The organism is Mitsuaria chitosanitabida ATCC BAA-476 = NBRC 102408 (genome assembly GCF_001598255.1).
GTDB lineage: Bacteria > Pseudomonadota > Gammaproteobacteria > Burkholderiales > Burkholderiaceae_C > Roseateles > Roseateles chitosanitabidus.
The window spans coordinates 1-108446 of sequence record NZ_BCYP01000008.1 but is presented as its reverse complement, the minus strand read 5'-3'; the positions used below and the strand labels follow the sequence as shown (position 1 = coordinate 108446).

The following is a 108446-nucleotide window of genomic DNA, read 5'->3' as shown; positions in this document are numbered from 1 at the left end:
CTGGGGTGAGGGTCTTCAGAGGGTGGCGCTCGACAGCGCACGCTGAAGCAGCCTCCCCGGCGCCTCCCGGTACACCAGCTCCACGACCTGCTTCGCCCGCGACACCGCGACGTAGAAGCGGTGCCGCTCGTCCTCGTCGAGCCCGTCGAAGGTCTGCGTGCCGTCGAGCCTGTCCGCGCCCAGCCCCGGCACGATCACGTGCTCGAACTCCAGGCCCTTGGCCTGCTCGATCGTCGACAGCACGATCCGCTGCCGCGCGGTCCAGTCGTCCTGCCGCCGCTCCTCCTGGGCGCGGATCACGCCCAGCATCTCGGTGATGGTCAGGAAGTTCTCCCGGATGACGATGTTCTCCAGCCCCCGCACCGAATCGGCCGCGTCGCGGATCGCTTCCTCCCGCACCAGCACCTGCTCGGCCAGCCGGCCCATCTGCAGCGCCTCCAGCGCCGTGACCAGGTCCGGCACGCGGTCCGTGCTCGCGATCGTCATCGCCGTGCGGATGCGTTCCGCCCCCGGCGTGCGCGGGGTACGCGTCAGCAGGTCCTCCAGCATGAACTGCTGGAACGCGCTCACCGGCGCCCGCAGGATCTTCGCGCGAGTCTCCGGATCGTCGCCACCATCGGGGTGCGGCAGCGCGCCCCCGATGAACTCCCACGTCGCCAGCTTCGCCGCCTCGAACGAGGCCGGCGTGAACGCGTCCTGGCAGTTCACCGCCGCCGCCAGCAACAGCCGCACGAACAGCACTTCCGGCCGGCTCGTGTAGCTCGCGAAACCGGCGGTCTCGTAGTCCACGCCGCGGTTGGCCAGCTCGTACTCCAGGTCCAGCGCCGCGCTCGGGTGCCGCAGCAGCACGGCGATCTCGTTGAGCGGCGTCCTGGGGAGCTCCGCCAGCCGGCGGTCCCGCAGCGCGCGAATGTGCAGCGCCAGCTCCAGCGTGCTGTCGATGCGCAGCACCTCGATCCGCCCCGCCCGGCCCACGGGCGCCGGATACGCCTTGCGCGCGAAACCGCCCAGCAGATCGGCAATCCCCGGCCCGAAGCGCTGCGCCTGCGTCAGCGTCAAGCGCTCCGCCCGGCCGAACTCGACCTTGAACCCGTTGCGCAGGAAGTAGGCATCGGCGCCGCTCTCCGCGTGGATGACCTGGTCCACGTCGCCCACGCCGGTGAAGGGGACGTCCGGGTACTGCGCCAGCACGGCCTTCAGCACCGTGGCCATGGCCCAGTTCATGTCATGGAACTCGTCGACGAAGACCGCCTGGATCCCGCCCATGCGCAGCGGATGGTTGTCGACGCCGAAGGCGGGATCCTCGGCGCTCAGGGCGCGGGCCATGTCGTAGGTCGCGTCGCCGACGTAGCGGAAGCGCGCCTCGTTGCGATCGGCGCCGCCTTCCAGGCGCTCGGCCTCGTAGGCGCCGAAGATCGCCAGCGTCGGATACGGGAAGCCCGTGTCCTCGGCCGTCGCGGGGGTGAGCCGGAAGTCCTCGTCCTGGCGCCGCAGCACCAGGGAGCCCTTGATCCGCTCGAAGTCCTTGAGCAGCTGCTCGACGATCAGGTGGCCGGTGCCGCCGAGGGTCAGGTCCTCCCCGCGCGCCCTGGCCTGCTCGCGCGCCGTCCCGATCGCGGCGAGCACCGTCTCCCGCACCTCCTCCGGACGCGTCAGCATCGGCACCGCGACGCCTTCCATCTTGCGCAGGCGGGCGGCGCAGAACTCGTCGAAGGTGCCGATGCGCAGCCCGTCGCAGACGCTGGCGGGCGCGCCGTGGCGGCGCAGCGTGCGCCGGATGGCCTCGCAGCCGGCGCGGGTGAAGCTCAGCATCAGGATGCGCCGCGGATCCACGCCCTGCCCGATCAGACGCAGCGCGCGCAGGCACAGCACCGTCGTCTTGCCCACGCCGGCGTTGGCTTCCACGATGACCCGTCGCGCGGTGGCCTGCTCGATGCGAGCCTGCTCCTCCGTCGGCGTGAACGGGGCTTGCTTCCATGCCATGGGGGCGTCTTTCCTGTCTGCGGGGCTCGCGGTGAGCGGGCCCGCATTGTCCGCGACGACGGATCAGCCCTGGGGAATCCGGTGGCGCAGCGGCTCGCCGCGCTCGAAGGCGGTGATGCTCTCGATGGTCGTGGCCATGATCTGGCCGATGGCCTCGACGGTGAAGAAGGCCTGGTGGCCGGTCACGATCACGTTGGGGAAGGACACCAGGCGCTGGATGACGTCGTCGGTGATGATGGTCGAGGACAGGTCCTGGAAGAACAGGCTGGCCTCCTGCTCGTAGACGTCGATCGCGAGCCCGCCCAGCTGGCCCGTCTTCAGCGCCTGGGTCGCGGCCTCGGTGTCCACCAGGCCGCCGCGGCTGGTGTTGACCAGCACCACGCCCGGCTTCATCGAGGCCAGCGCCTGGGCATCGATGATGTGGCGCGTCGCCTCGGTCAGCGGGCAGTGCAGCGAGATCACGTCGGACGTCGCGATCAGCTCGGGCAACGGCACGTAGCGCGCGCCCAGCTGCTCGAACTCGGGCCGCGGGAAGGCGTCGTGGCCCAGCACCTCGCAGCCGAACCCGCGCAGGATGCGGGCGAAGATCGTGCCGATCTTGCCGGTCCCGATCACCCCCACGGTCTTGCCGTGCAGGTCGAAGCCCATCAGGCCGTCCAGCTCGAAGTTGCCGTCCCGCGTGCGGGACACGGCCCGCGCGATCTTGCGGTTCACCGCCAGCAGCAGGCCCACCGCGAACTCCGCCACCGAGTACGGCGAGTAGTCGGTCACCCGCACCACCTCGATGCCCAGCCGCGCCGCGGCCACCGCGTCCACGTGGTTGAAGCCGGTGGACCGCGTCGCGACCAGGCCGGTGCCCTGGCGCGCCAGGATCTCCATGACCGCCGCGTCGACGCTGTCGTTGACGAAGACGCAGACCGCGCGGCAGCCGGACGCCAGCGGGGCGGTCTCGGCGGTCAGGCGGTCCTGGATGAAGACCAGCTCGTGCCCGGCCTGCTCGTTCGCGCGGGTGAGCAGCGACTGGTCGTAGCGCCGTGTGCTGAAGACTGCTGTTTTCATCGTTCCCCCTGAAGGACGAGCGGGCCTCTGCCGCGAAAGGTCCCCATTACACTCGATCGCCCCCACCACCGCGCAACAAGTGACCCCATGAACTGGTTCAGTCATTTCCTGAGCGCCCAGCCCCTGCTGGCCCTGTTCCTGACCATCGCGATCGGTTACTGGCTGGGCTCGCTCAGCGTGCGCGGCTTCGCGCTCGGGTCCGGCGCGGTGCTCTTCGTGGGCCTGGCGGTCGGCGCGCTGGTGCCGACGCTGACCCTCCCGCCGCTGCTGGGCAACCTGGGCCTGATGCTCTTCCTCTACGGCGTGGGCATCGCCTACGGCGCGCAGTTCCTGCGCGGACTCAGCAGCGCGGCCGGCATGAAGGCCAACGCGGCGGCGCTGATCGCGGTGCTGGCGGCGCTGGGCCTGACGCTGGCGGCCGTCGCCTGGTGGCCGGACATGGAGCTGTCCAAGGCGCTGGGCGCCTATGCCGGCGCGGGCACCAGCACGGCGGCGCTGCAGGCGGCCATCGCGGTCTTCGGCACCGCGTCGGCGACGGGCTACTCGGTCGCCTATCCGGTCGGCGTGGCCATCCCCATCCTGATGCTGGGGCTCTACAACGCGTGGCGCAGGCCCGTGCTGGCGCAGACCCGGCCGGCGACCCTGCTCGTGGAGGAGGTCGACGTCGAGGAGTTCAGCGTGCTGGGCATGAGCATCGCCAGCATCTCCCAGACCCTGCCGACCGGCGTCACGATCGCGGCCCTGCGTCGCGGCCATCACAACCTCGGCGCGACGCCGCAGACCGAGCTCCAGCGTGGTGACGTGCTCGCGCTCACGGGGACTGACCGCGCCGCCCTGCGCCACGCCGCGCTGCGCCTCGGCCCCGCCGATCCCGGCCGCATGCTGCGCGACCGCAGCGAGCTGGACTACGGCCGCTTCTTCGTCTCCAGCCCCGCCGTCGCCGGCAAGCGCCTGTCGGAACTGACGCTGCCGCCTGAGCTCGGCGCCCGCATCCTGCACCTGCGCCGCAGCGACGTGGATCTGGCCCCGCACGAGGACCGGATCTTCGAGTTCGGCGACCGCGTGGGCGTGCTCGCGCCGCGCGAGAGCTTCGCCGCGTTGAGCAAGCTCTTCGGGGATTCGGTGCGCGGCACCGGCGAGGTCGGCTACATCGGCCTGGGCGTGGGCGTCACGCTGGGCCTGGCGCTGGGCGCCATCGTCTGGCCGCTGCCGCTGCTCGGCCGCTTCTCGCTGGGTTTCGCGGGCCTGCTGCTGGTGGCGCTGATGCTGGGCTGGCGCCGCCGCACCGGTCCGCTGCAATGGGCGATGCCGCTGTCCGCCAACCTGGTGCTGCGCAATTTCGGGCTGACCGTCTTCCTGGCGGTGGTCGGCATCTCCTCGGGCGCCACCTTCGCGGCCACCGTCGCGCACAGCGGCCTGATGTACCTGCTGCTGGGCAGCGCCATCGTCGCGACCCTGGTCGCGGTGACGCTGATCGTCGCGGTCGGGATCTTCCGGCTGCCCTTCGACACCGCGGCCGGCGTGGTCGCCGGGGCCACCGGCAACCCGGCCATCCTGGGCTTCGCCAACCGCATCGCGCCGACCGACAAGCCCGACATCGGCTACGCGATGATCTTCCCGTCCATGACGGTGGTGAAGATCCTGCTGGTCCAGGCGGTCGCGCTGTGGGGTGGCTCGACCTGACCCCAGGGACCCATCGCGCTCGCGCGGCCGCGCGGGTCGGCGCTCACCACATGCCGATGAGCTTCCACCACGCGGTGCCGACGACCGCGAAGATCGCCAGCTCGACCACGCACATCACCGCGCCGACCTTCCACCACTGGCCCATGGTCACGTAGCCGCTGCCGAAGATGATGGGCGAGGTGCCGGTCGCGTAGTGGGTCAGCGTCATCATGATCCCGGAGCCGGCCGTCATCATGAGCATGAAGGGGACGACGTAGTCGGCCGGGATCAGCTGCGCGCCGACGGTGAGGAAGGCCAGCATCATGGCGCTGATGTGGGCGGTGGTGCTCGCGAACAGGTAGTGCGAGAACACGAAGATCCCTACCAGCACCGCCGCGACGGCGGGCCAGCCCATGCCCGAGGCCTCGATGGCGTCGCGCATGTTGCCGGAGAACCAGCCGATCACGCCCAGCTTGTTGAGCTGCTCCGCCAGCATCACCAGCGCGCCGAACCACACCAGCGTGTCCCAGGCGCTCTTCTCGGAGAGCACGTCGTCCCAGTCGATGGTGCCGGTGATGATCAGCGCGAAGAGCCCGAGGAAGGCCACGACGGTGGGGTCCAGCGTGAAGGCCGGGCCGAGGAGCATCGCGGGCACGTTGGCCCACAGCAGCAGCATCAGTCCGAAGACGCCCAGCATCACGCGCTCCTTGCCGCTGAGCGGGCCCATGCGGGTCAGCTCGCCGCGGGCGAAGTCGACGGCGTTGGGCGTGGCCTTGAGCTGCGGGGGCGCCAGCGCGTAGATCACCAGCGGCATCAGCAGCAGGCACAGCAGGCCGGGCAGCAGCATGCACAGCGCCCAGGTGGTCCAGCTCAGGTGCAGCGACTGGCCGGTGGCCTTGGCGACGTAGTCCACCACCAGCGGATTGGGCGCGGTCGCGGTCAGGAACATCGCCGAGGTGATCGGATTGGCGTGGTAGTTCACCAGCGCCAGGTAGGTGCCGACCTTGCCCTGCGTGCCCTTGGCGGGGTCGGAGTCGAAGGCGCCGGCGATCGACTTCATGATCGGGTGCACGATGCCGCCGCCGCGCGCGGTGTTGCTGGGCGTGAACGGCGCCAGCACCAGCTCGCAGACGGTCAGGCCGTAGCCGATGCCCACGGTGCGCTTGCCCATCAGCGCGATGAACATCAGCCCGATGCGGTTGCCCAGCCCGGTCTTCTTCAGGCCGCGCGAGATCAGGATGGCCACGACGATCAGCCAGATCAGCGGGCTGGAGAAGCTGCTGAGCGCGTCGGCGATCGCGCCCTTGGACGACCCCGAGGTCACCTGCGTCAGCGAGACGATGACGATGGCCATCATCGCCATCACGCCGATGGGCATGACCTTGAGGATGATGGCCACGATGGTGGTCAGGAAGATCGCCACCAGCCGCCAGGCTTCGGGCTTGAGCCCCTGCGGGACGGGGATCAGCAGCAGCAGGATCAGCACGCCCGTGGTGATGAGGGCGGGGGTCAGCCGGAAGGGCACGACCGACATGAAGTAGCGGTAGATCGCCGCGAGTCGCTTGAGCATCTCTGTAGTCCTCCCTGTGGATGTGCGCGGGGCACGGGGGCATCTTCGCTCACCCGCGCGGCGGGGCGACAGGCGCCGGATCAAAGGACGAGGCGGCAAGGTCGTCCGTGGCGCACGGCGGCGAGGCAACAGGCATGCCGTGCCCCGGGCCCGGATGTCCTCGCGAGACCCTGACACCGCCCTCGGGCGGTGTCAGCACTTTGCCGACACGCACAGGCGCCACGGGCGGACAGCGGGCGCCGGCTCTGGGCGGCATCGCGCCGGTCGCGGCTGCGGGAGACTGCCGCAAACACCCACCGAGGCCTGTCATGAAGATTCTTCTCGTCGATCCTTGCGACCTCTGGATGGCGACGCTGCGCCGCCGCCTCCAGGACGTGCCGGGCGCCACCGTGGTGGCGCAGGTCTCCCGCGAGGCCGACGCCGTCATGACGGCCACGCTGTGCCGCCCCGACGTGATCCTGTGCGACGTCGCGCTGGAGAAGGGCTCGGGCCTCTCGGTCGTGCGCCACCTGCGCAAGGCGGGTTTCCGTGGCGCGGCCTACGTGGTCAGCAACGCCGACGAGTGCCTGGTCGCCCACCGCTGCGCGGAGGCCGGCGTGAACGGCTTCTTCGATCGGGAGATGGAGATCGACGACCTCCTGCGCACGCTGCGGACCCTGGGCGCCACGCCGCTGACCTTCGGCCAGCCCAAGATGCGCCTCGCCGAGGCGGCCTGACCCGGCGCCCTCGCCCCACCCGCGACACCCTGGCCCCCGGAAGCGAACATGACGGTCCTCGACGCAGTCACCCCATCGCTCGCCGCCGACCTCTCTGCCGCCACCTCGCGCCGACCGCCGGCCGTGGCGCTCACCGACGGCGAGATGCTGCGCGACGAGCTGGCGGGCCTGCTCGCCAGCCCCCGCCACGACGCCGCCTGGCTGTCCCGCCTCCAGGGCGCGGTCACCGAGCTCGAGACCCTGATGGCGGGCAATCCGGACGAGTTGCTCTACTTCCTCATCCACGCCTGTTCCCAGCACACGGCGCAATACAGCGCGACGCACGCGATGATCTGCGCCGTCGTCGCCGGTCTGGTGGTGCGGCGCTGTGACTGGCCGGCCGAGCAGGGCCGCGCGCTCACGCTCGCCGCGATCACGATGAACCTCAGCATGACCGAGCTCCAGGACCGGCTGGCCGACCAGGCCGACGCGCCGTCCGACGAGGAGCGCGCGCTCATCCGCGACCATGCGCAGGAAAGCGCCCGCCTGCTGCGCGCGGCCGGCGTCCGGGACGAACTGGCGCTGGCCATCGTCGAGGGCCACCACACCCGCAGCCACAGCGCGGAACTCGAATCGCTGGATCCGGCGGGCAAGCTCAGCGAGGTGCTGCGCCGCATCGACGTCTACACCGCCAAGCTCAGCCGCCGCCGGCAGCGCCCCGCGTCCACGCCCGCCCTGGCGGCGCGCGACGCGCTCATGGACGAACAGGGCCGCCCCGACTCGCTGGGCATGGTGCTGCTGCGCGTGCTGGGGCTGTATCCGCCGGGATCCTGGGTCGAGCTGGTCAACGGCGACACGGGCCTGGTCATCGGGCGCGGCGAGCGCGCCCACACCCCGCAAGTCGCGGCGGTGCGCCGCGTGGACGGCGGCATCTATCCGCAGCCGGTGCTGCGCGACACCACGCTGCGCGGCTTCGCCGTCACCCATGGCCTGCGCCACTCGGACATGCGGATCTCCCTGAATCACGCGAAGGTGGTGGCCTGCGGGGCTTGAGGCTGCGATATTCGCGGCTTCGCGCATCTCCCCGCCTCCATGCCCAACACCCGCCTGCCGTCCCTGAGGTTCCTGATCGGCTTCGAGGCCGCCGCCCGCCTCGGCAACTACTCGCGCGCCGCCGACGAGCTCTGTCTCTCCCAATCGGCGATCAGCCACCAGATCGCGCAGCTCGAGCAGCACGTGGGTCAGCCGCTGTTCCGTCGCCAGGGACGCGGCGTCGAGCTGACCGTCGCCGGCCGGCTGCTCTTCGAGAGCGTCGGCAAGTCGCTGGACCAGATCCGCGGCGGCCTGGCCCGCATCGAGACCTACATGGACGAGCACCTGGTGACGGTGGTCTGTCCGGCACCGATCGCCCACGGCTGGCTGCAGCCGCGGCTGGACCTGCTGCACCGGGCGCATCCGCGGCTGGTGCCCATCGTGTCGGTCGACGAGACGGCCCGCTACATCGACGAGCTGGACGTGGACATCGCGATCACGCGGGAGCCGCTCAAGCAGCAGGGCGTGCACGAGGTGCCGCTGCTGGACGACGCGCTGATCGCCGTCGCCGCGCCCGCGCTCGCGGCCCGGCTGCCAGCCAGCAAGCCCGAGGTCCATGGGGAGCGCGCCGGCCTGCTCTGCCTGGAGGACGACCTGACCAGCGAGGACATCGGGCCGTTCATCCGCGAGCATTTCGCCGGCCTGCCGCGCCGCGCGATCTACGACGACCCGCGTCTGCTGCTGGATGCCTGCCTGCGCGGCCGCGGCGTCGCGCTGCTGTCGCGCCTGATGGCGGACGACGCGCTGCGGGAGGGGTCGCTCAAGCGGCTCAAGGCCTATCCCGCGCGGCCCGCGGGCCGGCTGTGGATCTCCCGCATCGAGGGCGAGCCGCGGATGCCGCTGGTCAAGGACGTGTTCGACGGTCTGCTGGCCTACGCCGCCGCCTCGAGCTGACTCCCGAGCACGGCGTGTTCGGCGCCGATATGAGCGCTATCGATCAATCCAGGCCAGAAACATCAGTTTTTCTGCAGGAACAAGCCGGAAAGAATCCGGCCTTCTCAGCAGAAACCCTGACATGACCACCCGACGCGCCCTGCTCTCCCTGTCCGCCCTCGGCCTGATGACCGCCAGCCTTTCCGCCTGCGGCGGCGGTGGTGGCGAGGCGGCTCCCGGCCCCGCGCCCACGCCGGCGCCGCCACCGCCGCCCGCCCCCGACGCCTGGCGCATGCCCGATGAGGGCGGCCCGCAGCGCGCCGTCTGGATGGCCTTCGCGGCGAGCCCCACGGTCTGGAAGGCCTCCCAGATCGAGCCGGTGCGCCAGGCGCTGGCGCGCATCGCCAACGCGATCGGCCAGCACGTGCCGGTCAAGATGCTGGTCGGGCCCGACGACCTCGACCGTGCCCGGCAGCTCTGCGGCCCGCAGGTCACCCTGATCGAGCACGCCATCGATGACCTCTGGATGCGCGACACCGGCTGCGTGTTCGTGCGCAACGGCCGCGGCGAACGCGCGGCGGTCAGCTTCAACTTCAATGGTTGGGGTGGCAAGCAGACCCACGCCCGGGATGCCACCGTGGCGGCCCGCATGGCCGAGCTCGGCGGCGTGCCGCTGCTGCGCAGCCGGCTGGTGCTGGAGGGCGGCGGCATCGAGGTCGACGGCGAAGGCACCGCCATCATCACGGAGAGCTGCGTCCTGAACACCAACCGCAACCCCGGCGTCAGCAAGGCCGACGCGGAGCAGGAGCTGCGACGGGTGCTCGGCATCGAGAAGGTGATCTGGCTGCCCGGCATCGTCGGCAAGGACATCACCGACGGCCACACCGACTTCTATGCGCGCTTCCTGAAGCCCGGCGTGGTCGCGGCGGCGCTCGAGGTGGACGAGTCCAGCTTCGATCACGCCGTGACCCGCCGTCACCTGGAGATCCTGGCGCAGGCCAGCGACGCGCGCGGCCGGCCCCTGCGCATCGTTCAGCTGGCGACGCCGCGCCAACTGCGGCCCACGCACGCGAGCAAGGGCTTCGCGGCCGGCTACGTCAACTTCCTGCTGACGGAGCGCGCGCTGTTCCTGCCCGAGTTCGGCGATGCCGACGCCGATCGCGCGGCGCGCGAGGCGCTCGCCGCCGAACTGCCCGGGCGCGTGATGGTGAGCCTGGACATCGACGTCATCGCCGCGGGCGGCGGTGGCATCCATTGCACGACCCAGCAGGAGCCGGCCTAATCGTGCGACAGCAAGGAGCCCTCATGGATCTCGGTCCCTCCTCCCGCCGCCTCGCGCTGAGGCGTCTCGGCCTGATCGGCGGCCTGGCCCTCGCCCCGGGGATGTCGGTGCTCGCGGGGACGGGCGCTCGCGCCGAGGCCGCCGACGCCGCGGGCTGGCGCATGCCGGACGAGGCCGAGCGCCACGCAGCCACCTGGATGTCCTTCGGCCCCTCGGAGGACGTCTGGGGCCGCGCCCTGCTGCGGCCGGTGCGCGAGCACCTCGCCGGCATCGCGCGCGCCATCGCGGCCTTCGAGCCGGTGCGCCTGTTCGCCCGCGAGGAGGACGTGGCGCTGGCCCGCCGCCTGTGCGGCGCCGGCGTCGAGGTGCTGGCGCAGCCCGTGGACGACCTCTGGATGCGCGACACCGGGCCGGTGTTCGTTCGGGACCGACGCGGCCGGATGGCCGGCGTCGACTTCAACTTCAATGGTTGGGGCGGCAAGCAGGTCCACGCGCACGACGCCGAGGTGGCGGCCGCGGTCGCGGACGAGGTCGGCGTGACGCGGCTGGAGAGCACGCTGGTGCTGGAGGGCGGCGGCATCGAGGTCGACGGCCAGGGGACGGCGATCATCACCGAGAGCTGCGTGCTGAACGCCAACCGCAACCCTGGGGTCGGCAAGGCCGAGGCCGAGCAGGAGCTGCGGCGCCTGCTGGGCATCGAGAAGGTGATCTGGCTGCCCGGCATCGCGGGCAAGGACATCACCGACGGCCACACCGACTTCTACGCGCGCTTCACCCAGCCGGGCACGGTGGTGGCCGGGTCGGACGAGGATCCCGCGTCCTACGACCATCCGGTGACGCGCCGCCATCTGGAGATCCTGCGCGGCGCGATCGATGCGCGCGGACGCCGGCTGAAGGTCATCGTGCTGCCGGGCCCTGGCAGCGTGCGGCCGGCCTTCGAGCGCCCCGAGTTCGCGGCCGGCTACATCAACTTCTATGTCTGCAACGGCGCCGTCATCGCGCCGCAGTTCGGGGACACGCGATCGGACGCGAATGCGCGCGCGATCCTGCGCGAGCAGTTCCCGGGCCGGGAGATCGTGCAGCTCGACATCGACGCCATCGCCGCGGGTGGCGGCGGGATACATTGCACGACGCAGCAGCAGCCGGCCTGACGCGCCATCGACGCGGGCCGGCTGGTCATCCGGCTGTCCATCGACGACGGGGAGTCCTCATGATTCGCTTGATCCTGGCAGCCGCCCTCGCGGCGGTCTTCAGCGGCGCGACGACGGCGCAGACCGTGCATCCGAGCATCCCGGATGCCGACTTGCCCAAACTCATCGCGGCGCTCGACCAGAAGCACTTCGACGCGTTCAACCATTGCGACACGGACACGCTCGTCGCGCTCTACGCGCCGGACGTCGAGTTCTTCCACGACCTGAACGGACGCGTGATGAACCGCGATCAGTTCATTCAAGCGGTCAAGAAGAACATCTGCGGCAAGGTGCAACGCCGCGCGCTGCCGGACACGATCGAGGTCTATCCGATGGCCAAGGTCGGAGCGCTGGAGATCGGTCAGCACTGCTTCGCCGAGGTCGGCAAGTCCGATTGCATCCAGCGCGGCCGATACACCATTCTCTGGCGCTTCGACGGCACCGACTGGCGGATCTCCAAGGTCTTCAGTTATGACCATCGGCCGATGGCGGGCGGGTGAACGCGCAGGGCGTCCGGCTGGCGGACCTGCCGGACCGGCCGGACCGGCCAACAAAAAGCGCCTAGGTGCTCGGGGCACTTAGGCGCTTTGGAGGTCATGACGCGTCATGACCTGAAGAGATGGTGGAGCCGGCGGGAATTGAACCCGCGTCCGCAAGCCTTCGCCGGGCAGTTCTACATGCTTAGCTTTCTGGTTTGGTTCTCGTCCGGCCCGTCGCGCAGAAGCACGCTACCGGCCAGACCAGCACCCTAAATCTCGCCGTCACCCAAGGTGCACGAATGACAGCCAGCCAATGTGAATAACCTCTCTGTGTCAGGACTTGCGTCCCGTCACCCGGCCCATCGGCCAACCGGTGAGAGGTCCGCGGGGTTTAAGCCGCGAGAGCGTACGTTTGATCGTTCGCAGTTGGTTTGTTCCAGATGGATTTACGAGGTGCCTGGCCCTCGGCATGCCCTACTCCGACTCCGTACCCACGTCGAAACCAGGTCGGCCCCAGAGAGAGAAGTCTCAGATTATGCCAGCGCGCCCGACTTCAAGACCTCGACGGCGGCATTTTTGTTCCGCAACCAATCGACCAGTTGCGCGGGCGTGTCGATGACGACGTCCGCGCCCCACGCGTCGATCGGCTCGCCCTGCCCGAGGTAGCCCCAGCGCACCGCCACGGTCGGCATGCCCGCCGCGCGGCCAGCCAGGATGTCGCGGGCATCATCGCCCACGTACACGCACTCGGCGGCAGACACGCCAGCCCGGCGCGCAGCTTCGAGCAGCGGTTCGGGCCGCGGCTTGGAGAACGGCGTGGTGTCGCCGCCCACGACCGCGGCAGCCCGCGCCGCCCAGCCCAGGCCCTGCGCCAGCGGCAAGGCGAAGCGCTCCGACTTGTTGGTCACGATGCCCCAGCTGAACCCGTCCGCGCGCAGCGTCTCGAGCATGGCCTCGACATCGTCGAAGGGTCGCGTCGCGCGCAGCAGGCGTTGCTCGTAGCGATCGAAGAACTCGTCGCGCAAGGCGGGGAACGCGGTCTCCATCGGCCCCACGTTGAAGGCGATGCCCATCATCCCGCGCGCGCCGGCGCCCACCATGGGCCGCAGCCGCTCGAACGGAACCTCGGGCAACCCGCGCGCGAGCAGCATCTCGTTCGTCGCGCCGGCGAGATCCGGCGCGCTGTCGACCAGGGTTCCGTCCAGATCGAACAGCACCGCGCGAATCAGTGACGGGAGCGCCTCGGTTGTCACGGAGATCGGCGTCACAGCGGTCATGCGGGGCGCCGGCAGGCGAGTAGGTAGTTGACGTCGGTATCCGCGCCCAGCGCGTAACGCTGCGTGATCGGATTGAAGCTCAGGCCCTTGGCGCCCTGCACTTCCAGACCCGCGTCGCGGCACATCTGCGCCAGCTCGGACGGGCGGATGAAGCGCGCATATTCATGCGTGCCGGCGGGCAGCATGCGCAACAGGTATTCCGCGCCGACGATGGCCAGCAGGAAGGCCTTCGCATTGCGGTTCAGCGTGGACAGGAAGACCCAGCCGCCCGGCTTCACCAGCCGGCCCAGCGCGTTCACCACGGATGCGGGATCGGGGACGTGCTCCAGCATCTCCATGCAGGTCACGACATCGAACGATTCGGGGCGCTGCGCGGCCAGATCCTCGACCGCGATCTCCTGATAGGCGATGTGCTCGGTGCCCGCTTCCATCGCGTGCAGCTCGGCCACGCGCAGCGACTTGGTCGCCAGGTCGATACCCAGCACGTTCGCGCCCCTGCGGGCCATCGAATCGGCCAGGATGCCGCCACCGCAACCGACGTCCAGTGCCGACTTCCCCTGCAACGGGCACTGCCCGTCGATCCAGTTCAAGCGCAACGGATTGATCTGGTGCAGCGGCTTGAATTCACTTTCGGTATCCCACCAGCGGTGGGCCAGTTCGCTGAATTTCTCCAGCTCTTTTGCATCGACGTTCGCCATGGGGCGCAATGGTAGCCGAGCGCATGCCCTGGGATGCCCGATTCCCGCGATCCCGCCTGCCATCGGATCAAAGCCGTCATCGCGTCCGATGACACAGGCATGAAAAAACCCCGCGAGCCTTGCGGCTGGCGGGGTTCCGGCGAGCGCCCCGAAAGGCGCTGCGCAAGTCCGTTTACTTGACGGCGCGGGTACCGACCACTTCGATTTCGACGCGGCGGTTCTTGGCGCGGCCTTCCGCGGTCTTGTTGTCGGCGATGGGCTGCTTCTTGCCCTTGCCTTCGGTGTAGACGCGGTTCTTTTCCAGACCCTTCGACACCAGGTACGCCTTCACCGCTTCGGCGCGACGCACCGACAGCTTCTGGTTGTAGGCGTCCGTGCCGACGCTGTCGGTGTGGCCGACGGCGATGATCACTTCCAGGTTGATGTCACCGGTCTTGGAGACCAGATCATCCAGCTTGGACTTGGCTTCCGGCTTCAGGACCGACTTGTCGAAGTCGAAGAAGGCGTCAGCGGCGTAGGTGACCTTCTCGCTGGAGGCCTTCGCCACCGGGGGCGGGGGCGGGGGCGTGACAGCAGCCGGAGCGACGGGAGCCGGAGCGGCGACCGGAGCCTGGGCGACGACGGGCTTCAGCGCGCCGTCGCAGTCCTTGGCGGCCGTGGCCGGGGTCCAGAAAGCATCGCGCCAGCAGAGCTCGTTGGTGCCGTTCTTCCAAACGGTGCCGTCCGTTGCGCGCCAGTTGTCCACGGTTTGGGCCATTGCGCCCGAGGTGGCCACAGCGGCGACAGCGAAGAGCGACGCCACGCGGTTCAGTTTCTTCATGATTCTCCTCTCAAGGATAGGCCGCAGTTGCCCTGCGAAACGTCCAATGTCGGAACTAAAAACCTTAGGGGACCCAGACCAAGGGTTTCTCCTAGGGACGAACCGATTGTGCCATAGGGCAACAGGACGCCTTCATTCTCGCGGACGGCACCGCTCCTGTTCATGAACCTGTTGCGCAGGCACTACAAGCGGGCGCAATTAGAATCACCGACTTCTGCTCTCTCCCGAGGCCGGCGCTCGTGCGCGCGCGGCCTGCATGCGCATGACCCAGTTCGCCAAGGAAACCCTGCCGATCAGCCTCGAAGAGGAGATGCGCCGCAGCTACCTGGATTACGCGATGAGCGTGATCGTGGGACGCGCGCTCCCCGACGCGCGTGACGGCCTCAAGCCGGTGCATCGCCGCGTGCTGTTCGCGATGCACGAGCTGAACAACGACTGGAATCGACCGTACAAGAAGTCGGCCCGTATCGTCGGCGACGTCATCGGTAAGTACCACCCGCACGGCGACAGCGCCGTGTACGACACCATCGTGCGGATGGCGCAGGACTTCTCGCTGCGCCACATGCTGGTGGACGGCCAGGGCAATTTCGGCTCGATCGACGGCGACAACGCCGCGGCGATGCGATACACCGAAATCCGCTTGTCGAAAATCGCGCACGAAATGCTGGCCGATATCGACAAGGAAACTGTCGACTTCGGGCCGAACTACGACGGCTCGATGAAAGAGCCGCTGGTTTTGCCGACCCGCCTGCCCAGTTTGCTGGTCAACGGCAGCGCCGGTATCGCGGTCGGCATGGCGACGAATATCCCGCCGCACAACCTCAACGAGGTCGTCGACGCCTGCCTGCACTCGCTGAAGAACCCGGAGTGCACGATCGACGAGCTGATCGAGCTCATCCCGGCCCCTGACTTCCCCACCGCCGGCATCATCTACGGCCTGTCGGGCGTGCGCGAGGGCTACCGCACCGGCCGCGGCAAGGTCGTGATGCGCGCGAAGGTCCACTTCGAGGACATCGACCGCGGCCAGCGTCAGGCGATCATCGTCGACGAGATCCCGTACCAGGTGAACAAGAAGACGCTGCTGGAGCGGATCGCCGAGCTGGTGCAGGAAAAGAAGATCGAAGGCATCAGCCACATCCAGGACGAGTCCGATCGCACCGGCATGCGCATCGTGATCGAGCTCAAGCGTGGCGAGGTTCCCGAGGTCGTCCTGAACAACCTCTACAAGCAGACGCAGCTGCAGGACAGCTTCGGCATGAACATGGTGGCGCTGGTCGACGGCCAGCCCAAGCTGTGCAACCTGAAGGACCTGATCACGGTCTTCCTGGAGCACCGCCGCGAGGTCGTCACCCGCCGCACCATCTTCGAACTGCGCAAGGCCCGCGAGCGCGGCCATCTGCTCGAAGGCCTGGCCGTCGCGCTGGCCAACATCGACGACTTCATCGAGATCATCAAGCGCAGCCCCACCCCGCCGGTCGCCAAGGCCGAGCTGATGGCGCGCGCCTGGGATTCGTCGCTGGTGCGCGAGATGCTGCAGCGCGCCGAGGGCGAGGCCGCCGGCGGCCGCAACGCCTACCGTCCGGAAGGCCTGCCCGCGCAGTACGGCATGCAGGAGGACGGCCTCTACAAGCTGTCCGACGAACAGGCCGGCGAGATCCTGCAGATGCGCCTGCAGCGCCTGACCGGCCTGGAGCAGGACAAGATCGTCGGCGAGTACCGCGACGTGATGGCCCAGATCGCCGATCTGCTCGACATCCTGGCCACGCCCGCCCGCGTGACGACGATCATCGGCGAGGAACTGGTCTCGCTGAAGCAGGAGTTCGGCCAGACCAAGCTGGGCGCGCGCCGCAGCGTGATCGAGCACAACGCGCAGGAACTCGGCACCGAGGACCTGATCACCCCGACCGACATGGTGGTGACGCTCTCGCACACCGGCTACATCAAGAGCCAGGCGCTGAGCGAGTACCGCGCCCAGCGCCGCGGCGGCCGCGGCAAGCAGGCCACCGCGACCAAGGATGACGACTGGATCGACCAGCTCTTCATCGCCAACACGCACGACTGGATGCTGTGCTTCAGCAACCGCGGCCGCGTGTACTGGCTCAAGGTCTGGGAAGTGCCGCAAGGCTCGCGCAACGCGCGCGGCAAGCCCATCGTGAACATGTTCCCGCTGCAGCCGGAAGAGAAGATCAACGTCATCCTTCCGTTGACCGGCGAGTTCCGCTCGTTCCCGGAGGACCACTTCATCTTCTTCGCGACCGCGCTGGGCACCGTCAAGAAGACCTCGTTGAAGGACTTCAGCAACCCGCGCAAGGCCGGCATCATCGCGGTCGACCTGGACGACGGCGACTACCTGATCGGCGCCGCGCTGACCGACGGCCAGCACGACGTGATGCTGTTCTCCGACGGCGGCAAGGCGGTGCGCTTCGACGAGGACGACGTCCGCCCGATGGGCCGCCAGGCCCGTGGCGTGCGCGGCATGATGCTTGAGCCCGACCAGCGCCTGATCGCCATGCTGGTGGCCGAGGACGAGACGCAGAGCGTGCTGACCGCGACCGAGAACGGTTACGGCAAGCGCACCAGCATCGTCGAGTACACCCGCCACGGCCGTGGCACCAAGGGCATGATCGCCATCCAGCAGAGCGAGCGCAACGGCAAGGTCGTCGCGGCGACGCTGGTGCGCCCCGAGGACGAGATCATGCTGATCACCGATACCGGCGTGCTGGTGCGCACGCGGGTGTCCGAGATCCGCGAGCTGGGCCGCGCGACGCAGGGCGTCACGCTGATCTCGCTGGACGAGGGCGCGAAGCTCTCGGGCCTGCAGCGCATCGTCGAGAACGATGCCAATGAGACCGATCTCTCCGAACAAGCCGGCGGCGACGCCGGTCCCGATGCCGGCGACGCCGTGGGCGGCGCGGGCGACTCCACTCCCGACGTGAAGGAATGACCTTGCTGAAGACTGTTCAAGCCGGCCTTGTTGCCGCAGCCCTCCTGGCGAGCCCGATCGCCTTCGCCCAGAAGGCCGACTCGTCGCCCGCGAAGAAGGACCTGATCGCGCGCATCCTGAAGCTGCAGCAACCCGCCATCGAGGCGCTGACCATCGGCGTGCTGAGCCGCCCGGTCAACGAGCTGGCCGCCAAGGCCGCCCCGGCCCTGCGCAACGTCCCGGAGGCCAAGCGCGAAGCCGTGGCCAAGCAGATCGACGCCGACCTGCGCAAGTTCATGGACGACAACGGCCCCGGCCTGGTCGACAAGGGCAAGGTCCTGGTCCCGCAGACCATGGGCGTCGCGCTGGACGAGAAGTTCACCGAGGACGAGCTCAAGCAACTGGTCGCCTGGCTGGAATCCCCCGTCAGCAAGAAGTTCGCCGAAAGCGCGCAGGACCTGCAGACGATCTACACGAAGAAGCTGATCGACGACAACGGCAAGCAGCTGGACGAGAAGTTCACCGCGCTGCAGCAGAACGTCGCCAAGCAGCTGGGCATGGACGGCGGCCCGGCGGCCCCGGCCTCGGGCGCCAAGGCCGCCCCGAAGACCACGCCGAAGAAGTAAGCTCGTCGACGGCGGCCCAGGGCCGCCGCGCGAGTCCCGGGGCGCGCGCAGCGCGACGCAGGTCGCGTCGACCGCGCCCCGCCGGTCTTTCCCGGGGCCGCGACCGACGTCGCCGTCGAGCCCGCTCGACACGCCGCGCCGCTCCGGCCCTTGTCCGCCGCAACCCCAGAGCGCCCATGCAAGCAGTCCGTCCCTTCAACTTCTCCGCCGGCCCCGCCGCCCTCCCCCCCGAGGTGCTGACGCAGGTCGCCGAAGAGATGCTCGACTGGCACGGCTCCGGCATGGGCGTCATGGAGATGAGCCATCGCGGTCGCGAGTTCATCTCGATCTACGAGGCGGCGGAAGCCGACCTGCGCGAGTTGCTGCAGGTCCCGAAGAATTTCCGCATCCTGTTCATGCAGGGCGGCGGCCTGGGCGAGAACGCCATCGTCCCGATGAATCTCTCGGGCGGCGGCGCGGTCGACGTGGTCGTCACCGGCTCCTGGTCCAGGAAGAGCGCGGGCGAGGCCAAACGCTACGCCGACGTGCGCATCGCCGCCGACGGCGCCTCGCTGAACGCCGAGAAGCGCCACCTCGACATCCCCGACGCGGCCTCCTGGCAACTGCGCCCGGACGCGGCCTACGTCCACGTCTGCACCAACGAGACCATCGACGGCATCGAGTTCCAGTCGCTGCCCGACCTCAAGGCCCTGGGCTGCGATGCCCCGCTGGTGATCGACTTCTCGTCGCACGTGGCCTCGCGCCCGGTCGATTGGAGCAAGGTCGGCGTCGCCTTCGCCGGCGCGCAGAAGAACATCGGCCCGGCCGGCCTGACGCTGGTGATCGTGCGTGAGGACCTGCTGGGTCGCGCGCTCCCGATCTGCCCCTCGGCCTTCGACTACAAGATCGTGGCCGAGGCGGAATCGATGTTCAACACCCCGCCGACCTTCGGCATCTACGTTGCCGGGCTGGTTTTCCAATGGCTCAAGCGCTTCGAGTACGCCGGCAAGACCGGCCTCGCGGCGATCGAGCAGCGCAACATCGACAAGGCCGCCCTGCTGTATCAGGCGCTGGACGGCTCGTCGCTCTATGAGAACCGCGTGGCGGCGCATTGCCGCTCGCGGATGAACGTCCCATTCTTCCTCCGCGACGAGCGTCTGAACGACGCTTTCCTGGCCGGTGCCAAGGAGCGGGGGCTGCTGCAACTCAAAGGCCACAAGTCGGTGGGCGGCATGCGGGCATCGATCTACAACGCGATCCCGCTGGAGGGTGTGCAAGCCCTGGTGAGCTACCTGAAGGATTTCGAGAACCGACATGGCTGAAGCCGACCCGACCCCGAACCCCGACGCCGCGGCGATCCCCGCGGCGGCCGCCGATCCCGAGCTCGCCGCGCTGCGCGTGCAGATCGACGCGCTGGACAGCCAGCTGCTGTCGCTGCTGAACGAGCGCGCCCATGTGGCCGAGCAGGTCGGCGAGATCAAGCGCCGCGACGGCACCCCGTTCTTCCGTCCCGACCGCGTCGCCCAGGTCATCGCCAAGATCAAGACGGCGAACCAGGGCCCGCTCAAGGGAGAGCACGTGGCCGCCATCTGGCGCGAGATCATGTCCGCCTGCCTGGCGCTGGAATCCCCGCAGCGCGTCGCCGTGCTGGGCCCCTTCGGCACCTTCTGCGAGCAGGCCGCGATCGAGTACTTCGGCGGCGCCGCCGACCTGATCTACTGCAACAGCTTCGACGAGGTCTTCCACGCGACCGCCTCCGGCAGCGCGCAGTACGGCGTCGTCGGCGTGGAGAACATGACCGAGGGCGTGGTGACGCGCTCGCTGGACCTGTTCCTGCACACGCCCACGCACGTGGTCGGCGAGGTCAGCCTGCTGATCCGCCACAACCTGCTGCGCAAGGAGAACTCGCTCGAGGGCATCGAGGCGGTGCTGGCGCATCCGCAGGCCCTGGCGCAGTGCCAGAACTGGCTGTCCAAGCACCTGCCCAACGCCGAGCGTCGCGCGGTGTCCAGCAACGCCGAGGGCGCCCGGCTGGCCGCGCAGAACCCGGCCTACGCCGCGATCGCCAGCGAGCGCGCGGCGACGCTGTTCGGCCTGCACATCACCGCGCACGCGGTGCAGGACGAGGCCTACAACCGCACCCGCTTCGCGGTCATCACGCTGCCGCAGACCATGGCCACGCCCCCCGCGACCGGCCGGGACTGCACCAGCCTGATCGTCTCGGTGGCCAACCGCCCCGGCGCGATGCACGACCTGCTGGTCCCGCTGAAGAAGCATGGCGTGTCGATGACGCGTCTGGAGTCGCGCCCGGCCCGCACCGGCCAGTGGGAGTACTACTTCTACATCGACCTGGACGGCCACCCGTCGCAGCCGCACGTGGCCGCGGCGCTGGCGGAACTGCGCGAGCTCTGCGCGTTCTACAAGGTCATCGGTTCCTATCCATTGAAGGCTTGAAGGGCTCCCCGCGATGTTCAACCAACTCGGCGTGATCGGTTGCGGCCTGATGGGCGGCTCGTTCGCGCTGGCCATGAAGAAAGCCGGCCTGGTGCGCCGGGTGGTCGGCTACAGCAAGAGCCCGTCCACGACCGAGACGGCGCGTCGCATGGGCGTGATCGATCTGGCCGCGGAATCGGCGCTGCTGGCGGTGTCCGGCTCGGACATCGTGCTGCTGGCCGTGCCCGTCGCGGCCACCGAGTCCACGCTCAAGGCCATCCGCCACCTGGTGCGCAGCGACGTGCTGCTGATGGACGTGGGCTCGACCAAGAGCGACGTCGTCGAGGCCGCCCAGCGCGCGCTGGGCAAGCAGCTCTCGAGCTTCGTGCCCGCGCATCCGATCGCGGGCAAGGAGAGCTCGGGCGTGCAGCACGCCGACGCCGCGCTCTACCAGGGCCGCCAGGTCATCCTCACGCCCCTGGACCAGACCCGTCCCGAGCTGGTGCAGAAGGCCACCGACGTCTGGTCGGCGCTGGGCTGCCAGGTGCTCAAGATGGCCCCGCACCATCACGACGAGGCCTTCGCCGCCGTCAGCCACCTGCCCCACCTGCTGGCCTACGCCTACTTCAGCTCGGTGGCGAAGCAGCCCTCGGGGCGCGACTTCCTGAGCCTGGCCGGCCCCGGCTTCCGCGACTTCACCCGCATCGCCGCGAGCGATCCGGCCGTGTGGCGCGACATCCTGATGGCCAACAAGCAGGACCTGCTGACCCAGTCGCAGCGCTTCCGCGAGGTGCTGGACCAGCTGGAGCAGGCCATCCGCGCCGGTGACGCGCACACCCTCGAGACGATGATCCGCCAGGCCTCGGAAGGCCGCGCGCAGTGGCAGCTCGGCGGCCCGGCCGCGTCCTCGCCCAAGTCCAAGTAACCCCTTTCCCGACGGCGCGCCGCGCGCGCCCGACCGCGACATGTACAAGATCCCCTTCCTGGACCTGCCGCCCCTGCGCGGCGCCGCCGGCACCGTCCAACTGCCCGGCTCCAAGAGCATCTCCAACCGCGTGCTGCTGCTGGCGGGCCTGTCGGAGGGCGTGACCCTGGTGCACGACCTGCTGGCCTCGGACGACACCAAGGTCATGCTGGCCGCGCTGCGCGAGCTGGGTTGCGTGCTGGAGCAGCACGCCGACGGGGCACTCGCCGTGACCGGCATCGGCGGCACCTTGCGCACGCGCGAGGCCAAGCTCTTCCTGGGCAACGCCGGCACGGCGATGCGTCCGCTGACCGCCGCGCTGGCGCTGCTGGCCGCGACGCAGGGCGGCAGCTTCGAGCTCTCCGGCGTGCCCCGCATGCATGAGCGCCCGATCGGCGACCTGGTCGACGCGCTGCGCGCGCTGGGCTGCCCGATCGACTGCCTGGGCCAGGAGGGCTACCCCCCGCTGCGTCTGAGCGGCCCGTCCGCGCTGACGCTGGACGCCCCGGTGCGCGTGCGCGGCGACGTGTCCAGCCAGTTCCTGACCGCCCTGCTGCTGGCGCTGCCGCTGGTGGCCGAGAAGGACGTGGTCATCGAGGTCACCGGCGAGCTCATCTCCAAGCCCTATGTGCACATCACGCTGGAGCTGCTGGCGCGCTTCGGCGTGCAGGTCCGGCGCGACGCCGACTGGCAGCGCTTCGTCATTCCGGCCGGCAGCCGCTATCGCTCGCCGGGCGAGGTGCATGTCGAGGGCGACGCCTCGTCGGCGTCCTACTTCGTCGCGCTGGGCGCGATCGCCGCCACCGACGCCCCGATCCGCATCGAGGGCGTGGGATCGAGCTCCGTTCAAGGTGACGTGCGTTTCGTCGAGGCCGCGCAGGCCATGGGCGCGCAGGTCGAGATCAGCCCGAACTGGCTGGAGGTCCGCCGCGGCGCTTGGCCGCTCAAGGCGCTGGACCTGGACTGCAACCACATCCCGGACGCCGCGATGACGCTGGCCGTCATGGCGCTGTACGCCGACGGCCCGACGACGCTGCGCAACATCGCTTCCTGGCGCGTGAAGGAGACGGACCGCATCGCCGCCATGGCCACCGAGCTGCGCAAGCTCGGCGCCAGCGTCGAGGAAGGTCAGGACTGGCTGCGCGTGCATCCGCTCAAGGCCTGGAAGCCGGCGGCGATCCACACCTATGACGACCACCGCGTCGCAATGTGCTTCTCGCTGGCCGCGTTCAACGGCCTGCAGGAGGACCGCATCGGCGCCGCCGTGCCCGTGCGCATCCTGGACCCGCAATGCGTGGCCAAGACCTTTCCGGACTACTTCGAGACGCTGTTCGGCGTGGTCCGCGCGAATCCCGAGGACATCCCCGTCATCACCATCGACGGCCCCACCGCCTCCGGCAAGGGCACGCTGACCGACGAGGTCGCGCAGGCGCTGGGCTACGAGGTGCTGGACTCGGGTGCGCTGTATCGCGTGACCGGGCTGGCGGCCTCGCGCCATCACATCGACCTCAGCGACGGCGACGCGGTCGCGGCCATCGTGCCGACGCTGGACCTGAAGTTCGAGGGCGGCCGCGTGCTGCTGGACGAGGAGGACGTCTCCGCCGACCTGCGCCAGGAAGCCACTGGCCTGATGGCCTCCCAGGTGGGCGCCCACGGCGCGGTGCGCCGCGCGCTGCATCAGCTTCAGCTGGACTTCCGCCGCCTGCCCGGTCTGGTGGCCGACGGCCGCGACATGGGAACGGCCATCTTCCCCGAGGCGGCGCTCAAGGTCTTCCTCACCGCCAGCGCCGCCACGCGGGCCGAGCGGCGCTACAAGCAATTGATTTCCAAGGGAATTCCGGCTAATATCGAAGGCTTGCGCGCTGATCTCGAAGCGCGGGACGCACGCGACAAGGGTCGCAGCGCGTCCCCGCTGCAGGCCGCCGCGGACGCGATCGAGCTGGACAACTCGCAGCAGACCATCGGGGAATCCCGTGATCTGGTGCTGAGCTGGTGGCAGGAACGCGGCCCGTTCCAGGCCTGAAGCGCCTTCAGGTCGACACGCAAACAGGAGCGTCACCCCTCCCTCCGGACGCCAGTCCACTGGGGGTGACGTATTCGACAACCTAACCCGCAAGTCCGCTTGCAACACAAGCCTTCGCACCTCTCGGATCAGGCCGCTTGACGCATCAAGCCGCCGGACGCTCTGTGCCTGGCAAGGAAATCTCACATGTCCCAAATGGAATCTTTCGCCGCCCTCTTCGAGGAATCGCTGCAGAAGTCGAACATGCGCGCCGGCGAGGTCATCTCGGCTGAAGTCGTCCGCATCGAGCACAACTTCGTGGTCGTCAACGCCGGCCTGAAGTCCGAAGCCTACGTGCCCGTCGACGAATTCAAGAACGACCAGGGCGAAGTCGAAGTCCAAGTCGGTGATTTCATCTCGGTGGCCATCGACGCCATCGAAAACGGCTACGGCGACACCATCCTGTCGCGCGACAAGGCCAAGCGCCTGGCCTCGTGGCTGTCGCTGGAAACCGCCCTGGAATCGGGCGATTTCGTGACCGGCACCGTCTCCGGCAAGGTCAAGGGCGGCCTGACCGTCCTGGTCAACGGCATCCGCGCCTTCCTGCCCGGCTCGCTGCTGGACACCCGCCCGGTGAAGGACATGAGCCCGTTCGAGGGCAAGACCATGGAGTTCAAGGTCATCAAGCTGGACCGCAAGCGCAACAACGTTGTGCTGTCGCGTCGCGCGGTGGTCGAGGCTTCGATGGGTGAAGAGCGCGCCAAGCTGCTGGAGACGCTGACCGAAGGCGCCATCGTCAACGGCGTGGTCAAGAACATCACCGAATACGGTGCGTTCGTGGACCTGGGCGGCATCGACGGCCTGCTGCACATCACCGACATGGCCTGGCGCCGTGTCCGTCACCCGAGCGAAGTGGTGACGGTGGGTCAAGAGCTGACCGCCAAGGTCCTGAAGTTCGACGCCGAGAAGAACCGCGTCTCGCTGGGCCTGAAGCAGCTGGGCGACGACCCGTGGTTCGGCGTGTCGCGCCGCTACCCGGCCAACACCCGCCTGTTCGGCAAGGTCACGAACATCGCCGACTACGGCGCGTTCGTCGAGATCGAACCGGGCATCGAAGGCTTGGTGCACGTCTCCGAAATGGACTGGACCAACAAGAACGTGGCTCCTTCCAAGGTCGTCTCGCTGGGCGACGAAGTGGAAGTCATGGTCCTGGAGATCGACGAAGACAAGCGTCGCATCTCGCTGGGCATGAAGCAGTGCCGCGCCAACCCGTGGGAAGAGTTCGCCGAGAACGTCAAGCGCGGCGACCGCGTCAAGGGCCCGATCAAGTCGATCACCGACTTCGGCGTGTTCGTGGGCCTGGCCCAGGGCATCGACGGCCTGGTGCACCTGTCCGACCTGTCGTGGAACGAGCCGGGTGAAACCGCCGTCCGCAACTACAAGAAGGGTCAGGAAGTCGAAGCCATCGTGCTGGCCGTGGACGTCGAGCGCGAGCGCATCTCGCTGGGCATCAAGCAGCTGGACGGCGATCCGTTCTCGACCTTCGTCTCGGTCAACGACCGTGGCATGACCGTCACCGGCAAGGTCAAGACCGTCGACGCCCGTGGCGCCGAGATCGACCTGGGCGAGGACGTCACCGGCTACCTGCGCGCTTCGGAAATTGCCCGCGACCGCGTGGAAGATGCCCGCAACGTGCTGAAGGAAGGCGACGAAGTCTCCGCCGTGATCATCAACGTCGACCGCAAGTCGCGCAGCATCCAGCTGTCGATCAAGGCCAAGGACAACGCCGACGAGCAGCAAGCCATGCAGCGTCTGTCGCAGTCGAACGAGCGTGAGAACGCCGGCACGACCAGCCTGGGCGCCCTGCTGCGCGCCAAGCTGGACAACCAGAACAACGGCTGATCTTCTTGACCGTCTCGGGCGAAGCGCATCGCGCGGCGCCCGGGGCTCAAGAGAATCCCTTGTTCTGGTCGGGGACGGGCTGAGTTAGCCTGCCCCCGCAGACACGCGAAACCGCACCGACAGGCTCGCTCCGCAGCGAGCCTGTCTCTTTTCAGATGCCCACGACCATGACCCGATCCGACCTGGTGGCCCACTTGTCCGAGCGTTTCACCCAGCTCACGCAGCGAGACACCGAGTTCGCGGTCAAGACCATCCTGGACGCGATGTCCGACGCGCTGGCCCGTGGCCACCGCATCGAGATCCGCGGCTTCGGCAGTTTCTCGATCAACCGTCGCCCGCCCCGCACCGGTCGCAATCCGCGCAGCGGCGAGCAGGTCCTGATCCCCGAGAAGCTCGTGCCCCATTTCAAGAGCCCGGCAAGGCCCTGCGCGAAGCGGTCGATGCCCAGTTGCCCGTCCTGGACGACGAGGCGGCCTGATCCCCCTCCCCCGCGTCCCCGCACCGGGACAGGCGCCGAAGGCCCTGTCCGATGCCCGGGACTTCCCCTGCCCGAGCTTCCCCGAACCGGCCGTTCGTCACGCCTAGAATCGCGCCCATGCGAATCCTGGTCTGGCTCTTCCGCGCCTTCCTGTTCTTCTGCCTGTTCGCCTTCGCGCTGAACAACAGCCAGGAGGTCGTCGTGCACTGGTTCTTCGGCCAGGCCTGGCGGTCTCCGCTGGTGATCGTGGTGCTGCTGACGTTCGCGCTCGGCTGCGCCTTCGGCGTGCTGGCGATGGTGCCCGCGTGGTGGCGCCACAAGCGCGCCGCGGCCCGCTCGCTCCCGCCGGCGGACGATCTCCCCCCTCCCGCCGCTCCCGACCCCAAGATCCCCGATGGAATTTGATCTCAGCTGGCTGCTGATCGGCGTCCCCCTCGTCTTCGGCCTGGGTTGGCTCGCGTCCAAGCTGGACTCGCGCCAATGGAAACGCGAGCAGCGCGACGCCCCGCGCGCCTACTTCAAGGGCCTCAACCTGCTGCTCAACGAGCAGCAGGACAAGGCCATCGACGCCTTCATCGAGGCGGTACAGGCCGACCCCGACACCTCCGAGCTGCACTTCGCGCTGGGCAACCTGTTCCGCCGCCGTGGCGAGTACGAGCGCGCCGTGCGCGTGCACCAGCACCTGCTCTCGCGCGGTGACCTGCCCAAGAGCGAGCGCGACCGCGCGCAGTACGCGCTGGCGCAGGACTTCTTCAAGGCCGGCCTGTTCGATCGCGCCGAATCCGCCTACGAGGCCCTCAAGGGCACGGCCTTCGACCACGACGCCGCGCTGGCGTTGCTGTCGCTGTACGAGCGCTCCCGCGAGTGGGCCAAGGCGGCCGAGGTCTCCGAGCAGTTGGAGGCCAGCGGCACCGGCAGCTTCGCCGGCCGCATCGCCAACTACTGGTGCGAGCTGGCGCTGGAGGCGCAGGCCCATCAGGACGAGGCCGGCGCTCGCCGCTGGCTGGACCAGGCCCGCGAGCGCGCCCCGCAGTCCGCGCGCGCCTACGTGCTGACCGGCCAGATGCTGGCCCGCCAGGGCGATCAGGCCGCGGCGATGGCCGCCTATGGCGAGCTGCTCAAGGCCAATCCCGACGCCTTCAACCTGGTGGCCCGCGAGTACGCCCAGGCCGCGCAGGCCACCGGCACGGTGCCCCAGGCGCTGTCGCTGATCGAGGCCCAGTACCGCCGCCATCCCAGCATGGCCCTGCTGCTGGCGATCGCCCTGCTGGAGCCTGCGCCCGAGGCGCAACGCCGCCGCCTGGCCGAGCACCTGCGCGTCGAGCCGGCGTTGTCCGCCGCCACGCAGCTGTTGCAGCAGAGCCAGGCGCGCCAGCAGCCGCTCAACGACGACGAGGCCCAACTCGTCGGCACGGCGCTGCAACGCGCCGTGCGGCCGCTGCAGCGCTACCGCTGCGCCGCCTGCGGCTTCGAGTCGCAGCACTACTTCTGGCAATGTCCCGGCTGCCTGAGCTGGGACAGCTATCCCCCGCGTCACGTCGAAGAGCTCTGAAGCCGTCCCGATGAACACTCCGATGAGCTCCGCCCCCGCCTCGTCCACGACCCCGCCGCCCGCCGGCGAGCGCGTCATCCTCTGCATGAAGTGGGGGACCAAGTACGGTCCCGAGTACGTCAACCGCCTGTACGCGATGGTGCGCCGCCATCTGCGCGGCGAGTTCCGCTTCGTCTGCCTGACCGACCGCAGCGAGGGCATCCGCTCGGAAGTCCAGTGCCTGCCCATTCCGCCACTGGCCCTGCCCGAGGGCAGCCCGGACCGCGGCTGGCAGAAGCTGACCACCTTCGAGGCCGACCTGCACGGCCTGCGCGGCACCGCGCTGTTCCTGGACCTGGACGTGGTCATCGTCGACGACATGACGCCGTTCTTCGAGGTGCCGGGCGAGTTCCTGATCATTCACGACTGGAAGCGTCCCTGGCGCATCACCGGCAACTCCTCGGTCTACCGCTTCACGCTGGGCGCGCACGCCGACGTGCTGGCCAAGTTCCGGCGGGAGTTCGAGTCCATCCGCCACGAGTTCCGCAACGAGCAGGCCTATCTCTCCGACGAGATCCATCGCAAGGGCCAGCTGCAGTACTGGGACGACAGCTGGTGCGCGAGCTTCAAGTACCACTGCATCCCGCGCTGGCCGCTGAACTACGTGAAAGCGCCCTTCATCCCCAAGGGCGCGCGCATCCTGATCTTCCACGGCGTCATGAACCCGCCGGACGCGCTGGAAGGCCGCAGCAACGGCAACTGGCGCCGCCCGCTGCGGGCTCCCTGGATCGCCGATCACTGGCACGAATGAACGCCGATGCCCAGCCGGCGCGCGCGCGCATCCTGCATGTCGTGACCGGTGGATTCTCCGGTGCGACCCAGGTCGCGCTGGATCTCGTCCGCGCGGGTGCCGACGGTGGACGTTTCGACGTGATGCTCGCGCTACGGCGCAAGCGACACACGCCGATGGACCGCGTCGCGCAACTGCGCGAAGAAGGCCTTCAGGTCGCCCTGGTGCCTGGCTGGAGCCATGTCGCGACCGTCATGGCGCTGCGCGCGTTGTGCCGGCGCTGGCAACCCGACCTTCTTGTCGCCCACGGCTTCCCCGAACATCTGCTCGCACGCTGGGCTGGTCTCTGGGCCGGCGTGCCGCATCTCGTGCACGTCGAGCACAACTCGCGCGAACGCTACAGCCGTTGGCGACTCTGGCAGGCGCGCCGTCTGGCGGTGCGCAGCGACGCCATCGTGGGCTGCTCCGACGGCGTTCGTGAGAGCTTGCTCAACCTGGGCATGCCCGCCGCCCGTACCATCGCGATCCCGAATGGCATCCGGATCGCTCCGTTCGAGGCGGCGACGGCCCACCCCTTCGCATCCCGTGTTCCAGGCTTGGTCATGGCCGCGCGCTTCGCCGGCCAGAAGGATCATCTGACCTTGCTACGCGGGCTGGCCCTGCTGCGTGATCGCCATGGCATGACGCCGCCCTTGCTGCTCGCCGGCGGCGGCAGCGCACGCCATCGCGATGCGGCGGTGCGGCTCTGCCAGGAACTCGGGTTGCAGGGACAGGTCCAGTTCCTCGGCCACTGCGCCACCTTGCCGCAACTGCTGATGACCCATCGCTTCGCCGTGCTCAGCACCCACTACGAAGGAATGCCGCTTTCGCTGGTCGAAGGCATGGCCGCCGGTTGCGCGGTGCTGGGCAGTGACGTGCCGGGCGTGCGCGAGATGCTGCGCGACGGCGACACGGGCCGTCTGGTTCCCCATGAAGACCCAGGCGCCTGGGCTGAGGGGCTTGCTGCACTCCTGCGCGACACCGACGGCGCCGCCGCCATGGCTGAGCGTGGCCGGGTCGAGGCCACTTCACGCTTCCGGCACGATCAGATGCTGGCTGCCTACGAGAGCCTTTTCGAGCGATTGATCGCTACTGAACGTTCCCCGTCCATCGCTGCCTCCGGGCGCTGACCCATGTCCGAGACATTCCCGCCCGTCTTCCTCATCAATCTGCCGCGCGACGAGCAACGTCTTGCCGTGATGCGTGAACAACTCTGCGCTCTGGCAATGCCCTTCGAATGGGTCCAGGCCGTGTACGGCAAGGACCTGCCCCCCGCGGATCGCGAAGCGCTGTATGACGCGGAGAAGAACGCGGTGGACTATCCGCTGCCGATGTCGCCGGGGGAGATCGGCTGTTATGCGAGCCATCAGGAAGTCTGGCGTCGCGTGGCCACGGCCGGCGAGCGCGGTCAGCCCTTCTCGCTGGTGCTGGAGGACGACGTCGACCTCTTGCCGGCGCTGCCCGACGTGCTGCGCGCAGTGGCGGCGATGCCTGAGCGCTGGGACATGATCAAGCTGGTAGGGCGGGACAACGAGAAACTCTGGCAACGCTGGCCATTGCCCGCACCCGCTATCGGGACCGACCTTGTCCGCTATCGACGCGCACCCAGCCTGACCGGCGCCTACTTGCTCAGCGCGACGGGCGCGCGCAAGCTGTTGCGCCGACACGCGCGCTTCCATCGCCCCGTGGACGTGGATCTGCGTCACTGGTGGCTGTCGGGCCTGCGGCTCTACGGACTGTCACCCTATCCCATCGGACTGGGCGAAGAATCTTTCGTGTCCTCGATCGGTACGCGCGAGACGGCCTCCTTCCTCGGCCGCCGCTGGCGCAAGGCGCGCGGACAATGGCGCTACAACCTGTGCAACGCGTGGTTCAACCGGGCGCTCGAAGCGGCCGGGGACCCCTTCCCTGAACTCACCCACGGCGGACGCCCATGACCACTGAATACCTCATCGTCGGCGCCGGCTTCGCCGGTTCCGTCTGCGCCCGCGTGCTGGCCGACGCCGGCCACACGGTCCATCTGATCGACAAGCGCCCGCACATCGGCGGCAACGCCTACGACGAGCGCGACGCCCACGGCGTGCTGATCCACCCCTACGGACCGCACATCTTCCACACGAACGCGAAGAAGGTCTTCGAGTTCCTGTCCCGCTTCACCACGTGGCGCTTCTACGAGCACCGCGTGCTGGCCAAGGTCGGCGAGCAGCTGCTGCCCATCCCCATCAACCGCACCACGATCAACTCGCTGTACGGCCTGAGCCTGACCGAGGACGAGGTGCAGGGCTATCTGGAGACGGTGCGCGAACCCCGCGATCCGATCCAGACCAGCGAGGACGTGGTGCTGAACTCCGTCGGCCGCGACCTGTGCGAAAAGTTCTTCCGCGGCTACACCCGCAAGCAGTGGGGGCTGGACCTGTCGCAGCTGTCGGCCGGCGTCGCCGCGCGCATCCCGACGCGCAGCAATGACGACGACCGCTACTTCGCCGACACCCTGCAGTTCATGCCGGCCGACGGCTACACCGCGATGTTCGAGCGCATGCTGGACCACCCGGCCATCACCGTCCGCACCGGCGTGGACTTCAAGGACGTGCGCGGCGACTTCGCGGGCGCGCACATCATCTACTCCGGCCCGATCGACGCCTTCTTCGATCACTGCCACGGCCCGCTGCCCTACCGCAGCCTGCGCTTCGACCACCAGCACCTGGCCGACACCGCGCAGTTCCAGCCGGTGGGCACGGTCAACTACCCGAACGATCACGACTTCACCCGCATCACCGAGTTCAAGCACCTGACCGGCGAGACCCACGCGGGCACGTCCATCGTGCGCGAGTTCCCGCAGGACGAGGGCGACCCGTACTACCCGGTCCCCCGGCCCGAGAACGAGGCGCTGTACAAGAAGTACGCCGAGATGGCCGAGCGCACCGAGGGCGTGACCTTCGTCGGCCGGCTGGCGCAGTACCGCTACTACAACATGGACCAGATCGTCGCGGCCGCGCTGAAGACGGCGCAGGAGCTGGTCGACGGAGCGGCCCGGGGCTGAGGCAGGCCTCGAGCGCCCAGACCACGCACGACCCATGAGCGAGACCGACTACACCGGCGACGAGCCCCTGAAGCTCACCGCCAAGCGCCTGTGGCGCTTCATGAAACCGCACCGCTGGGGGCTGATGCTCTCGGTGGTGGCCTTCGTGCTGGTCGCGGCGACCGAGCCGCTGATCCCCAAGCTGCTGGGTTACGCGCTCGGCGAGGGCTTCCAGTCCAAGAGCGCCAGCGCCTCCTCGTCGCTGCCCGCGCTGGGCGGCGAGGCCACGCTCCCGGCCGCCACGACCTCGACGGCCGCGGCCGCGGCATCGGCCGCGGAGGCCCCTGCCGCTTCGGCCGCGTCCGGCACGGCGCGGACCGCCGCCACGGCCTCGATCGCCGGCGCCTCCGCCTCGACGGCCGCCACGCCGGCGGCGAGCGCCGCCGCGGCCGCGCCGGCCAAGCCGACCGTCGAGTACTCCTTCCCGGTGTGGATGGTGCCCATCGTGCTGATCGGCCTGTTCGGGCTGCGCGGGCTGTTCAGCTTCTGCGGCCAGTACATGCTGAACTGGACCATCTCCCGCACGGTGATGGACATCCGCGCCGCGCTGCTGCAGGTGCTGCTGAAGGCCGACGCCCGCGTCTACACCAGCCTGCAGCCGGCCACCGCCGTGACCAAGGTCGTCAACGATCCGCAGCAGGTGGTGACGCTGATCGCCGGCGCGCTGGTGACCGTGCTGCGCGACGGCCTGCCGGCGCTCGCGTTGATGGGCTACCTGTTCGTGCTGAACTGGCAGCTGACGCTGCTGTCGATGATCACGGTGCCGGGCCTGGCCTTCGTGGTCCGCAAGGTCAACAAGCGGGTGCGCAAGATGGGCTCGTGGGCCTATGACGCGCAGTTGCGTCTGGTGTCGGTGGTCGAGGACGTGACCCGAGCCTGGCGCGTCGTGCGCAGCTTCGACGCCGCCGACTACGAGCGCAAGCGCTTCGCCGAGCGCGCCCGCGAGGTCCAGCGCAGCGCGCTGAAGACCGCGGCGGCCAACGCGATGGCCCAGCCGCTGTCGCAGCTGATGGCCAGCGTCGGCATCTCCATCATCGTCAGCCTGGCGCTGCTGCAGTCGCGGCAGAACCAGACCGGCGTGGGCGAATTCGCCTCCTTCGTCACCGCGCTGCTGTTCATGAGCTCGCGGCTGCGCCACCTGAGCGACGTGATGCAGCCCATCACCAACGCGCTGGTCGTGGCGCGCGGCTGCATGGGCATGCTGGACACGCCGGCCGAGCCCGACACCGGCACCAAGGAACTGCACGGCGCGCGCGGCGACATCGCGCTGGAACGCGTCACCCTGCGCTATCCGGGCGCGAGCCGCGACGCGCTGGCGGCGCTGGACATGCGCATCCCGGCGGGCCGCACGACGGCGCTGGTGGGCAGCTCGGGCGCGGGCAAGACCTCGGTGGTCAACCTGCTGATGGGCTTCGAGCGTCCGGACGGCGGTCGCATCACGCTGGACGGCGTGGCCATCGACGAGCTGACGAAGGCCAACCTGCGCCGCCAGTTCGCGGTCGTGTCGCAGGACATCGTGCTGTTCGACGCCTCGGTGGCGGACAACATCGCCTACGCGCAGGAGCGCGACGACGCCAAGCTCGAGCAGGTGCTGCGCGCCGCGGCGCTGTGGGACTTCGTGCAGTCGCTGCCCGAGGGACTGGACAGCAGCATCGGCGCCAACGGCAGCAAGCTGTCGGGCGGTCAGCGCCAGCGTCTGGCGATCGCGCGGGCGCTCTACAAGGACGCGCCGGTGTGGATCTTCGACGAGGCGACGTCGGCGCTGGACACCGAGAGCGAGCGCGCCGTGCAACAGGCGCTGGAGCACTGGCAGGGTCGCAAGACGCTGATCGTGATCGCGCACCGGCTGTCCACGATCCGTCGCGCGGACTGCATCCAGGTGCTGGCCGATGGTCAGGTGGTCGAGAGCGGCAACCACGATGAGCTCATGGCGCGCGATGGGGCGTACGCGGGGATGGTGAAGGTCCAGCACTGAGGCTTTCCCGCGCCCTGTTGTCCACCCTGACACAAAGTCGATAAGCGGACGACATAGCCACCGGGCTCAATGGCGGACATCCCCACCGGAGTCCGCCATGCAGCCCCCTCGCCACGCCTTCCCCGCCGACCACGACGACGACCACGACCAGGGCCTGGCCCACGACCTGCGTGTCATGCAGCAGCGCCGCCGCGCGCTGGGCCTGCTGGCCGGACTGGCCGGCATCGGCGGCCTGACCTTGGTGGGCTGCGGCGGTGGCGGCTCCGAGACCGGCACCAGCACGACGAGTTCCTCGAGCTCCGGCAGCACTTCGACGGGTACGACCACCACCGCCAGCTGCAGCGTGATCCCCGAGGAGACCGCCGGCCCCTACCCCGGCGACGGCTCCAACAGCAACGGCAGCGGCATCGCCAACGCCTTGTCCCTGAGCGGCATCGTCCGCTCGGACATCCGCGGCAGCATCGGCACCGCCAGCGGCACCGCGGGCGGCGTGCCGCTGACGCTGACGCTCAAGCTGGTGAACACCAGCAGCAGCTGCGCCGATCTGTCCGGCTACGCGATCTACCTGTGGCACTGCGACCGCGAGGGCCGCTACTCGCTGTACTCCTCGAGCATCATCAACGAGAACTACCTGCGCGGCGTGCAGAGCACCGGCAGCGACGGCACGGTCACCTTCACCACCATCTTCCCGGGCTGCTACGACGGCCGCATGCCCCACATGCACTTCGAGGTCTACCGCACCGCGACGGCCGCGACCTCCTACGCCAACAAGATCAAGACCTCGCAGATCGCCTTCCCGACGGATGTCTGCACCACGGTCTACACCAGCGCCACCGGCTACGCGAGCAGCCTGACCAACTTCAACCGCATCAGCTTCGCCACCGACAACGTCTTCAGCGACGGCTACACCACCCAGTTGGCGACGCTCAGCGGCAGCGTCAGCGCGGGCTACACCGCGACGCTGACGGTCGGCATCGCCGCCTGAGCGTCACGCGGGCGCGACCCGTGGGGCCACCCGGCCGCCATCGGGCGCCGCCTGAGCGCCGGCCGGAGGACACGGCCCACGCGCCCCTCGCGATCGATCGCGAACGACCACCGGACTTTTTGAGGACACGAGGATGAAGGACGAAGCCCTGCGCGCCTGGGGCGGCGAGAGCGATCGCAACGGATGGAAGCGCCTGGGCGGCTCCGGCGGCCTGATGGGCGAGCCCGCCGACGCGATCCTGCCCGCGACGCTGACCGTGCTGCCCGGCCCCGCCGCGCGGACCTCGGACGAGGTCGCGATCCCCGCCCCGCCCTGGCCGCTGTCGTCGCCGGCCGCGGCGATGCCGCGTCCTCACGCGCGTGCGAACGCGGCGGCCTCCGACGGTGACGGTCGTGTATCGTCCGAGCCTGGGTCCGGCGCTCGGCCGGTCCCGGTCGTGGAGGAGCGCATGACGCGGTGTCTGGTGGTCGATGACGATGCGGGGATCCGCGATTCCCTGCAGGACTATCTGCACAAGTTCGGGGTGACCGTGAGCACGGCGGCCGACGGTCGCGAGATGCGCCGCCTCATGACCACGCAGGTCTTCGACGTGGTGGTGCTGGACCTGATGCTGCCCGACGAGAACGGCCTGTCCCTGTGCCAGTGGATCCAGCAGCACCACGCCAGCGTGCCGGTGATCATGCTGACCGCTCACGGCGACCCGATCAGCCGCGTGCTCGGCCTGGAGATGGGCGCCGACGACTACCTCTCCAAACCCTTCGAACCCCGCGAGCTGGTGGCCCGCATCCACGCGATCCGCCGCCGCGCGCGCCGCGGCGAGAGCGAGTCCCAGACGCGGCGCGAGTTCCGCTTCGAGGGCTGGGCCTTCGACCGGCTGCTGCGTCAGCTGGTGTCGCCGCAGCAGGTGGTGGTCCCCCTGTCCAGCGCCGAGTTCCGCATGCTGAGCGCATTGGTCGAGCGCCCCGGCCGCGTGCTCAGCCGCGAGCAGCTGATCGAGCTCACCCGCGCGCCCGGCGTCGAGGTCAACGATCGCAGCGTGGACCTGACGATCTCGCGGCTGCGGCAGAAGCTGGGCGACTCGCCCAAGGAGCCGCGCCTGATCCGCACCATGCGCGGCGAGGGCTACCTCTTCGACGCCCAGGTGCAGAGCTGATGAGCGCTGGCGATCGCGCGCGACCCGCGAGCACTTCCGGCGCCACGGGCACCGCGAGCGCCTCGTCCGGGAAATCCGCCTCGGGCGCCGCGCCGGGCGGCCTCAAGCGCGCCTGGCGCCGGCTGGGCGATGTCGTGGGACGCGTGCTCGGCGACACGCTGGCGCGGCGCATCTTCCTGACGATGTGGATCACGCTGGTGGCGGCGCAGGCGCTGGCCATCACCGTCGTGACCTGGCATCGCGACGACTTCCAGGTCGCGCACATGCCGACCGCGCCGACGCTGCCGCCCATGCCCGGCATGATGAATCGCCCCGGCCCCGGTCCGGGCGCCTTCCGCGGTCCAGGCCCGGGCCCGGGCCCCCACGCGGCCAGCGACGCCGGCGGATTCCCCGGTCCCTCCGAGATGAGCGACCCGCGCGAGATGCGCGATCTCCGGGACATGCGCGACGTGACCCTGCCCGGCGACATGACCGGTGGCGGCATGGTCGGTCCCGACTTCCGCGCGATGCGCGAGCGCGATCAGCAGGCCCGGGGACCCGGGCCGTTCCGCGGGCTCAGCACCAAGGAGCTGCTGCTGGACTACGGCATCCGGCTGCTGGTCACCGGCCTGGCCGCCTGGCTGGCCTCGCGCTGGCTGGCGCGACCGATGCGCGAGCTGGCGCGAGCCTCGCAGTCGCTGGGGCAGACCCTGCATCAGCAGGACAAGCTGCCGCTGCTGGACGAGCGCGCCGGCACGCTGGAGGTGCGCGAGACCGCGCGCGTCTTCAACGCGATGGCGCGCCAGTTGCGACGCCAGTTCAACGAGCGCGGCCTGATGGTGGCCGCGATCTCCCATGACCTGCGCACGCCGCTGACCCGCCTGCGCATGCGGCTGGAGACGCTGGACATCGACGCGTTGCAGCGCGAGCGCTCGGTCGAGGACATCCACGAGATGAATGCGCTGGTGGACGCGGTGATGGAGCTCTTCCGCGGCGACGGCCCGGCCGGCGCCGAGCCGCAGCAGGACGTCGACCTGCACGCGCTGGCGCAGGCGATGACCGACGACCTGCTCGAGCAGGGCCAGCCGGTGTTCTTCCAGGACCCGGGCGAGCCGGTGCTGGCCAGGGCCCAGCCGATGGCGCTGCGGCGCGTGGTGGGCAACCTGGTCGGGAACGCGCTGCGCTACGGTGGCCGCGCCGAGGTCAGCGTGGGCCGCGACACGGACGGCGCCTGGCTGCGCGTCGCGGACCGGGGGCCCGGCATCCCCGAGGCCCAGCTCGAGGCCGTCTTCGAGCCCTTCTTCCGGCTGGAGGACTCGCGCAACCGCCACACGGGCGGCGCGGGCCTCGGGCTCTACATCGCGCGGGAGCTCACGCTCAAGCAGCACGGCACGCTGACGCTGTCCAACCGACCCGAGGGCGGGCTGCTGGCGGAGTTGCGGCTCGGCGCCTGATCGCCGCCGCACGGCGCGGACCTCCTCGATGCGACGCCACGCTCATGCCACCGTGCACGTGGGCGAGACCTGGCCCCGATGCGCGCCAAGCTGAGGCGGTCCTCACGGGGCCCATGGTCTACTTGGCGGCTTGACCTCTCCCCGCCGATCTCCCTCGATGCCGCCGAGCCGCTCGCCCTCCCGTCCCTCGCCCTTGCCGCTGCGCGTGCTGCTCACGGTCCTGAAGACACTGCTCGTCGTGCTCCTGATGGCGGCGTTGCTCGCGGCCTGGTCCGTGCTGATCGAGCCCCGCTGGGTCGCGCGCCGCGACATCGCCGTGCAGGTGCCCGACTGGCGCGGACCGGCCGGGCTGAAAGTGGCGGTGGCCTCGGACTGGCACATCGGCCACGAGGCGCTCAAGCGCGTGATGACGATCCCGAGGGCCAACGCCATCGTCGACGAGATCAACGCCGCGCAGCCCGACGTGATCCTGCTGCCGGGCGATTTCATGTCCGGCCGTGGCGAGGACGGCACCACGCCGGAGCAGATCGCCGCGGTCCTCGGTCGGTTAAAGGCCAGGTACGGCGTCTACGCGGTGCTCGGCAATCACGACTGGTGGACCCATGGCGGCCGCTTCAACAAGTCGCTGCGCGCGGCGGGCATCACGGTGCTGCTCAACCAGGCGGTGCCGCTGCCGGGCACGCCGCTGTGGGTGGTGGGCATCGGTGACCGCGTGACCGCGCACGATCTGCCGCGGATCGCCGCGCAGCAGCTGCCCGCGGGCGCGCAGGCGCTGGTGCTGATGCACGATCCCGCCAGCGCGCGCGAGCTGCCGGCCATCCCCGGCCTGACGGTGGCCGGTCACACGCACGGCGGTCAGGTGTGGATTCCCTTCTACGGTTCCGCGGTGGCGCCGCATGGCTGGCCGCACGACCAGACGCACGGCTGGGTCGACGTGGGCCGCCAGCACGTCTACATCACCAACGGCCTGGGCGTGAGCATCTATCCGGTGCGCTTCAACATGCGGCCGGAGTGGGTGATGTTCACGATGGACGCGGCGCCTCGCTGAGGGGCGCGGACACCCGTACGTCGAGGCGTCGCTCCTCCGATCCCGGCCTGCGATGGGCGATGCGGCGGATCAGCAGGTCCTCGACGCCCACGTGGATGACCATCCGCGCGCGATGCTGAAGCCCGGTGATCCGGTGGCACCACACGTCGTCGATCAGCTGCGGCGAACGCAACCGGGGCCGCTTGAGCTCGCGGAAGGACCATCCCGTCACCTCGGGGAACAGCAGGCCGGCGATCGTGTGCGCCGCCCCGTAGGACGTACCCGTGGCACCGGCGATCGCCAGATTGAAATCGGGTTCGACCTGGGTGCTGACGTCGCCGTCCGACGCCCGCCTGTCCAGGTAGGCCTCGCCGCCACGTCGGCCCACGACAAAGCGGGTCACCATGTGCCGGAGCGGCCTGTAGGGATGCGGGCGGTCGAAGGTGAATCGGAAATCCCCGGAGGCCTCATAGGCCGTCTCGAAGACGATCACGTGGTCGCGCCCCCGACGCCGGGCTGTGACGAAGCCGCGGTCCGAGTAGTCCGGCAAGGCGCGATAGCGCGCCATCACGGCATCCATCAGTTCACGAGCGCTGGCGTAGCTGGGCATGCGGCGATCCTCCTGGCGCGACGCTGACCGCCGCGCGCGCAGCATAGCGCGACACGATTCCCGCCTCACACCGTCGGCGTCGCACCTCCGTCGATGCGGATCGTCGTCCCGGTCACGAAGTCGCTGAGCGGGCTGGCGAGGTAGACCGCGGCAGCGGCGATGTCGCGCGGCTGGCCGGAGCGGTCGACGGTCTGGCGCACGACGTGCTTCAAGACGAAGTCGCGTCCCTGGTCACGGTCCTCGGTGCCGAACTCGCGGCGCGCCGTCTCGAGGAACCACTCGTCCAGCTGCGGCGTGTAGATCAGGCCCGGCATGATGCCGTTCGAGGTCACGCCCGTGCCCGCCAGGCCCTTGGACAGGCTCAACGTCAGGTTGTTCAGCGCGGCCTTCGCGGCGCCGTAGCCAGGGAACTGCGCGTGCGGCGAGATCGCGTTACGCGACGAGATCTGGATGATCCGGCCCCAGCCGCGCTCGCGCATCGCGGGGACCAGCGCGCGGATCAGGCGCACCGGCGCGAGCGTGTTGTTCTCGAAGTTCTGCTGCCACTCGTCCAAGGGCGTGTCGAACCAGTCCGGCCGCGCCACGTTGGCGGAACCGCCGACGTTGTTGACCAGGATGTCGATGCCGTCGAAGGCGCGCGTCGCCTCGACGATCACGCGCTCCGCGTCCTCGGCCGATGTCAGGTCGCCGAGCACGGCCACCGCCTGCCCGCCCCGCGTGGCGATCTCGTCGACCACCGCCTGCGCCCGGCGCGTGTCACGTCCATGGACGACGACCCGCGCGCCCTCGGCGGCCAGCATCCTGGCGATCTCCGCGCCGATGCCGGAACTGCTCCCCGTGACCAGCGCGCGGCGCCCTTTCAACTGCATGTCCATCTGTCGTTGCTCCTGATGCAAGAGCCGTCAGCGTACGGATGCGTCGGGGTCGGAACAATCCGCGCGCGGCGCGATGCGTCATCCCGAAAATCGGGGCAATGCGCGGGCGATTGCCACGATCACCAGGGCGATTGCCGCCGATGGCGCGCGACAGCCGCCACCCGCTTTCAGCGACAGACCGTCGGACGCGTCGTGTCGCCTCCGCGATCGGCGCATCGAAAGTGACACTATTTGTCCTCGCCTGACAAAACCTGACCCCCAGCGGCGATCGCGCACCTTCGTCGATAACTCTTTGGAGTTAGGTTCATCACTCGACGCCTCCCGTGTCTGTGACTTTGCAGGCGTTCCTGCAACCAATCGCAACCGGCACGTTAACTGCTTGAAATGCGCGAAGTCCACCCGGGCTCCGCGATCGCACGCGCCCTGGTGTCCCGTTCCATCGGACCTGCAAGGGCGCCATGCGCAGCAACGTTTCCTCGACTGATCACGAGTCGGCCAGTTCTTCCTCGACCCCGCTCCTCGCGCATTTGCTGAGGACGGCCGTCGCCCTCGGCGTCGCCGGCACGCTCGCCGCATGCGGCGGCGGTGGTGGCGCCGCCGACTCGGGCGGCACGCCGCCGTCGTCGAGCACGCCTCCCGCGTCCTCGCCCGCCTCGTCGCCGGCCTCCTCGCCGGTCGGCACCGACCCCGAGCCCGAACTGCCGCCCGCCACCGGCGTGTCGACCCCGGTGCTGCCCACGGGCGGCGATGCCGCGGCGCCCTCGCTGCCGCCTTCGCTGCAACTGCCCGCCGGCCTGGACGTGAGCAGGCCCGGCGTGGCCGTCCCGGTGGTCAAGGCCACGTCCAGCGCGACCGAGAACAACGCCAACGGCCCCGAGAAGGCGGTCGACGGCAACCTGACGACGCGCTGGTCCAGCGCGCAGGACGACAAGGCCTGGATCCAGTTCGACTTCGGCGCCAAGACGCCGCTGGGCTACATGAAGCTGGTCTGGGAGAACGCCTACGGCAAGGAGTACGCGCTGCAGGTCTCCGACGACGGCCAGACCTGGTATCAGCTGCGCTACGTCGCCGGCGGCCAGGGCGGCACCGAGGAGTTCTTCAACCTGAACGCGAACGCGCGCTACCTGCGCCTGCAGGGCGTGGCCCGCGCAACGCAGTACGGCTACTCGCTGTTCGAGGTGAGCTTCACCTCCCCCGGCAGCGACAACACGCTGCCCACGCTCGCCACCTCGGCCCTGCCCTACCCGGCCGCGGGCAGCACGGTGGTCACGCCGGCCGCGCCGGCCACGCTGGAACAGGTGCAGTTCTCGCTGCCGGACGGCACGCTGGTGACGCGCTTCGGCTTCGTCGGCCGCTCGCGCCACGCGCGCGAGCGCGGCGAGGACTGGGCCGAGATCGGCTACGGCGTCAACGCCACCGTCGACGCCAACGGCAAGCCGCAGGACAAGGGCCCCGGCGCCTACCTGAACTTCATCGCCAACTACTTCAAGAACCGCACCTGGGGCGTCGAGTTCATCGACAACAGCCGCGTCGCGGGCGTCACCAAGCCCCGCATCATCGTCAACCAGTACTACCAGCAGGCCCAGCGCGGCGGCGGCCAGTCCTTCTTCCGCCGCTTCGACGATCCGGGCGTGACCGGCTACGGCTGGATGTCCCCGGGCCAACTGCTGGACAGCACCACCTACACCGACGGCTTCAAGGACCTGACCTCCTGCCCCATCGTGGCCAAGCCGCCCGAGGGCGCGCTGCGCCGCCCCGACAGCGGCTATGCCGGCGTGATCGGCGCGAACGACGGCTGCTCCGTGGTGCTGGACAACGTGCCCGGCCACCAGGACATCGCCGCCGACGCCAACGGCGTGCTGGTGCCCAACGGCGTGAACGTGCCGTCGCGCAACCTCAAAGTCGGCGACGCCATCGAGTTCACCGGATCGTTCTTCGCCAGCCGCGCGTCGATGGACGCCATCGGCGACAGCGGCAACTTCCGCTACTACACCAACGAGGTCACCTACGTCGTGGGCAGCGGGCTGCGCCCCTGGTATGGCGTGCAGCCACGCCTGCTGAACGCGCCGCTGCCGGTGGAGACGCTGCAGGGCGGCACGGGCTCGATCTCGTACGACTACGCGGACAACGCGACCTTCATGTTCCAGCAGCCCAACACGCAGATCGGGATGCAGAACATGCAGCGCTTCGTCGAGGGCCGCCGCTGGTTCCACACCAACATGTGGACGGGCGATCACAACGAGGCGGGCAACGACCGCAACACCGCCGCGGTGAAGCTGCAGGGACCGCGCTTCAACCAGACCAACTGCTTCGGCTGCCACATCAACAACGGCCGCAGCCTGGCGCCCCAGGTGATCAACCAGCGCCTGGACACCATGGCCGTGCGCACCGGCGCGGTGGGCAGCGACGGCAAGCAGCTGCCCGATCCGGTCTATGGCCTGGCGGTGCAGATGAACGCGCGCTCCGCCACCACCGGCGCGGCGCAGGACTGGGGCAACAGCGTGCGCGTGGCCGGCTTCGAGACCCGGAGCGTGACGCTGTCCGACGGCACGGTGGTGACGCTGAGCAAGCCCAAGGTCCGCTTCGACGGTCCGACGCCGGCGGTCTTCTCGCTGCGCAGCGCGCAACCGGTGATCGGCATGGGCCTGCTGGAGGCGATCTCCGACGCCGACATCCTGTCCCGCGTGCGCGGCACGCCGGACGAGGACGGCGTGAAGGGCCAGGCCAACCTGGTCTACGACCCGGACAGCGGCAGCGTGCGCGTCGGCCGCTACGGCTGGAAGGCCGCCAAGGTCAGCCTGCGCCACCAGACCGCCAACGCGCTGCTGCTGGACATGTCGGTGACCTCGCCGGTCTACCCGAACCGCGACTGCCTGGCCGGTCCGGCCAAGTGCAACCGCGGCAAGGTGGAAGCGGGCATCAGCGAGGACGACCTGCAGCTGCTCTCGCGCTACGTGGCGCAGCTGGGCGTGCCGGCGCAGCGCAGCCTCACCAGCGGCTTCCCCAAGGGCGTGACGCCGCTGCCCTACCTGGACGTGAACCCGACCCAGATCGCGGCCGGCGCCAAGCTGTTCGCGTCCATGCGTTGCACGGCCTGCCATGTGGCGGACATGAAGACCGGCGCGTCCACCGAGCTGGCCGAGATGCGCAACCAGAGCATCAAGCCCTACACCGACCTGCTGCTGCACGACATGGGCAGCGAGCTGGCCGACAACCTCGCGGAGGCGCAGGCCAGCGGCAGCCAGTGGCGCACCTCGCCGCTGTGGGGCATCGGCTACACCGAGTCCGTCGCGGGTCCCGGGGTGCGTGTCGGCTATCTGCACGACGGCCGCGCCCGCAACCTGACCGAGGCCATCGTCTGGCACGGCGGCGAGGCGGCGGCCAGCCGCCAGCGCTTCGTGAACCTGAGCGCGGCGGACCGGGCGGCCTTGCTGGCCTTCCTCAACTCGCTGTGAGGACGGACCGGGCGGGCGGACAGCGGTGAGGGCCTGGGAAGGCGTGACGGACAATCCGCCTTCTCATGCGACACGACGCCCTGCCCATCTGCTCGACTCCCACCAGGCACGCTCGCGCGCCATCGAGCCCCCGCCCGAAGACGGGTCGGACCGGGTCGCCCAGATCCGCGCCGCGGCGCCCGGCCGGGGCGCCAAGGTCATGCGCTGCGAGCGCCTGGACGGCGGCGAGCTCGGTATGCAACTGAGCCGCGTCCGCGCCATCTCCTTCGACCTGGACGACACGCTCTGGCCGTTCATGCCCTGCGTGGTGCGCGCCGAGGCGGCGCTCACCGACTGGCTGCGCACGCATGCGCCCGGCACGAGGGCGCTGCTCGCCAGCCCGACCGCGCTGCGCGACTACCGGGCCCGCGTGGACCACACGCATCCGGAGCTCCACCTCGACTTCAGCGCGCTGCGCCGCGCGTCCATCCGCGCGATGTTGTCGGACGCGGGCGAGGACCTCGCGCTCGTCGAGCCCGCCTTCGAGGTCTTCTTCGAGCAGCGCCTGACGGTGACGCTCTATCCCGACGTGCTGCCGGCCCTGACGCGCCTGAGCGCGCGCTATCCGCTGGTGGGCTTGTCCAACGGCAACGGCTGCGTCCATCGGGCGGGTGTCGCTCACCTGCTCAAGGGCAGCCTGAGCGCCGCGACGCTGGGCGTGGCGAAACCGCAAGCGCAAGCCTTCCATGCCGCCGCGGCGCTCGCGGACGTGCCGCCGTCGGCGCTGCTGCATGTCGGTGACGACTGGCGGCTGGATGTGCTCGGCGCGATCGGTGCTGGCGCGCAGGCGGCCTGGGTCATGCGGGAGCCGGGCGAAACGCCCGCCGAGGCAGGCACGACCCCGCATGCCGCGGTCAGCGACCTCACCGCCTTGTGCGCGTTGCTGGCCGTCTGATCCGCTGATCGCCGTCGACACGTCCTTTCGTGAAGCGGTTGCGCAGGGCGAGACCGCTCGCCAGCACCAGGTTCTTGACCCCGAGGATGGTGTAGACCCAGGCCTTCTGCCAGCGCGTCCGGACGACGAAGACATGGAGATGCCAGCTCGACCGCTTGCGCGCGGATCGGCCGCTGTGGATCAGCATGAACGCCTCGGGGTCCCCGACCGCCGTCTGGGCAAGGCGCTGCGCCTCGATCAGGAAGAAGGCCATCAGGTCCACCTTCGCGGCGTCGCCGATCTCGTCGCCAGGCTCCTTGCCGACCTCTGAGCAGAGCACGAAGCAGTGCCTCAGCCAGGGCAGCCGATAGCTCACCAGGACGCAGCCACGTTCTCGGTAGCCTGGAGGCTCGGACAACTGTCGATCGAACATGAGGCGGGACACGCGATGTTTCTCCAGGACGCTTGGGCGCGGCGCAGTCTGCCATGCGGCGTGGCACCTCTCCCTTCGGCACCCTGGTGACACGTTCCGCGCCAGGCGCGCCGTACAGTCGCCTGCCCCAACGCCGAGGAGCCCCGATGACCGACACCCGTTTCGACGCCCTGCACGCCACGCTGCGCGCCGAGGTCGACCAGGCGTTCCTGCCAGGCGTCTCCACGGTGCTGCTGCGCGGGCGCGAGGTGGTGGACCGCTTCTGCTACGGCGCCGCCGACCGCGAGGCCGGCATCGCGCTGCGCGAGGACCATCTCTTCCGGATGTTCTCCAGCACCAAGCTCGTGACCGCCTGCGCGGTCATGCTGCTGGTGGAGCGAGGTCGACTCGGACTGGACGACCGCGTGGACGCCTTCCTGCCCGAGCTCGCCGAGCGCCAGGTCTTGCGCCCCGGCGCCAAGGATCTGTCGGACACCGAGCCCGCCCGCTCGCCCATCACGGTGCGGCATCTGCTGACGCACACCTCGGGGCTGTCCTACGGGGTCTTCGACCCAGGGACACCGATGCACGGGGCCTACCAGCGGGCCGCCGTGCTCAGTCCCCATCGGGACCTGGCCGGCATGATGAAGGCGATCGAGCCGCTGCCGCTGTGCTTCCATCCGGGCACGCAATGGGAGTACTCGGTGTCCATGGACGTTCTCGGCCGCCTCGCGGAAGTGGTCAGCGGCGAGCGCTTCGGCGCGTTCCTGGCCCGGCACATCTTCGAGCCGCTGGACATGGTGGACACGGACTTCTGCGTGCCCCCGGACAAGCAGGACCGTCTGACGGTGCTCTACGAGGGCGCGGACCTGATGGACAACAGCAAGCCCGGCCTGCCCCGCGCCGACCACAAGCCCTATCCCGGCGCCTACCTGCGACGCATGCCGCTCGAGTCCGGCGGCGGCGGACTGGTGAGCACGCTGGAGGACTCGACGCGCTTCATCCGCAGTCTGATCCCCGGCGGACCCACGCTGCTCAAGCCGGCCACGCTGGACCTCATGTTCAGCAACCAGCTGGGGCGCGACCTGCATGTGCGCTTCCCCGATGTGCCGGACCTCCCGGGATGGCAATTCGGTTTGGGCTCGGCGGTGCGGACATCCGCAGGACCGGGCGACCCGCCCGAGGTCGCGGGGGAAGCCAGCTGGGGCGGCCTGGCGGGCACGCTGTGGTGGATCCATCCGCGACGCGGCATCGCGGCCGTGCTGCTGACCCAGCGCTATTTCGGACACTCGCATCCGTACGCGCAGCGGTTCAAGCACAAGGCGTATCAGGCGCTGCTGCGAGGCTGAGACGGGGCGAGGTGCCATCGTGCGCACCCGCCCGTCCTGGCACCGCGTGAGCCCCCCACCGCGGGCCCGCGGGCGCTACGCCCGCAGCGGCCCCGCGAGCAGCGCGTCGACGACCTGCAGCGCGCGCCGACCGCTCTCCTGCTCGGAGAGTCGCGCGCCGCGGGCGGCCATGCTCGGCGAGGTCTTGAAGCGGCCGCCGACCATCAGCGTGGGCACGGTGTTCACGTCGGCGCGTTCCTGGAGCTGATTCGCCTGCTGGCATTTCGCGGCCACGGAGAAGGACTGGCAGGCCTCCATCAGCCGCTTCGGATCGATGCCGGCTCCGGCCAGGGCGGTGGCCTGCTCCTGCGGGGTGTTCAACGACTTCCCCTGCCCCAGCAGCAGATCGAAGACGACCGGCCGCAGTTGATCCTGAACGCCGAGGGACTGGAGCGCGAAGAACAGGCGCTGATGCGCGACGACCTGCGCCCGGCCGGCGATGTGGATGCGGCGCAGCGAGACGACATCGCGACGCTGCGCGTGCCAGGCCTCGAGGACCGGATCGAAGGCCTGGCAATGGCCGCAGCCCAGCCAGAAGAACTCGACGAGCTCGATGCGACCGTCGCCGGTCGAAGGAAGGGGGGTGGCCAGCTTCTCGTAATGCTGACCCTCGACGGGTTGCCATCCCCCCGCGGACGCCGGCGCCGCGAAGGCCGGGCCCGCGACGCCGAGGGCGGTCGAGACGGCGGAAACGGACGACAGCGCGGGCAGCGCGCCCGACATCGCCAGCAGGACTCTTCGTTTCATGAGCACGCTCCCAAGATGCGGTGGCGGCGATTCTTGGGGCGCTGGCTTAGGGCGCGATTAATCCGGGATGGCGCGTTCGGGCCGGCGATGCGAAGGCACGACAGAGGCCTGTCCGGCCCCTGTCATCGCAGGGGGCCGCGGCGGGTCTGCAGCGTGTTGTTCATCAGGTCCGCGAGCTCGCGGGCCTTCATCCCGTAGGTGTCCGGCAGACCGCCCTCCACGCCCGCGAGCGCCGAGGACACACGGCGGCCCAGGGTGGTCGCGCCGGCCTCGGCCAGGTAATGCCAGCCGACGCGTTCGCTGTGCTGGACGCGGTAGATCGAGAACTCCCGGATCTGCGCCCAGCGGATGAAGTGCTTGCGGAAGAGGCTGCACACCTCGAAGCCCTCGTCGGAGAGCTCCACGTACGAGCTGCCAGGCAGCAGGCTCACGACGGCCACGATCGCGCCGAGCCCGAAGAACACGGCGCCGAAGTAGCCCATCACGGGCTCGTCGCGCGCCATCAGCAAGCCGCCGGCGACGAAGACGAGGCTCACGACCAGCAGCGCGAGCATCTTGAGCGGGCTGGCGCGAAGGCGCAGGGGCAAAGCGTTTTGACGGGTCGACATCCGGATCCTCTCTGATGTCCCGCGGATCGAAGCGTCTACGACGGCTTCTGGGGGTCCGGGGACGGGGGGATTGTCGCGGCAGGCGCGCGGACCTCGACGTCGACTCCGGGCACGTGATCCGGACAAGGCGGCCCGACTGACTTGATCGGCCACCTGTAGACACCGCCGCCCCGCGCCCTATCATCCGACCCCAGCCACGCCACGTGGCCAGCAGAGGCAATCATGAAGATCCGGCTCGGGCAGTTTCTCTTCGCCGCGGCGCTGCTCCTGGGAGGCGCCGCCTCCGCGCAGGCCCAGCAGCTCAAGGTGGGCTATGTCGACACCCAGCGCGTCATCAACGAATGCGTGCCCGGCAAGGCCGCGCAGAGCCGGCTGCAGGAGGAATTCAGCAAGCGGCGCCGGGCCCTGGACGACCAGGAAAGCGCGCTGGGCGCCGCGGCCGCGCAACTCGACAAGGACGCCCCCTCGCTGTCCGAGACGGAGAGAACCCGTCGGGGTCGAGATCTCGCGGATCAAGGCCGGGCCCTGGACCGCGCCAAACGCCAGTTCGAGGACGACCTCGAATTCCGGAAGGGTCAGGAATACGTGACCTTGAAGGAACGCGTGCAGCGGGCCATCAAGGCAGTGGCGCAGGAACGGAAGATCGACCTCGTCTTCGTGGAACACGTGGCCTTCGCCAAGGACAGCGCGGACCTCTCGGCCGTCGTCATCGACGCGGTCAACGCGCAGCGATAAGGGCGTCGACCTCAGTCCTTGTTCTTCGCCAGTCGCGCGGCGAGCTTCACCAGCGTCGGCACGCGCTTCCTGCCGTGCATCGAGCGCACCCGGACCTTGGCCGCGCCGATGTCGATCCCCACGCTGGTCACGATCAGCGGCGGGGATTCCTCCTCCCGCATGACCTCGAATTGCGCCGACAGCCCCGGCAGGCTCTTCTTCGAGAGACCGACGATCGCCACCTTGCCGCCCAGCGCCTCGAAGAGCTGCTGACCGACGCCCGGCGTGTCGTCCGCATCGAGATGGACGAAACCGTCGATGACGATCAGCTCGGGCTCCAGCTTGTGCTCGCCCAGCAGTTGCAGCACGCAGGGCAACTCCCGCAGATCGAGCGCCCCACGCACCGGCTTGCCGAACTCGGCGATGCGCGAGAAATAGGTCTTCGTCGCTTCCGGGGAATCCCAGGCGTCGAATGCCGCGGCGGCGACATTCGCCTGGGTGCCGTCGACATGGAGGGCCACTACAAGTTTCATGCGGGGATTATGGGTCGCCGGGATTCGGGGGCTCCGCGCCACTCCCCTGCTCGTCGAGATAGGTCCAGGTATCCGCGCCGTCGAACTTCCGGATGCGGACCTGCGACAGCAACTCCGGCGGGAACATCCTCAGATTGACGCCGTGATACGCCCCCTCCTGGGGATCGATCGGCTCCCAGTGGGTCGCGCACCCGCAGGTTGCGCAGCGCATGGTGCGCAGCGACTTGTCGCCCCAGGCGTAGAGGTCGAGCGCCCCTTCCTCGGCCCGGATCCGGACCGTGCCCCAATCGAAGTAGCCCCAGATGCCGGCCAGCCGCCGGCAGATCGAGCAGTTGCACTCGGTGACGCGGGACGGCAGATGCGGCAGCACCAGCTGTACCGCGCCGCAATGGCAGGACCCTTGCAGAAGTGACTCCACCTCAAGCTCCCTGGCTGAGACTGCCTCAGCCCTTCCTGGACCGCTGCAGCACGGTGACGATGACATGGCGGTCGTTGCGCACGAAGGTCGACGTCGTGTTGCCGCCGATACCCGCCATCCACGGCTGGGACGACGCGGCGTCCCAGAGCTGGTTCCATCGTGCACCGGAGGTCGGCAGATTGCCGAAAGCCAGGACCTCGCAAAGCGTCGCGCGGCACTGCACCGACATGATCTCGAACTCGCCCGAGGGGTTGGCGGCCTGGAGATACTGCTGGATGCTCTGTTCCAGGGGCACCGACCAAGCCGCGTCCCGCGTTTCCGCGGAGAGTTGCAGATGCAGTTCACCGAGGGACGGTGGACGATCGCGACGGACAGCCTGTCCCAGGACCTGGGCGTGCTCCGCGGACAAGGCGATCGGCGGGTCGCTCGCGAGCGGGAGGTTGGGTGAGCTCACCGCCGCGACTCCGACCTGAGCGGCGGGAAGCGGTGTGCTCACCGGATCGGTGGGCTTGGGAGTCGCTCGCTCGACGGAGGGGGCCAGGCCCCCGGCCGAAGGGGTGGCGGGCTCCGTCGGCGACAGCGGAAGCGTCGACGGCGCGATGGCGCTGGTGGCGCCGGCATGCGCCTGCCACGCATACCCGGCGACCGCGGTGACGGCGGCGCCGCAGACCGCGCCCAGGAGGAATGAACCAAGCTTCATGCTTCGAATGGCATGGCCGCATGCGGCGCCCATTGAATGTCCGGGAAGAGCGCGCATGTTGCCAGCTTCAAGTGCTCGAATCCGGTGCGAGGCCTGGCCTCGCCTCCGGAGTTTCCCCATCCTCGTCCTCAGGAGTCACGGGCCCCATGTCCCTCGACCACGACCCGCCACGGCTCGAAGCCTCCCCGCAGGCGCTGTCCACATTCATCCAATCGCTCGAACGCCGTCGCACCGCGGCCCTGGTCGATCGCGACATGGCGACGCTGGCATCGCTGCATGCCCCCGAGTACGAACTGATCACGCCCGGCGGCCGGGTGCTGCGCCGGGAGGAGTACTTCGCGCTGATGGCCGATGCACCGTTCTACTCGGCGTGGACGCACGGCGAGATGCAGGTGCGGCTCACCGCCGACATGGCGGTCGTGCGGTACCGGGCGCGATTGAGCTTCCCCTCGGGGAAGACGATGGACTGCTGGCATACCGACACCTACGAGCGACGCGCCTCGGGATGGATGGCGGTGTGGTCGCAGGCGACGGGGTGCTGAGCGATCAGCGCGGAGATCTCAGCGGCGCTTGAACAGCCGCGACCAGAAGGCCGCCTCGAACACGAGGCCGGCCACGCCGATGGCCTGGCTCTCGGCGACGAACCCGAGGCCGTAGAACAAGACGGCCAAGGCCAACAGGACAAGGGGAGTCCAGCGAATCATCGAGCGCTCCTTGCGAAGGGATCAGGGAACTCATCCGCGCCTCGTGCGTGCTGTCGGACTCGCCTCTTCCCTGTTCGCGGGGCAGCATAGCAGCGAAGGTTTCGAATCGCCTCTCGCTGGAGGCATCGACTGCGGGCACCCCGTGTGACCCGTCAGGTGCCGGGCATGGCATCGCTATCGCGGCAACCTCACCGCCCCATCGCAGGCGCAGAGGAACCGTTGGCAGGACACGGCATCGGCGCCCTCCGGCGGAATGACCGCGCCCGCCATGTACTCGCCGAAGAAACGATCGAGCGCGCCGACGCGCTGCAGTCCCCAGGCGGAGACGAACTGGCCCGCGACCAGCATCGAGACCATGGCGATCAGGCCCGGGATCGACGACTGCCAGCACCAGGCCAGCGCCGCGCCCACGACAAGGCCGAAGACGGTGCGTTCCAGATTGCTGCTGGCCCGCCGCCCGCCTTCATTGAGCACGAACAGCAGCACCCCTACCGCGATCGTCAAACCCGCGATCACGAGCACGATCCACGGCGCCCAGTCGCGCATCGCCGGATGGCAGTGGCCGCCGACGAGCGAGGCGGCGATCCCGCCCACGACCGCGCTGCAGCGCACGCAGAGCCGGATCGGCCCGAGATGGAAGGTGCGGTCGTACTGCGTGGGCGGATGGTGCGAGACGACCATGCTCCAACGCGGCCGGGGTGCCGGGGGCGGCATCCCTTGCTCACTCATCGCGCGTCCTCAGCGCCGGCCGATGTCGCCGCGCTTGGGCGGGCTGAGATCGGTGCTCTGGCAGATCGGGCACTTGGCCTTCGCGAACAGATAGAACGGCAGATAGAAGCAGCCGCAGAGGAAGATGAAGACCAGCCAGTTGAATTGCTTCTGCGGGGCAACGTTGCGATTGCAGAGGTTGCAGAACTGAGGTGACGACACGCGAGAGCTCCCTGTCTCTGAATGACTTCGAATCAGACGTTCGATTTGGCGCGAGTGTAGCGGCGCCTGTCACCTCAAGCGCTTGGCGAAGAAGCGCCAGATCATGGCCGTCGCGTCCGGTCCCGCGGGGTCGCTGAACGGTTGCCTGGCGGCGCCGCCGCTCCAGGCATGGGCCAGGCCGTGGATCTCGACCAGCGTCGCCGCGACGTGACCGCGGCGCTTGAAGTCGACGACGGTCATCGGATGGCGACGGCCGCGTCGCAGCTCGCGCGGCGCCGTCGCGGTCGCCCCCGCCGCCGCGGCCCACTGCCGCGCGGCTTCGCTCGCGTTGGCCGAGGCGACCACCCGGTCCTGGGTCCCTTGAATCACCAGCAGCGGGGGCCACGGCACATCGGCGTCTCGCGGCGCGATCCGCGGCGGACGACCGCCACCCCGCATCGCGCGCAGGGCCATGCTCGCGGACGAAGCCAGCCCGGGCGCGACCCCCGAGTGCATCGCGACCGCGCGGAAGCGCGTCGGATGCGCCGTCGCGAGCCAAGCCGCCATGCCCGCGCCCGCGGACAGTCCCGCGATCGCGACACGGTCACGATCGACGGGGTACAGCAGCCCCACCTGATCGACCGCCGCCAGGATCTGAGCGGCCTCGGCCTGCGCGCGTCCGGACTCGGTCTCGAACCAGTTCCAGCAACGCTGCGGATTGGCCAGGCGGCTCTGCTCCGGGTAGAGCACCAGGAAACGCTCGCGGGCCGCGACACGATTCATGCGCGTGCTGTGCGCGAAGTCGCTCGCGTCCTGTCCGCAGCCGTGCAGCATCACGACCAGCGGCACCCGCTCGTCGGCGCCGATGCCCGCGGGACGGAACAACCGGTACCGCCGCATGCCGCCACGGCCCATCGTCAGCCCGGCGATCCAGTCTCCCGGTCCGGCCGTCGGTGGCGGCGCGGGGGACGCGCGCTTCGCAAGGCGTGAGCGCGTGTCCTTCGCGGTGGGCTTTGCGGTGGCAATGGCGGCGCCGGTGGCCGCGCGCTTCGCCGTGCGTGTCGAAGCGCCCTTGATCGCGCCTGCGGTCGCGCGCAGGACGCGGTTGGCCGCGGCCTGCCACTGCCGGCTCAAGCGTCTGGAAAGCGACAAGGCGGCCGATCGCTTCGGCATGTCGACGTCGAGGGCCCGCGCGCTTGAACCTCAGCGATCCATGCGGACCTTGCCGGTCTCGCCGAGCTCGGCGGGCGGCTTGCCGGTGACAGCGGATTTCGCCATCGCGTACAGCTGCATCAGCTTCGAGGACTTCACGTCCCAGTAGCTCGCGTGGCTGATGCGGACCTGCACCAGGGCCAGGTCGGGATCGTCGATGCCCTTGGGGAACCACGCCTCCGCGGCCTTGTTCCAGAGCTGCTGGCGACGCGTCCGGTCCTCGCTGAGCCCGGCCGTCCCGGAGACCGAGACATAGGTGTCGTCGTCCCGGTCGGCGAAGGCCACGTTGACCTGCGGCGACGCGACGATGTCGCCGAAGGGATCACCGCTGCGGGACATGAAGAACCACAGCGATTCGTCCTCGTGCAGGTCCTGGTTCTGCAAGGTCATCGGCCGCGAATGCAGATGGCCGTTGCTGTGCTGCGTGGTGAGCAGCCCGATGCGGATGTCCTTGATCAGGCTCCAGAGCTTGCTGCGTCGTTCGGCGTCGGTCGGCGGATGGTCGGTCATGGGGGGCTCCTGGTGGATCCCGTCCATCGGCAAGGCGCGCTCCCAGCCGCCCCGGCGGTCGTCCGTCACGTTCGGAGGCGCGGCGAAGCGAGCGAAGACGCCACCGGTCCGCCCGTCGACGCAGCCGTCATCGACGACGCCACCTCGCGTCCACGCCGATGCGCCCGCTCCCGGTCACGCACAGCAGGAGCAAGCCTCCCGTGAGGCTGAGATTCTTGAAGAACCCGATCTCGGCCAGGAAGCGCTCGTTGCCCGACATCGCCCAGTAGTGGTGCCCGAGCAGCGCCGTCGCGACGCAATAAACGGCCATCAAGGCCGCCACCGGCCGCGTGAACAGCCCCAGCAGGATCGCCAGCCCGCCACCGACCTCGGCGGCGATCGCCACCAGGGTCGCCAGCGACGGCTGCGGCACGCCCATCTGGGTGAACAGCGTCACCGTGTCGGCGTAGCCGGTCAGCTTGTCCCAGCCGAAGATCAGGAACAGCAGCACCAGCAGCACGCGCGCGATCAGGATCACCACGTCGCGCGGCCGCGGCCGTGATCCTCCCGTCTCCCCGCCGACGTCTGTCGCGAAAGGATGCTGGCGCGCGGAAGAGGAAGGGAACGAAGCGGAGGAACTCATGTCGATGCCTTGTGAAAGCAGCGCCGGCGCGCCATGGGGCGCGCCAGGCGCGTTGCGGCAGCGAGGCTGCCGAGATTTCGATGGGGAGAAGATAGGCGGCGTCCCCTCGTCCGCGAAGCCGCGCGTCGCGCATATGGCCTCGTACGCCGCGTATGAGGGTCAGGCGTCGACTGCCGCCTCGACGGATCGCCGCGGATCGGCAACGCCCGAAGACATCGCGACCCCGATGGCCGTCGGGCTGCCCGTCGGCCCCGGGTTCGGCGCGGTCACGCGCGCGGGATCCGCCAGCGACATGGCGGGATCCTGCGCGAGCAGGTCGCAGAGGTGGTCGATGACCACGCGGATGCGCGGCGGCAGGCTGCGCTTGGAGGGATACACGGCGTAGAGCGGGAATCGCCGTGTCGGATAGGCAGGCAACAGCAGCTTCAGCCGTCCCGCGCGCAGGTCCTCGCCCACCAGCAGGTGCGAGATGTGCGCGATGCCCTGCCCCGCCAGCGCCGCCTGGTGCGCCGCCACCGCGTTGTTGGTGTGGATGCGGCCGCAGACCGGCATCGCCAGCTCGCCGCCCGCGATGCCGGGATCGTCGAACCACCAGACCTTCTCGTTGAGCCGACGGTGATAGACGATGCAATCGTGGCCCTCGAGCTCGCCCGGATGCCGGGGTTCCCCGCGGCGGTCGAGGTAGTCGGGCGAGGCCACCACATGCGCGAGCGCCCACCCGATCTGACGCGCCACCATCGAGCAGTCGCCCAACGGTCCCAGCCGGATCTCCAGATCCAGTCCGTCCTCGATCAGGTTGCTCGCACCGTCGCGCAGCACCAGATCGACGCTGAGCTCGTCATGGCGGTCCATCAGCGGCCCCAGGCGCGCGCCGAGGTACACGCCCAGCGGCACCGGCACCGCCACGCGCACCGTCCCCACGGCCTTGCCGCGCCGCGTGCCCACCGCGTGGCGCAGGGCCTCGGCCTCGTCCACCAGGCGCTGCGCGGCGCCGAGGAACTCGCGGCCTTCGTCCGTCAGCGTGACCGCCTGCGTGCTGCGCTGGACCAGCCGCGTCCCCAAATGTTCCTCCAGCGCGCTGACCTGGCGCGAGATCGCGGGCTGCGTGACGCCGCGCTCATGCGCGACAGCCGAGAAGGAGCCCGTCTGCGCGACCCGCAGGAAGGATTGGAGCGAGGCGATCAGGTCCATGGCGACAGGGCGACGGCGGCAAACGCAGGAGGCGCGGGACGCGCGGAAGCCACAGGCTAGCGCGCCATCCGCGCCCGCGCGCCGGGCGTTGGCCATAGCCCGTCCGGGGTAGCCCGCACGGCGTAGCCAGGGGGCGTAGGCCATCGGGGATTCATACACAGCCGCATAGCCGATATGAGCGCCGCCCGCATTCCACGCGGGATCCCGGATTCCTAGAGTCCGACCCAGCGACCAACGCTCAATACCTGACCTCTTCCCTCCTGACTCCCTGACATCCCGCGAGGAAACGACATGACGACGCTGATGCGCAACTACGTGAACGGTGAATGGATCACCACCGGCCGTACTTTCCCGACCCTCAATCCGGTCGACGGCAGCCATGTCGCCGACGTCTCCGAGGCCGACCAGGACACGGTCGACCGGGCCGTGAAGGCCGCGCGCGCCGCGATGGACGGCGCCTGGGGCAAGCTGACCGCCGCCGAGCGCTCGGCCCTGCTGCACAAGGTCGCCGACGGCATCGAGGCCCGCTTCGACGAGTTCCTGGAAGCCGAGGTCGCCGACACCGGTCATTCCTATCCGCATGCCCGCGCCATCGACATCCCGCGTGGCGCGGCCAACTTCCGCATCTTCGCGGACCTGATCAAGGCTTATCCCAACGAGGCCTACGAGATGGCGGCGCCCGAAGGGGGCGCCGTCCTCAACTACTCGCATCGCCGGCCGCTGGGCGTGGTCGCGGTGATCGCGCCTTGGGACCTGCCGCTGCTGCTGCTCAGCTGGAAGGTCGCCCCCGCCATGGCCGCCGGCAACGCCGTCATCGCCAAGCCGTCCGAGGAAACGCCCGCCACCGCCACGCTGCTGGCCGAGGTCATGGCCGAGGCCGGCGTGCCGCCTGGCGCCTTCAACCTGATCCACGGCTTCGGCCCCAATTCGGCGGGCGAGTTCCTGACCACCCACCCCGGCATCGACGGCATCACCTTCACCGGCGAGAGCCACACCGGCACCATCATCATGAAAGCTGCGGCGGAGCGGGTGAAGCCCGTGTCCTTCGAGCTCGGCGGCAAGAACCCGGGCATCGTCTTCGCCGATTGCGACTTCGACGCAGCGGTGGACGGCATCGCCAAGGCGGCCTTCTCCAACGGCGGCCAGATCTGCATGTGCACCGAGCGCGTCTACGTCGAGCGCCCGATCTTCGACAAGTTCGTCGCCGCGCTCAAGCGCAAGGCCGAGGCCCTGGTGCCCGGTCGGCCCGCCGATCCGGGCGTGGACATGCCGCCGATGATCTCGGCCGAGCATCGGGACAAGGTGCTGTCCTACTACCGCCTGGCCGTCGGCGAAGGCGCCACGGTGGTCACCGGCGGCGGCGTGCCCCAGTTCGGCGACGAGCGCGACGAGGGATTCTTCGTCCAGCCCACCATCTGGACCGGCCTGGGCGACACCGCCCGCATTTGCCGCGAGGAGATCTTCGGCCCCTGCTGCCACGTCGCGCCCTTCGACAGCGAGGACGAGGTCATCGCCCGCGCCAACGACACCCACTACGGCCTGTGCGCGTCGATCTGGACGCAGAACCTGGCGCGCGGCCACCGCGTCGCGCATGCGGTGCAGGCCGGCCTGGTGTGGGTCAACAGCTGGTACCTGCGGGACCTGCGCACCCCCTTCGGCGGCGTGAAGATGTCCGGCATCGGACGCGAGGGCGGCATGCACTCGCTGAACTTCTACTCCGAGCCCTCCAACATCTGCGTCAAGTTCTGAGGGGGCGCGCGATGCAAGCCCTTTCCACTCCGGCCGCCGCGCTGTGGCAGGCGGCGCGCGCCGCCGCGCCCTGCGCCCCCGTGCGCGGCCAACTCGGCGACAGCGACGTCGCCGCGGCCTACGCGGTGCAGGAAGAAATCACCCAGCGCCGCCTCGCCGAAGGCGCCCGCCTGGTGGGTCGCAAGATCGGCCTCACCGCCACGGCGGTGCAACGTCAGCTCGGCGTCGCGCAGCCCGACTACGGGATGCTCTTCGACGACATGGACGTGCCCAACGGCGGCGAGATCCCGCTCGGTCGCCTGATCCAGCCCCGCGTGGAGGCCGAGGTGGCCTTCCTGCTCGGCCGGGACCTGACCGACGCGCGGCTCACGACCGCCGACATCCTCGACGCCGTCGACTGGGTCCTCCCCGCGCTGGAGATCGTCGACAGCCGCATCGCCGGCTGGGACATCCGCATCACCGACACGATCGCGGACAACGCGTCCTCCGGCCTGTTCGTGCTCGGTCATGACGCGCGCCGCCTCGACGCGGTGGACCTGGTCCGCTGCGGCATGGCGCTGGAGCGCAACGGCGAGCTCGCCTCGACCGGCGCCGGCGTCGCCTGCCTGGGCTCGCCGATCAACGCGACGCTGTGGCTGGCCCGCGTGATGGCGCAGGCCGGACGGCCGCTGCGCGCCGGCGACATCGTGCTCAGCGGCGCGCTCGGGCCGGTCGTGCCCGCGCGCCCCGGCGACAGCTTCGAGGCGCGCATCCAGGGCCTGGGCTCGGTGCGCGTCAGCTTCGGCTCCGAGCAAGGACGGACCTCATGAGCGGATTGAATCAACTCGCCCTCGCGCTGGACCACGCAGCGCTGACGCGGCAGGCGGTCGCGCAGCTGAGCGATCAGCAGGCGGACTTCGACGTCGAGACCGCCTATGCGGTGCAGCGCCTGCTGGTGCAGCAGCGCCTGCGGCGCGGCGCGCGGCGCGTCGGCATGAAGATGGGTTTCACCTCGCGCGCCAAGATGCGTCAGATGGGCGTGGACCAGATGATCTGGGGCCGCCTGACCGACGACATGCGCCTGGACGAGGGCGGCGAGCTCGCGCTCGATCGCTACGTCCATCCGCGCGCCGAGCCCGAGATCGTCTTCCTGCTGAAGAAGCCGCTCGCGGGCCGCGTCAGCGCCGCCGAGGCGATGGCCGCGGTGGAGGCCGTCGCCGGCGGCATCGAGATCATCGACAGCCGCTACCGCGACTTCCGCTTTCATCTCGCCGACGTCATCGCCGACAACGCGTCCTCCTCGGGCTTCCTGGTCGGACCGCTGCAGCCGGCGAGCACCGACGTCGCCAACCTGGGCATCGTGATGCGCGTGGACGGCCGCGTGGTGCAGGCGGGATCGTCGGCGGCCATCCTCGGCCATCCCGTGCGATCGCTGGTCGCGGCGGCCCGGCTGGCTGCCGAGGCAGGCGAGCCGCTGCAACCAGGCGACCTGGTGCTGGCGGGCGCCGCGACCGAGGCCGTCGCGCTGCGCGCCGGCATGCGCGTCAGCGCGGCGTTCCAGTCGCTGGGCGCGGTGTCCTTCCAGGTCGGAGGGGCCGAGTCATGAGCGCGGTCACCAGAACCGCTACCGAAGCCCACGCCGACGCGAGCCCTGGCGGGGCTTCGGCTTCGGCTTCGACCGCGAAAGCTACGGTCGTCGCCGGCAAGGCGACGCCGCGCGGCCGCTTCCCGCATCTCAAGCGGGCGGGCGACTTCCTCTTCGTCTCGGGTACGTCCTCGCGCCGCGCGGACAACAGCTTCGAGGGCGCGACGGCCGATGCCATGGGCGTCACCGAGCTCGACATCCGCGCGCAGACCCGCGCGGTGATCCGCAACATCGCCGACATCCTCGCCAGCGAAGGCGCGGGGCTGGAGGACCTGGTCGAGGTGACCGTGTTCCTGGCGAGCATGAACGACTTCAAGGGCTACAACGAGACCTACGCCGAGTTCTTCGGCTTCGACGGTCCCACGCGCACCACGATGGCCGTGCATCAGCTGCCGCATCCGCACCTGCTGATCGAGATCAAGGGCATCGCCTACCGGCCGGCGAGTTCGCCGCCATCCACGCCGCCCACCACGGCGCCCTCTACCGCGCCGTCGTCGCCACGCGCCGCGGCCCCGTCCTCCGACGCCGCGCCCTCCACCGCGCACGTCGACGTCCCCTCTTCTGCCAAGGAGTCATCCCATGTGCTTCAAGACCCACAGCCCCAAGACCGCCTCCACGCGGGCCCATGACGGCGCGGCGCGCCTGTCCGCCTTCAGCCTCGAGAACTGGATCGCCGAGCACCGCGACCTGCTCAAGCCGCCGGTGGGCAACGCGCAGATCTGGCCTGACGCGGACCTGATGGTCACCATCGTCGGCGGCCCCAACCAGCGCACCGACTTCCACGACGACCCGGTCGACGAGTTCCTCTATCAGCTCAAGGGCGACATGGTGCTCAAGCTGATCGACCGCGACCAGGCCTACGACGTGGTCGTTCGCGAGGGCGAGATCTTCCGCATCCCGCCGCATGTGCGTCACTCGCCGCAACGGCCGATGCCGGGCTCCATCGGCCTCGTCGTCGAGCCGGCGCGTCCGGACGGGCTGCTCGACGGCTTCGAGTGGTACTGCTTCAACTGCCAGCACCTGGTGCACCGCACCGAGGTGGACCTGGAGTCCATCGTCGAGGACATCCCCAAGGTCTACGCCGACTTCTACGCCGCCACCGAGCTGCACCAGTGCCCGCACTGCGGGACGATCCACCCTGGCAAGCTGCCGCCGGCCGGCTGGGTCGTGCTGTGAGGACCGCGCCATGACTGTCGCCGTCGACATCCACAACCACTTCCTGCCCCACTCCTGGCCGGACCTGGCCGAGCGCTTCGGCACGCCCGACTGGCCCTGGATGAAGCACCTGGGCTGCGGCAAGGCCATGCTGATGGTCGGGGACCAGGAGTTCCGGCCCGTCTACTCCGCCACCTGGGACGCCGAGAAGCGCCTGGAGGAGATGGACCGGGACGGCATCGACCACCAGGTCATGAGCGTCACGCCGGTGCTCTTCGCCTACCTGCGCCAGCCCGAGCACGCGCTGGACTGCGCGCGCATGTTCAACGACATGGCGCTGGAGATGTGCGCGAAGTCCGACGGCCGCATCCATGCGGTCGCGCAGGTGCCGCTGCAGGACATCGACGCCTCCTGCCGCGAGGTCGAACGCGCGATGGCCAACGGCCACATCGGCGTGGAGCTGGGCAATCACGTCGGGGACAAGGACTTCGACGACGAGGGCATCGTGACCTTCCTGCAGCACTGCGCCGCCATCGGCTGCCCGGTGCTGGAGCACCCCTGGGACATGATGGGCCAGGGCCGGCGCATGAAGAAATACATGCTGCCCTGGCTGGTCGCGATGGCGGCGGAGACGCAGCTGTCCATGCTGTCGCTGATCCTGTCCGGCGCGCTGGAGCGCATCCCCGACAGCCTGCGCATCTGCTTCGCGCATGGGGGCGGCAACTTCGCCTGGGCCCTGGGCCGCGCCGACAACGCCTGGCGCAACCGCGACATCGTGCGCGAGGACTGCCCGCATCTGCCCTCCAGCTACGTCAAGCGCTTCTGGTGCGACAGCGCGGTCTTCGACGAGCGCGCGCTGAAGTTCCTCGTCGAGGTGATGGGCGACGACCGCGTGATGCTGGGCACCGACTACCCCTACCCGCTGGGCGAGCTGCCCATGGGCTCGCTGGTGCGCGGCACCGGCTGCCTGACCTGCCAGCAGAAGTCCCGCATCCTCGGCGAGAACGCGGGGCGCTTCTTCAACTACACCTTCGACGAGCGCGTATGAGCACGCTGGACCCGCAGACCCCGCTGCCCACCGGCACGCACAAGCCCGAGGCGATGGCGCTGATCCGCCAGGTGCTCGATTTCATCGGCGACCGGCCGCTGGACGGCGCGCTGGAGTTCGAGCTCAACCGCCGCTTCGGCCCCTACGGCGCCTTCCACGACCGGCTCGCGACGCTGATGCGCGCGGGCGTGGCCGAGGGCTGGGCCGGCTACGCACCGGTCAAGGGCGCCGGCTACAGCCGCGGCCGGATCGCCGACGAGTCGGTCGAGACACGGGGCATGCGCGTCGAGACCGGGCTGATGCGCGACGTGGTCGGGCAGTACCACCGCCACACGCGCGGCGAGATCGACCTCGTCATCCCGCTCGACCCCGGAGCCCGCTGGTGCGGGCACGGCGCGGGCTGGGTCGTGTACCCGGCCGGCAGCGAGCACTTTCCGACCACCGAGGGCGGTCAGGCGCTGGTCCTGTTCTTCCTGCCCGGCGGCGCCATCGACTACAGGCCGCCCCCCGCCGAGCTCGCCGGCGAGCGATTCGGCGCCGCTCCAGCGAGGCAACCCGCAGGCGCCGCGCCTCATCCCTGAGCCCGGTCCGAAGCCCCGTCTGGGCATATGCCCAGGCCCGATTCCCGATTCCCGATTCCCGATTCCCGATTCCCGATTCCCGATTCCCGATTCCAACGAGGTTCTCATGACCATCAAGATCCTGGCCTTCTCGGGCAGCTCGCGCCGCGGCTCGCTCAACCAGCAACTGCTCGAGGTCGCCGCGGCCGGCGCGCGCGCCGTCGGCGCCGACGTGACGATGCTGCGCCTGGCCGACCTCCAGCTGCCGCTCTACGACGGCGACCTCGAGGTCGCCGACGGCCTGCCGCCGGGCGCGCTCCGGCTCCAGCGCCTGCTGACCTCGCACCATGCGCTGCTCATCGCCACGCCGGAGCACAACGGCGGCCCGACCGCCCTGCTCAAGAACGCGCTCGACTGGGCCAGCCGGCCTGCCGCGCAAGCACGGCCGGGCAGCGGCGCCTTCGCCCATCTGAGCGCGGCGATGGTGTCGGCCTCGCCGGGCCTGCTCGCGGGCATCCGCTCACAGGTCTCGCTGCAGATCGTGCTGAACAAGCTGGGCGTCGCCATCGTGCCCGCCTCGTTCGCCCTGCCCGCCGCGCACCAGGCCTTCGACGAGCGCGGTGCGCTCAAGGACGCCGGCGTCGAGAAGGCGGTGCGCGCGGTCGGATCGGCCCTGGTGCTCGCCGCCGGCCGCGACGCGCCGGCCAACAGCTGAGCGCTCGCCCTCAACCCAGGTCCTGAACGCGACATCGACATCGACATCGATCCCGGTCTCGGTCTCGGTCTCGGTCCCGTTCTCCATCCTGCCTCCAAGGAGTTCCCCATGAAACTGCTCCGCCACGGCGAGCCCGGCCAAGAGAAGCCCGGCTTGCTCGATGCCGACGGCATCGTCCGCGACCTGTCGACGCTGATCGACGACATCGCCCCCGCCACGCTGGACGCCGCGACGCTGGCCCGTCTGCGCGCCGTCGACCCCACGACGCTGCCCGTCGTCCCCGCGGGCCGCCTGGGCGTTCCCGTCGCCGGCATCGGCAAGATCGTCGCGATCGGCCTCAACTACGTCGATCACGCGAAGGAGGCGAACCTGCCCATCCCCGCCGAGCCGCTGGTCTTCCTGAAGGCGACGAGCGCGCTCTCGGGCCCCGACGATCCGGTGGTGCTGCCGCCGGGCGCGGTCAAGGGCGACTGGGAGGTCGAACTGGGCCTCGTGATCGGCCGCCGCGCGAGCCATGTGGACGAGGCCTCGGCGCTGGACCACGTGGCCGGCTACTGCGTGGCCAACGACGTCAGCGAGCGGTCCTACCAGTTCGAACGCGGGGGCAGCTGGGACAAGGGCAAGGGCTGCGACAGCTTCGGCCCGGTCGGCCCCTGGCTGGTCACCACCGACGAGGTCCCCGATCCGCAGGCACTCGCGCTGCGCCTGGACGTGAACGGCCAGCGCATGCAGGACGGCCACACGGGCAACATGATCTTCAGTTGCGCCCAGCTGGTGAGCTACGTCAGCCGCTTCATGACGCTGGAGCCGGGGGATCTGATCATCACCGGGACGCCGGCCGGCGTCGGCCTGGGCCACAAGCCCGATCCGCGCTTCCTCAGGCCGGGCGACGTGATGACGCTGGGCATCGCGGGTCTCGGCGAGCAGCGCCAGGTCGTGCGGTCCTGGCAGGAGGCCCCGCGCCGCGGTCCGGCCGGACCGGATGAGCGCGCCGCGGCGCCGGGTCAGGGAGCATCGGCATGAATTTCCCCGATCGCTTCAAGGGCCGGACGGCCATCGTCACCGGCGGCGCCTCCGGCTTCGGCCAGGCCATCGCGGCGCGATTGATCGCCGAGGGCGCGCGCGTCAGCCTGTGGGACCTGCGCGAGGACACGCTGCTCACGGCCCAGCGGGCCTGCGGCGCGGCGCACATCGCGGCGCTGGACGTGTCCGATGCGGAGCAAGTCGCCCGCAGCATGGCGGCCAGCGTCACCGCGCTGGGCGGCAAGCTGGACATCCTGGTCGCCAGCGCGGGCATCTCCGGCCCCAACGCGCCAGTGCGCGACTACCCGCTCGACGCGTGGCGGCAGGTCGTGGACGTCAACCTGCATGGCGTCTTCTACTGCGACCGGGCGGCCGTGCCGCACATGGAGCGCAACGGCTACGGACGGATCGTCAACATCGCCTCCATCTCCGGCAAGGAGGGCAATCCCAACGCCGCGGCCTACAGCGCCTCCAAGGCCGGGGTGATCGGCCTGACCAAGGCGCTGGGCAAGGAACTGGCGACGACGCCGATCCGGGTGAACTGCGTCGCACCGGCGGCGGTGCGCACGCCGCTGTTCGACCAGATGAGCGACGCCCATGTGGCCTTCATGCTGTCGCACATCCCGCAGGGGCGCTTCGGCACGCTGGAGGAAATCGCCGCCCTGGTTGGCTGGCTGGCGAGCGAGGAATGCTCGTTCAACTCCGGCGCGGTCTTCGACGCGACCGGCGGCCGGGCCACCTATTAGGCGGCGCCGGGCGAGCCTTCCCGAGGCGGCCGTCCGGCCCCTCGCCCCCCATTCGGGGGAAGCGGACGCGTCGGCGCGGACGCGATGTCCCCTGGACGGGGACATGTAGTCCATCCGACTACACGGCGTCGGCGTCCGCCCGCACCGGTGCTGACGCAGGCGCGGCCTCGCAATCGTGAGGTCCGTCACCCATGATTGATCCCATACCAGGGAGAACATCATGAAAGTCGCCTTGATCGAGGATTGCCCGCTGCTGCGTCGCCTGATGGTCGCCCGGCTGGAGTCCGAAACCTCCATCCGCGTGGTGGCCCAGGCCTCCAGCGAGAACGCCGGGATGAGCAGCATCGCGCTGAGCGCGCCGGACGTGGTGCTGGTGGACCTGCGCATCGACGGGGGTTCCGGGATGGGGCTGATCGAGCGGCTGCGGGCGGCGCGCTTCCGGGGCCGCATCCTGGTGCTGAGCTCCGAGGACCGCGCGACCTACGAGGCGCGCGTGATCTCCTGCGGCGCCGACGGCTTCTACGACAAGTCCAATGACTTCGAGCGCCTGGTCACCGACCTGTGCCGGGACTCCCACGCCGCCTGGATGGCCCACTGAGCCCGCCGGTTCCCTGGATCGGCCGCCGCCCGTCGGCCGGACATGCAGTTCACGCCGCCTGGCCGCGGGTTGGTCGCGACAGCCTCGAAAGGTCAGTCGCCGATGACGACACTGACTCCATCGACAAGCCAACCGACCTCAGGAGCCCACCATGACCACCGCCCGCTTCGCCCTCGCGACCGCCACCCACACCACCATCAAGGCCGTCGCCTTCGGCGCCGTCGCTTCGCTGGCCGTGCTCTTCGGCATCGCCCACGCCCAGGGTCAGCGCGAGCTGCGCGCCTCGGTGGTCACCCTGGATCCGGTGGTCATCACCGTCAAGCGCGAGCAGTTGCCCACCGTCTACGTCACCGGCCGCCGCGACACCTCCGCCGACGCGACCCAGGTCGCCTCCGCGCTGTAAGCCTGGCCGGTTGCGCTGACTCGGCGGAGCGATCCGCGCTGACAGGCCCGATCGCTTCACGCATGACGCCCGGCAAACGCCGGGCGTTCTGCTTTTCGCCCCTCGGGCGGCGGTCCCGTCGCAGAATCCCCGAGTCGCAGCGCACCAGGAGTTCCCCGATGTCCACCGCTCCGTCCAAGAACTGGTTCGACCAAGGCGGCGCCGCCTACGCCCGCTTCCGCCCGGAGTACCCGCCCTCGCTGGCCGCCTTCCTGTCCTCCGTCGCGCCGACACGGCGTCTGGCGGTCGACGTGGGCTGCGGCAACGGTCAGCTCACGACGCAGCTCGCCGACCATTTCGACCAGGTCCTCGGACTGGATCCCAGCGCGGATCAACTGGCCAACGCCGTCGCCCATCCCCGGGTCGAGTACCGGCAGTCCGCCGCCGAGCAGCTGCAGGCGGAACCCGGCAGCGCCGGCCTGATCACCGCCGCGCAGGCGGCCCACTGGTTCGACCTGCCGCGCTTCTACGAGGAGGTCCGGCGCGTGGCCGCGCCCGGCGCGGTCGTGTCCCTGCTGAGCTATGGCGTCCTCGCCCTGGACGGCGCGCGGGACCGCGCGCTGGACGGGCGCATCCAGCGCTTCTACGCGGACGAGGTCGGCCGCTACTGGCCGGCCGAGCGCCGCCTGGTGGACGCCGGATACGCGAGCATCGACTTCCCCTTCGACGAGCGTCCCGGGCCGGCGCTCGAGATCCGCAAGCCATGGACCCTGGACGAGATGCTGGGCTACGTCTCGACCTGGTCCGCCATCCGCAGCGCCCGCGAGGCGGGCCAGGAGGCCCTGCTGCACCGCTTCGCCGCGGAATTCGCCGAGATGTGGGGCGACCCGACCACGCGACGCGAAGTCCGCTGGCCGATCAACATGAGGCTGGGCACCGTCTGACCCGTGCCCGCCCAGGCGTCAGGGCCGGAGCGTCAGGGTCAGGGTCAACGCTGGAGGGCCTGGAGGGCCTGGAGGGCCTGGAGGGCCTGGAGGGCCTGGAGGGCCTGGAGGGATGGTGCCGTCACTCGGGCTGGTGACACACCATCTCGATGTTGTGACCATCCGGCCCGATGACGAAGGCGGCGTAGTAGTTCGCGTGATAGCGCCGCAGGCCGGGCGGGCCGTTGTCCTGGGCGCCCGCGGCCAGGGCCGCGCGGTAGAACGCATCGACTTGGGCGCGGGTCTGCGCGACGAAGGCGATGTGCAGGTGCGCGGGCTTCTCGGCGGTCTGGAACAGGCACAGCGTGGCGATGTTGCCTTCCACCCCGATCTCGATGCCGTCGTCGAACTCCTGCAGCGGCTGGGCGCCGACCGGCGCCAGCGCCTTCAGATAGAACTCGCGGCTGGCGGGATAGTCGCTGACGCCGAACTTGACGTGGTCGAACATGGAGACTCCTGGGATCGAGGGCGGATGCACGGGAAGCGCGCATCCTGCCCGCTCGCGAGCCTCCCGACCGAAAGTCCTGGTCCGGATCTGTGTCAGACCGTGGCCGGGACCCGGCGTCGCATCTCCGGCGCGTAGTCGGCGAAACCCAGACCCGCGTAGAGCGACCGGGCCTCGGGCGTCGCGCCGAGGTTGAACTCGCGCATGCCCAGCGCCTCGCCCTGCTCGAGCAGACGCGCGACGAGCGTCCGCGCGATGCCCTGGCCCCGGGAGTGCGGCGCGGTGAACACATTGACGACGCGGCCCATCTGGCCGCTCGGGTTCGCCCGCGTCGGGCCCCAGTCCAGCAGCACCAGGCCGGCGCCGCCGAGCACCTCGTCGCCCCGCATCGCGATCAGACCGAGGTATTTCCGGGCGCCGATGCGGGGCTTGACCCACTCGGCATAGCCGGCGCGGCGCGCCATGTCTTCTTCCCGATAGCAGGCATGGGAGGCGATCAGCTCGGCGTCGCCAGGGAGCGCCTTCCGCGCGGTCCAGGTGGTTTCCATCGGCGCATTGTCGGTGCGCGCCACGCCGGGTCTTGTTTGACGCATGGGAGGTTCGCCCACTCGTCGGCCACAGATGCAGCTCACGCCACAGCCCCGCGGGTTGGTCGCGACAGCCTCGAAAGGTCAGTCGCCGATGACGACACTGACTCCATCGACACAGCCAACCGACCTCAGGAGCCCACCATGACCACCACCCGCTTCGCCCTCGCGACCGCCACCCACACCACCATCAAGGCCGTCGCCTTCGGCGCCGTCGCTTCGCTGGCCGTGCTCTTCGGCATCGCCCACGCCCAGGGTCAGCGCGAGCTGCGCGCCTCGGTGGTCACCCTGGATCCGGTGGTCATCACCGTCAAGCGCGAGCAGTTGCCCACCGTCTACGTCACCGGCCGCCGCGACACCTCCGCCGACGCGACCCAGGTCGCCTCCGCGCTGTAAGCCTGGCCGGTTGCGCTGACTCGGCGGAGCGATCCGCGCTGACAGGCCCGATCGCTTCACGCATGACGCCCGGCAAACGCCGGGCGTTTTGCATGGTGCCCGCGCCTGCGGATCGCCTCCGATCACGACCGATCGCGGATCGTCAGGCGGCTGAGGGACAATCGCGCATGCTCCCGACCGACTCCTCCGTTCCTGGCGCGTCCGCGCCCGCGTCCCCGGCGCCCGGCGCCAAGCCCGCCGCCTCCGACGCCAACGCCTTCGCCAGCCTGCCCCTGTCGCCGTCCATGCAGGCGACGCTCCAGCAGCTGGGCTACCTCTCGATGACGCCCATCCAGGCCGCCAGCCTGCCGCTGTCGCTGGCGGGCCGCGACCTGATCGCCCAGGCCAAGACCGGCAGCGGCAAGACCGCCGCGTTCACGCTGCCGCTGCTGGCCAACCTGAATCCGCGCCGCTTCGCGGTCCAGGCCCTGGTGCTCTGCCCCACCCGCGAGCTCGCCGAGCAGGTCACCCAGGAGATCCGCCGCCTGGCCCGCGCCGAGGACAACATCAAGACGCTGACGCTGTGCGGCGGCGCGCCCATCCGCAACCAGCTCGCCAGCCTGGCCCACGGCGCCCACATCGTCGTCGGCACGCCGGGCCGCATCCTCGATCACCTGTCGCGCGAGACGCTGTCGCTGGAGGCCCTGAACACGCTGGTGCTGGACGAAGCCGACCGCATGCTCGACATGGGCTTCGCCGAGGACATCGCCCAGGTCGTCGCCCATTGCCCGAAGCAGCGACAGACCCTGCTGTTCTCGGCGACCTATCCGGACGGCGTCGCCGCCATGGCCGGCCGCTTCATGCGCGACCCGCAGCAGCTGACGCTGACCGAGCGCCATGCCGCCGGCAAGATCCGCCAGCGCTTCTACGAGGTGACCGAGAGCGAGCGCCTGCACGCCGTCGGCCTGCTGCTGAACCACTACCGCCCCGCCAGCACCCTCGCCTTCTGCAACACCAAGCAGCAATGCCGTGACCTGGTGGCGGTGCTGCAGGCCGAGGGCATCGTCGCGCTCGAACTGCACGGCGATCTGGACCAGCGCGATCGCGACCAGGTCCTGGTGCGCTTCGCCAATCGCAGCTGCAGCGTGCTGGTCGCGACCGACGTCGCCGCGCGCGGCCTGGACATCGCGCAGCTCGAAGCCGTCATCAACGTCGACATCACGCCCGATCCCGAGGTCCATGTGCACCGCATCGGTCGCACCGGCCGCGCGGACGGCGACGGCTGGGCCTTCAGCCTGGCCAGCCTCGACGAGATGGGCCGCGTCGGCCGCATCGACCAGATGCAGGGCAGCGTCAACCCGTGGCACAAGCTCGACGAGCTGGTCGCCCCGCCCGGCGCCGAGCCGCTGCATCCGCCCATGGTGACGGTGCAGATCCTGGGAGGACGCAAGGAGAAGATCCGCCCCGGCGACGTGCTGGGCGCGCTGACCAAGGACATGGGCTTCGAGGGCGCGCAGATCGGCAAGATCAACGTCAACGAGTTCTCCACCTACGTGGCCGTGGATCGCGACGTCGCCCCCCGGGTGCTGCGCGCGCTGAACGCCGGCAAGGTCAAGGGCAAGTCGGTGAAGGCGAGGCTGCTGTGAGCGACGCGACGTCCCGCCCCGATGCGGCCGCCGATGACGCGGCGACCTCCGCGGCCGATGCCGCCACGAGCGCCCCGGCCGACTTCGCCGCGCTGGGTCTGACACCGCGCCTGCTGCGCGCGGCGGACGCGCTGGGTTTCGAGGTCCCGACCCCGATCCAGGCCGCCGCCATTCCGGCGGCGCTGGCCGGCCGGGACGTCCGCGCCTGCGCCTCGACCGGCTCGGGCAAGACGGCGGCCTTCGCCTTCCCGGTGATGCGCCGCTTCGATGTCGAGGTCCGACCCGCGCTGCGCCGCGCGCAGGTGCTGGTCCTGGTCCCGACACGCGAGCTCGCCGCCCAGGTCGGCGACACGCTGCGCGCGATCGGCCAGTCGCTGGAAGAGCCGGTCAAGGTCTCGGTGCTGGTGGGCGGGCTGTCCATCAATCCGCAGCTGATGGCGCTGCGCGGCGGGACGGACATCGTCGTCGCCACGCCGGGCCGGCTGCTGGACGTGGTCGACAAGAACGGCGTGGACCTGTCCCGCCTCGACTGCCTGGTGCTGGACGAGGCCGACCGGCTGCTGGACGGCGGCTTCGCGGACGAGGTGTCGGAGGTGCTGGCGCTGCTGCCGCGCCGTCGCCAGAACCTGCTGTTCTCGGCCACCTTCCCGACCGAAGTCCAGGCCCTCGCGGACGAACTGCTGCGTGATCCCGTGCGCATCGACGTCTCCGACGCGCCGCTGTCGCAGGCCGACATCGAGCAGCGCGCCATCGAGGTCGACACCGATCGCCGCACGCCGCTGCTGCGCCACCTGATCGAGGACGGCGCGTGGTCGCGGGTGCTGGTCTTCGTCGCGACGCGCTATGCCTGCGACCACGTGGCCGACAAGCTGCGCCGTGCCGGCCTGGCCGCGGAGGCCTTCCACGGCGACGCCAGCCAGGGCGCGCGGGCCCGCATCCTGTCCGAGTTCAAGAGCCGCGAGCTGCGGGTGCTGGTCGCCACCGACCTGGGCGCGCGCGGCATCGACATCGCGCAGCTGCCGGTGGTCGTCAACTACGACCTGCCCCGCTCGACGGTGGATTACGTCCACCGCATCGGCCGCACCGCGCGGGCCGGCGCGAGCGGGCTGGCGATCTCCTTCGTCACCGCGGACACCGAGTCCCACTTCCGCCTGATCGAGAAGCGTCAGGGCCTGCGCGTCGCGCGCGAGCGCATCGCCGGCTTCGAGCCCACGCAGACCGCCACGCCCGAACAGGCCACCGGCGGCATCAAGGGCAAGCGCCCCAGCAAGAAGGACAAGCTGCGCGCGGCCGGCCTGGCGCGCCTGGGTGAAGGCCCGATCAAGCGCTCCTGACCTCGCCTGAATCGATAAAAACGATAACGCCGCGCCACGCGGCAAAAGAAAAGGGCCCGATCGCTTGGCAGATCGGGCCCCGAAAGACTGTTGTCTACAGTCCCTGCTCAGGGAGGAAAAGCAGGATGCCGTCAACGCGGGAGCGCCGGCGGCATGGAGCGAATTTTCCAGATTTATCAAATCAACGCCATAGGTGATCGCCTGATCGGCGTGTCGGGCGATTGCCTACAGACCTCACCGTCCGGCACGCCGCGCTGCCTGAGCCCCGAAGGGCCGTGCGGCCCCTCGCCGTCGCCCCCCGGCGCTCACAGCTCGATGATTCCCCGCCGCAGCGCGATGGTCACCGCATGCGTGCGGTCGCTCGCCGCGAGCTTGCCCAGGATGTTCTTCATGTGCGCCTTGACCGTGCCCTCGGCGATGTCCAGCTGGCCGCCGATGCGCTTGTTGGAACGTCCGTCCGCCACCAGGCGCAGCACGGTGGTCTCGCGCTCGGTGAGCGGTTCGTCGGCCATGCGCTCGGCCAGCTGGATGGCCAGGTCCGGGGGAATGCGCCGGCCGCCGCCATGCACCAGGCGGATGGTCTCCAGCAGTTCCTTGCGCAGGGACTCCTTCAGCAGATAGCCGGCGGCGCCGGCCTGCATCGCCTGCATCAGCTGGGCGTCGCCGCGGAAGCTGCTCAGCATCACGACGCGGGCGCAGGGGAACTCGGCACGGATCGCCTGCAGCGCCGCGATCCCGTCCAGGCCGCGCATGCGCACATCCATCAAGGTGACGTCGGGCCGGTGGCGGCGGAAGGCCTCGATGGCCTCCAGGCCGTCCTGGGCCTCGGCGACCAGGCACATGTCGGGCTGCGCCGCGATCGCGCCGGCCAGGCCCTCGCGCAGCATCGGGTGATCGTCGACGGTCATCACGCGGATGGGACTCATGTTCGCTCTCCTTTTTCTCTGGGCGGATCGAGCCCGCGGCGCCGAGCGCGGGCCCACTCTGCCCGATCGGTGGGGCCCGGGGTTCTCTCCTTGGAGAGAGGCCTGTCCCAAAGAGAGAGGAGGCGGCTGCCCTTGCCGGCATGGCGCGGCGCGTGGAGGATCGCGAGGATTCGACAGCGCTTTCAACACCACGAGGTCATCACCATGTCCCACCTCCCGTTCCCTGTCGTCTCCCCCGCCCGCGGCCTGTCCCGCCGCCTCGCGCGCGGGGCCGCCGCAGCGCTCGCCGCGCTCGCGCTGAGCACCGTGGCCGCCCTGCCCGCCCGGGCCGATGTCCAGGCCTACCCGTCCAGCTTCCGCCTGTCCGACATCACCGTCGATGCCGACACCCGCATCCATGTGCGCGTCGGCGGCCAGGGCCCGGCCGTGGTGCTGATCCATGGCTTCGGCGACACCGGTGACATGTGGACGCCGCTGGCGGTGGAACTGGCCAAGACGCACCGCGTGGTCGTGCCGGACCTGCGCGGCATGGGGCTGTCGACCAAGCCCGCCGGCGGCTATGACAAGCGCACCCAGGCCGCCGACCTCCGCGCCGTGCTGGACCAACTGGACATCCAGCAGGTCGACGTGGTCGGCCACGACATCGGCACCATGGTGGCCTACGCCTTCGCGGCCCGGTATCCGGCGCAGACCCGCAAGCTCGTCGTGATGGACGCGCCGGTACCGGGCATCCCGCCCTGGGACACGATCGTGCGCTGGCCCGCGCTGTGGCATTTCGACTTCGGCGGTCCCGACGCGCTGCGCCTGGTCGACGGCCGCGAGCGCATCTATCTGGATCGCTTCTGGAACGAGTTCGCCGGCGATCCCTCGCGCGTGGACGAGGCTACCCGCGCGCACTACGCCGCCCTGTACGCCAGGCCGGGCGCGATGAAAGCGGCGTTCGCGCAGTTCCAGTCCATCCGCAAGGACGCGGAGGACAACGCCGTCTCGATGAAAACCAAGCTCACCATGCCGGTGCTGGCCATCGGCGGCGAGAAGTCCTTCGGCCCGAACGAGGCCATCGTGATGCGCAACGCCGCCACGCAGGTCACCGAGCTGGTCGTGCCCGGCGCCGGTCACTGGCTGATGGAGGAAGCCCCCGAGGTCACGACGCGCGCGGTGCGGGACTTCCTGGCCCGCTGAGCCGGCGAGACGCCCGGGCAGCTCCGCGCCCGGGCCTTGACCCACCGCAAGTCGCCTGTTCATGCGAGGCCCCGACGCCGGGGCCCGGGACTACCATCACGGTCTCCGCCGCCGGGCGATCCCCGGGGCGGGGCATCGGCCCGCGGCCAGGAGACGCGGCGGGCCCGTGGTCTCACCGTCCACCTCCCTGAGGAAGTCACATGAACAAGACGACATTGAAACTGCTGGCGCTCGCGGCCGGCCTGGTCGCCCTGGGTTGCCAGGCCCAGGAGCGCGTGCGCATCGGCTTCATGAGCCCGGTCACCGGACCGCAGGCCGGCTACGGCACCGACAACCGCGACGGCGCGGCGCTCGCGATCAAGGAGCTCAACGCCAAGGGCATCAAGATCGGCGGCAAGCCGGTCCAGTTCGACCTGGACGTCAACGACGACACCGCCGATCCCCGCCAGGGCGTGCAGGTGGCGCAGACCCTGGTCGACAAGAAGGTCAAGTTCGTCCTGGGGCCCTACAACTCGGGCGTGACCATGCCCGCCTCGCGCGTGTTCGCCGACGGCGGCGTGATCGTGCTGACCGTGGCCTCCAATCCCAAGATCACCACGCAGAACCAGACCAACCTGTTCCGCATCGGCGCGACCGACAACCAGCTCGGCGCCAAGATGGCCGTCTACGCGGCGCAGGACCTGAAGGTCAAGACGGTGGCCGTCATCGACGACCGCACCGCCTACGGCCAGGGCGTGGCGCAGGAGTTCACCGCGCAGGCCACGAAGCTCGGCATCAAGGTCGTGGCCAAGGAGTTCACCAACGACAAGGCCACGGACTTCAGCAGCATCCTGACCGCCGTGAAGGCCGCCAAGCCCGACGCCGTCTTCTACGGCGGCTACTCGGCGCAAGGCGGCCCGCTGCTGCGCCAGATGCGCGGCCTGGGCATTGCCGCGCCGCTGCTGGGCGGGGATGGCATCTGCTCGGTCGAGACGGCGACGCTGTCGCAGGTCGCGGGCGACATGAACGTGTTCTGCACGCAAGGCGGCGCGCTGATCGACCGCAGCGCCAAGGGCAAGCAGTTCATCGACAAGTACAAGGCCGAGTTCAAGCGTGACCCGCTGACCTACGCCGCGGCCTTCTATGACGGGGCCTACCTGCTGGCGACGGCGATGGAAGCCACGCAGTCCACCGATCCGAAGAAGGTGGGCGAGCACCTGGCCAAGTCGAGCTACGCCGGCGTCGCCGGCGAGTACGCGTACGACGCCAAGCACGACCTGAAGTCCTCGGCGGTGACGGTGTTCACCCTCAAGGGCAAGGACGTCGTGCCGCTGAAGAGCCTGTGAAGGCCGGGGCCTGATCCGCGGTGATCGGCCCCACCCCGCCGGCGGCGCGCTCGCCGCCGGCGCCGGTTCCCTCGCGACCCGGTCAGTGCGACAGACCGCGCGACGATCCGCGCGCGGTCCGGGCTGCGCGACTCAGCTGCCGCGATGCAGCAGCGAGCGCTGGCGGGCGTAGCCGAAGTAGACGATCAGTCCCAGCCCCACCCAGACCGCGAAGGCGATCCAGGTCGTGGCCTGCAGGAAGCTCATCAGCGTGACGCACAGGGCCACCGCCAGCAGCGGCACCACGGGGACGGCCGGGCAGCGGAAGGCGCGCGGCAGGTCCGGGCGCGTGCGGCGCAGCACGATCACGGCGATCGCGATCAGGCAGAAGGCGGCCAGCGTGCCGATGTTGATCAGCTCGGCCAGCACGTTCAGCGGCACCAGGGCCGCGATCAGGCCGAAGACGACGCCCACCAGCCAGGTCGCGACATACGGCGTGCCGTGGCGCGGATGCAGCTCGGACAGCCGGCGCGGCAGCAGGCCGTCGCGCGACATCGCGTAGATGATGCGGGTCTGGCCGTAGGCCATCACCAGGATCACCGTCGTCATGCCGACGATGGCCCCCAGGTCGACGAAGCCCGCGACCCAGAGCTCGTTGGCCCGCTGCAGCGCCAGCGAGACCGGATGGTCGACGCCGGCGAAGTCCTTGAACGGGACGATGCCGGTCATGATCAGCGACACCACGACGTAGAGCGCGGCGCACACCAGCAGCGAACCGATGATGCCGATGGGCAGGTCGCGGTCGGGGCGCTTCACTTCCTCGGCGGCGGAGGACACCGCGTCGAAGCCGATGAAGGCGAAGAACACCAGGGCGGCGGCGCTGAGCACGCCGTTCATGCCGAAGGGCGCGAAGGGCTGCCAGTTCTCGGGCCTGACGTGGCGGGCACCGACGATGATGAAGAGCAGCACGACGCCGATCTTCACGGCCACCATGATGTTGTTCAGGCGGCTGGACTCGCGCATGCCCAGCGAGAGCAGCCAGGTCAGGACGATGACGATGGCGAAGGCCGGGAGGTTGAACCAGGTCTGCACGCCGGGCTGGGCGCCCGGGGCGGCGGTGAGCACCGTGGGCAGCGTGACGCCGAGGCCGGACAGCAGCGACTGGAAGTAGCCGGACCAGCCGACCGCGACGGCGGAGACGGCCAGGCCGTACTCGAGCATCAGGTCCCAGCCGATGATCCAGGCGACGAGCTCGCCCAGGGTGGCGTAGCTGTAGGTGTAGACGGAGCCGGCCACCGGGATGGAGCTGGCGAATTCCGCGTAGCAGAGCGCGGCGAAGGCGCAGGCCAGCGCGGCGATGACGAACGAGATCGTGAGCGCGGGGCCGGCGGTCAGCGCGCCGGTGCCGGTGAGCACGAAGATGCCGGTGCCGACGATGGCGCCGATGCCGATGAGCACGAGGTCCAGGGGACCGAGCACCTTCTTCAGGCCATGACCGGGGGCGCTGGCATGGGCCAGCAGCTCATCGAGATTCTTGGTACGGAACAGACTCAAACTACTTCTCCTGCAAGCCGCGACCGCCGAGCGCCAGGCGCCCGTCCGATCGCGGAACCCCACACTGTATGCGCACCGATGGGCGCATACCCGCCATCGACCACGGCGTCCCCGGGAAGACCGACCCGATCGAGGTCACCGATCGTGGGGGAAGCAGATGTCTGGCCGCAACGGCCTAAAGTGACTGACTTGCGTGGGCCAGCGGGCGCTCCACGGAGAAATCGACCGGCAACGCGACGAACCATCAGGTGCTGAAGGGCATCGCGGCCTGCTTCGATCGCCCGTACCGCGAGGCCTACGGCGCCTCCTGCCGCGAGAAGGACTGAGGCCGTGATACCTTCGACCGGATGAGCACGAATTTCCCGGACGACGAAGTCACCATCATTCAGGAGCCGCGCCTGTGGCGCGACGAACGCTGGACCGCGCAGGTCATCAAGAACGAGGACGACGAGGGTTGGGCCGTGGCCATGACCCTGCACGGCGAGGCCGAGCCGGCCCTCGTGGGCCCCTGGACCATGGGCCGCGACAAGAAGAACCCCAAGCCGCTGGACACCGCCGCCTTCAACACGCTGGTGAAGACCGCCTCCGAGGTCCTTCGCCGTCATGAGCAGCAACTGCATGCGCAGCTGCACAAGTCCTTGAAGCTGGACACGCCCGACGGCCGCCTGGAGATCCTGCTGGACATCGTCCCGGACGAGGACAACCCCTACGCCACCATGACCGCCCGCGACGCCCAAGGCGAGCAGGTCGCGCAGGTCCGCGTGCCAGCGAACTTCAAGTTCAACGAGGCCAACGCGGCGAAGTGGGTGGAGAACGGCTTCCAGCGCCCATGAGCGCGGCGACGCCGGCGCGCCACCTCGTGGCCATTCCGCCGCGCTGATCCGCGGCGACCCGTCCGCAGAGGGACGCGCATGGCGTCCGGCATCCCGGGATCGGACGGACATACTCGACCGCCCGGGAATCCCGATCGGAGATCTGCACCGTGCCCCAGTCCGCCGTCCCCCACGAGCCTGACATCGTCTGGACACCCGCCCGCATCGCCCAGGCCTGGGTCCAGGGTTGGGTGGTGTCGCGCGGCGCGCCGCCGGCGGTCGACCACGGGACTCATCTGACGATTCCGGTGGGGCTGCCGGGTCATGTCGTCCGCCACGTGTTTCCCGCGCTGGACGCCGAGGCGATCCGCGCCGTCGTCCAAGGTCCCTGCGAGCCAGGCACTTGGCTGAAGGTGGTCGGCGCGCCGGAGCTCGTCCGGCCGCTGCTGCCCGCGACTTGGGCGCTGCATCCACGCGAGTACCTGATGCACACCTCGCTCGCCGAGGCGCGCGTCGTCCTCGACGCGCCGCCCGTCGAGTTCGAACGGCAGGGCGACGTGATGACCGCCACCCTGCTCGCCCCGAACGGCGAGCCCGCCGCGCGGGCCCAGGCCGCCCTCGCCGGCTCGGCCGCCATCTTCGATCAGGTCGTCACCGAACCCGACCATCGCCGCAAGGGCTACGGCTCGGTCCTGATGTCGCTGCTCGCCAGGGCCTGCTGGAACCGCGGCGCGTCGCTGGGCGTGCTCGTCGCGACGGAGGACGGCCGGGCGCTGTACTCGGCGCTGGGATGGACCGTCGGCGCGGAGGTCACGGCCGCGTCGCTCGCGTAACTCTCTAGGGCCGCCGCGCCCTCTCCGGCCGCATGCCGCGCGGTCTGAGGCCGAATCCGGGTACAGACATGGTTCGGCTGCGGATCGGGGAACCGTGTCCAGTCAAAGGTCGAGGTGGACAGCACCCGCGTTGTGGCGGGCCAACGCCATCGTGGCTACCATCACCGCAGCGTTCCCGGCGATGCCGCCACCTCTTGGCGCACCGCACGAGACGGCCCCTCAGGGCCGCGCCACGCCGGGCCGCCTCCAGCGGAGGAATCAGCGATGGACCGACTCCCCGGCCGCTCCCGCGGCCCGTCCCGGCGGTGAGCCCATGACCGGCGCCTACGACGCGCAGTTGGTCGCGCTGTCCATCGTGACCGCGGTGATCGCCTCCTTCGTGGCGCTGGACATGGCCACGCGCGTCGCCTCCGCCGCGGGTTCGCGCGCACGATCCATCTTCTGGCTGGCCTGCGGCGCGATGGCGATGGGCACGGGGATCTGGGCCATGCACTTCGTGGGCATGCTGGCGTTCTCGCTGCCCATCGCGCTGGCCTACGACCCGGCGGTCACGCTCGTCTCCTGGATCGCCGCGGCGCTGTCCTCGGCGCTGGCGCTGCACACGATCAGCGGGCCGCATCTGGGCACGCGGCGTCTGCTGACCGCCGGCACGCTGATAGGCCTGGGCATCGCCTGCATGCATTACCTGGGGATGCACGCGATGCAGATGCGACCCGGCATCCGCTATCAGCCGGGGCTGTTCCTGCTCTCCATCGCGCTGGCGGTGGCGGCCTCGACCGCCGCGCTGCGGATCTGCTTCCAGCTGCGCCACGAGACCATCCTCACGGGCCCCGGCAAGAAGGCGGTCAGCGCGCTGGTGATGGGCGCGGCCATCGTGGGCATGCACTACACCGGCATGGCCGCGGCCGACTTCTCCGCCGACAGCCTCTGCGGCGCGCTGGAAGGCGGCATCGGCGGCGCCTGGCTCGCCTTCGTCATCGCCGGACTGGCCTCGCTCTTCCTGCTCACCACGCTGCTCAGCTCGATCTACGAGGCGATGCCGCCGACGATCCGCTCGCGCCTGGTCTTCCTGGTCGTCGCGGCCGTGCTCCCCTCGGCGCTGCTGACCTTGGCGCTGGTCGTGCTGGACTTCCAGCGTCTGCGGGACCTCAAGGCCAACGACCAGCAGAACGCCGCCCGCGCGATCGCCGCGGCACTGGACAAGGACCTGGGCGGCATCGAGTCAGGACTGCGCGTGCTGGCCGGATCGACGCTGCTGCGGGGAGACAGTCTCGGCGCGTTCTACCTGGAGGCGCAGGACGCGCTGCCGGCGCTGCACGCCAACGCGCTGCTGCTCGAGGACGACGACGGCCGCGTCGTGATGGACACCCGGCGTCCCTGGATGACAGGCGGACCGGAGCGGAGCGCATCGGTCGGCGCGCTGCAGCTGGCCTCCGCGGTGGCACCGACGGCATCCGGGAGCGCGGGGGTGGCCCTCCTGCCCAAGGACGCGGGGAACGATGCGCTGCTCGACATCGCCATCCCCTTGCCGACGGAGAAACAGGCCCTGTTCGGCGCGACGCGGCTGCGTGCGCGGCTCTCCGCCGATCGATTGAAGGACCTGCTCGCGATCCAGCAGTTGAGCCCCGACTGGATCGCCACGGTGTACGACCGCCACGGGCTCGTCATGGCGCGCAGCCGGTCGCCGGAGCGCTTCGTCGGCGGCCCAGGTCCCGATGAGTTGGTCCGCCAGATGTACACCCAGCGCGAAGGTCTGATCGACACGATGAGCCTGGACGGCGTCCCGGTGCGATCCGTCTATGTCCGATCCGGCACCTCGGGCTGGTCGGTCTCCATCAACGCGCCGTTGGCGACGTTGAACGCGCCGCCGACGACGGCCTTGGCCTGGCTGCTGGCGGGCTTCGCGGTGACCGTGGCGGGCAGCCTGCTGCTGGCGTGGCGCATCGGCGGCCGCATCGCGGGGGCGGTGCAGGCGCTGACCGAGCCCGCGCTCGCGCTGGGCACGGGGGTGCCGGTGCAGGTCCCCCCGCTGGGCGTGATCGAGGTGGACCGCGTGGGTCGCGCGCTGGCGCATGCGGCCCAGTTGCTGGACCGGGCCCAGCACGAGGCGAACCACGACGCGCTGACCGGGCTGGCCAACCGGGCGCTGTTCCGCCAGATGGTGCAGCAGCACCTGGCGCTGGCCCACCGCAACGGCAACAGCCTGGCGGTGCTCTACGTCGATCTGGACGGCTTCAAGGAGGTCAACGACACGCACGGTCACCGCGTGGGCGACGAGCTGCTCCAGCAGACCTCGTTGCGACTGCTGGCGGCGGTGCGGGCCGGGGACCTGGTCGCGCGCCTGGGCGGCGACGAGTTCGCGATCGCGCTGGTGCAGCCCGGGCCCCGCGGATCGGCCAAGGTCGCGGCCAAGCTGGTGCACGCGCTGGCGCAGACCTTCCAGTTGGGCGAGCTGCGGGTGTCGATCTCCGCGAGCATCGGCGGCGCGACGGTGACCTCGCGCTCCGGCGACGAGCCCGGCGACTGCGACGCCCTCCTCCAGCGCGCCGACGCGGCCATGTACCAGGCCAAGCAGTCGGGGAAGTCGCGGTATGTGCTGGCGGAGGTGTGAGGGTCGTCGCCGAGCAGAAGGATCCCTCGCCTGCGAGGACCTGCACCACCTGGATCTGCATGGCATGCCGACTTGAGGCCGGAGAGACATGTCGGCCGGCTCCGTTGACGAGACAAATCGAGGTCAATGACGACCCGCGGCCGCGTTCCTAGGATTCAGGCTTCATTGCTCCGCGTCATCCGCGGAGTGCGCCCTTGTCGAGCCCGTCCAAGGAGTGACCCGCATGCAATCGATCCAGATCATGGTGGCGTACGATCCCCGAATGAACCGCCCCCTGCTCATCCACGCCGAGTGGGACCCGGAAGCTGCTGTCTGGGTCGCCACGTCGCACGATGTGCCGGGTCTCGCGACCGAGGCCGACACGCTGGAAGCGCTGGAGTCCAAGCTGAGCGTGCTCGTGCCCGAGCTGCTCGAGGCCAACGGCTGTCTTCCCGCCGGGCCCGAGCTGGCCATGGAGCTGCTCGCGCGCCGCGTGAGCATCACCCCGATCCACACCTCCTGATGGCCATGGTGGCCAGCTTCACGCCGGAGCTGGTTCGGATTCTTCGCGCGGCGGGATGCGAGTTCGTCCGCCACGGCAAGGGCGATCACGACATCTGGTTCTCACCTTCCAGCCAGATCCGATTCCCGGTGGATCACCGAATCAGATCCCGACATACCGCCAATGCAGTGCTGCAACAGGCAGGACTGAGCAAGCGCTTCTGATCTCTCGAACCGCCGCCTGGATCACCGTCGTCCGGTCGATGCCGCCATGGCGAGGGTTCAGCGAGGGCAGCACCCGTGCCGTCTCGGTCTCCATCACGCTCGATCTGCTCAGCCGAGCTCCGCCAGCACCAGCGGCGCCGCACGCCACGCAGCATCGGCATCCTCGATGGACATCGCCGCCTGCACCTGCGCGATCGCGCGGTCCGCGGCGGCCTCATCGGCCGCGTGCACCATCGCCAGCGGCTCGCCCGCGGCGAGGACATCGCCCAGCTGGCGCACCTCGCTCAGGCCCACGCGCATGTCCAGGGTGTCGCCGGGCAGGCGGCGGCCACCGCCCAACTCGACGATCACCAGGCCCACGTCGCGTGTCTTCATCGCGCTCAGGCGACCGGCGCGTGGCGCCGGCACCGCGCGGATCACGGGCGCCGCGGCCAGGTAGGCGTCGGGCTTCTCCAGCAGATCCGCGGGACCGCCCAGCGCGGTCACCATCTTCGCGAAACGCTCCGCCGCCGCGCCGCTGTCCAGCGCCGCTTGCAGCTTCACCGTCGCCGACGCGGTGTCCGGCGCCAGGCCACCCAGCACCAGCATCTCCGCGCCCAGCGCCAGCGTCAGCGCGTGGGTGCGCGACTCACGCGGCTTGCGGCCGGTCAGGTACTCGATCGCGCCGCGCACTTCCAGCGCATTGCCGACCTCGTGCCCCAGCACCTGGTTCATGTCGGTGATCAGCGCCCGCGTGCGCAACCCCGCGCCCGTGGCCACGTCGACGATGCTGCGCGCCAGTTCCTCGCCGAACTCGCGCGTCGCGGCAAAGGCGCCGTTGCCGCACTTCACGTCCATGGCCAGGCCTTGCAGACCCGCCGCCAGCTTCTTGGACAGGATGCTCGCCGTGATCAGCGGCACGCTCTCGACCGTCGCGGTGACGTCGCGCGTCGCATAGAAGCGGCGGTCCGCCGGCGCCAGATCGGCGGTCTGGCCGATGATCGCCACGCCCAGCGAGCGCACCAGGCGATCGAAGTCGCCAAAGTCCGGCGCCGTCGTGTAGCCGGGAATCGCCTCGAGCTTGTCGACCGTGCCGCCCGTGTGACCCAGGCCGCGGCCCGCGATCATCGGCACGTAACCGCCGCAGGCCGCCACCAGCGGCGCCAGCATCAGGCTGATCTTGTCGCCCACGCCGCCGCTCGAATGCTTGTCCAGCACCGGGCCCGGCATGTCCGGCCAGCTCAGCACGCGGCCGCTGTTCATCATCGCGCGCGTCAGCGCCACCGCCTCGTCGCGGCCCATGCCGCGCAGGAAGACCGCCATGCCCAGCGCGGCCACCTGGCCCTCGCTCCAGCTGCCGTCCACCAGCCCGCGCACGAAGTGATCGATCTGCGCCACGCCCAGCGCCTGGCCTTCGCGCTTCGCGCGGATGATTTCCTGAACCAGCATGTCGTCCCGCTTGTCGTTCTCGTTGTCGACACCGGCGACTCCGCCGTCGTCGCGTCGCTGTCGTCGTTGTCCCTACCCGCGCGATCGCCGTGGCCATCGCGCTTCTCCGCTGCCCGGCTCGCCCCAGGCCCTCCGGCGGCGCCTCGCGCGCCGTCCCTCCGGAGCGATGAAGGGCGCCCTGGGCGCCCTTCTCCGTTCAATACGCCGCGCTCACCGCGGCGCTGTCCTGGCCGGCCAGCACGGCCTCGATGTCGCTGAGCAGGCCGCTCGCGCCGAAGCGCATGCGTCGGGCCGTCAGCGCCTCCACGCCCAGTTCGGCGGCCGCCTGCTGCAGATAGCCGCGCGCATCCGCCACCGAGCGGATCCCGCCCGAGGCCTTGAAGCCCGCGTTGCCCAGACCGCTCACCGCGATCTCGTGCAACATGGTCCTGGCCGCCGCCGGCGTCGCCGACACCGGGCTCTTGCCGGTGCTCGTCTTGACGAAATCCGCGCCGGCCATCAGGGCCAGACGCGTCGCCTCGGCGATGCGCTCGGTCGTGGCGAGCTCGCCCGACTCGATGATCACCTTCAGCGTCAGCGGACGCGTCGCATGGCGCACCTCGGCCAGGAACTCGGCCACCTCGCTGGACTGGCCCGCGATCAGCGCGCGGTACGGCAGCACCACGTCCACCTCCTGCGCGCCGGCTTGCGCGATCGTCTCGATCTCGGCCAGCACGCGCGGCAGATCCAGGCTGCCGTCGGGGAAGTTGGCGACCGCCGCCACGCGGATGTCCGCCGGCAGCGCGGCGCGCGCCTGCGCCACGAATTTCGGCCACACGCACACGGCGGCCACATGGCCCCGCTCCGGCGCGCCGACGGCACGGGCGCACAGCGCCTCGATGTCGGCGGCGGTGTCGCCGTCGTTCAGGCTGGTCAGATCCAGGCATTGCAGCGCCAGTCGCGCTGCTTGTTCCAGACTCATCTCGGTCTTCATCCACTGCTCCCTACTGCTCTCCCACCTCCGGGATCGGAGGCGGCGCGCGGCTGTCCGTGGCGCCGCGCCGGCCACGTGTCATGCGGAGGGAGACCCGGGCGCCGCGTCGCGATCGGGCCGATCGCGCGGGCCACGCGGGCCGCCGCCGGGGCTTCTCCGGCCCCGATCTTGCGCTCGCCGGACCTCAGTCCTTCAGCGATTCCAGCGTCGCCAGCGAGGCCAAGTACTGGCCCAGGAAGGCCGCCGCGCGCTCGCCCGACAGCTTGGCCTGCTGCAGCGTCAGCGCGTGCGTCAGCGCCTCGTCGGACATGCCGGCCGCCATGTTGGTGATCAGCGCCAGGCCGGCCACGCGCAGACCCGCGTGGCGGGCCAGGATGGTCTCGGGGACGGTGCTCATGCCCACCGCGTCCGCGCCCCAGGCGGCGAACATGCGGATCTCGGCCGGCGTCTCGAAGTGCGGGCCCACGGCCCACACGTACACGCCCTCGGTCAGCACCATGTTGTGCTGCTGCGCGACCTTGAAGCCTTGCTGGCGCAGTTCCTTGTCGTAGGCCACGCTCAGGTCGCAGAAGCGGTCGCTGCCGCTCATGCCGGTGAGCGGCGAGCGCTGCGGCGCGTTGATGTGGTCCGAGATCAGCATCAGGCTGCCCGGGGGCTGATGCGAGCGCAGGCTGCCCGACGCGTTCGTCAGCACCAGCACCTTCACGCCCCAGGCCTTCAGGCTGCGGATCGCGCCGGCCATGCCGGTGCAATCGCCGCTCTCGTAGGTGTGCGCGCGGCCGCGCAGCATCGCCACGCGTTGCTGGCCGACGCGGCCCACCGCGATCTCGGCCACGTGGCCCTCGACCTTGGGCTGCGGGAAGGCGGGCAGCTCGGCATAGGCGAGGTTCTGGACCTCGTGCAGCTGATCGACGGCGCCGGCCCAGCCGGAGCCCAGCACCACGGCGACGTCGGGGGCGTGCTCGCCGAACGCGGACTTCAGGCGCTCGACGCTGGTGGTGATGGCGGCCGCGAGTTCGGCACCTTGCAGGGGCGTGGACATGGTTCTCTCTCCTGGTCGCGCGCGACGGGCGCGCGGCGTTTCATGTGAAGACCGGGCCTCGTGGGCCCGGCCGGTCGTCTGTGAGGCGCTCAGCTCGTCAGGTGATCGGGACCGAAGCTGGCGGGGAGCAACTGCTCCAGCGTCCAGTGCGCCCGCACGCCGCTGGCGTCGCCCGCGATCACGATCAGGTCCTGCGGCTTCGCGAACTCCCGCAGCTTCTGCCGGCAGCCGCCGCATGGGGTGATGATCTCCGAGCCCGCGCCCGTCACCATCACCGCGCGGGCGATGCGGCCGCCGCCCATGATCATGTGGCCCAGCGCATTGGTCTCGGCGCACCAGCCTTGCGGGTAGGCGGCGTTCTCGATGTTGCAGCCGGCGTGGATGCGGCCGTGCTCGTCCAGCACCGCGGCGCCGACGAAGTACTTCGAGTAAGGGGCATGCGAATGCTGACGCGCGTCCAGCGCCGCCTTCAGCATCTGCTGGATCAGGTCCGCCGGCAGCGGAATCGAAGCGATCAGGTCTTGGCTCATGATCAACGCTCCTTCACGTAGGGCTTGCTGAGCGCCTTGGGCGCGATCGCCTGGCCGATGAAGCCGGCCAGCAGGATCACGGTCAGGATGTAGGGCAGCGCCTGGATCAACTGGACCGGCACCTCGCCGATGCCCGGCAGCGACACGCCCTGCAGGCGGATCGCGACGGCGTCCAGGAAGCCGAACAGCAGGCAGGCGCACAGCGTGGGCATCGGCTTCCACTTGCCGAAGATCATCGCGGCCAGCGCGATGAAGCCGCGGCCCGCGGTCATGTTGGGCGAGAACGAGGCGTTCTGCGCCAGCGTCAGATAGGCGCCGCCCAGACCGCACAGCACGCCGTTGATGGCCAGCGCCGCATAGCGCAGTCGCGGGACCGAGACGCCGGCCGCGTCGACCATGGCGGGGTTCTCGCCCACCGCGCGCAGGCGCAGGCCGGGACGGGTGCGCTCCAGGAAGAACCACACCACGCCCACCAGCGCGAAGGCCAGATAGACCAGCAGGTTGTGACTCAGCAGGCCGTGACCGATCAGCGAGGAGAACCAGCTGCCCGCCACCGGCTCGGCGAACTGCGGCAGCACGCCGGTGATGCGCTGCGCGGAATCGATGGGGGGCGTCTGGCCGCCCTGCGCGAACCAGGCGATGCCCAGCACCACGGTCAGGCCGGCCGCCACCATGTTCAGCGCGACGCCCGAGACCACCTGGTCGCCGCGGTGCGTCACCGTCGCGAAGCCGTGGATCATGGACATCGCCACCGCCACGCCGATCGCGGCCAGCAGGCCCAGCGTCGTCGAGTGCGACACGCTGGCCATCGCCGCGGCCGCGAAGGCCGCCGCCAGCATCTTCCCCTCCAGACCGATGTCGACCACGCCGGAGCGCTCCGACACCAAACCCGCGAGCGCCGCGAACAGCAGCGGCGTGGTGACGCGCAGCGTCGACGCCAGCACGGAGCCGATCAGCACCTCATCCATTGGACTTCCCCTCGGTGGCGCCGCGCTTGCGGGCCACCATCGCATAGAGCTTGGCGAACATGGGCGCGCTCACCATGGCCATCGCGCCGGCGAACAGCACGATCAGGCCCTGCACCGTCACCACCATCTCGCGGCTGAAGCCGGGCACCTCGAAGGAGACCTCGACCCCGCCCTGATACAGCGTGCCGAACAGCAGCGAGGCCAGGATGATCCCGACCGGATGGTTGCGGCCCATCAGGGCCACGGCGATGCCAGTGAAGCCGGCGCCGGCGACGAAGTCCAGCGTCAGCTTGCCCTGCACGCCGGCGATCTCGTTGACGCCGACCAGACCGGCCAGCGCGCCGGACAGGCCCATCGCGGCCAGCACCTGCCAGCGCGGCCGGATGCCGGCGTAATGCGCCGCCGTCGGATTCGAGCCGACCGCGCGCAGCACGTAGCCGGCGCGGCTCTTCCACAGGAACCACCAGACGAAGACGCTGGCGACCAGCGCCAGCAGGATGGACAGGTTCAGCGGCGACGAAGGCCATTCGACGCCGAACTTGGCCAGCAGTTCGTGCACCGCGGGCATGCGAGCCGAGTCGGCGAAGGCATCGCTCTCGACCGACATCGAGCCGTTCGGGCGCAGCCAGTTCACCAGCAGGTAGCCGTTCAGGCTGGCCGCCAGAAAGTTGAACATGATGGTGGTGATCACCACGTGGCTGCCGCGCCAGGCCTGCAGATAGCCGGGCACCGCGGCCCACAGCATGCCGAAGATGGCCGCGGCCACGATGGCCAATGGGATCATCACGAAGCCCGGCAGCTTGGGCCCCAGCCACAGCGACAGCAGTGCCACGCCGATGCCGCCCAGCGTCGCCTGCCCTTCCCCGCCGATGTTGAACAGCCCGCCGTGGAAGGCCACGGCCACGGCCAGGCCGGTGAAGATGAAGGTGGTCGTGTAGTACAGCGTGTAGCCCAGGCCGCGGGCGCTGCCCAGCGCGCCGTCGAGCAGCACCGTCAGCGCCTGCATCGGGCTCGCGCCGATCAGCAGCACCACGCCACCAGCCACCGCCACCGCGATCAGCAGGTTCCACAGCGGCAGCAGCACCAGGTCCATCCAGCGCGGCATCTGCAAGGCTTGGCTACTCATGCGGCGGTCTTCTCTTGGGTCGGGGAGGCCGCCATCAGCAGGCCCAGGTTCTTCTCGGAGCAGTCCTCGATGGCGAGCTCTCCGGTGATGCGGCCGGCGTTCATGACGACCACGCGGTCCGCCAGGGCCAGGATCTCGTCGAGCTCGCTGGACACCAGCAGCACGGCGCAGCCGGCGTCGCGCAGGCGGCGCAGCTGGTTGTGGATGAATTCGATGGCGCCTATGTCCACGCCGCGCGTGGGCTGGCCCACCAGCAGCACGGCCGGCTGCTGGCCGATCTCGCGCGCCAGAATCAGCTTCTGCTGATTACCGCCGGAGAACTTGGACGAGCCCAGCTCCGCATTGCGCGGGCGGACGTCGAAGCGCTCCATCATCTCGGCCGTCTTGGCGCGCAGGTGGCGCTGGTCCATGCCGAGGCCGAAGGGGCCGGCCCGGTACTGGTCCTGCTCGTGATAGCCCAGCGCCGCCGTCTCCCACGCGGGGAAGCTCAGCACCATGCCCAGCGCGTGGCGGTCCTCGGGCACGTGCGCGAGTTTCAGATCACGCGCGGTGCTGGGATCCATCCAGGACGCGGCATGGAAGTCGCGGCCCGCCACATGCAGCGTGCCGGCGTCCGGCGCGCGCATGCCCGCCAGGACTTCCAGCAGCTCGCTCTGGCCGTTGCCCGACACGCCGGCCACGCCGACGATCTCGCCCGGACGCAGCGACAGCGTCGCGTTGGCCAGCAGATGGACGCCGGAGCCGGTCTCGCCGCTGGCCACGGTCAGGCCCTCGGCGCGCAGCACCGGTTGATCGGAGTGCGGCTTGGCGGCGCCACCGTCGCGGCCCAGGTTGACCTTGCGGCCGACCATGCTCTCGGCCAGCGCCTCGGGACTGGTGTCGCCGATGGCGACGGTCTCGATCACGGTGCCGGCGCGCATCACGGTGACCGCGTCGCACAAGGCCATGACTTCGCGCAGCTTGTGTGTGATCAGCAGGATGGTCGTGCCGCGCTCGCGCAGACGGCGCAGCACCTCGAAGAGCTGGTCCGTCTCCTGCGGGGTCAGCACCGCGGTAGGCTCGTCCAGGATCAGGATGCGGGCGCCGCGATACAGCGCCTTCAGGATCTCCAGCCGCTGCAGCTCACCGACGGGCAGATCCGCGACGGTCGCGTCCAGGCGCACCGTCAGGCCGGTGTCGCGCATCAGCGCTTCCAGCTCCCGGCGCACCTGCTTCTTGGCGCGCGACAGGAAGAAGGCGGGCTCGGCGCCCAGCATCACGTTGTCCAGCGCGGACAGCGTGTCCACCAGCATGAAGTGCTGATGGACCATGCCGATGCCCAGCGCGATGGCCTGATGCGAATTGGCGATGGAGACGCGCTGGCCGTCGACCTCGATGTGGCCCTCGTCGGCGTGGTAGTAGCCGTAGAGGATGGCCATCAGCGTGCTCTTGCCGGCGCCGTTCTCGCCGACCAGGCCGTGCACGGTGCCGGGCATGACCGACAGCGACACCGCCCGGTTGGCCTGCACCGCGCCGAAGCGCTTGGAGATGTCGCACAGGCGTACCGCGGGCGCGGCGCCGCCGCGTGTGGGCTCTGTCATGGTGAGGAAGCGTGCGGGAGCGCGAGGCTCGGAATCAGTTCTTGCAGGCGTTGTCCGCCATGTAGTCGGCGACCTTGATCTTGCCGGCGATGATGTCGGCCTTCAGCGCGTCGACCTTGGTCTTGATCGCCGGGGCGATCAGCTTGGCGTTGTTCTGGTCGATGGCGTACTCGACGCCGCCTTCCTTCAGGCCCAGCACGTTGACGCCGGGCTTCCATTCCTTGAGCACGTTGTAGACGGCCACGTCCACGCGCTTGACCATGGAGCTCAGCATGGTGCCGGGCTGCAGGTGGTTCTGGTTGCTGTCCACGCCGATGGCGAACTTGCCGGCGTCCTTGGCGGCCTGGTAGACGCCGACGCCGGTGCCGCCGGCCGCGGCGAAGACCACGTCCACGCCCTTGGCGAACTGCGCCTTGGCCAGCTCGCCGCCGCGGGTCGGATCGTTCCAGGCCGAGGCCGTGGTGCCGGTCATGTTCTTGAAGACCTCGACCTTGGCGTTGGCCGCCTTGGCGCCCTGCTCATAGCCGCACTCGAACTTGCGGATCAGCGGGATGTCCATGCCGCCCACGAAGCCGACCTTGCCGGTCTTGCTGGTCAGCGCGGCCAGCGCGCCGACGAGGAAGCTGCCCTCTTGTTCCTTGAACAGCACCGACTGCACGTTGGGCTGGTTGACCTTCTCGTCGATGATGACGAACTTGGTCTTGGGGAAGTCCTTGGCGACCTGGTTCAGCGCCGAGGCCTGGGCGAAGCCCACCGAGATGATGGGGCTGGCGCCACGCTCGGCCATGCGGCGGATCGCCTGCACGCGCTGGGTCTCGTTGGAGATCTCGAACTCGAGGTACTTGCCGCCCGTGTCCTTCTTCCACTGCTCGACGCCGCGGTAGGCGGCCTCGTTGAAGGATTTGTCGAACTTGCCGCCCATGTCGAAGATCACCGCCGGCGTCGTCGCCTGCGCGGCCACCGAGCCGGAAACCGCCAGCAGCAGGCCGGCCAGCGTGATCGAGGAAAGCGACAGGGAGGGCTTCATCATTGCGGTCTCAGTCCGAGAAAGGGGGGATCCGCCAGCATGCACGATTCGGGCCACAGGGACCACCTCGACCGGCAGCGGCCAGCGGAACGCCGCTGGACCCAGGCCGCCGGGAATCGACCGGCCAGGAGCAAGCGGCGCATTCTAAGAAGGCGGGAGTGTAAGCCACGTCAAGGAAAACGCTAAACGTTTGCGGACCCACCGGCGCCGGGGCTCTCCCCTTCATCCCGGCCCCCGCGCGCCTGAGGAATCGGGGATCTCCGGGCGGTCTCCGCGCAGCCGGGCCCGGCCCGTTCGCGGCGCTCGCTGTGCGCCCCAGGATTCACCGAACGCTCACCTTGACCTGCCACTACAAGTTGAGAATTACTATCATTTAGAATCCTACGCTTCGCTGGTTCGCAGGCTTCCGCTGACATGAGCGCTGTTCTCCCCGTCCCCACCCTCGCCCAGGCCGCCATCGGCCAGGCGCACCGCGTCAAGGCGCTCGAGGCCCCGGCCCATGCCCCGGAATGGAAGCAATGGCTGGAGGAGCTGGGCTTCGTCCCCGGCGAACACGTCGCCGTGCTGGCACGCGCCATGCCCGGCGCGGATCCGCTGGTGGTGCGGATCGGCCAGTCGACCTTCGCCCTGCGCCGCGCCGAGGCCGATTGCGTGCATCTGGCCGATGGGTCGCAGGACGGCCTGACGGTCGCGCTGCCGACGGGAGCCGCGCATGCGTGAGGCCGTCGTCCACATCCATCCCGCGGGACCGCTGCTGGCGCTGGTCGGCAATCCCAATTGCGGCAAGACGGCGCTGTTCAACCGCCTGACGGGCAGCCGCCAGAAGGTCGCGAACTACGCCGGCGTGACCGTCGAGCGCAAGGAAGGCAAGCTCAAGACCGCCGCCGGCAAGCTGCTGCGCGTGCTGGACCTCCCTGGCACCTACTCGCTCTATCCGCGCTCGCCCGACGAGCGCGTCACCGTCGACGTGCTGGCCGGCCGCGCCACCGGCGAGAAGCGCCCCGACCTGATCGTCTGCGTGCTGGATGCGACCAACCTGCGCCGCAACCTGCGTCTGTTCCTGTCGGTGCAGCGCCAGGGCCTGCCCTGCGTGGTCGCGCTGAACATGGCCGACCTGGCCAAGCGCCGCGGCATCGAGGTGGACACCGCCAAGATGAGCGAGCTGCTCGGCGTGCCGGTGATCCGCACGGTGGCGACCGACGGCGACGGGCTCGACGAGCTGCGCGCGGTGCTGGACCAGCCCGACCTGTGGGCCACCGCGACGCCGGTGCCCGAGGGCGAGGACACCGCCCGCATCAATCACATCCTCAAGGAACTGCACCTGGACGGCCTGCAGGGCGAGCTGCCCAGCGACAAGGTCGACCGCGTGGTCCTGCACCCGGTGCTGGGGCCGATCATCCTGGCGGTGCTGTTGTTCTTCCTGTTCCAGGCGGTGTTCGCGTGGGCCGAGGTCCCGAAGGAATGGATCGAGGCCGGCACCGCGTGGCTGGGCGAACAGGCCGGCGCGCTGCTGCCCGAGGGCCATCTGCGCAGCCTGGTTGTGGACGGCCTGATCGCGGGCGTGGGCGGCGTGCTGGTCTTCCTGCCGCAGATCCTGATCCTGTTCTTCTTCATCCTGATCCTCGAGGAATCGGGCTACCTGCCGCGCGCGGCCTTCCTGCTGGACCGGATCATGGGCTCGGTGGGCCTGTCGGGCCGCAGCTTCATCCCGCTGCTGTCCAGCTTCGCCTGCGCGATCCCGGGGATCATGGCCACGCGCTCGATCGCCAACGCGCGCGACCGACTGGTGACCATCCTGATCGCGCCGCTGATGACCTGCTCGGCGCGGCTGCCGGTGTACGCGCTGCTGATCGGCGCCTTCATCCCGCAGCGCACGCTGTGGGGCGGCATCGAGCTGCAGGGCCTGGTGCTCTTCGTCCTGTACTTCGCCGGCATCCTGGCGGCGATGGGCGTGGCCTGGCTGATGAAGCGCTTCACCGACGCCGGTCGCCAGGTGCGTCCGCTGATGATGGAACTGCCCAGCTACCACTGGCCGCATGCGCGCAACATCGCGATCGGGCTGTGGCAGCGCGCGGAGATCTTCCTCAAGCGCGTGGGCGGCATCATCCTGGCGCTGACCCTGCTGCTGTGGCTGCTGTCGACCTTCCCCGGCGCGCCGGAAGGCGCCACCGGCCCGGCCATCCAGTACAGCTTCGCCGGCTACCTGGGCCGCGGTCTGGCCTGGATCTTCGAGCCCATCGGCTTCAACTGGCAGATCAGCCTGGCGCTGGTGCCCGGCATGGCGGCGCGCGAGATCGTCGTGAGCGCGCTGGGCACGGTGTACTCGCTGTCCGGCGGCGACGACGCGGCGCAAGCCCTGACCCCGCTGATTGCCTCGACCTGGGGCCTGCCGACGGCCTTCTCGCTGCTGGCCTGGTTCATCTTCGCGCCGCAGTGCCTGTCCACGATCGCGGCGGTCAAGCGCGAGACCGGCGGCTACAAGATCCCCGCGATCATGCTGGCCTACCTGTTCGCGCTGGCCTACGGCGCGTCGTACGCGACCTTCCACATCGCGCGCTGGATCGTGGGCGGCTGAGCCGGACCCCGCCGCCCGCCCGGTCGCCACCACCGCGCGGGCGGCTGTCGCAGCCCCCGCGCCATCCCGGCGACGCGCGGGCTGTCGGCGGCGGGAGCCGCGCGCTATGCTCCCCGCCCATGACGAACCGCCCCACCCCCTCCCTGCTGGCGCTGGCCGCGCTGATCTCCCTTGGCGCGAGCAGCTCGGCCTTCGCCGCCGACGCCACGCCCGCCGCCCCGGCGGCGTCCGCGCCCAAGCCGGTCCGCGGCGTGATCAAGGTCGAGCCCAACATCGCGGCCGATGCCGCGGACCTGGACGCCGACACCCGCTTCCAGCGTCTGGCCAACGACTACATCGAGGCGCTGTGGAAGCTCGACCCCGATGCCGCGATCGCCGCCGGCCGCTATGAGTTCGCGGACCGCCTGCCCGCCCCCGACCGCGCCAACCGCGCGCAGGCGCTGGCCTTCTCCGAGCAGTGGCTCAAGCGCTTCGAGGCCGTCGACGGCAAGACCCTGAGCGCGGCCTCGCGCACCGACCTGGGCCAGTTGCTCAACAAGCTGCGCAGCGACCGCTTCGCGCTGACCGAGCTGCGTCAGTTCGAGTGGGACCCGTCGGGCGTCAACGTCGCCGGTCCGCTGGACTACATCCTGGCCACCGACTACGCGCCGCTGCCGGTGCGGCTGAAGGTGATCTCGGCCCGCCTGGCGCAGGTGCCGGCGTACTACAAGGCCGGCGCCTCGCTGCTGAAGCAGCCGACGCTGGAGCACACCCAGCTCGCGATCGACCAGGCGCCCGGCGTGCTGAGCGTGCTGGACGAGATCGCCAAGGCCGCGCAGGGTCCCGACGCCGCGTCGCTGACCGCGGCCGAGCGCAAGCAGCTGCTGGACCGCGTCGCCGCCGCGCGCGTGGCGGTGGACGCCTACAAGGCCCAACTGGTCAAGCTGCTGGCCGCGGGCAAGGCCACCGGCAAGGCGCGCAGCTTCCGCCTGGGCCAGGCGCTGTACGAGAAGAAGTTCGGCTTCGACATCCAGTCCTCGCATTCCGCCGAGCAGATGTACCAGCGCGCGCTGAAGGCGCGCGAGGCGCTGCTGACGCAGATGGCGGACATCTCCGACAAGCTGTGGACGCAGACCCTGGGCGACGCGCCCAAGCCCGAGGATCGCTTCGCGCGCATCGGCGCGGTGATCGGCAAGCTGTCCGAGCAGCACGTCAAGCGCGCGGACTTCGTCAAGGAGATCCGCGCGCAGATCCCGGAGCTGGAGCGCTTCATCACCGCGCACGACCTGCTGACGCAGGACGCCTCCAAGCCGCTGATCGTGCGCGAGACGCCGGTCTACCAGCGCGGCGTCGCCGGCGCCGGCATCGAGGCCCCCGGCCCCTACCGTCCGCAGGACCGCACCTACTACAACGTCACCCCGCTGGACGACCTGACGCCCGAGCAGGCCGAGAGCACGCTGCGCGAGTACAACCGCTGGATCCTGCAGATCCTCAACATCCACGAGGCGGTGCCCGGCCATTACACGCAGCTGGTGCACGCGAACAAGTCGCCGTCGCTGGTGAAGACGCTGTTCGGCAACGGCGCGATGGTCGAGGGCTGGGCGGTCTACGGCGAGCGGATGATGCTGGAGTCCGGCTATGGCGACAACGCGCCGGAGATGTGGCTGATGTGGGGCAAATGGAACCTGCGCAGCGTGACCAACACCATCCTGGACTACAGCGTGCACGTGCTGGGCATGACCGAGGCGCAGGCGCTGGACCTGCTGCAGCGCCAGGCCTTCCAGACCGAGCGCGAGGCGCGCGAGAAGTGGCGCCGGGTGCAGCTGACCTCGGTGCAGCTGACCAGCTACTTCAGCGGCTACAGCGACATCATGGAACTGCGCGAGCAGCGCAAGCAGGCGCTGGGCGCGTCCTTCAAGCTGAAGGACTTCCACGAGCAGTTCCTGAGCTACGGGAATGCGCCGGTGCCGGTGATCGCCGAGCTGATGGCGCAGCCCAAGGGCACGCCATGAGCGGCGAGAGCGACGCCGGCAGGACGTCCGTCGGCGAGACGGTCGGGCATCTCGAGGCCCGGGTGACCGAGCTCGAGATCAAGGCCAGCTTCGCCGAGGATCTGGTGGATCACCTGAACGCGCAGGTCGCGCGGCAGCAGGAACAGATCGACGCGCTGGTGCGGGAGATCACGCAGTTGCGCCGGCAGATGCCCGAAGGCCGCGGCGACGGCGCCGGCAGCCTGAGGGACGAGCTGCCGCCGCATTACTGATCGGACCGCGAAGACCCTCACCCCGACCCTCTCCCGCAAGCGGGAGAGGGAGAACGGTGAACGGACTTCGATGGTGATCGCGAGGCTGGTCTTGCTCCCTCGCCCGCTTGCGAGCGTGGGGGAGAGAAAGCACCGAGCTCGCCGGCAGGCAGCGAGCCTCACGACTCCCTCGCCCGCTTGCGGGAGAGGGTCGGGGTGAGGGTCTTCAGGCCGCCGGACGCGCCGGAATGTTCAGCCCGCGCTTGACCGCGTCGCGCGCCAGGAAGGCGCTCAGCACGCGCTGCACGTTGGGAAACTCCGAGAAACCGACCAGCTCACCGGCCTCGTAGAAACCGACCAGGTTGTTGACCCAAGGCCAAGTCGCGATGTCGGCGATGGTGTACTCGTCGCCCATGATCCAGTCGCGGCCGGTGACGCGCTGTTCGAGCACGGCCAGCAGGCGCTTGGACTCCGCCACATAGCGGTCGCGGGGACGCTTGTCCTCGTAGGCCTTGCCGGCGAACTTGTGGAAGAAACCGAGCTGGCCGAACATCGGCCCCACGCCGCCCATCTGGAACATCACCCACTGCAGGGTCTCGTAGCGGCGCGCGGCGTCCTGCGGGATCAGACGACCGGTCTTCTCGGCCAGGTAGACCAGGATCGCGCCGGACTCGAACAGCGGCAGCGGCTCGCCGCCCGGGCCGTCGGGATCGAGGATCGCGGGGATCTTGTTGTTGGGGTTCAGCGAGAGGAAGGCCGGCGACATCTGGTCGTCGGTCTGGAAGCTGACCAGATGGGGCTCATAGGGCAGGCCCAGTTCCTCCAGCGCGATCGACACCTTCACGCCGTTGGGCGTGGGCAGCGAGTACAGCTGCAGGCGCTCGGGATGCTGGGCGGGCCATTTCTGGGTGATGGGGAAGCGGGACAGATCCGTCATTGCGAAGGCCGCCCGAAGGCGGTCGGCCAAGTGTGGTGGATGGGCGATTCTCAATGGGCCGGGAGAGACCTTGCGCAAGGCAGGTCAATGGCGGATGTGCCTGTGCGTGCCCGGGGCCGCGGCGGGCGCCGATCGCTCGCTCGACGCGCCCCGCCACCGCTCACCGCAGCGGCGCCGCGAAGCGATCCCAGCGCGGGGCCCAATGCCCCGTGATGTCGGCCGACACCAGCACGCGATGCGCCTGGCCGATGATCTGCCGGCGTTGCACCAGGCCGATGAAGCGCGAGTCCTCGCTGTTGTCCCGGTTGTCGCCCATCATGAAATAGGCATCGGCCGGGACCCGCAGCGGACCGAAGTCGCGCCGGGCGCTCACCTCCGGCAGGAACTGCACGACGCGGCGCTGGCCGCCCCATTCCTCGACCTCGCGCACGCCACGCAGCGCGACGCCGGGCGCGACCGGTTCGGCGACTTCCTCGACCGGCGCGTAGCGTGCCGGCTCGCCGTTGAGGATCAGCCGATCCCCTCGAAGCTCGACCACGTCGCCCGGGATGGCCACCACCCGCTTGATCAGCCGCGTGCCGTCGCGCGGCGAGCTGAAGGTGACGACGTCACCACGACGCGGGTCGTCGACGCGGCGCAGCGAGAACTCGGTCAGCGGGACCTTCCAGTCATAGGCGACGCGTTCGACGAAGACGACGTCGCCTTCCAGGATGGTGGGTCGCATGGAGCCGCTGGGGACCGGGTTCCAGTCCGCGATCGCGGTGCGAAAGAACAGGAAGCCCGCCATCAGCAGCAGGAAGTTGCGGTTCGCGCGGAGCCAGGTCTTCATGGCGTCATCTCCAGGAATGGGAGGACGCAGTCTCCGCGCGAGCGCCTGCCCGCGGCGCGCGTGCGCGGCGAATGGCGGGAATCGCGGGATCGATGGCGGCTCGCCGCGCCCCGCTGGCGCGGGGCGGGCGATGGTGGCGGGAACGGGCGCGACGCGGCCGGACTCAGCGCGCCTCGACCTGACAGGGGGTCGCCGCCTCCCACCGTTCGGGGACGCCCCCGGCCGCCAACTTCGGATCGGTGCTGACCAGCGAGGCCAGGTCGACCGTCGGCTTGCCCGGCGTGACCGGCGCGTTGTCGCCCAGCGAGCGTTGCCCCTCGCGCCATTCGGCAGTGCGGCTCAGCAGCTTGACCGACCAGTTCTCGGTCAGCCATTCGAGTTCGACTAGCTCCTTGGCGGTCCCGTCGCCCCTCATGTGGCGCACGGCGCGCGCGTTGCAGTAGCCAGCCTGGCGCACGACGGCCTGCGCCGTGGGCAGGTCGCCCAGGCGCAGCCAGCCGCCACCTTCGACCAGCATCTGGAAGGCGGTGCCGCACACCGAGGTCTTGATCGAGATCGGCGGCCCGGTGGGGGGATCGATGACGATCTCGTCGCTGCGGTAGGCGAAGCCCGCGCTGGACGGCGCCCCGTTCTGCGACTCGGTCAGCACGTCGGTGATCGCGATCAGGCGCTTGAGGCCGCGGCGGTCCTCGCAGCGCGGCGGCGCCACCTCGGCGGCGCAGGACCGGAGCTTGTCGATTTCGGCGATGGAGAACCCCTGCCACTTGACCGCTGCGGCGGCCTCGAGGCGCTGGGCGCAGGTCGCGTTGTGCCTGGCGGTGTCGGCGCTCTCGTTGCGGTGCAGGAAGGGCACGACCACGAAGATCAGCAGAGCCATCGGCAGCACCAGCATCAGGAACTCGGGCGTCTTGAGCCAGCGCAGCCACTCGTGCCAGCGCGTGCCGCGCTTGGGCGCGGGATCGGTCAGCGGCGTGATCGGGCCCAGCGGCGAGACCTCGGACAGCTGATGCCAGTGGCCGAGCTCACCCGGCTGGCAGCAGATCTCGCGGACCGCGTTGTTCCAGTCGAAGTTGCGGTCCATGGGGATGTGACCGAACAGCTCCAGGCGGGGTTCCTCGGCCAGCCACAACCAGGTCTGGATCTTGTTGGCATTGAGGATGAGCGCCGCGTCGATCCAGCGATGCAGCTGCCACTCCGTGTCTCGTGCCATGCCGGGCGGCGGCAGCGGTGGCGTCTCCGACCAGCGGAAGGCGGCCAGCGCGGCGAAGAACAGCAGGCCGCCGCGGCGCCGCATCCCGCGCGCGTTCAAGGCCTCGATGACGAGCCGCTCGAAGGCCTCGCGGGCGGCGAGCGATTCGAGCGCCGGCGACGCGAGCAGCTCGCGCAGCAGCGCCTCCGCCGCGCCGACCGCGCGCGGGTCCAGCCGCCAGAAGCGATGCAGGAAGTCCTCGTAGACAGCCCGCGCGACGGCCTGGGCCGCCATCGCGGGATCGATGGCGGGCTCCGGTTGGGGTTGGGCGCGCGGCTTCGGCTGCTCGGGCGCTGGTGCAGGTGCAGGTGCAGGTGCAGGTGCAGGTGCAGGTGCAGGTGCAGGTGCAGGCGCTGGTGCAGGTGCAGGCGCTGGTGCAGGTGCAGGTGCAGGCGCTGGTGCGGACTCGGGCTCGGGCTCGGCGCCAGATGCCGGTGCCGGTGCCGGTGCCGGTCCCGGCGCAGGCTCGGGCGCTTGCGCAAGGTCGAGGTCGGGCGCAGGCGATGGTGTCGATGCCGACCGAGGCTCGACCTCCGGCGCGGCCGCGGGCTCGTCGTGCCCGTCATCCGAGCGCTCGTCCCCGCCCTGCCCCGTCTCTCGCGTTCCAAGTTCGACGCGGATGAACCCACGCTCCTCCCGCAGATGCGCGATGGCGGCTTCGTAGTGAGCGCGCAATTCCTGGAACGCCTGCGGATCGGCAGCGCGATCGATGCGCTTGAGGCGCGCCGCATAGGCCGACTTCACGTCGGCCTGCGTGGCGTGCTCGTCCAGGCCGAGCGCGCTGAAGTAGTCGGGCAGCAGGACCTGCATCAGACCCCCAGCGGCGAGTCGGCCTCGCAGAGCTGGACCAGGCGCTGCAGGCCGGCCTGGCCCTGCGCGATGCGGCGCGGGTCCTGCGACTCCAGATCCAGTTCGAAGCGCGTGATCTCATGGCCCAGCCGCTCACGCTCGTCCAGCGCCAGCTGCATGAACAGCCGCTCGGCGCGTGCCAGCAGCGCGCGCACTTCCATGCGCTCGCGCGGATGCATCTTCAGCGACGACAAGGCCTGCAGCCGCTCGGCCACCTGCTCGTCGGACAGTCGTTCCGCCGAGTTCTGGATCACGAGCCGGCGCGACGGGCCGGCGGCCTGCTCGCCCAGCTTGGGCGTGGCCTCCACCTCCAGCAGGCCGTCCACGTCGTAGGTGAAGCGCACGTCGATGTGGGGCCAGCGGCCGTCGGTCGAGCGAGGCAGGTCGACGTCGAACTGGCCCAGCGGGATGTTGTCCTTCACGAGCCGCGCCTCGCCCTGGTAGACGCGGACCGAGATCACCCGCTGATCCGCGGTGAGCGGCTGGAAGGACTGCACGCGGCTGACGGGCACCACCGTGTTGCGCGCGATGATCGGCGACATGAAGCCCGCCGTGTGCCGGTCGGCCGAGACCTGCTTGGAGGACTCGATGCCCAGCGTGTACGGGCAGACGTCGGTCATGACGCGCTCCGCGAGCTCCACCGCGTCCGTCTTGAGCCCGGCCTGCACGGCCGCGCCCAGAGCGATGACCTCGTCGGGATTCAGGCTCGCGCTGGGGAACTGCCCGAACATCCGCGTCACCAGTTGCCGCACCGCCGGGAGGCGCGAGCTGCCGCCGGCCAGCACCACCGCCGACAGGTCGGCCGTGCCGATGCGCGCGTCGCGGATGGCCGTCTCGACCGGGTAGCGCAGGCGGTCGAGCACGGGCTGGATGAGTCGCTCGAACTGGTCGATGCCCAGCGTCAGGTCGATCAGGTGCGGCCCGTGCTGGAAGCTGATCCGCGCGGTGGGATCGCTGGAAAGCGCGCGCTTGGCGGCCTCGCAGCGGGCTCGCAGCTTGGAGACGAAGACGGGCTCGCCCATCAGCTCGGCGGGCAGGCCGGCGCTGTCCATCACCCAGCGCTCGACGCAGGCATCCACGTCGTCGCCGCCGAGCTGGTTGTCGCCCGCGGTCGCGCGGACCTCCATCACGCCGGAGAAGAGCTCGAGGATGGAGACGTCGAAGGTGCCGCCGCCGAAGTCGAAGACGAGGAACTGGCTGTCGTCGCGCTCGTTGAGCCCGTAGGCGAGCGCCGCGGCGGTGGGCTCGTTGAGCAGGCTGACCTCGGCGAAGCCGGCGATCAGGCCGGCATTGCGGGTCGCGGCGCGCTGCGCGTCGGAAAAGTAGGCGGGGACGGTGATGACGGCGCGATCCACGTCCTGGCCGAATCGCGCGCGGACGTCGGCGCGCAGCGCGCGCAGCACGAGGGCCGAGAGGTCCTCGGCGCGGAACACGCGATCCCCGAGGCGGAAGCTGGTGGCGGTGCCCATGCCGCGCTTGAAGCTGGCGATGGTGCGCTGCGGATGGGACTGGAGCCGCTCCCGGGCCGCGAGGCCGACGAGGACGGAGCCGTCGTCGTCGAGGCTGACGACCGAGGGGGTCAGCGTCTGGCCAAGTGCGTTGGGGATCAGGTGCGGGGCGCCGTCGTGCCAGTAGGCGACGAGGGAATTGGTGGTGCCGAGGTCGATGCCGACGATGTCGGGCACGAACGAGGAAGCGGTCATGGAGCGGACGGGCGAATCGGGCCGCCAGGCGGCCGAGGGGTGGTCGAGACGTTCAAGCGTCTTCTAGAGGCGCCCCGCACCCTATCGCCCTGAAGGGTGGACGCGCGCGAGCGCGTGGAGGACGCGTGAAGGAGTGCTCGGGCGGCCCGCTTCGCGCGCGGGCGCAGGAGGCGGGATGTCGCGGTCGAACGACAGCGCGCGGTGCGCCGTCGACGACCTCATTGGGTGGTCACCAGGGTCTTGAGCACGGCTCGGCCGTCGCCGAAGGCCTGCTCCAGCACGCCGAGCATGCCGAGCGCCTCGCGCAGCGTGTCCCGGATGCTGGCGGCGGCGAGGATGGCCTCGTCGTCGTCGTCCAGACGCGAGTCACCGTCGAGCAGCGCGCGCTCCAGGCGGGCGGCCATCTCGGCCACGGCGAGCGCGTGCTGCATGCGCTGGCGTAGCGAGGCGATGGCGGTGCCGACGGAGATGTCGCGACGCGGGGTGAGGAACTCGGCACTGCCGGGGGCGAATCGGCTGAACGTCGGGTACATGCGGGAGCGGTAGAGGAACTCCTCGAACTCGTCGGTGTCTAGCCGGCGGAGCGGGCGGTAGCTGAGGAGGTCCTGCTCGATCTCGGAGAAGTCCGGGAGCGGCTTGGGCCGCGGATCGTTGGCGGATGGGGTGGTGGGCGGGACCCGGGTTTCCGGGCGGTCAGCGGTGAGGACGGTCATGGGGTGGCTCCAATCCATTAACTGATTTGGGGATGGATTCCTCCGCGAGAGAAATTCGCGGGAGGCGATGTCGGGGCATCGAGAACGGATGATTCCTCAGACTGGACGGAAAACCAGTGCGGAAATATCAAGGATTCGGGAGAACCGCAGGAGTCAGGCAGCGCGAATGGTTTAGATCGGGCGGGGGAATGGCTGGAATTGGGAGGGGTGCTAGAGGAATGAGGGATGGGGTGCGCTGGGCGAGTGGCTGGGAACCCCGCCCTCAAAAATGATCACAACAATTCCGCTGAAATGACAAAAAGCGCCATAGCGCAGCCGCCCAATACTAGGCACCCCAGGATATTCCAGAAAGCAGGCCGGAAATTTCGTCAGCAGCATCCGCACACATTTCCGAGCAGCGCCCGCAGGCCTATCAAAACTGCCAGCGCGCTGCCGAACTCATGGGGGCGCGTACCGATTATCTCTTTTCACCATCGGTTCGCCAACATTATCCCAGACCCATTTTGCGTCGTTGAGTTCGCTCTCACCCGGCAACACCTGACCAAAGAAGTCTCGAAGAATGCCAACAACACGGCAATAGGAAGGCGCATCAAGATCAATGAAGCTAATAATCCCCATATACTTAGCCTCAACAATTACATCATACTCCTCTGGACATATCGGCAGAAGCACCTTCTCCAGAGCATCCGAAAACGCCCAGTAGAGAGCAGTATTCACATAACCCTCTCCGTAAGCCGATTGCCCACAAGCGGGATTCGCATCAAGTCCAAAATATATAACACCAGCCATAATTCGCTTGAAGATGACAGTTAGTCAAGAAGTGCTTCATCAAGGCGGGTTCCAATCTTACCCAATTCGTCATTCGACTCAAAATCGGACCGTATGCAAAGTCGGAATCAAGCCAGGAACCGCCGAGTCCAGTGCATAGATTTGCTCAGGGGGACAATCAGCACCAAACGCCACATGCAAGCCAAGCATGCCAGAAAATTTTCCGTCTAGAACTCCGTAAACCAATGCTATGTGATGAATCAGCTCTTTCCCGACATTCACCTGAAAACGTAGTGTTCCGTCGACATTGAAAACTGCCGCATTATTCGGGAACCCAAACACATCGTCACCAGCCTCATTGATGTACCAAGATGGTGGGAATATTCCAAGGATGCCAGATCGATCGGGAAGAAGTGCGGGCAACATCGGCGCGTCAATGCTGACCTCAGTCCCATCGTCTAGCGTAAGAACGCACCCCAGAATCTTTCGGGGCTCCGCCAAAGCCAGAACTTGGGCCCGCCGCGCGAGCGCGTCTTCTGCTGCGACACCTGTCCCTTCTACGGGAATCACCAGCCGTTGGCCGTCACTCCCAAGCCAGACATCGGATACGATTTCGACTTTTCTGGTCATGGCATTTTGAAGGGTTTAATACTTCCCGGAATAATTGAGAAACTTTCTGGAGAGGAATAGGGGGCTTGGCCACAAACTGCACTTGGTGTACTCAATATCCCTTACCTTGCAGCCAGACAGAACGGAAAGGACCAGATCCCATTCCACGGGGTTCACCCTCTAACTCCAGAGAGTATCCAAGCGCCACCTTAGCCTCCAATTCGAAGAACCGCAGCTTTGCCATCCTTAATTACCATGCGACTCTTAGGCCCGGGAGCCGGATTCTGAAGCCCCGTTGATTTCCTGTGCCAGTCAGAAGTAGAGGTCAGGGAATCGTTTCATACAGTACTCGACCGGTGGCACCCGTCCCGTCGCTTCATGAGGTCGCTGGTCGTTGTGGCGTTGAAGCCAGTCGGCAGTCATGGCCCGTACTTCGACCAACGAGTCGAAGACGCAGTAGTTCAGCACCATATTTCCGCAAGCTCATCCGAGAGTGGGGAATTCAGAAGATCACCGCCGTCACTCAAATGCGCTTTCATCGCAGCATTTGCAAGAATCATTTAACCCAAACGCCCCTTTGATTTTTAAAACTCGCAAGATCAGCAGATACTTCTGGGAGACTCCAAACCCGAATACGCGACAAATCCTCCTCTCATTCCCAAGAGAGGACCAGGATCTCCAATACATAAGCTCCTACGAATCAAGCATCCCAAGACATGCTAGAAAGGAGCCCAGAAATTGCGGCAGCAACCTCTGGGTGCTTCTCCGAGTAGCGCCCACACGCCGCTCTAAAGAACACCAAAAACTCCGCCTCAGAATATATCCGCTCATTCCCAAAAGTTCCCACCTTCACACCCACAAAGTCTCCATCTGGACTTAAATCAGGGAACAGGCAATATTCCTCATCCAACACACACCCATCTCTATTGACGATGCTACTCACACAACCAACAAAATCCTCCTCAGAAATGTAGTTAAAAAACTCCTTAACAATCCAATCCTCATCAACCCTAGAGTCAACATTCGGAAATATTTGCATACAAACCTAATTAAGAAAGAAGTCATCGCGTAGCCCTCCAGAAAGGTCGAGCCCGTCAGCTTGCCGATCTGAAGTAAATTCCCCATCAAGCCTATACCTCGCACGCCGCGGACATTAGATCTATTGAACCACCATCAATAGCCATCATCTTGGACATATCACCAGTCGTCAGAAAATGGGGAATCTCACTCCACCCCTCCTTCTTCTTCATTGCGAATATCAACCTCTCTCCGATAAGCATCAAACAGACCTCCTCCTTGATCAATATGAACTCGATCACATTTCGGACAGCGATAGACATCAACCTTCTGGGAATCAATCATTGAGTAGAACTCGTCGGAAGTCAGCCCGTCTTCCAGTCGCCCCCCAATCTCCTCAATGCATGCCTCCGATATCAAAAGGAGCTCATAAGGAGGGGTTCCCACAGAGAGGTTCATAACGTACCCACAATTACAGGCAAACTTTGGCACAAATCACTTCCTTTCCCTATCAAATCGTACAATAACTCCATCGGATCGCTGGAAGAAGATCACGTTCACGTGTGAAGTCGTCGGCTTACCCCAAATTCGCTGAGCAATCGCCCGCATTTCGATATCGGAAATATCAATCTGCACAAGCATCGAATCCGCTTGATCCCGCTTTCTCTCAATTGCACGAACAATCGCATTTGGGTTCGTCGTTTCTGGAGTATAGACATCAACCCGCCCCACCCCCGGAACATTGAGGTCCGCGGTCCTTTGCCCAAAGACCCCTTCCGAGTTCGCTGTACGCAAATGCTCCACCGGCAAACCAAGCTGCTGCGAAAGCCCCTCCCCGGCGCGAATCTCATTCTTATCCGGCATCGCACCTGGACCAACCGTAATAGCCCCGGACGCCCCGTTCGCCCTATTCTTACCGTTTGGCGCATATACCGTTGGATCATAATATCTTCCATCTACACCCTGATAAACAGAAACTTGCTTTCCCGTGTCGTCCGTGAAGGTATAAAGAGTTCGCCCATCAGCTGTAGATTTTCCAGTCGGGCGAGCTCTACTGGGCAAGGCGTCATAGCAACTATTGTGCACCCACAAGGCCTCAACGCCCTCCGCCCCCCTAACAAAGTAGGTGTGAAATCCATCAACTTCTAGATTGAAGGCGCGCAATGGCCTCGAGGTGATGCGAACAGAATGCACGATCTGCATTCGGCCGGCAGAGTCATACAGAATGAAACCTCGCTTGAGATTCTGGGCATCGACCCACGCCCCGCGCTCAACGTCCCCGCCATAATAATGACCTTCTGACGAAGGCGGCGCCGACTCTCCGACAGGAGTTATCACAAAGAACGGGTGAATCCTGTTTGAAACAAGGATCTGAGAGCTTCCGTTTGGAGAAATGACCGACACATACACGGTTTCGTTATATGGATTGCTGTATTGAGCAAGCACTCTTTTATATGCAACCACTCCGCTCCGCTCATCCTTCGACAAAACCCAATCATTCGGCCGAACATTCTCAATTGCCTTGAAGCCGTCCGCAGTCTTGACCTCCATGTCGCCACGGAACGAGCAGGCACCCGCAGAAAAGGGCTTGTTTGGAGTCTTCCCGGCGTAGTTCCCCCCAGAAAGTTCGGCTGATCCAGGTTTTGATACGGTCGACTCACTCAGCGCTCCTCGCGCCGAAGCCACACCAGCAAGAACTCCACCTGCAACCGCAATACCGGAACAGGTTGTGTTCTTTAAGCAATCGCCGTATGACTGAATACGCCCCTGCAGGAACCCGATTTCAAGCGCAATCGCTTTCACATCCTGTCCCGATGCCTTGCTCTGCATATCGCGGAGCCTCTCATACTGGGTCTGAACGCAAGCAGCGGTGGTGCAGGCCGCCCCAAACTCGATCGCGTTCATCACCGGCGGTGAGAGATTCATCCCCCGATAGGTTTGCACGCGATTCGTGGCCCAAGCGTTGAACTCCATCTGGGTCTTCAGCGTGAAACCGTCCTCGACCTGACGATTCAGAATTTCTTGCTTCTGGTCGTTCAACCAGCTAGCGAGCCTTGCGATCTCCTTGCCGTTCGCATCGAGCGATGCGCGCCCGTCCTTAATATCGCGCTTAGCCTCATCACAGGCTTGGCCGCGACAGTTCGCAAGTTCCAGGCTCTGTGTACGGCTCAGTTGCGCATACTCCTTGAAGACCTTATCGCGGGCCTCTTGGCTGGTTGCCTTCCGCAGCTCCTCCAGCATTTGATTGACTTGCTGGTGGCTGAGATAGTTATTGGTTACCTCGTTGAATGCCGTACCGCCCCCCGCAATACCTCCGACCGCCGCGCCCGCCGCGCTGCCTGCCAAGGTCGTCAGGGAATTGACGAGCGAGTCTTCGAGGCCTGCCTTCTGGAGTGCAGCCTGCACTTGCGGTCCAGCCGCCGTACCGACGGCAGCACCTCCCGCTCCGGCGAGATTGCCTGTCAAGCCGCCGAGGACGGCATGCGCAGCAATCCGCCCCGCGCCCTGCGGCCCCCACTGCTTCTCCAGCGCCTCGGCTTGGGCCTTCAGGTCCGCGTGGCTGCGGGTGTCCGTTGCTGCGGAGGCTTCTGCGCGCAGCTTGGCGGCCTTTAGCAATTGCGTGTCCGCAAACTCACCAATCTGCTTCGCCGCCTCTTTCCCAAACGTCTGCGTAATCGCCACCTGCGCCTGGATGTCCTGCTGGACCTTCTCCTTGTCGAAGGTCTGCTTGATCCCCGACTCGGCATCCCCAGTGCGTGCCGCCTGATTCCCCGCGATGCCACTGATCCCCGCCTTCGTCGTGCTGCTCGCGTGGCCGCTGCTCTCCCCGAACCCGAACGAGTTCGCCTGCGCCTGCGGTTGCCCCGGCTGCTGCGCCTGGCCGGTGGACATCGGCGACCACGTGTACTGCCCGTTCGCCTGCGCCGACTTGATCGCGTCGTTGTCCTTCTTGATCTCCTCGGTGCTGCGCTTGTCCGACGAGAGCCCGCCGGACGCCGCGAAGCTCAAGCCCCTGTAGTCGGCCTTGTTCTCGATGTCGCTGAGCGCCAAGCTGCCCGTTTTGAACCTGTTCGCGCCCGCGTCGACCGCCGCTTGCGTGCTGGTGATCGCGCCGCCCTTCAGGTTCGTTTCGCCCTTCACGTCGACCTGGAACCCACCGCTGCCGGCGCGAATCCCGCTCTGCTCGTTGACGCTCGCGTAGTCGCTGTTGACCTTGCTCTGCCCGTAGCTCGCGTTGCCGCTGACGCCCGTGCCCATCGTCACGCTGCCGCCCACCTGCTTGCCGTCGCTGTGGAACCTGCTCGTGTCCTGCAAGCTCGCGATGTCCAACCTGCCGTCCGACTTGACCTTGACCCGCTCCCCCGCGATCACCGCCCCCTTGAGGGCCATGTCGTCGCCGGACTCGACGTTCACCAGCTGCCCTCGCAGATGCGTGTTGCGCTGGACCACGTCATCGCGGTCATCCCCACCGCGCGCCAGGCTGCCGCTGGCGGTCAGTCCCACGGAGGCGCCGCGCGACCCCAGGTTCATCGCGACACCCGCCGCCGCGCTGCTCGACGAGCTCTCGCTGCGCTGCCTGAGCAGCTCCTGCGACGACGTCAGCGACACCTTGCCATCCGCCAGAACCGTCAGCCTTCCCCCCGACGTCAGGTCCGAGCCGCGGACCGAGATGCTGCTGTCCTTGCCGTCGCCCGTGGCGATCAAGGTCACGTTGCCGCCCGCGGTGATCGCGCTGGCCTGATGTTTCGTCGTGGTCGTCTCGACACGGTCGAGCGATTGGCTCGATCCCACCGAGACACCGACCGACACGCCACCGCCCGCCTTGGCCTGCGCCAACGCGTTCGCCGCGTCCCGGGCCTTGACCGCGGCGGCGGCCACGCCCAGTGCCTGCATCCGCGCATCGCCGACCTGACCGATGTTCCCGAGCATCCGCCCTGTGTCCCCGAGCGCGCTCAGCGCCGGCGCCCCCACCGACACCGACAGCCCGCGCTGCCGGAAGAGCGTGCTCTGCACCTCCTTGTCGCTCACCTCGACGCCATCGATCACGATGCGCTTGGCCAGTACACCGACCTCACCTCCAGGCGCCTCCAGCACCGACCCGAGCTGCGAGTACGTGCGCCCGGCCACGATGGTCACGTTGCCGCCGACGCTGCCGATCGTCGAACCGACGGCCGTCTCCTGCACCTGATCGAGCCCACTGCGCCGATCCCGCGTGCCGATGGTGAAACCGCCGCCCGTCCCCATCACGCCCCGCGTGACCTGTTGACGGTCCTCACTGCGATGAGCGGAGTCGCGAGCGCTCTCGATGCTCACGTCCCGCTCCGCCTTCAGGATCGTCCCTTCATCCGACACCACGTTCGAGCCCCTGACCAGCAGGTCCCGCCCCGCCGTCGCCACCACGGTCCGGCCCGAGATCGTCGTGCCCAGCGCGGTCGCGCGCTCCAGCTGCAGCGCGCTGCTGGTCGTGGTCGACTTCAGGAAGCCCTTCTCGGTGTGCCTGCTCGCGTCGTCGATGGACTCCGTGGCCTGCGCCGCCAGCAGTTGCAGGTCCCGCTTGGCGTCGAGCTGCACCGCGCCCTGGCTCGTCACCGACGCGCCCTGGGCCACCAGGTACTGCCCCGCCCTGAGCACCACCGGCCCCTTCGCCTGGATCGAGGTCCCGACCTCCCGCGAGCTCGCGCGGTTCATGTGGTTGTCGGCGTCGAAGCGCAGCTTGTCGCTGCTGGTGGTCCGCACCGTGCCGAGCATCAGGTCCCGCCCCGCCTGCACCAGCACGCCGCCGTCGGCCCCGGTCTGCTGGAGGCGCGCCGCGTCCAGCACCACGTCCTGCCCCGCGCTCAGCACCATCACGCCACCCGCCGACAGCGTCGCCACACGGTCCAGCACGGTGCGCTGGCTCGTGTGCGTGCTCGCGCTGGCCGTCGTGCTCGCGATCACCAGATCACGGCCGGCCGCCAAGCTCATCGAGCCCGTCGCCGTCAGTTCGCCCCCCATGGTGCGCAGGTCCTCCCGCGCCGACAGCGCCAGGCTCGCGCCGCGCATGCTGCCGTCGTTGACGATGCTCTGCGCCGTCGCCTTGAGCGTCTCCGACGCCCGCAGGTCCCCGTTGTTCTCCAGCGCGCCGCTCAGCGCGATGTCCACTCGCCGTCCGGCGATCAAGGCGCCGGTGCCCAGAAGGTCGCCATCGCGCGGCAGCAGGTAGACCTGCGGCACCAGCACGCGCTGCGTCGAGCCGTCCGCCAGCGTCACCGTCTGCTCGACCAGCCACACCAGATCGGTCGTCAGCGCGGCCACCTGCTCCGCCGTCAGTGCGACGCCTGGACGCAGCTGATGCGCCTTGGCATAGGTCGCGCCGTGGGTCATCAATGCGCGGTACATCTCCTCGTCGCTCGCGTAGCCCTCCAGGAAGGTCGACCCCGTCAACTTGCCGATCTGCTCACGCACCAGACGCTGCTCGTAGAAGCCGTCACCCAGCCGCTTCTGCGCCGTCGCCGGGTCCGCCGCCATCTGCCTGAGCAGGTAGTCGCTCGACAGCCAGTCCCGGTAGTGGGCGAAGCGCGGATCCGTCTCCACCAGGTAGCCCGCACGCGGGTCGGTCCGCAGCAGGAACAGGCTGTTGCGCGGCAGCGTGAGCGTGACCTGAACGGCTCGCAAGCGCCCTTGAACCTCAGCCATGTTCAGTCGGTTCGGGCCGGCGGGATCCCAGTTGTTCAGCGGGGACGTCGGCTGTCCGTTCACCGGTCCGCGCTCCACGGCTCGGACGCTCGTGCGGTCCAGCCGCGCCACCTCGCGGACGCGCAGTCCGCCATCCACGTCGACATCCGCGATCGCATGGGACGCCAGCGCCTGCGGAGCGATCTCCCCACTCGCGTCCACCGAGCCGATCGCCGCGGCACGCACGGTCGAGGTCGACGCGCTGTGCTGCTGCCACGCCCCGCCTTCCCCACTGACGGCGCCCGCAGCCTGCCGCGCCTGCGGCGAATCGGCGGACTGCGGGTCGCGCATCCGCGGCACGGGCAGGTACACCGGAACCTCGGCGGGCACCTCATGGGACGAGGCCGCGTACTCGAAGCCCGTGTTGGGGATATGCGTGCCCCTGTTGAAGGTCCGGTAGGCCTCCTCATGGACCGTCGCCGTGACCTGGACCCGCTGGGTCTGGTTGTCGATCGACGCCGAACGGATGTCCACGCCATCGCGCCCGATGATCTGGCTCATCTGATTGAGGATCTTCGCCGTGCCCGCCACGAGCAGTTGGCCGCCGACGATCATCCGGCCCGCCGCGCTTTGCGTCGCTCGCACGCCCGGCGTGAACTGCGTGACCCTGATCGCGGTGAAGTCCTCCACCAGCCGCGAGTTGGCGTCGGCGTAGAACTGCGCCATCGCCGCGTCGAGCGCGACGTCGTCGCCCGGCGTCACTTGGAAGTCGGCCCAGACGGGATCGGTCGCCGGGTAGTGGGCGCCCGCGACCCCATCGGCATCGCCGCTGCGGCGCCACACGAACGCGCGATCGCCCATGCCGCTCAGGTCGCCCCCGAATCCGCCGAGATAGCGTCCGAACTTCTCATGGGGATATCGGGCCGAGGGCAGCAGCAGCTTGCGGTTGTAGGTATCCGGCGAGAACCCGCTCGCGCCTTCGCCGAAGACCTTGACGAACGGCTCCAGCGAGTCCGTCGCATCGCTTCCCCAAGGGCTGTACCACCCTTCCGAGGACGCAGTGACCCGCCACAACACACGCACCTGCTCCGGCTTGAGACGTATCGCGCTGCCCGGTGGTTGGAACTCGAATCGCTTCGTCGTGTTCCCTTCGACCACCTGCCACTTCAGATAGGGGTTCAGGTTCTGGATGTCGGTGGACTGCAGCAGCAGATCGCGCCGCGCGTCGAT

100 protein-coding genes, 1 other RNA gene and 2 pseudogenes are annotated in these 108446 nt (G+C 69.2%); 58 read left to right on the top strand and 45 right to left on the bottom strand.

Annotated elements, in window-relative coordinates:
* Positions 1 to 15: 15 nt before the first annotated feature.
* Together MCHT01_RS05885 and MCHT01_RS05880 are read right to left on the bottom strand one after the other, a co-directional pair.
* Positions 16 to 1983 carry a UvrD-helicase domain-containing protein gene (locus tag MCHT01_RS05885; protein ID WP_067063617.1) on the bottom strand — a complete coding sequence of 656 codons (1968 nt, stop codon included), beginning with the start codon at positions 1981 to 1983 and terminating at the stop codon, positions 16 to 18.
* Between the two features lie 63 nt (positions 1984 to 2046).
* A complete protein-coding gene (locus tag MCHT01_RS05880; RefSeq protein ID WP_067063615.1) occupies positions 2047 to 3042 on the bottom strand; it encodes a 2-hydroxyacid dehydrogenase in 996 nt (331 codons plus the stop codon).
* Between the two features lie 87 nt (positions 3043 to 3129).
* On the opposite strand from MCHT01_RS05880, the gene MCHT01_RS05875 reads away from it, so the two are divergent.
* On the top strand, positions 3130 to 4725 hold the full coding sequence (locus tag MCHT01_RS05875; RefSeq protein WP_067063613.1) for an aspartate:alanine exchanger family transporter: 1596 nt from the start codon (positions 3130 to 3132) through the stop codon (positions 4723 to 4725).
* 43 nt (positions 4726 to 4768) lie between these two features.
* Here MCHT01_RS05875 and MCHT01_RS05870 read toward each other — a convergent pair whose 3' ends face one another.
* The gene (locus MCHT01_RS05870; RefSeq protein ID WP_067063610.1) at positions 4769 to 6274 is read right to left on the bottom strand and encodes a DASS family sodium-coupled anion symporter; all 1506 of its coding nucleotides are present in this window, start codon (positions 6272 to 6274) and stop codon (positions 4769 to 4771) included.
* Between the two features lie 308 nt (positions 6275 to 6582).
* Here MCHT01_RS05870 and MCHT01_RS26675 point away from each other — a divergent pair, with 308 nt between their 5' ends.
* The 6 genes from MCHT01_RS26675 to MCHT01_RS05840 all read left to right on the top strand — a co-directional run bounded on the left by MCHT01_RS26675 (position 6583) and on the right by MCHT01_RS05840 (position 11906).
* Positions 6583 to 6990 carry a response regulator gene (locus tag MCHT01_RS26675; protein WP_169806099.1) on the top strand — a complete coding sequence of 136 codons (408 nt, stop codon included), beginning with the start codon at positions 6583 to 6585 and terminating at the stop codon, positions 6988 to 6990.
* Positions 6991 to 7038: 48 nt separating this feature from the next.
* The gene (locus tag MCHT01_RS05860; protein WP_067063606.1) at positions 7039 to 8022 is read left to right on the top strand and encodes an HD-GYP domain-containing protein; all 984 of its coding nucleotides are present in this window, start codon (positions 7039 to 7041) and stop codon (positions 8020 to 8022) included.
* 39 nt (positions 8023 to 8061) lie between these two features.
* Positions 8062 to 8955, top strand: coding sequence for a LysR family transcriptional regulator (locus MCHT01_RS05855; RefSeq protein WP_067063604.1), 894 nt, complete (start codon positions 8062 to 8064; stop codon positions 8953 to 8955).
* Positions 8956 to 9076: 121 nt separating this feature from the next.
* Positions 9077 to 10216, top strand: a complete 1140-nt coding sequence (locus tag MCHT01_RS05850; RefSeq protein ID WP_067063602.1) for an agmatine deiminase family protein — start codon at positions 9077 to 9079, stop codon at positions 10214 to 10216.
* Between the two features lie 23 nt (positions 10217 to 10239).
* Positions 10240 to 11367: an agmatine deiminase family protein gene (locus tag MCHT01_RS05845; protein WP_218017872.1), complete on the top strand. Its 1128-nt coding sequence runs from the start codon at positions 10240 to 10242 to the stop codon at positions 11365 to 11367.
* Between the two features lie 59 nt (positions 11368 to 11426).
* Positions 11427 to 11906 (top strand): nuclear transport factor 2 family protein, encoded by a 480-nt coding sequence (locus MCHT01_RS05840; protein ID WP_067063599.1) that lies wholly within the window; start codon positions 11427 to 11429, stop codon positions 11904 to 11906.
* A gap of 120 nt (positions 11907 to 12026) precedes the next feature.
* On the opposite strand, the gene ssrA is transcribed toward MCHT01_RS05840, so the two are convergent.
* From ssrA to ompA, 4 genes are all read right to left on the bottom strand, one after another.
* Positions 12027 to 12400, bottom strand: a transfer-messenger RNA (tmRNA) gene (gene ssrA, locus MCHT01_RS05835).
* A gap of 18 nt (positions 12401 to 12418) precedes the next feature.
* Positions 12419 to 13162, bottom strand: a complete 744-nt coding sequence (gene gph / locus MCHT01_RS05830; protein ID WP_067063597.1) for a phosphoglycolate phosphatase — start codon at positions 13160 to 13162, stop codon at positions 12419 to 12421.
* The gene (gene ubiG / locus MCHT01_RS05825; protein WP_067063595.1) at positions 13159 to 13860 is read right to left on the bottom strand and encodes a bifunctional 2-polyprenyl-6-hydroxyphenol methylase/3-demethylubiquinol 3-O-methyltransferase UbiG; all 702 of its coding nucleotides are present in this window, start codon (positions 13858 to 13860) and stop codon (positions 13159 to 13161) included. The genes gph and ubiG overlap by 4 nt, the downstream gene beginning before the upstream one ends.
* A 172-nt stretch (positions 13861 to 14032) precedes the next feature.
* Positions 14033 to 14680, bottom strand: a complete 648-nt coding sequence (gene ompA, locus MCHT01_RS05820) for an outer membrane protein OmpA (protein WP_067063593.1) — start codon at positions 14678 to 14680, stop codon at positions 14033 to 14035.
* A 262-nt stretch (positions 14681 to 14942) separates the two neighbouring features.
* Between ompA and gyrA the strand changes: the two genes are divergently transcribed.
* The 19 genes and pseudogenes from gyrA to MCHT01_RS05730 all read left to right on the top strand — a co-directional run bounded on the left by gyrA (position 14943) and on the right by MCHT01_RS05730 (position 38020).
* Entirely contained in the window at positions 14943 to 17624 is a 2682-nt protein-coding gene (gene gyrA, locus MCHT01_RS05815; RefSeq protein ID WP_067063652.1) for a DNA gyrase subunit A, read from the top strand.
* A 2-nt stretch (positions 17625 to 17626) separates the two neighbouring features.
* Positions 17627 to 18229, top strand: coding sequence for a DUF2059 domain-containing protein (locus MCHT01_RS05810; RefSeq protein ID WP_067063590.1), 603 nt, complete (start codon positions 17627 to 17629; stop codon positions 18227 to 18229).
* Between the two features lie 176 nt (positions 18230 to 18405).
* Positions 18406 to 19530, top strand: a complete 1125-nt coding sequence (gene serC, locus MCHT01_RS05805; RefSeq protein WP_067063588.1) for a 3-phosphoserine/phosphohydroxythreonine transaminase — start codon at positions 18406 to 18408, stop codon at positions 19528 to 19530.
* The gene (pheA, locus tag MCHT01_RS05800; protein ID WP_067063586.1) at positions 19523 to 20662 is read left to right on the top strand and encodes a prephenate dehydratase; all 1140 of its coding nucleotides are present in this window, start codon (positions 19523 to 19525) and stop codon (positions 20660 to 20662) included. Before serC ends, pheA begins: the two co-directional genes overlap by 8 nt.
* A gap of 13 nt (positions 20663 to 20675) precedes the next feature.
* Positions 20676 to 21566, top strand: coding sequence for a prephenate dehydrogenase (locus MCHT01_RS05795; RefSeq protein ID WP_067063583.1), 891 nt, complete (start codon positions 20676 to 20678; stop codon positions 21564 to 21566).
* Between the two features lie 40 nt (positions 21567 to 21606).
* The gene (locus MCHT01_RS05790) at positions 21607 to 23628 is read left to right on the top strand and encodes a bifunctional 3-phosphoshikimate 1-carboxyvinyltransferase/cytidylate kinase (RefSeq protein ID WP_067063582.1); all 2022 of its coding nucleotides are present in this window, start codon (positions 21607 to 21609) and stop codon (positions 23626 to 23628) included.
* A gap of 195 nt (positions 23629 to 23823) precedes the next feature.
* Entirely contained in the window at positions 23824 to 25509 is a 1686-nt protein-coding gene (gene rpsA / locus MCHT01_RS05785) for a 30S ribosomal protein S1 (RefSeq protein WP_067063579.1), read from the top strand.
* Between the two features lie 167 nt (positions 25510 to 25676).
* Positions 25677 to 25987 (top strand): annotated as a pseudogene (locus tag MCHT01_RS25490) (integration host factor subunit beta).
* Positions 25988 to 26104: 117 nt separating this feature from the next.
* Positions 26105 to 26392, top strand: coding sequence for a LapA family protein (locus MCHT01_RS05780; protein WP_067063577.1), 288 nt, complete (start codon positions 26105 to 26107; stop codon positions 26390 to 26392).
* A complete protein-coding gene (gene lapB, locus MCHT01_RS05775; RefSeq protein WP_067063574.1) occupies positions 26382 to 27539 on the top strand; it encodes a lipopolysaccharide assembly protein LapB in 1158 nt (385 codons plus the stop codon). The genes MCHT01_RS05780 and lapB overlap by 11 nt, the downstream gene beginning before the upstream one ends.
* Positions 27540 to 27549: 10 nt before the next feature.
* The gene (locus MCHT01_RS05770) at positions 27550 to 28329 is read left to right on the top strand and encodes a glycosyltransferase (protein WP_084451979.1); all 780 of its coding nucleotides are present in this window, start codon (positions 27550 to 27552) and stop codon (positions 28327 to 28329) included.
* Positions 28326 to 29477 carry a glycosyltransferase gene (locus MCHT01_RS05765; protein ID WP_067063572.1) on the top strand — a complete coding sequence of 384 codons (1152 nt, stop codon included), beginning with the start codon at positions 28326 to 28328 and terminating at the stop codon, positions 29475 to 29477. Before MCHT01_RS05770 ends, MCHT01_RS05765 begins: the two co-directional genes overlap by 4 nt.
* 3 nt (positions 29478 to 29480) lie before the next feature.
* Complete coding sequence (locus MCHT01_RS05760; protein ID WP_084451977.1) at positions 29481 to 30284, top strand: glycosyltransferase family 25 protein; 804 nt, start codon at positions 29481 to 29483, stop codon at positions 30282 to 30284.
* Positions 30281 to 31387: a UDP-galactopyranose mutase gene (gene glf, locus MCHT01_RS05755; protein WP_067063566.1), complete on the top strand. Its 1107-nt coding sequence runs from the start codon at positions 30281 to 30283 to the stop codon at positions 31385 to 31387. The genes MCHT01_RS05760 and glf overlap by 4 nt, the downstream gene beginning before the upstream one ends.
* Positions 31388 to 31421: 34 nt before the next feature.
* On the top strand, positions 31422 to 33401 hold the full coding sequence (locus MCHT01_RS05750) for an ABC transporter transmembrane domain-containing protein (protein ID WP_067063564.1): 1980 nt from the start codon (positions 31422 to 31424) through the stop codon (positions 33399 to 33401).
* Positions 33402 to 33498: 97 nt separating this feature from the next.
* On the top strand, positions 33499 to 34386 hold the full coding sequence (locus MCHT01_RS05745; RefSeq protein ID WP_067063561.1) for a dioxygenase family protein: 888 nt from the start codon (positions 33499 to 33501) through the stop codon (positions 34384 to 34386).
* Between the two features lie 133 nt (positions 34387 to 34519).
* Positions 34520 to 35539: a response regulator gene (locus tag MCHT01_RS05740; protein ID WP_245643172.1), complete on the top strand. Its 1020-nt coding sequence runs from the start codon at positions 34520 to 34522 to the stop codon at positions 35537 to 35539.
* Positions 35539 to 36972 carry an ATP-binding protein gene (locus MCHT01_RS05735; RefSeq protein WP_067063560.1) on the top strand — a complete coding sequence of 478 codons (1434 nt, stop codon included), beginning with the start codon at positions 35539 to 35541 and terminating at the stop codon, positions 36970 to 36972. The genes MCHT01_RS05740 and MCHT01_RS05735 overlap by 1 nt, the downstream gene beginning before the upstream one ends.
* 157 nt (positions 36973 to 37129) lie before the next feature.
* Complete coding sequence (locus MCHT01_RS05730; protein ID WP_084451975.1) at positions 37130 to 38020, top strand: metallophosphoesterase; 891 nt, start codon at positions 37130 to 37132, stop codon at positions 38018 to 38020.
* On the opposite strand, the gene MCHT01_RS05725 is transcribed toward MCHT01_RS05730, so the two are convergent.
* Together MCHT01_RS05725 and MCHT01_RS05720 are read right to left on the bottom strand one after the other, a co-directional pair.
* Complete coding sequence (locus MCHT01_RS05725; protein ID WP_067063557.1) at positions 37995 to 38609, bottom strand: hypothetical protein; 615 nt, start codon at positions 38607 to 38609, stop codon at positions 37995 to 37997. The two genes, MCHT01_RS05730 and MCHT01_RS05725, sit on opposite strands and share 26 nt — an antisense overlap.
* A gap of 65 nt (positions 38610 to 38674) precedes the next feature.
* Positions 38675 to 39484, bottom strand: a complete 810-nt coding sequence (locus MCHT01_RS05720; RefSeq protein ID WP_067063555.1) for an SDR family NAD(P)-dependent oxidoreductase — start codon at positions 39482 to 39484, stop codon at positions 38675 to 38677.
* 458 nt (positions 39485 to 39942) lie between these two features.
* Here MCHT01_RS05720 and MCHT01_RS05715 point away from each other — a divergent pair, with 458 nt between their 5' ends.
* Both MCHT01_RS05715 and MCHT01_RS05710 read left to right on the top strand, forming a co-directional pair.
* The gene (locus MCHT01_RS05715) at positions 39943 to 42939 is read left to right on the top strand and encodes a di-heme oxidoredictase family protein (RefSeq protein WP_084451973.1); all 2997 of its coding nucleotides are present in this window, start codon (positions 39943 to 39945) and stop codon (positions 42937 to 42939) included.
* 199 nt (positions 42940 to 43138) lie between these two features.
* Entirely contained in the window at positions 43139 to 43873 is a 735-nt protein-coding gene (locus MCHT01_RS05710; RefSeq protein ID WP_067063552.1) for an HAD family hydrolase, read from the top strand.
* Here MCHT01_RS05710 and MCHT01_RS05705 read toward each other — a convergent pair.
* The gene (locus MCHT01_RS05705; protein ID WP_067063550.1) at positions 43842 to 44285 is read right to left on the bottom strand and encodes a hypothetical protein; all 444 of its coding nucleotides are present in this window, start codon (positions 44283 to 44285) and stop codon (positions 43842 to 43844) included. The two genes, MCHT01_RS05710 and MCHT01_RS05705, sit on opposite strands and share 32 nt — an antisense overlap.
* A 146-nt stretch (positions 44286 to 44431) precedes the next feature.
* Here MCHT01_RS05705 and MCHT01_RS05700 point away from each other — a divergent pair, with 146 nt between their 5' ends.
* Positions 44432 to 45613, top strand: a complete 1182-nt coding sequence (locus MCHT01_RS05700; RefSeq protein ID WP_148661411.1) for a serine hydrolase domain-containing protein — start codon at positions 44432 to 44434, stop codon at positions 45611 to 45613.
* Between the two features lie 75 nt (positions 45614 to 45688).
* Here the strand turns inward: MCHT01_RS05700 and MCHT01_RS05695 are convergent, their stop codons facing one another.
* Positions 45689 to 46399, bottom strand: a complete 711-nt coding sequence (locus MCHT01_RS05695; protein ID WP_084451971.1) for a thiol:disulfide interchange protein DsbA/DsbL — start codon at positions 46397 to 46399, stop codon at positions 45689 to 45691.
* A 122-nt stretch (positions 46400 to 46521) separates the two neighbouring features.
* A complete protein-coding gene (locus MCHT01_RS05690) occupies positions 46522 to 47007 on the bottom strand; it encodes an STM3941 family protein (RefSeq protein WP_148661410.1) in 486 nt (161 codons plus the stop codon).
* Between the two features lie 222 nt (positions 47008 to 47229).
* On the opposite strand from MCHT01_RS05690, the gene MCHT01_RS05685 reads away from it, so the two are divergent.
* Positions 47230 to 47742: an OmpH/Skp family outer membrane protein gene (locus tag MCHT01_RS05685; RefSeq protein WP_067063543.1), complete on the top strand. Its 513-nt coding sequence runs from the start codon at positions 47230 to 47232 to the stop codon at positions 47740 to 47742.
* An 11-nt stretch (positions 47743 to 47753) separates the two neighbouring features.
* On the opposite strand, the gene MCHT01_RS05680 is transcribed toward MCHT01_RS05685, so the two are convergent.
* The 3 genes from MCHT01_RS05680 to MCHT01_RS26035 are packed head-to-tail and all read right to left on the bottom strand — an operon-like array spanning position 47754 to position 49429.
* Complete coding sequence (locus MCHT01_RS05680; protein ID WP_148661409.1) at positions 47754 to 48254, bottom strand: endonuclease V; 501 nt, start codon at positions 48252 to 48254, stop codon at positions 47754 to 47756.
* 7 nt (positions 48255 to 48261) lie between these two features.
* Positions 48262 to 48672, bottom strand: coding sequence for a GFA family protein (locus MCHT01_RS05675; protein ID WP_067063539.1), 411 nt, complete (start codon positions 48670 to 48672; stop codon positions 48262 to 48264).
* A 25-nt stretch (positions 48673 to 48697) separates the two neighbouring features.
* A complete protein-coding gene (locus tag MCHT01_RS26035) occupies positions 48698 to 49429 on the bottom strand; it encodes a hypothetical protein (protein ID WP_218017871.1) in 732 nt (243 codons plus the stop codon).
* An 89-nt stretch (positions 49430 to 49518) separates the two neighbouring features.
* Between MCHT01_RS26035 and MCHT01_RS05665 the strand changes: the two genes are divergently transcribed.
* On the top strand, positions 49519 to 49914 hold the full coding sequence (locus MCHT01_RS05665) for a nuclear transport factor 2 family protein (RefSeq protein WP_067063535.1): 396 nt from the start codon (positions 49519 to 49521) through the stop codon (positions 49912 to 49914).
* Positions 49915 to 49932: 18 nt separating this feature from the next.
* On the opposite strand, the gene MCHT01_RS26670 is transcribed toward MCHT01_RS05665, so the two are convergent.
* From MCHT01_RS26670 to MCHT01_RS05635, 7 genes are all read right to left on the bottom strand, one after another.
* Entirely contained in the window at positions 49933 to 50076 is a 144-nt protein-coding gene (locus MCHT01_RS26670; protein WP_169806097.1) for a hypothetical protein, read from the bottom strand.
* 174 nt (positions 50077 to 50250) lie between these two features.
* Complete coding sequence (locus MCHT01_RS05660) at positions 50251 to 50757, bottom strand: DUF2085 domain-containing protein (protein ID WP_067063533.1); 507 nt, start codon at positions 50755 to 50757, stop codon at positions 50251 to 50253.
* A gap of 57 nt (positions 50758 to 50814) precedes the next feature.
* Positions 50815 to 51006, bottom strand: a complete 192-nt coding sequence (locus tag MCHT01_RS05655) for a hypothetical protein (RefSeq protein ID WP_067063531.1) — start codon at positions 51004 to 51006, stop codon at positions 50815 to 50817.
* Between the two features lie 69 nt (positions 51007 to 51075).
* Positions 51076 to 52137, bottom strand: a complete 1062-nt coding sequence (locus MCHT01_RS05650; protein ID WP_245643171.1) for an extracellular catalytic domain type 1 short-chain-length polyhydroxyalkanoate depolymerase — start codon at positions 52135 to 52137, stop codon at positions 51076 to 51078.
* A gap of 51 nt (positions 52138 to 52188) precedes the next feature.
* Positions 52189 to 52707: a pyridoxamine 5'-phosphate oxidase family protein gene (locus tag MCHT01_RS05645; RefSeq protein ID WP_067063526.1), complete on the bottom strand. Its 519-nt coding sequence runs from the start codon at positions 52705 to 52707 to the stop codon at positions 52189 to 52191.
* Positions 52708 to 52834: 127 nt separating this feature from the next.
* Positions 52835 to 53227 (bottom strand): DoxX family protein, encoded by a 393-nt coding sequence (locus MCHT01_RS05640; protein ID WP_067063523.1) that lies wholly within the window; start codon positions 53225 to 53227, stop codon positions 52835 to 52837.
* 261 nt (positions 53228 to 53488) lie between these two features.
* Positions 53489 to 54520: a LysR family transcriptional regulator gene (locus tag MCHT01_RS05635; protein WP_067063522.1), complete on the bottom strand. Its 1032-nt coding sequence runs from the start codon at positions 54518 to 54520 to the stop codon at positions 53489 to 53491.
* A 291-nt stretch (positions 54521 to 54811) separates the two neighbouring features.
* Here MCHT01_RS05635 and MCHT01_RS05630 point away from each other — a divergent pair, with 291 nt between their 5' ends.
* The 13 genes and pseudogenes from MCHT01_RS05630 to MCHT01_RS05570 all read left to right on the top strand — a co-directional run bounded on the left by MCHT01_RS05630 (position 54812) and on the right by MCHT01_RS05570 (position 65064).
* The gene (locus MCHT01_RS05630) at positions 54812 to 56269 is read left to right on the top strand and encodes a 2-hydroxymuconic semialdehyde dehydrogenase (RefSeq protein WP_067063519.1); all 1458 of its coding nucleotides are present in this window, start codon (positions 54812 to 54814) and stop codon (positions 56267 to 56269) included.
* An 11-nt stretch (positions 56270 to 56280) separates the two neighbouring features.
* A complete protein-coding gene (locus tag MCHT01_RS05625; RefSeq protein WP_067063516.1) occupies positions 56281 to 57078 on the top strand; it encodes a 2-keto-4-pentenoate hydratase in 798 nt (265 codons plus the stop codon).
* A complete protein-coding gene (locus MCHT01_RS05620) occupies positions 57075 to 57854 on the top strand; it encodes a 2-keto-4-pentenoate hydratase (RefSeq protein ID WP_067063515.1) in 780 nt (259 codons plus the stop codon). The genes MCHT01_RS05625 and MCHT01_RS05620 overlap by 4 nt, the downstream gene beginning before the upstream one ends.
* Positions 57851 to 58342, top strand: a pseudogene (locus MCHT01_RS25480) (RidA family protein); the annotation flags it as partial. The gene MCHT01_RS05620 and the pseudogene MCHT01_RS25480, both read left to right, overlap by 4 nt.
* A 130-nt stretch (positions 58343 to 58472) precedes the next feature.
* The gene (locus MCHT01_RS05610) at positions 58473 to 59069 is read left to right on the top strand and encodes a 3-hydroxyanthranilate 3,4-dioxygenase (protein WP_067063513.1); all 597 of its coding nucleotides are present in this window, start codon (positions 58473 to 58475) and stop codon (positions 59067 to 59069) included.
* 10 nt (positions 59070 to 59079) lie between these two features.
* Complete coding sequence (locus MCHT01_RS05605) at positions 59080 to 60096, top strand: amidohydrolase family protein (RefSeq protein WP_067063510.1); 1017 nt, start codon at positions 59080 to 59082, stop codon at positions 60094 to 60096.
* Positions 60093 to 60677, top strand: a complete 585-nt coding sequence (locus MCHT01_RS05600) for a 4-hydroxylaminobenzoate lyase (protein WP_084451959.1) — start codon at positions 60093 to 60095, stop codon at positions 60675 to 60677. Before MCHT01_RS05605 ends, MCHT01_RS05600 begins: the two co-directional genes overlap by 4 nt.
* A gap of 106 nt (positions 60678 to 60783) precedes the next feature.
* On the top strand, positions 60784 to 61371 hold the full coding sequence (locus MCHT01_RS05595; RefSeq protein ID WP_067063508.1) for an NADPH-dependent FMN reductase: 588 nt from the start codon (positions 60784 to 60786) through the stop codon (positions 61369 to 61371).
* 108 nt (positions 61372 to 61479) lie between these two features.
* Complete coding sequence (locus tag MCHT01_RS05590; protein WP_084451957.1) at positions 61480 to 62394, top strand: fumarylacetoacetate hydrolase family protein; 915 nt, start codon at positions 61480 to 61482, stop codon at positions 62392 to 62394.
* Positions 62391 to 63140, top strand: a complete 750-nt coding sequence (locus MCHT01_RS05585; RefSeq protein ID WP_067063506.1) for an SDR family NAD(P)-dependent oxidoreductase — start codon at positions 62391 to 62393, stop codon at positions 63138 to 63140. The genes MCHT01_RS05590 and MCHT01_RS05585 overlap by 4 nt, the downstream gene beginning before the upstream one ends.
* Before the next feature lie 220 nt (positions 63141 to 63360).
* Entirely contained in the window at positions 63361 to 63738 is a 378-nt protein-coding gene (locus tag MCHT01_RS05580) for a response regulator (protein ID WP_067063503.1), read from the top strand.
* Between the two features lie 151 nt (positions 63739 to 63889).
* The gene (locus MCHT01_RS05575; RefSeq protein WP_067063500.1) at positions 63890 to 64141 is read left to right on the top strand and encodes a hypothetical protein; all 252 of its coding nucleotides are present in this window, start codon (positions 63890 to 63892) and stop codon (positions 64139 to 64141) included.
* A 158-nt stretch (positions 64142 to 64299) separates the two neighbouring features.
* Complete coding sequence (locus MCHT01_RS05570; RefSeq protein ID WP_067063498.1) at positions 64300 to 65064, top strand: class I SAM-dependent methyltransferase; 765 nt, start codon at positions 64300 to 64302, stop codon at positions 65062 to 65064.
* 121 nt (positions 65065 to 65185) lie between these two features.
* On the opposite strand, the gene MCHT01_RS05565 is transcribed toward MCHT01_RS05570, so the two are convergent.
* Positions 65186 to 65551 carry a VOC family protein gene (locus MCHT01_RS05565; RefSeq protein WP_067063496.1) on the bottom strand — a complete coding sequence of 122 codons (366 nt, stop codon included), beginning with the start codon at positions 65549 to 65551 and terminating at the stop codon, positions 65186 to 65188.
* 92 nt (positions 65552 to 65643) lie between these two features.
* Positions 65644 to 66096, bottom strand: a complete 453-nt coding sequence (locus MCHT01_RS05560; protein ID WP_218017870.1) for a GNAT family N-acetyltransferase — start codon at positions 66094 to 66096, stop codon at positions 65644 to 65646.
* 183 nt (positions 66097 to 66279) lie between these two features.
* Between MCHT01_RS05560 and MCHT01_RS05555 the strand changes: the two genes are divergently transcribed.
* The 3 genes from MCHT01_RS05555 to MCHT01_RS05545 all read left to right on the top strand — a co-directional run bounded on the left by MCHT01_RS05555 (position 66280) and on the right by MCHT01_RS05545 (position 69490).
* Positions 66280 to 66531, top strand: a complete 252-nt coding sequence (locus MCHT01_RS05555; protein WP_067063494.1) for a hypothetical protein — start codon at positions 66280 to 66282, stop codon at positions 66529 to 66531.
* 284 nt (positions 66532 to 66815) lie between these two features.
* Complete coding sequence (gene dbpA / locus MCHT01_RS05550) at positions 66816 to 68156, top strand: ATP-dependent RNA helicase DbpA (RefSeq protein ID WP_067063633.1); 1341 nt, start codon at positions 66816 to 66818, stop codon at positions 68154 to 68156.
* Between the two features lie 92 nt (positions 68157 to 68248).
* Complete coding sequence (locus tag MCHT01_RS05545) at positions 68249 to 69490, top strand: DEAD/DEAH box helicase (protein ID WP_067063631.1); 1242 nt, start codon at positions 68249 to 68251, stop codon at positions 69488 to 69490.
* Between the two features lie 305 nt (positions 69491 to 69795).
* Here MCHT01_RS05545 and MCHT01_RS05540 read toward each other — a convergent pair whose 3' ends face one another.
* Entirely contained in the window at positions 69796 to 70416 is a 621-nt protein-coding gene (locus tag MCHT01_RS05540; protein ID WP_067063492.1) for a response regulator, read from the bottom strand.
* 204 nt (positions 70417 to 70620) lie between these two features.
* Here MCHT01_RS05540 and MCHT01_RS05535 point away from each other — a divergent pair, with 204 nt between their 5' ends.
* Complete coding sequence (locus tag MCHT01_RS05535) at positions 70621 to 71598, top strand: alpha/beta fold hydrolase (RefSeq protein WP_084451951.1); 978 nt, start codon at positions 70621 to 70623, stop codon at positions 71596 to 71598.
* A 200-nt stretch (positions 71599 to 71798) separates the two neighbouring features.
* A complete protein-coding gene (locus MCHT01_RS05530; RefSeq protein ID WP_067063489.1) occupies positions 71799 to 72923 on the top strand; it encodes a branched-chain amino acid ABC transporter substrate-binding protein in 1125 nt (374 codons plus the stop codon).
* Positions 72924 to 73055: 132 nt separating this feature from the next.
* Here the strand turns inward: MCHT01_RS05530 and bcaP are convergent, their stop codons facing one another.
* A complete protein-coding gene (gene bcaP, locus MCHT01_RS05525; RefSeq protein ID WP_067063486.1) occupies positions 73056 to 74456 on the bottom strand; it encodes a branched-chain amino acid transporter BcaP in 1401 nt (466 codons plus the stop codon).
* 347 nt (positions 74457 to 74803) lie between these two features.
* On the opposite strand from bcaP, the gene MCHT01_RS05520 reads away from it, so the two are divergent.
* The 5 genes from MCHT01_RS05520 (at position 74804) to MCHT01_RS25475 (ending at position 79417) form a co-directional block, all read left to right on the top strand.
* A complete protein-coding gene (locus MCHT01_RS05520; protein WP_067063483.1) occupies positions 74804 to 75289 on the top strand; it encodes a hypothetical protein in 486 nt (161 codons plus the stop codon).
* Between the two features lie 149 nt (positions 75290 to 75438).
* The gene (locus MCHT01_RS05515; protein ID WP_067063480.1) at positions 75439 to 76101 is read left to right on the top strand and encodes a GNAT family N-acetyltransferase; all 663 of its coding nucleotides are present in this window, start codon (positions 75439 to 75441) and stop codon (positions 76099 to 76101) included.
* A gap of 313 nt (positions 76102 to 76414) precedes the next feature.
* On the top strand, positions 76415 to 78712 hold the full coding sequence (locus tag MCHT01_RS05510; RefSeq protein ID WP_067063477.1) for a diguanylate cyclase domain-containing protein: 2298 nt from the start codon (positions 76415 to 76417) through the stop codon (positions 78710 to 78712).
* Between the two features lie 262 nt (positions 78713 to 78974).
* A complete protein-coding gene (locus MCHT01_RS05505) occupies positions 78975 to 79214 on the top strand; it encodes a DUF1902 domain-containing protein (RefSeq protein ID WP_067063627.1) in 240 nt (79 codons plus the stop codon).
* Entirely contained in the window at positions 79214 to 79417 is a 204-nt protein-coding gene (locus MCHT01_RS25475) for a type II toxin-antitoxin system HicA family toxin (RefSeq protein ID WP_245643170.1), read from the top strand. Before MCHT01_RS05505 ends, MCHT01_RS25475 begins: the two co-directional genes overlap by 1 nt.
* 108 nt (positions 79418 to 79525) lie before the next feature.
* On the opposite strand, the gene deoA is transcribed toward MCHT01_RS25475, so the two are convergent.
* The 8 genes from deoA to MCHT01_RS05465 all read right to left on the bottom strand — a co-directional run bounded on the left by deoA (position 79526) and on the right by MCHT01_RS05465 (position 88094).
* Positions 79526 to 80845, bottom strand: a complete 1320-nt coding sequence (deoA, locus tag MCHT01_RS05500; RefSeq protein ID WP_067063474.1) for a thymidine phosphorylase — start codon at positions 80843 to 80845, stop codon at positions 79526 to 79528.
* 196 nt (positions 80846 to 81041) lie between these two features.
* Positions 81042 to 81818, bottom strand: a complete 777-nt coding sequence (gene deoC, locus MCHT01_RS05495; RefSeq protein ID WP_218017869.1) for a deoxyribose-phosphate aldolase — start codon at positions 81816 to 81818, stop codon at positions 81042 to 81044.
* Positions 81819 to 82002: 184 nt separating this feature from the next.
* Entirely contained in the window at positions 82003 to 82860 is an 858-nt protein-coding gene (locus tag MCHT01_RS05490) for a purine-nucleoside phosphorylase (protein ID WP_067063471.1), read from the bottom strand.
* An 89-nt stretch (positions 82861 to 82949) separates the two neighbouring features.
* A complete protein-coding gene (gene cdd, locus MCHT01_RS05485) occupies positions 82950 to 83390 on the bottom strand; it encodes a cytidine deaminase (protein ID WP_084451947.1) in 441 nt (146 codons plus the stop codon).
* A 2-nt stretch (positions 83391 to 83392) separates the two neighbouring features.
* Entirely contained in the window at positions 83393 to 84358 is a 966-nt protein-coding gene (locus MCHT01_RS05480) for an ABC transporter permease (RefSeq protein ID WP_067063462.1), read from the bottom strand.
* Complete coding sequence (locus MCHT01_RS05475; protein WP_067063460.1) at positions 84351 to 85484, bottom strand: ABC transporter permease; 1134 nt, start codon at positions 85482 to 85484, stop codon at positions 84351 to 84353. The genes MCHT01_RS05480 and MCHT01_RS05475 overlap by 8 nt, the downstream gene beginning before the upstream one ends.
* Positions 85481 to 87064: an ABC transporter ATP-binding protein gene (locus MCHT01_RS05470; RefSeq protein WP_067063457.1), complete on the bottom strand. Its 1584-nt coding sequence runs from the start codon at positions 87062 to 87064 to the stop codon at positions 85481 to 85483. The genes MCHT01_RS05475 and MCHT01_RS05470 overlap by 4 nt, the downstream gene beginning before the upstream one ends.
* Positions 87065 to 87098: 34 nt before the next feature.
* Positions 87099 to 88094, bottom strand: coding sequence for a BMP family lipoprotein (locus tag MCHT01_RS05465; protein WP_245643169.1), 996 nt, complete (start codon positions 88092 to 88094; stop codon positions 87099 to 87101).
* Between the two features lie 411 nt (positions 88095 to 88505).
* On the opposite strand from MCHT01_RS05465, the gene MCHT01_RS05460 reads away from it, so the two are divergent.
* From MCHT01_RS05460 to MCHT01_RS05445, 4 genes are all read left to right on the top strand, one after another.
* On the top strand, positions 88506 to 88811 hold the full coding sequence (locus MCHT01_RS05460) for a FeoA family protein (RefSeq protein WP_067063454.1): 306 nt from the start codon (positions 88506 to 88508) through the stop codon (positions 88809 to 88811).
* Positions 88804 to 90666 (top strand): ferrous iron transporter B, encoded by a 1863-nt coding sequence (gene feoB, locus MCHT01_RS05455; RefSeq protein ID WP_067063451.1) that lies wholly within the window; start codon positions 88804 to 88806, stop codon positions 90664 to 90666. The genes MCHT01_RS05460 and feoB overlap by 8 nt, the downstream gene beginning before the upstream one ends.
* 119 nt (positions 90667 to 90785) lie before the next feature.
* Positions 90786 to 92657, top strand: coding sequence for a DUF885 domain-containing protein (locus MCHT01_RS05450; protein WP_067063449.1), 1872 nt, complete (start codon positions 90786 to 90788; stop codon positions 92655 to 92657).
* Positions 92654 to 92908: a SlyX family protein gene (locus MCHT01_RS05445; protein ID WP_067063447.1), complete on the top strand. Its 255-nt coding sequence runs from the start codon at positions 92654 to 92656 to the stop codon at positions 92906 to 92908. The genes MCHT01_RS05450 and MCHT01_RS05445 overlap by 4 nt, the downstream gene beginning before the upstream one ends.
* 205 nt (positions 92909 to 93113) lie before the next feature.
* Here the strand turns inward: MCHT01_RS05445 and MCHT01_RS05440 are convergent, their stop codons facing one another.
* The 11 genes from MCHT01_RS05440 to MCHT01_RS05410 form a co-directional block, all read right to left on the bottom strand.
* On the bottom strand, positions 93114 to 93824 hold the full coding sequence (locus MCHT01_RS05440; protein WP_067063444.1) for a glutathione S-transferase N-terminal domain-containing protein: 711 nt from the start codon (positions 93822 to 93824) through the stop codon (positions 93114 to 93116).
* Between the two features lie 160 nt (positions 93825 to 93984).
* Positions 93985 to 94653, bottom strand: a complete 669-nt coding sequence (gene lepB, locus MCHT01_RS05435; RefSeq protein WP_067063442.1) for a signal peptidase I — start codon at positions 94651 to 94653, stop codon at positions 93985 to 93987.
* A 163-nt stretch (positions 94654 to 94816) separates the two neighbouring features.
* Positions 94817 to 96712, bottom strand: a complete 1896-nt coding sequence (locus MCHT01_RS27105; RefSeq protein ID WP_218017868.1) for a J domain-containing protein — start codon at positions 96710 to 96712, stop codon at positions 94817 to 94819.
* Positions 96712 to 98454 carry an Hsp70 family protein gene (locus tag MCHT01_RS05425; protein WP_067063438.1) on the bottom strand — a complete coding sequence of 581 codons (1743 nt, stop codon included), beginning with the start codon at positions 98452 to 98454 and terminating at the stop codon, positions 96712 to 96714. The genes MCHT01_RS27105 and MCHT01_RS05425 overlap by 1 nt, the downstream gene beginning before the upstream one ends.
* A 218-nt stretch (positions 98455 to 98672) precedes the next feature.
* Positions 98673 to 99167 (bottom strand): hypothetical protein, encoded by a 495-nt coding sequence (locus tag MCHT01_RS05420; protein WP_067063430.1) that lies wholly within the window; start codon positions 99165 to 99167, stop codon positions 98673 to 98675.
* A gap of 438 nt (positions 99168 to 99605) precedes the next feature.
* Positions 99606 to 99884, bottom strand: coding sequence for a hypothetical protein (locus MCHT01_RS26030; RefSeq protein WP_148661406.1), 279 nt, complete (start codon positions 99882 to 99884; stop codon positions 99606 to 99608).
* Positions 99885 to 100034: 150 nt separating this feature from the next.
* Positions 100035 to 100565 carry a hypothetical protein gene (locus tag MCHT01_RS26025; RefSeq protein ID WP_148661405.1) on the bottom strand — a complete coding sequence of 177 codons (531 nt, stop codon included), beginning with the start codon at positions 100563 to 100565 and terminating at the stop codon, positions 100035 to 100037.
* Between the two features lie 291 nt (positions 100566 to 100856).
* Positions 100857 to 101015, bottom strand: a complete 159-nt coding sequence (locus MCHT01_RS27935; RefSeq protein WP_084451945.1) for an integrase core domain-containing protein — start codon at positions 101013 to 101015, stop codon at positions 100857 to 100859.
* A gap of 229 nt (positions 101016 to 101244) precedes the next feature.
* Positions 101245 to 101583, bottom strand: coding sequence for a ribonuclease toxin immunity protein CdiI (gene cdiI / locus MCHT01_RS26020; RefSeq protein WP_148661404.1), 339 nt, complete (start codon positions 101581 to 101583; stop codon positions 101245 to 101247).
* Positions 101584 to 101768: 185 nt separating this feature from the next.
* Positions 101769 to 102053: a DUF8617 domain-containing protein gene (locus tag MCHT01_RS28000; protein WP_501193226.1), complete on the bottom strand. Its 285-nt coding sequence runs from the start codon at positions 102051 to 102053 to the stop codon at positions 101769 to 101771.
* Between the two features lie 3 nt (positions 102054 to 102056).
* Complete coding sequence (locus MCHT01_RS05410) at positions 102057 to 108374, bottom strand: hemagglutinin repeat-containing protein (protein ID WP_218017867.1); 6318 nt, start codon at positions 108372 to 108374, stop codon at positions 102057 to 102059.
* Between the last annotated feature and the right edge of the window lie 72 nt (positions 108375 to 108446).

Bases quoted from the DNA above. Each gene is read 5' to 3' on its own strand.
- MCHT01_RS05885 (WP_067063617.1), bottom strand. From the start codon at position 1,983: ATGGCATGGAAGCAAGCCCCGTTCACGCCGACGGAGGAGCAGGCTCGC.
- MCHT01_RS05880 (WP_067063615.1), bottom strand. From the start codon at position 3,042: ATGAAAACAGCAGTCTTCAGCACACGGCGCTACGACCAGTCGCTGCTC.
- MCHT01_RS05875 (WP_067063613.1), top strand. From the start codon at position 3,130: ATGAACTGGTTCAGTCATTTCCTGAGCGCCCAGCCCCTGCTGGCCCTG.
- MCHT01_RS05870 (WP_067063610.1), bottom strand. From the start codon at position 6,274: ATGCTCAAGCGACTCGCGGCGATCTACCGCTACTTCATGTCGGTCGTG.
- MCHT01_RS26675 (WP_169806099.1), top strand. From the start codon at position 6,583: ATGAAGATTCTTCTCGTCGATCCTTGCGACCTCTGGATGGCGACGCTG.
- MCHT01_RS05860 (WP_067063606.1), top strand. From the start codon at position 7,039: ATGACGGTCCTCGACGCAGTCACCCCATCGCTCGCCGCCGACCTCTCT.
- MCHT01_RS05855 (WP_067063604.1), top strand. From the start codon at position 8,062: ATGCCCAACACCCGCCTGCCGTCCCTGAGGTTCCTGATCGGCTTCGAG.
- MCHT01_RS05850 (WP_067063602.1), top strand. From the start codon at position 9,077: ATGACCACCCGACGCGCCCTGCTCTCCCTGTCCGCCCTCGGCCTGATG.
- MCHT01_RS05845 (WP_218017872.1), top strand. From the start codon at position 10,240: ATGGATCTCGGTCCCTCCTCCCGCCGCCTCGCGCTGAGGCGTCTCGGC.
- MCHT01_RS05840 (WP_067063599.1), top strand. From the start codon at position 11,427: ATGATTCGCTTGATCCTGGCAGCCGCCCTCGCGGCGGTCTTCAGCGGC.
- gph (WP_067063597.1), bottom strand. From the start codon at position 13,162: ATGACCGCTGTGACGCCGATCTCCGTGACAACCGAGGCGCTCCCGTCA.
- ubiG (WP_067063595.1), bottom strand. From the start codon at position 13,860: ATGGCGAACGTCGATGCAAAAGAGCTGGAGAAATTCAGCGAACTGGCC.
- ompA (WP_067063593.1), bottom strand. From the start codon at position 14,680: ATGAAGAAACTGAACCGCGTGGCGTCGCTCTTCGCTGTCGCCGCTGTG.
- gyrA (WP_067063652.1), top strand. From the start codon at position 14,943: ATGACCCAGTTCGCCAAGGAAACCCTGCCGATCAGCCTCGAAGAGGAG.
- serC (WP_067063588.1), top strand. From the start codon at position 18,406: ATGCAAGCAGTCCGTCCCTTCAACTTCTCCGCCGGCCCCGCCGCCCTC.
- pheA (WP_067063586.1), top strand. From the start codon at position 19,523: ATGGCTGAAGCCGACCCGACCCCGAACCCCGACGCCGCGGCGATCCCC.
- MCHT01_RS05795 (WP_067063583.1), top strand. From the start codon at position 20,676: ATGTTCAACCAACTCGGCGTGATCGGTTGCGGCCTGATGGGCGGCTCG.
- MCHT01_RS05790 (WP_067063582.1), top strand. From the start codon at position 21,607: ATGTACAAGATCCCCTTCCTGGACCTGCCGCCCCTGCGCGGCGCCGCC.
- rpsA (WP_067063579.1), top strand. From the start codon at position 23,824: ATGGAATCTTTCGCCGCCCTCTTCGAGGAATCGCTGCAGAAGTCGAAC.
- MCHT01_RS05780 (WP_067063577.1), top strand. From the start codon at position 26,105: ATGCGAATCCTGGTCTGGCTCTTCCGCGCCTTCCTGTTCTTCTGCCTG.
- lapB (WP_067063574.1), top strand. From the start codon at position 26,382: ATGGAATTTGATCTCAGCTGGCTGCTGATCGGCGTCCCCCTCGTCTTC.
- MCHT01_RS05770 (WP_084451979.1), top strand. From the start codon at position 27,550: ATGAACACTCCGATGAGCTCCGCCCCCGCCTCGTCCACGACCCCGCCG.
- MCHT01_RS05765 (WP_067063572.1), top strand. From the start codon at position 28,326: ATGAACGCCGATGCCCAGCCGGCGCGCGCGCGCATCCTGCATGTCGTG.
- MCHT01_RS05760 (WP_084451977.1), top strand. From the start codon at position 29,481: ATGTCCGAGACATTCCCGCCCGTCTTCCTCATCAATCTGCCGCGCGAC.
- glf (WP_067063566.1), top strand. From the start codon at position 30,281: ATGACCACTGAATACCTCATCGTCGGCGCCGGCTTCGCCGGTTCCGTC.
- MCHT01_RS05750 (WP_067063564.1), top strand. From the start codon at position 31,422: ATGAGCGAGACCGACTACACCGGCGACGAGCCCCTGAAGCTCACCGCC.
- MCHT01_RS05745 (WP_067063561.1), top strand. From the start codon at position 33,499: ATGCAGCCCCCTCGCCACGCCTTCCCCGCCGACCACGACGACGACCAC.
- MCHT01_RS05740 (WP_245643172.1), top strand. From the start codon at position 34,520: ATGAAGGACGAAGCCCTGCGCGCCTGGGGCGGCGAGAGCGATCGCAAC.
- MCHT01_RS05735 (WP_067063560.1), top strand. From the start codon at position 35,539: ATGAGCGCTGGCGATCGCGCGCGACCCGCGAGCACTTCCGGCGCCACG.
- MCHT01_RS05730 (WP_084451975.1), top strand. From the start codon at position 37,130: ATGCCGCCGAGCCGCTCGCCCTCCCGTCCCTCGCCCTTGCCGCTGCGC.
- MCHT01_RS05725 (WP_067063557.1), bottom strand. From the start codon at position 38,609: ATGCCCAGCTACGCCAGCGCTCGTGAACTGATGGATGCCGTGATGGCG.
- MCHT01_RS05720 (WP_067063555.1), bottom strand. From the start codon at position 39,484: ATGGACATGCAGTTGAAAGGGCGCCGCGCGCTGGTCACGGGGAGCAGT.
- MCHT01_RS05715 (WP_084451973.1), top strand. From the start codon at position 39,943: ATGCGCAGCAACGTTTCCTCGACTGATCACGAGTCGGCCAGTTCTTCC.
- MCHT01_RS05710 (WP_067063552.1), top strand. From the start codon at position 43,139: ATGCGCTGCGAGCGCCTGGACGGCGGCGAGCTCGGTATGCAACTGAGC.
- MCHT01_RS05705 (WP_067063550.1), bottom strand. From the start codon at position 44,285: ATGTTCGATCGACAGTTGTCCGAGCCTCCAGGCTACCGAGAACGTGGC.
- MCHT01_RS05700 (WP_148661411.1), top strand. From the start codon at position 44,432: ATGACCGACACCCGTTTCGACGCCCTGCACGCCACGCTGCGCGCCGAG.
- MCHT01_RS05695 (WP_084451971.1), bottom strand. From the start codon at position 46,399: ATGAAACGAAGAGTCCTGCTGGCGATGTCGGGCGCGCTGCCCGCGCTG.
- MCHT01_RS05690 (WP_148661410.1), bottom strand. From the start codon at position 47,007: ATGTCGACCCGTCAAAACGCTTTGCCCCTGCGCCTTCGCGCCAGCCCG.
- MCHT01_RS05685 (WP_067063543.1), top strand. From the start codon at position 47,230: ATGAAGATCCGGCTCGGGCAGTTTCTCTTCGCCGCGGCGCTGCTCCTG.
- MCHT01_RS05680 (WP_148661409.1), bottom strand. From the start codon at position 48,254: ATGAAACTTGTAGTGGCCCTCCATGTCGACGGCACCCAGGCGAATGTC.
- MCHT01_RS26035 (WP_218017871.1), bottom strand. From the start codon at position 49,429: ATGCGCGCTCTTCCCGGACATTCAATGGGCGCCGCATGCGGCCATGCC.
- MCHT01_RS05665 (WP_067063535.1), top strand. From the start codon at position 49,519: ATGTCCCTCGACCACGACCCGCCACGGCTCGAAGCCTCCCCGCAGGCG.
- MCHT01_RS26670 (WP_169806097.1), bottom strand. From the start codon at position 50,076: ATGATTCGCTGGACTCCCCTTGTCCTGTTGGCCTTGGCCGTCTTGTTC.
- MCHT01_RS05660 (WP_067063533.1), bottom strand. From the start codon at position 50,757: ATGGTCGTCTCGCACCATCCGCCCACGCAGTACGACCGCACCTTCCAT.
- MCHT01_RS05645 (WP_067063526.1), bottom strand. From the start codon at position 52,707: ATGACCGACCATCCGCCGACCGACGCCGAACGACGCAGCAAGCTCTGG.
- MCHT01_RS05635 (WP_067063522.1), bottom strand. From the start codon at position 54,520: ATGGACCTGATCGCCTCGCTCCAATCCTTCCTGCGGGTCGCGCAGACG.
- MCHT01_RS05630 (WP_067063519.1), top strand. From the start codon at position 54,812: ATGACGACGCTGATGCGCAACTACGTGAACGGTGAATGGATCACCACC.
- MCHT01_RS05625 (WP_067063516.1), top strand. From the start codon at position 56,281: ATGCAAGCCCTTTCCACTCCGGCCGCCGCGCTGTGGCAGGCGGCGCGC.
- MCHT01_RS05620 (WP_067063515.1), top strand. From the start codon at position 57,075: ATGAGCGGATTGAATCAACTCGCCCTCGCGCTGGACCACGCAGCGCTG.
- MCHT01_RS05610 (WP_067063513.1), top strand. From the start codon at position 58,473: ATGTGCTTCAAGACCCACAGCCCCAAGACCGCCTCCACGCGGGCCCAT.
- MCHT01_RS05605 (WP_067063510.1), top strand. From the start codon at position 59,080: ATGACTGTCGCCGTCGACATCCACAACCACTTCCTGCCCCACTCCTGG.
- MCHT01_RS05600 (WP_084451959.1), top strand. From the start codon at position 60,093: ATGAGCACGCTGGACCCGCAGACCCCGCTGCCCACCGGCACGCACAAG.
- MCHT01_RS05595 (WP_067063508.1), top strand. From the start codon at position 60,784: ATGACCATCAAGATCCTGGCCTTCTCGGGCAGCTCGCGCCGCGGCTCG.
- MCHT01_RS05590 (WP_084451957.1), top strand. From the start codon at position 61,480: ATGAAACTGCTCCGCCACGGCGAGCCCGGCCAAGAGAAGCCCGGCTTG.
- MCHT01_RS05585 (WP_067063506.1), top strand. From the start codon at position 62,391: ATGAATTTCCCCGATCGCTTCAAGGGCCGGACGGCCATCGTCACCGGC.
- MCHT01_RS05580 (WP_067063503.1), top strand. From the start codon at position 63,361: ATGAAAGTCGCCTTGATCGAGGATTGCCCGCTGCTGCGTCGCCTGATG.
- MCHT01_RS05575 (WP_067063500.1), top strand. From the start codon at position 63,890: ATGACCACCGCCCGCTTCGCCCTCGCGACCGCCACCCACACCACCATC.
- MCHT01_RS05570 (WP_067063498.1), top strand. From the start codon at position 64,300: ATGTCCACCGCTCCGTCCAAGAACTGGTTCGACCAAGGCGGCGCCGCC.
- MCHT01_RS05565 (WP_067063496.1), bottom strand. From the start codon at position 65,551: ATGTTCGACCACGTCAAGTTCGGCGTCAGCGACTATCCCGCCAGCCGC.
- MCHT01_RS05560 (WP_218017870.1), bottom strand. From the start codon at position 66,096: ATGGAAACCACCTGGACCGCGCGGAAGGCGCTCCCTGGCGACGCCGAG.
- MCHT01_RS05555 (WP_067063494.1), top strand. From the start codon at position 66,280: ATGACCACCACCCGCTTCGCCCTCGCGACCGCCACCCACACCACCATC.
- dbpA (WP_067063633.1), top strand. From the start codon at position 66,816: ATGCAGGCGACGCTCCAGCAGCTGGGCTACCTCTCGATGACGCCCATC.
- MCHT01_RS05540 (WP_067063492.1), bottom strand. From the start codon at position 70,416: ATGAGTCCCATCCGCGTGATGACCGTCGACGATCACCCGATGCTGCGC.
- MCHT01_RS05535 (WP_084451951.1), top strand. From the start codon at position 70,621: ATGTCCCACCTCCCGTTCCCTGTCGTCTCCCCCGCCCGCGGCCTGTCC.
- MCHT01_RS05530 (WP_067063489.1), top strand. From the start codon at position 71,799: ATGAACAAGACGACATTGAAACTGCTGGCGCTCGCGGCCGGCCTGGTC.
- MCHT01_RS05520 (WP_067063483.1), top strand. From the start codon at position 74,804: ATGAGCACGAATTTCCCGGACGACGAAGTCACCATCATTCAGGAGCCG.
- MCHT01_RS05510 (WP_067063477.1), top strand. From the start codon at position 76,415: ATGACCGGCGCCTACGACGCGCAGTTGGTCGCGCTGTCCATCGTGACC.
- MCHT01_RS05505 (WP_067063627.1), top strand. From the start codon at position 78,975: ATGAACCGCCCCCTGCTCATCCACGCCGAGTGGGACCCGGAAGCTGCT.
- MCHT01_RS25475 (WP_245643170.1), top strand. From the start codon at position 79,214: ATGGCCATGGTGGCCAGCTTCACGCCGGAGCTGGTTCGGATTCTTCGC.
- deoA (WP_067063474.1), bottom strand. From the start codon at position 80,845: ATGCTGGTTCAGGAAATCATCCGCGCGAAGCGCGAAGGCCAGGCGCTG.
- deoC (WP_218017869.1), bottom strand. From the start codon at position 81,818: ATGAAGACCGAGATGAGTCTGGAACAAGCAGCGCGACTGGCGCTGCAA.
- MCHT01_RS05490 (WP_067063471.1), bottom strand. From the start codon at position 82,860: ATGTCCACGCCCCTGCAAGGTGCCGAACTCGCGGCCGCCATCACCACC.
- cdd (WP_084451947.1), bottom strand. From the start codon at position 83,390: ATGAGCCAAGACCTGATCGCTTCGATTCCGCTGCCGGCGGACCTGATC.
- MCHT01_RS05480 (WP_067063462.1), bottom strand. From the start codon at position 84,358: ATGGATGAGGTGCTGATCGGCTCCGTGCTGGCGTCGACGCTGCGCGTC.
- MCHT01_RS05475 (WP_067063460.1), bottom strand. From the start codon at position 85,484: ATGAGTAGCCAAGCCTTGCAGATGCCGCGCTGGATGGACCTGGTGCTG.
- MCHT01_RS05470 (WP_067063457.1), bottom strand. From the start codon at position 87,064: ATGACAGAGCCCACACGCGGCGGCGCCGCGCCCGCGGTACGCCTGTGC.
- MCHT01_RS05465 (WP_245643169.1), bottom strand. From the start codon at position 88,094: ATGATGAAGCCCTCCCTGTCGCTTTCCTCGATCACGCTGGCCGGCCTG.
- MCHT01_RS05460 (WP_067063454.1), top strand. From the start codon at position 88,506: ATGAGCGCTGTTCTCCCCGTCCCCACCCTCGCCCAGGCCGCCATCGGC.
- feoB (WP_067063451.1), top strand. From the start codon at position 88,804: ATGCGTGAGGCCGTCGTCCACATCCATCCCGCGGGACCGCTGCTGGCG.
- MCHT01_RS05450 (WP_067063449.1), top strand. From the start codon at position 90,786: ATGACGAACCGCCCCACCCCCTCCCTGCTGGCGCTGGCCGCGCTGATC.
- MCHT01_RS05445 (WP_067063447.1), top strand. From the start codon at position 92,654: ATGAGCGGCGAGAGCGACGCCGGCAGGACGTCCGTCGGCGAGACGGTC.
- MCHT01_RS05440 (WP_067063444.1), bottom strand. From the start codon at position 93,824: ATGACGGATCTGTCCCGCTTCCCCATCACCCAGAAATGGCCCGCCCAG.
- lepB (WP_067063442.1), bottom strand. From the start codon at position 94,653: ATGAAGACCTGGCTCCGCGCGAACCGCAACTTCCTGCTGCTGATGGCG.
- MCHT01_RS27105 (WP_218017868.1), bottom strand. From the start codon at position 96,712: ATGCAGGTCCTGCTGCCCGACTACTTCAGCGCGCTCGGCCTGGACGAG.
- MCHT01_RS05425 (WP_067063438.1), bottom strand. From the start codon at position 98,454: ATGACCGCTTCCTCGTTCGTGCCCGACATCGTCGGCATCGACCTCGGC.
- MCHT01_RS05420 (WP_067063430.1), bottom strand. From the start codon at position 99,167: ATGACCGTCCTCACCGCTGACCGCCCGGAAACCCGGGTCCCGCCCACC.
- MCHT01_RS26025 (WP_148661405.1), bottom strand. From the start codon at position 100,565: ATGACCAGAAAAGTCGAAATCGTATCCGATGTCTGGCTTGGGAGTGAC.
- MCHT01_RS27935 (WP_084451945.1), bottom strand. From the start codon at position 101,015: ATGGTGCTGAACTACTGCGTCTTCGACTCGTTGGTCGAAGTACGGGCC.
- cdiI (WP_148661404.1), bottom strand. From the start codon at position 101,583: ATGCAAATATTTCCGAATGTTGACTCTAGGGTTGATGAGGATTGGATT.